The organism is Neisseria sp. HMSC061H08 (assembly GCF_001836795.1).
Classification (GTDB): Bacteria; Pseudomonadota; Gammaproteobacteria; order Burkholderiales; family Neisseriaceae; genus Neisseria; species Neisseria subflava_A.
This window is the reverse complement of record NZ_KV830562.1, coordinates 56,971-151,822: the sequence shown is the minus strand read 5'-3', so window position 1 is coordinate 151,822 and position 94,852 is coordinate 56,971. Positions and strand designations below refer to the sequence as shown.

Below are 94,852 nucleotides of genomic sequence, written 5' to 3'. Positions count from 1 at the left end.
AGGGAGTGATTGGTGGCGGAAACAGCCGAAAACCTGTGTTGGGGTTTCGACTGTTGTGGGAAGGGCTTTTTTGCAAAGGTCTCGGCCTTTATTTTATTTAGAGCTTGAGCCACTTTTGGATTTTATTCGTTTGTTTTCTTTTGATTCAAATCCACCAGCCTTGTTCCGGCCAAGAAGTCGTAGAGGAACTGGCGGTCGGGATGGAATAGGGCGAAGCCCCATGGCAGGATGAGCCAAATGAGCGCGGCGCCGAATGCGCCTTTAGGCGGTATATTGAGCAGATGACGCAATCCGGCGTAGGCAAATAGGGGAATGAAGACAATAAAAATGCTGGCCCAAATAAAGCGCAGGCGCAGCTGCGGCAGGGGCGGCTGGGTGTCGTTTTTATCGGCCAAACCGATTTTCCATGTCTGCATGGCGAGGGTTTGGCCTTTTTTGTGCCAGTTGGCGCGGAAGTAGAGCCACCATGCGTAGAACAGAATCAGGCAGGTTGCCAGCATGGACAGGCGCGTAGAAACGGGATTGAGAAAGATGGCGGCAATACCGGCTGCAAGGGCGGCAATGCTGGTCACGGCGCCGGTCAGCAGAAGTTCGTAAACCAGTGCGGCGAGGCGGCGTTTGAGAGGGGCGGTGGGAAAGCGGGTCATAATGCGATGGAAACGGAAATGGGTTTGATGGCAATAAAAACAGGCCGTCTGAAACGGGGTGGGATGTTCAGACGGCCTGTTACTGTCGGGATTAGCGATGTGGACGTTTTTGACCGCGTGCCTGTTGGGCAGCCATTTGGTTCATTTCCTGACGGGTCGGACGTTTTTTGAAGATGGCGTGCGCTTCGTCAACGGAACATTTTTGCGACAGGCAAACCAAGGTAATTGCGTCTTTTTGATGTTGGCCGCCGCTGTGGTACATGCGGCGCAGGTTGGCTTCGTTGATACGGCCTTTTTCCGGATCGATGTCGAATTTTTTCAGGCGCTCGAGGAATTGGCGTTGCTGACGGCGCGAAGTCCAAACGAAACCGCCTGCGGCAGCGGCCACGATGATGACGGCCAACAGGATGGCCAGCGGCCATGAATCGACGATCAGAACGATGATGAGGCTTAATACGGCAGTGGTCAGCAGGGCCAGACCGCCGATGCGAAGTTTGGTTTTATTATCCATATGGTTGGTGTTTCCTTGTTTTTTGCTGGAAGAGGCCGTCTGAAATGCGAGGTTCAGACGGCCTGAATTTGAGTTTACGCTATTTTACAGTATTTTCTGTTTTTGGGGCGTATTGCGTGCAAGTTTCTTGACGCGCGGCAACGGTTTCAAGCGGCCAACGAGGTAACGAGCTGTTTGAACTCGGTCCATGCATCGCCTTCTTCCGCGCCTTTGATGATGCGGTCGATTTTGGCGCAGGTTTTGAGCGCGTCGAGCAGGCGGTTGATGGAAATGCGTTTGGCCGCTATCGGTGCAAGGGTCTGCTTGTCGCCCCATAAACGTAGGCTGTTACGCAGGCTTTGGATGTTTTGGCCTTGCTTGAGTGCGGCAGTGAGGCGGATTAGGGTGCGGATGTCTTCTGCAACTGCCCACAACAGTAAAACCGGCTCTTCACCTTCTTCTTCCAAGCCGTCCAGCAAACGGGAAACGCGCAGGGTATCGCCTTTCATCCATGCGCCCGCCAGTTGGAATACATCGAAGCGGGCGACGGTGGCAACCGCGGCTTCTGCGTCGGCAATATTGATCAAATGGCCTTTTGGATGCAGCAGGGCGAGTTTTTCGATTTCCTGACGGGCGGCCAAAAGATTGCCTTCGACGCGCTCGGCAAAAAGGGCGAGTGCTTCAGGTTCGATATCCAAACCCTGCTGTTTCAGACGGCCTTGTATCCATTGCGGCAAAGCATGTGGCGCAACGGCTTTGGCTTCTAAGACGATGCCTTTGCCTGCCAATGCGGAAAACCATTTGGACTGGATCTGCGCTTTTTCAAGCTTGGGCAGGAGGATGAGCGTAACCGTATCTTCTGGCAGGCGTTCGGCGAAGGTTTGCAGGGCATCGCCTCCGTTTTTGCCGGGTTTGCCGTTGGGAATGTGGATTTCCAGCAGTTTCAAATCGGCAAACAAACCTGCGCTGCCGGCACTTTGCAACAGCTCGTTCCAGTCAAAATTGTTTTCGGCGGTATAGACTTCGCGGTTGAGATAACCTTGTTTTTTTGCGGCTGCGCGCAGCGTATCCAAAGCCTCGATGCGCAACAAATCCTCTTCGCCGTGAATAATGTACAACGGCTTGAGCGGCGTATCGGGGCGCAGGCTCTCAATGGGCGCGGCAGCCATTATTGCGCTTTCAGGAAAGTCAGGCGGCGGACGATTTGATCTGCGGCGTCGATGCGCATTTCAGACCAAATGGTTTCTTCCTCTTCCTGTTTGCCCAAAACTTCGCTGTCGGCGTAGTCCATGGTGCGGTGAACCTTGACTTCCATCGGTTCGCCAACCGGCTCGCCGTTGCGGAAGGCTTGTGCTTTGACAGTCATGGCCAGCAGGTATTCGTTGATCGCGGCAGCGCGGGTGATGGTGTAGATGTCGCGGCGTTTTTGAAAGTCGACAACGCGCAGGGTGATTTGTGATTCGGCTTCGCTAACCGGATGGCCGTCGGCACGGCGTAAGGCATTTTCCAGCGCTTTTTGCATGACGGATCCGCCTTCTACATGCCAGTTCTGATAAGGCAGCGGCTGAGAAGTCACGCCTGTGCCTTTCAGGTGGAAACCGCAAGAGGCAAGCAATAGGGCGATTGCAGGCAATAGGATTTTTTTCATTGGATATTCCTTCGTTGAAACCGGTTACGGTATCGTCGGATTATAACGAATAATGTTTAGGCCGTCTGAAACCGTAAACGGAAAGTATTTCAGACGGCCTTGTCTTTAGATGGCGCAAATCTTATTTTTCCAACCAAATCAGGCTGACCATGCGGCCGGTTTGTCCATCACGGCGGTAGGAGAAGAAAGTATCGCGTTCCAAGACGGTGCAATGGGTGCCGCCATAAATCATGTTCACGCCTTCACGGTGCAGAACCATGCGTGCCAAAGCGTAAATGTCGGCAAGGTATTTGCCGCCGCCGATGTCTTCAAACGCATCGGCAGCTTCCGGCATGGGTGTGCAAAACGCATCAAATACATCTTGCCCCACCTCAAACGCATCAGGGCCGATGGCAGGGGCGAGATAGGCCATGATTTCCAAAGGCTCGACCTTCATTGCCGCAATGGTGTTTTGCAAAACACCGCCGGCCAAACCGCGCCAACCTGCATGGGCCGCTGCAACCACCGTCCCTGCTTTGTCGCAAAGCAAGACGGGCAGACAGTCGGCAGTCATTGAAGCGCAGGCGACCGTGCCCGTTGTATCCACCGAGGCATCGGCGTCGGGCGTATTGCCTAACGCTTCGGCGGCATTCACAACAATGGTGCTGTGGATTTGATTAAGGTAGGCAACGGGCAGGCCGACTTGTTCCTGCACGATTTCGCGGTTGCGGAGCACGGCTTCCAGATTGTCGCCGACGTGCGAACCGACATTCAGGCTGCGGTACACGCCTTCGCTGACACCGCCGTTGCGTGTGGTAATAAGCGTTTTAACATTGGCAGGAGCAGGCCAGTCGGCAGTTAAAAAATTTTTGCCTTGCGGGGCGAGGTTTAGGGTATCTGTGATGGTTTTCATAATCTTTGAATTGCTGAATATTGGAACGGATTGATTTCAGACGGCCTCAAAATAATATTTTAGGCCGTCTGAAAAATGGGTTTAATCCCTTACATAAACGACTTCGACATCGTAGTCGTCTTCATTCCAATCGTCGTCATCATCCATGCCGAATTTCTCTTGCCATTCTTCCTCGTTGCTCAGGGACGAATCCAAACCGGCTTCCAGACGCAGGACGGAAAGCAGGTGGTACATATCGTCAGGTATAGGCGCTTCAAAGGAAACGGTTTCGCCGGTTTTCGGATGGACAAAGCTCAAGCGGTAGGCGTGCAGGGCTTGGCGCGCACCAAGGGCTTTGATGGCCTCTTTAACCGCATCGCTGCATGGATGGCGCAGGTTGCCGTAAACAGGGTCGGCGGCCAGCGGATGGTTGGCTTCGCGCATATGAACGCGGATTTGGTGCGTACGGCCAGTTTCGAGCGAGCATTCGATGTAGCTGTGTGCCAGATAACGTTCCAACACTTTGACGTGGGTAATGGCAGGTTTGCCGCCAAATTTGACGACTGCCATTTTCAGGCGGTTGTGCGGATCGCGGCCGATTTGGGTTTCGATTTTGCCGTCAAAAGGGACGATTCCGTTGGCAATGGCGCGGTAAATGCGTTTGACTGTGCGCTCTTGAAGCTGTTGAACCAATGAGTTTTGCGCCGGCAAGGTCTTGGCGACCACCATCAGGCCGCTGGTTTCTTTGTCCAAACGGTGTACGATGCCCGCACGCGGCACTTGGCTTAATTCCGGACAGTGCGCCAACAGGCCGTTGAGCAAGGTGCCACTCCAGTTGCCTGCGGCAGGGTGGACGACCAATCCGGCCGGTTTGTTGATGACGATGACGGTATCGTCTTCATAAATAATGTCCAAATCCATCGGTTCGGGCGTGAACGCGAGGTTTTCTTCGCTCGGACGTACCGTAACGGCAATCAATTCACCGCCTATCATTTTATCTTTGGGTTGCGCGGGCTTATCGTTTACAATGACTGTACCCTCTTTAATCCATGAACTCAGGCGGCTGCGCGAGTAGTCGGGCATGAGTTTGGCCAATACGGCATCCAGCCTTCCGCCCGCCATTTCGAGCGGAACGGTCAAATTAACACAACTTTCTGTTTCAGGGGATGACGGAAAGTCTAAATCATCGCTATAATCGGCTTCGTTATCAAAGGAAGTATTCTGCATGAAAAAAATTCTTTTAGTAGTTTCTTTAGGTTTGGCACTGAGTGCCTGCGCAAATAAAGGCACAATCGATAAAGACGCCCAAATTACTCAAGATTGGAGTGTGGAAAAGCTTTATGCCGAAGCGCAAGACGAGTTGAACAGCAACAATTATACGCGAGCTGTCAAGTTATACGAAATTTTAGAATCCCGTTTCCCAAACGGCCGCTATGCACAGCAGTCCCAGTTGGATACGGCGTATGCCTATTATAAAGACGATGAGCCGGAAAAAGCCTTGGCTGCCATTGCGCGCTTCCAACGCCATCATCCGCAACATCCGAATATGGACTACGCGCTGTACTTGAAAGGTTTGGTCCTGTTTAACGAAGACCAGTCTTTCTTAAACAAGCTGGCTTCCCAAGACTGGTCCGACCGCGACCCGAAAGCCAACCGCGATGCTTATCAGGCGTTTGCCGAGCTGGTGCAACGTTATCCAAACAGTAAATACGCTGCCGATGCAACCGAACGCATGGCCAAGCTGGTGGACGCTTTGGGCGGTAACGAAATGTCTGTGGCGCGTTATTACATGAAACGCGGTGCTTATGTCGCAGCGGCCAACCGTGCGCAAAAAATCGTCAGCCGTTACCAAAATACCCGTTATGTCGAAGAAGCTTTGGCGATGATGGAATTGGCGTACAAAAAACTGGACAAGCCGCAACTGGCCGCCGATACACGCCGCGTTTTGGAAACCAACTTCCCTCAAAGCCCGTTCTTACAACACGAATGGCGATCTGATGATATGCCTTGGTGGCGTTACTGGCGTTAAGCGTCGGGTTGTTCAGGCATGAATAAGGCCGTCTGAAAATGATGCATCTATGCATTTAGTTTTCAGACGGCCTTTGTTTTTAATGTTTTTTACGTTTCCTGCAAACAGGGTGCAAAATTTGTTTTAATATGGTAAAGTCTGATTTTAATAACTCGACGGTTTGAAGCCGTCACTCAGGGGCTGTTTAAATTTAAAATCAGTTTTGTTGAAGCCGCATCGGATGTGCCGTCGATGCATTCAGGAAAATTTCAGTCGTCAGGCTGATTTGGTTTTAAATTTAAGCAGCCCTTTATGTTTACAAAAAAACAGAGGTAGATTCTCATGAAGTCTTGGCAGCTTCCTGAACACGTTGCCGACGTGTTACCGACCAATGCCCGACAACTGGAAAGCGCCCGTGAGCGGCTGTTGGCTTTGTTCCGCGTGCATGGTTATGAATTAGTGCAACCGCCATTGATGGAATACAGCCATTCCTTATTGACGCATATCGATGCCGGTTTGTCTTTGAAAACCATTTTGGTCGTTGATCAGCTTAGCGGCCGCCAGCTTGGTATCCGCGCGGATATTACGCCGCAGGTTGCGCGTATTGATGCCCACTTGCTTTCTGCCAACCAAGGCATCAACCGTTTATGCTATGCCGGTTCGGTGCTTCATGCGCGGCCTGACGGATTGCTCAATATGCGCGAGCCTTTGCAGGCGGGTGCGGAAATGTACGGCTTGGAAGGCATTGAAGCGGATATTGAATTGATTGATTTGATGCTGAAAAGCATGAAAATCGCCGATATGGGCGAAGTTTTGCTTTCATTAGGCCATATCGGCGTATTCCGCGCATTAGCGTATGCCGCGCATTTGGATGAGCAGCAATCGGCAATCTTGCTGTCATCGATGCAGGACAAAGATGCTGAGGCTGTCAGCCAGTTGGTCAAAGAGTGGAAACTTGACGGTATGTGGGCAAAAGCGTTTTCATTGTTGCCCCGATTGTATGGCGGTCGTGAAGTGCTGACTATGGCTAGAGAGAAATTACCGGAATTGTCCGCAGTCAGTGCGGCGTTGGATGAATTGCAGGCCGTATGCGACGCGTTTCCAAATCAAAAAGTGCATATCGATTTATCGGAATTGCGCGTTGACAATTACCATACCGGCTTGCTTTACGCGGCTTATGGTTCAAATCTTCATGATGCAGTGGCACGCGGCGGCCGTTATGACGGATTGGGCGGATACTTCGGACGTGCGCGTCCGGCTGCCGGATTCAGTTTTGATTTGCGCAGCTTTATCGGCCGCCTTCCCGCTATCGGACGGGAGTCCGTGGTGGCGGTCGATGTCAAAGACATGCCTGCGGCTCAAGAAGCGGTAGATGCTTTGCGCGAACAAGGACAATGTGTCGTTATCGATTACGGTATCGGCTACAACGGTTCGGAAGAGGTTACAGGCCGTCTGAAACAGGTAGACGGCGTTTGGAAAGTAATCGCTTTGAACGATTGAGTTTTATTTTGAAATTTTGTATCTGAAATAAGGTTAGATGGCTATGGCTAAAAATGTTGTCGTAATCGGTGCCCAATGGGGTGATGAAGGCAAAGGTAAGATTGTTGACTGGCTGGCGGAAGAAACCAGCGGTGTTGTACGTTTCCAAGGCGGCCACAATGCCGGCCATACTTTGGTCGTCGGTGGCAAAAAAACCATTTTGCGCCTGATTCCAAGCGGTATTTTGCATGAGACTTTGGACTGTTTCATCGGCTCAGGCGTTGTCGTTTCTCCTGAAGCATTGTTGGGTGAAATCGACGAATTGAACGCTGCCGGTGTGAAAAACGTTGAAGGCCGTCTGAAAATTGCGCCGACCTGCCCATTGATTCTGCCTTACCACATTGCGCTTGACCAAGCTCGCGAAGCTTCCCGCGGTAAAAGCAAAATTGGTACAACCGGTCGTGGCATCGGCCCAGCCTATGAAGATAAAGTTGCCCGCCGCGCGATTCGCGTGGTGGACTTGTTGCACCCTGAAAAACTGGTTGAAAAACTGGAAGCCGTTTTGGCTTATTACAATGTTCAGTTGCAACACCTGCACAATGCCGAGCCGGTAAAAGTTGAAGACGTGATGGCGGTCATTGAAAAAGTTGCACCACGCATTACGCCGATGATTACCGATGTTTCCCGTGTTTTGAATGAGAAAAACCGCAAAGGCGAAAGCCTGTTGTTTGAAGGCGCGCAAGGTACGTTGCTGGATATCGACTACGGTACTTATCCGTTTGTAACTTCCTCCAACTGCTTGGCTGGTGCCGCTTCTGCCGGTGCCGGCGTAGGTCCGCAAATGCTGGATTACGTTTTAGGTATTGTTAAAGCCTATACGACCCGCGTGGGTTCCGGCCCATTCCCGACTGAATTGTTTGACGAAGTAGGCGCAGGCTTGGCTGAGCGCGGCCATGAGTTCGGTTCTGTAACCGGTCGTGCGCGTCGTTGCGGTTGGTTTGACGCCGCTGCTCTGAAACGCTCTATTCAAGTTAACGGCATTTCCGGCATGTGCATTACCAAGCTGGACGTGATGGACGGCATTGAAAACATCAATATCTGCGTAGGTTATGAATTGCCTGATGGCAGCAAAACCGACATTCTGCCTTGCGGCTCCGATGCGGTAGAAACCTGCAAACCGATTTACGAAACCATGCCGGGTTGGAGCGAGTTGACTTTCGGCGTGAAAGAGTACGACAAGCTGCCTGAAAACGCTAAAGCTTATCTGAAACGTATTGAAGAAGTTTGCGGTGCGCCTGTGGCTATTGTTTCAACCGGTCCTGACCGTGAAGAAACCATCGTTTTGCATCATCCGTTTGCTTAATTGATTAAGTGAATAAAAGGCCGTCTGAATGTTTCAGACGGCCTTTTATATGAAATGCAATAAAAATTCAGCCCTGAAGGATGTCTGTCTTCAGGGCTGAATTTTGTATTTTACGCCGTTTTTAAACGCGAGTGTTTGGAAACCGAGATGTAGTGCTAAGTAACAATTATTCTCATTGATGTAAGTCAAGAAAAGACTAGTCTGTAATTTTATTTCAAGAAAACCCCTGTAAATGGAAGGGTATTAGTGCTATCCTTTCAGAAAATTTACGGTCTATATTTTCAATAAAATTAGGAGCTTGATATGTCAAATGATGTTCAGCAACGTCCAGCCGCTTGGGAAGGTTTTACCGGCGGTAACTGGGAAACCAATGTAGATGTTCGCGATTTTATTCAGAAAAACTACACGCCTTATGAAGGCGATGCCTCTTTCTTGGCACCAGCAACCGAAGCCACAACCAAACTGTGGGCGGGCGTATTGGAAGGCATCAAAGTAGAAAACCGTACGCACGAGCCGTACAAAATCGACGCGCAAATTATATCCGGTATTACCAGCCACGCTCCAGGCTACATCAACAAAGATTTGGAAACCATCGTCGGCCTGCAAACAGACGAGCCTTTGAAACGCTCCATCATGCCGTTTGGCGGTTTGAAAATGGTGCAAGACGCGTGCAAAGTGTACAACGTTGAGTTGAACCCTGAAGTCAGCGAAATTTTCACCAGATACCGTAAAACCCATAACCAAGGCGTGTTTGACGTTTACACTCCCGACATCCGCCGTTGCCGTAAATCAGGCGTGATTACCGGTCTGCCGGATGCTTATGGCCGTGGCCGTATTATTGGTGACTACCGTCGTGTTGCATTATACGGTATCGACTTCTTGATGAAAGACAAACTCAACCAGTTCAACTCACTGCAAGCCGATTTGGAAAACGGTGTGGACTTGGAAGAAGTGATCCGCCGCCGCGAAGAAATCAATGAGCAATATAAAGCATTGAGCCAAATGAAAGAAATGGCGGCTTCTTACGGCTACGATATTTCCGGCCCTGCAAAAAATGCACAAGAAGCCATCCAATGGACTTACTTTGCCTACCTCGCTGCCGTTAAATCTCAAAATGGTGCGGCGATGTCTTTCGGCCGTGTATCTTCATTCTTGGACATCTACATCGAACGCGACCTGAAAAACGGTGTGATTACCGAAACCCAAGCGCAAGAATTCATTGACCACTTGGTGATGAAACTGCGTATGGTCCGTTTCCTGCGTACTCCGGAATACGATCAACTCTTCTCCGGCGACCCGATTTGGGCGACCGAATCTATCGGCGGTATGGGCTTGGACGGCCGCACCTTGGTAACACGTACCAACTTCCGCGTGTTGCACACCCTGTACAACATGGGGCCGTCTCCTGAGCCAAACATCACCGTATTGTGGTCTGAACAACTGCCGCAAGGCTTTAAAGAATTTTGCGCCAAAGTATCCATCGACACTTCGTCTATCCAATACGAAAACGACGACTTGATGCGTCCTGACTTTAATAGCGATGATTACGCTATTGCCTGCTGCGTGAGCCCGATGATTGTCGGCAAACAAATGCAATTCTTCGGCGCCCGTGCCAACTTAGCAAAAACCCTGCTGTACGCGATCAACGGTGGTGTGGATGAGAAATCTAAAGAGCAGATTGGTCCGAAAACTGAGCCGATTTTGGACGAAGTTTTGGATTACGATACCGTATTCGCACGCATGGACCAATTCATGGATTGGTTGGCAACCCAATACGTTACCGCGTTGAACATCATTCACTACATGCACGACAAATACAGCTACGAAGCTGCATTGATGGCATTGCATGACCGTGATGTGATCCGTACGATGGCTTGCGGTATTGCCGGTCTGTCTGTGGCTGCCGACTCTCTGTCTGCCATTAAATACGCCAAAGTAAAACCGGTTCGTGACGAAAACGGCATTGCCGTTGACTTTGAAATCGAAGGCGAATACCCACAATTTGGTAACAACGACGACCGCGTTGACGATATCGCCTGCGATTTGGTTGAACGCTTCATGAAAAAAGTGGCAACTCACAAAACTTACCGCAACGCCACTCCGACTCAGTCCGTACTGACCATTACCTCCAACGTTGTTTACGGTAAGAAAACCGGTAATACTCCAGACGGCCGCCGTGCAGGCGCTCCGTTTGGTCCGGGTGCAAACCCAATGCACGGCCGTGACGTCAACGGTGCAGTCGCTTCATTGACTTCCGTAGCCAAACTGCCATTTGAGTTTGCCAAAGACGGTATTTCCTATACCTTCTCCATTATTCCTGGCGCGTTGGGTAAAGACGAGCATTCTCGCGAACGCAACCTTGCCGGTTTGATGGACGGTTATTTCCACCATGAAGACGGTATTTGGGAAGGCGGCCAACACTTGAACGTCAACGTATTGAATCGCGAGACTTTGGAAGATGCGATGCACAATCCGGAGAAATATCCGCAGTTGACCATTCGTGTGTCCGGTTATGCGGTTCGCTTCAACTCGCTGACCCGCGAACAACAGCTTGACGTGATTACCCGTACATTCACAGAAACCATGTAATCCGGGTGAAGAAACAAGCCAGAAGCTAAATTTGCATTTGGTTTGTTTTGAAACAAAGCTCTGAGGCCGTCTGAAATGTTCAGACGGCCTTTATTATCGTACAATCCATATAAGCAAAAACATTTTTGAGCCGAGCACTATGTCCACGACTTTTGCCATTACCCCCGAGCCGGAACTGAAAGACCTTGGCCACCGTCACTATAACGGCAAAGGCATTATTCATTCGATTGAATCTTGCGGTGCTGTCGATGGTCCGGGCTTGCGCTACGTGCTCTTTTTGCAAGGTTGCCTGATGCGCTGCTTGTATTGCCATAATCGCGACACATGGGATCTCCATACTGAGCAGGCGCAGGAATTGGATGTGGCAACCGTAATGAAGCAGGTCATGACCTATCGTCATTATCTGCGTGCGACAGGCGGAGGTGTAACGGCAACCGGTGGCGAGCCATTATTGCAATATGAGTTTGTACGCGATTGGTTTACGGCCTGCCGGGAACACGATATCCATACCTGTCTCGACAGCAATGGCTATGCTTTGCACTATGATTCGATTTTGGATGATTTGCTCGAACATACCAATTTGGTCATGCTCGACTTAAAACAAATCGATCCTGAAATTCATAAAGTGCTTGTCGGTATCCCAAATACCAAAACGCTGAAATTCGCGCGCTATCTTGCCGAACGCAATCAGCCGACGCGTGTGCGTTATGTGGTTGTCCCAGGCTACACCGATGATGAGCGTTCAGCGCATTTATTGGGCGAGTTTATCGGTGATATGGATAATGTCGAAATGGTCGAGCTTTTGCCGTATCACGAATTGGGCGCACATAAATGGGCTTTGTGTGGTGATGAGTACAAGTTAAAAGGCGTACATCCGCCGCCTAAAGAAACCATTTTGAAAATCAAAGAAATATTAGAGAGTTACGGAAAAAACATTATTTATTAAAACAGAAAAAGGCCGTCTGAAACGAAATAATCAGTTTCAGACGGCCTTTTAACTATTGAAAAAAACTTAAGCGTTCAATGTGGCCAGAACCTTGGCAACAACTTCTGATACTGCAACGGCTTGAGCCTGATTGTCACGGCGTTCGGCATATTCGACATTGCCTTCTTTTAAGGCGCGATCGCCGATTACGATGCGGTGAGGAATACCCAACAGCTCGGAGTCATTCAGCAATACGCCTGCACGTTCGTCGCGGTCATCCAGCAAAACATCCGCACCGGCGGCCAAAAGCTCGGCATAGATTTTGTCGGCAGCTTCGCGTACGGCTTCAGATTTTTTGTAGTTCATCGGCACGATAACGACTTCAAACGGCGCCATTGCTTTGGTCCAAACAATGCCTTTTTCGTCGTTGTTTTGCTCGATGGCGGCGGCCACAACGCGGGTAATACCGATACCGTAGCAGCCCATTTCCATGATTTGGGATTTGCCGTTATTGTCCAAGAAGCTGACATTCATGGCTTGGGTATATTTGTCGCGCAATTGGAAAACGTGACCGACTTCAATACCGCGCGCCAGTTTCAGACGGCCTTGTTCATCAGGGCTGATGTCGCCTTCGATGACATTGCGCAAATCGACAAATTCAGGCTCGGCAGCATCGCGGCCGAAGTTGAAGCCGGTATAGTGGTAGTCGTCTTCGTTCGCGCCAATCACCCAGTCTACGCCTTTTTCAGTGGCGAAATCGGCATAGACTTTACCTTTGAAGTTGACAGGACCGAGAGAGCCGCCGTTTGCGCCGAACTGTTCAACAATTGCGGCAGGGCTTGCCATGGTCAGTGGCGATTTCACGCCGGCCAGTTTTTCTGCCTTGATGTCGTTAAATTCATGGTCGCCACGCAACAGCAACAGGACGAGTTCGCCTTCGTTTTCGCCTTCAACCACGATGGATTTGAGGGTTTGTTCAACCGGAATATTGAGGAATTCAACCAAAGACTCAATGGTTTTGACATTTGGCGTATGTACTTTGGTCAACTCGACCTGAGCAGCGGCGCGTTCGCCCTTGAGCGGCAAAGTCGGTGCCAATTCGATATTGGCGGCGTAATCGGAAGTGTCGCTATATGCAATAACGTCTTCGCCGCTTTCAGCCAATACTTGGAATTCATGAGAGCCGGTACCTCCGATGCTGCCGGTATCTGCGGCAACAGGACGGAATTCCAAACCCAAACGGGTGAAGATACGGCAGTAAGCGTCGTACATGGCATCATAGGTCGTCTGAAGCGAGGAGTAGTCGGCATGGAAGGAATAAGCGTCTTTCATGACAAACTCGCGTGCACGCATCACGCCGAAGCGCGGACGCACTTCATCGCGGAATTTGGTTTGGATGTGGTAAAAGTTTTTCGGCAGTTGTTTGTAGCTGTTGACTTCTTTGCGCACGATATCGGCAATGACTTCTTCACAAGTCGGACCCATGCAGAAATCGCGGTCATGACGGTCTTTCAGGCGCAGCAGTTCTTTACCGTAAAACTCCCAGCGGCCGGATTCTTGCCACAGTTCGGCAGGTTGTACCACCGGCATTAGCAGCTCCACGCTACCTGCGCGGGCCATTTCTTCGCGCACGATATTTTCAACTTTGCGCAATACGCGCAGACCCATCGGCATCCAAGTATAAAGACCGGATGCGTTGGCTTTGATCAAGCCGGCACGAATCATCAGCTTGTGGCTGGCAAGTGCGGCTTCGGCTGGGGCTTCTTTCAGGGTGGAAATGAAGAACTGGGAGGCTTTCATGGCGTATTTTTCTTTCTTAAAAATAAGTGCGTATTGTAACGCAAAATGTATGGCCGCGTGTCTTTTGAATGGTATCGGATGAAATCGGCCGTTGTTTTACACAGCTTTTGATTCGGGGCGATTTTTAGGGATGTCAACCCTAATTTATGCACAAACCCGCATAACCTTGTTTTACCTATAAATTTTCACTGTATGATTATAGTAAAATCTTATAAACATAACTATTTGATTTTATTGAATTTTATTGAATTTTATTTGATTAAATTTTAGTCAATTTAAGACTTGGTTTGTTCCTAAAGAAAATTTTACGATTACCCAAAGCTTATCAACAGATTTATCCACAGAGATTGTGTATAGATTTTAAATGCTGTCGGCGTAATGATTTCGCATGATTGGTAAGCCTTGTTTAAAGCAGATTGGGTTGCCTTAAAAAGATGGGGCAACAACACGATGGGCAGGTTTTGCGCTAACATTCTGCTTATTGTTGCTTCCCTACAAGGAATAAAATGAAAAATTCAGAATTGCAGTTTCTGGAACGCAGAAAGATGTTTAACGGGCATCAGGAACGCTACCGTCACTTTTCTCAAACCTGCCGGACGGATATGGTATTTGATGTCTATCTGCCACCACAAGTTTTAAAAGGTTATCCCGCGCCTGTTTTATATTTTCTTTCCGGTTTAAATAGTGATGGTTCTGAATTGGTTCAACAAAGCGGAATCCAACGTTTTGCGGCGCAATGGAATATTATCGTGGTTTTCCCGGATACCTCGCCACGCGGTCAGCATGTTGCCGACAGCGGTGAACATTATCTTGGACAGGGCGCCGGATTTTATGTCAATGCAACTGAAGCACCTTGGGCGCAGCATTATCAAATGGAAAGCTATATCAGCCAAGAATTACCTGATTTGATCGAGCATCATTTTCCGGTAACGAAAGAGCGCAGCATTGCAGGTTTCAGTATGGGCGGGCATGGCGCATTGCATTTGGCTTTGAAGCATCCCGGCCGATATGCTGCGGTTTCTGCCTTTGCGCCTTTATGTCATCCCATCGATACGGAAGGCGGCAGGCTGGCGTTTTCAGCTTATTTGGGTCAAAACGTAGAAACATGGAAACGCTATGACAGTACAGAGCTGCTTCAGACGGCCTCGCATAAATTGCCTGTTTTGATTGATTTCGGCAGTGAAGATGCTTTATACCCTGAATTCCTGCAACCCGAAGGGTTTGTCCGCTCAGCACGAGAAAAAGGTTTCAATATCCAATATAAAGTCCGTCCGGGCTATGGGCATGACTATTTCTTTATTGCCAGCTTTATCGATTCGCATATTGAGTTTCACGCTCAGGCATTAGGGCTTTAAACTATATTAAATAAAAGGCCGTCTGAAATCCGATTAATGGTCAGATTTCAGACGGCCTTTTATTTGGTCTTTTTTGACCTTTTATTTCAAACAGATTTATTCCTCAGGACGTTCGCCGTCGGTATCGTCCAATTTACCTTCGGTAATATCGACATTGATACCGACTGCCGCACGGATTTTGGCGTCGATTTCATTGGCGATATCAGGGTTTTCTTTCAGCCAAACGCGTACATTGTCTTTACCTTGGCCGATTTTCGCGCCGTTGTAGCTGTACCATGCGCCGGATTTTTCAACGATGTCATGTTTGACGCCCAAGTCGATCAATTCGCCTTCCCAGCTGATGCCTTCGCCGTAAAGAATATCGAATTCGGCTTGACGGAACGGAGGGGCAACTTTGTTTTTGATGACTTTGACTTTGGTTTCGTTACCAATCACGTCATCGCCTTTTTTAATCTGTCCGGTACGGCGGATGTCGAGGCGGACGGAGGCGTAGAATTTGAGCGCGTTACCGCCGGTTGTGGTTTCAGGGCTGCCGAACATCACGCCGATTTTCATACGGATTTGGTTGATGAAGACGACCAATGTATTGGTGCGTTTGATGTGGCCGGTGAGTTTGCGCAGGGCTTGGCTCATCAGGCGGGCTTGTAGGCCGACGTGGCTGTCACCCATTTCGCCTTCGATCTCGGCTTTAGGCACAAGTGCGGCTACGGAGTCGACAACAACCATATCGATACCGCCAGAGCGTACCAATGTATCGCAGATTTCCAATGCCTGTTCGCCGGTATCCGGTTGGGAGAGATAGAGTTCTTCGACTTTTACACCGAGTTTGCGGGCGTAAATGGGGTCAAAAGCATGCTCGGCATCGATGAATGCGCAGATACCGCCATTTTTTTGGCATTGGGCAATGGCTTCGAGACAGAGTGTGGTTTTACCGGAGGATTCCGGGCCGAAAATTTCAACCACGCGGCCGCGGGGCAGACCGCCGACGCCGAGCGCCAAGTCCACGCCGAGGGAGCCGGTGGAAATAACATCAAGGTTTTCTTCCTGTTGGCTGCCGTCCATTTTCATGATGGAGCCTTTGCCGAAGTTTTTTTCGATTTGGGCAAGGGCGGCGGCTAAGGCTTTGCTTTTTTCGTCTGACATGTTTTCTCTCCGAAAGGAAATATGAATCGCTAAGAATTTATTTAGCTATTATCGCATAAATTAAGAAAAAGTATAGTTTTATTTTTATTTTTCAGACGGCCTGTGTTTTTTGTATGCAACAGGCCGTCTGAAACGTTGAATAATCAATCAGTTGGTCAATGATGCAAAAACTTGGAAATAGTCGGGGAAAGTTTTATGCGTACATTTCGGGTCGTTGATGATGACGGGGACGCCCAAAAGCGAAGCCAGAGAGAAACACATGGCCATACGGTGGTCGTCGTAAGTATCGATGACGGCATCGGGGGTAAGTGTTTCGGGCGGCGTAATATGAATGGCCTCGGCTTCTTCAACGACTTCTGCACCCAGTTTGCGCAGTTCGGTTGCCATGGCGGCGATGCGGTCGGTTTCTTTGACGCGCCATGAGCCGATATTGCGCAGGGCGCAGGGCTGTTTGGTGGCCAGTGCGACGATAGCCAGAGTCATGGCCGCGTCAGGGATATGGTTGGCATCCAAATCAAAAGCCTGAATCTTGCGCTCGGCAGGACGGGAAATTTCTACAAAATTTTCGCCCCAAATGACATCCGCACCGATTTTCTCCAGTTCGCGGGCGAAGGCAACGTCGCCTTGAATGCTGTGTGCGCCGATACCGGTTACGCGGATGGGTGTACCCGCAATCAGGCCTGCGCCCAAGAAATAAGACGCGCTGGAGGCATCGCCTTCTACATATAAATGTTCGGGCGCATGATATTTGGCACCGGCCGGGATTTTAAATACACGGTAGTCTTCATTGATGATGTTCACACCGAACTGCGCCATCAGCTTGAGCGTGATGTCGATATAAGGTTTGGAAATCAACTCGCCTACCATGTGGATTTCAAATGCTTGTCCGGTCAGGGGCAAAGCCATCAGCAGGGCGGTCAGGAATTGGCTGGAAACATTGCCTTTAATCGGAATAACGCGCTCGTCGTTGTCTTGGTGTTTGCCGATCTGAAGCGGAGGATAGTTTTCATTGCCCAGATATTGTACGTCCGCGCCTGCAATCCGCAGCGCATCCACCAAATCGCCGATAGGGCGTTCGTGCATACGCGGTACGCCATGCAGATGATAGTCGCCACCCAAAACGGCAAGCGCGGCAGTCAAAGGACGGAATGCCGTACCAGCGTTGCCTAAAAACAAATCGGCGGTTTGGTTGGGAAAGCGGCCGCCGGTGCCATGAACTTTCAGACGACCTTCAGGTAAAGATTCAATTTGAACACCGAGTTTGTCGAGTGCTTCAAGCATTCGGTCGGTGTCGTCGGATTTGAGCAAAGAATGGATTTCGCAAACGTTGTCGGAGAGTGCCGCCAAGAGCAGCGTGCGGTTGCTGATGCTTTTGGAACCGGGCAGGGCAACGGTCGAAGGCTTGAGTGTAGAAGCGGGCAGGCGGATGGATTCGGTCATGGCTGGACTAAGCTCGTTTGAATTGTAAATTAGACCGATATTATACGCAGGCAAAGGCCGTCTGAAAAATGAAGAGGGCGCAATTTATTTGTGAAAAAAATGAATTTTTATATCGTTACACAATTTTTCAATCATTTATTTTGAAATTTTCTGCTCCTGTTTTGTGTTTGCCGCTATAACTTATTTTGTTGTGGCAGGTATATAACTAAACACCATAAGAAAATCAGAAACCATTCTTTCCTATTTTTTCAGACGGCCTTTAATATCGGCGGACAATCATTGATAAAGTAAGAGCACGACCATGAGCCATTATCCTTTGTTTGCCGATTTGAGAGACCGTCCTGTTTTACTGGTAGGCGCAGGCAAGGTTGCCGAACGCAAGGCGGAAAGCCTGTTGTCTGCCGGAGCGCGCGTACGCGTTGTTGCGGAAACTCTGAATCCGCAGTTTCAGCAATGGGCGGCTGAAGGGAAAATAGTTTGGCTGGGCGGCTTGTTTGAAGAAGCCATGTTGGACGAGGTGTATTTTGTTATTGCGGCGACGGATGACGACGTGTTTAACCACCGTGTTTTTGAAGCGGCGGAACGACGGGCAAAATTGTGTAATACGGTGGATACGGCGGACTTGTGTTCGTTTATCGTACCTGCCGTGGTGGATAGGGGACCGTTGAAGATCGCCATATCCAGCGGCGGTACTGCGCCTGTATTGGCGCGTAAATGGCGGCAGATTATTGAGACATTGATTCCGCTGCATACGGGCACGATGGCGCGTATTGCCGGCAAATGGCGCACAAAGGTTAAGCAAGCGCTGAATAATGTCGAACAACGCCGTTATTTTTGGGAGAAGTTGTTCGACAGCCGTTTCAGTATTTTTGCAGCTCAAAACAATATCGAGGCGGCGGAACGTGAATTGATCACGCAGTTAAACCGGGAAACGCCGTTTGGCGGCGAAGTGGTTTTGGTGGGGGCAGGGCCGGGAGATCCGGGCTTGCTGACCATACATGCTTTGCAGGCGATTCAGGCTGCGGATACCGTGTTTTACGATGCTTTGGTGTCGGATGAAATTTTGGCGATGGTACGCAAAGATGCGGTGAAAATCAGCGTGGGTAAACGCGCCGGTGCGCACCATGTCCAGCAGGAAGAAACCAACCGTCTATTGGTTGAGCACGCTCAAAAAGGCGAGCGCGTGGTAAGGTTGAAAGGCGGCGATCCTTTTGTGTTCGGGCGTGGCGGGGAGGAAGTACAAACCCTGCATCAGGCCGGAATTGCCTACCGCATTGTGCCGGGCATTACTGCTGCACTTGGAGCTACTGCTTATGCCGGTATTCCGTTAACCCATCGCGATTGCGCCCAAAGTGCTTTATTTGTAACTGGCCACAGCAAACACGAGGGCAATCAGCCTGATTGGCAGACTTTGGCTTTAAGCCGCCAAACGTTGGTAATCTATATGGGTACGCTTAAAGCGGCTGAGATTGCGGAAAAGTTGATGGCTTATGGCAGGCAGCCTTCTACACCCGTCGCTGTGATTTCCAATGGGACTTTACCGAATCAAACCGTGCGGACAGGCCGTCTGAAAGATTTGGGCTTGCTGGCTGCCGAAGCAGAGCGTCCGGCTTTAATGGTAATTGGCGAAGTGGTTGCCCTGCGCGATGAGATGAAATGGTTTGGGGAATTTGTCGAATGCTATGAAGAAGCTGCGTAAAGAGGATTGATCAAATCAGGCCGTCTGAATATTGGTTTTCAGACGGCCTTGCCTTATTTAAAAGCTTGGCAATATTGCTGATAACGTTCTGCCAGTCCATATAGGATGATTGCTGTCAGACCCCAAATGTCATAGTGTTGGAAAGGCAGGGCGGGGAGGGCGAGGGTTTGATTGTTGTGATGAAGATGACGGAATGTGTAGTTTTGCAGGTTTAAGGCGAAATCCAAAGGCAGATAAAAAATTTCAGCTACTTCATCGGGATTGGCTTTAGGGTTGACGGGCTGGGTGCAAATTGCCGGAACAGGCGTAACACGATAGCCGGAAGGCGTGTCATAAAAGGGTAGCGGCGTAAAAGTCTGCCATGCGGTAATCGGAATGGCGGTTTCTTCATAAGCTTCTCTTAACGCCGTTGCCGTTAGGCTGTCGTCTTGGGCATCTTTGCGGCCGCCGGCAAAGGCGATTTGCCCTGTGTGCTGCCTTAAGGTTTCGGCCCTTTTGGTCAGTAAAATCTGCCACGCTCCTTCATGCAAGACAATACCGACCAAAACGGCTGCTTCTTTGACCGTTTGGGCGCTAACTAATTGATTGCGCTCTGCTTGCATACGGCTGCTGAAGTGTGAAGCTTGAGTTAGGAAATGGATAAGTTGGTCGGTATTCATTTTTGGCGCTGATCGTTTTATGCAGATGAGGATTACACAAGGTTTACGGTTACCGTGTCAACAAAATAGGGTGCGTGTGTTACAGTTATGCCTGAATGATAAATAAAGCTTTGCGTCTGATTTGCAAGTGCTTAGGCCGTCTGAAAATGCCGGCAGGTTCTCAAAAAGGATAGTTATGTTGTTTTCCCCATCCCGTATTCGAGTGGCAGCTGCGGCTGTAATGATGTTGTTTGCTACACAAACTTTTGCCGCGCCCAGCGATTCAAATGCAGTTTTTGAATCGGCTAAGATTATCAAAAAGAAAAGCCGTGCCGACCGTTTTTCTCCCGAAGAGCGCGAGCAGGAGCGGATACGTCTGTTGGGTATACAAAACCGCACCTCGCAGGTTTTCACTTTGTTAAATTCAGAACTGGCTCTGCAAAAGGGTGATGCCGCCTCTGCACTGTTTACTTATATTTTGACGTTGCATCGCACCAAATCTCCCGAAGTGGCCGAACGCGCTTTGGAGATGGCGGTTTCTTTAAATGCCTTTGAACAGGCTGAAGCCATTTACCAAAAATGGCGAGAAATCGAGCCGGAGCCTGGTGAAACACAAAAGCGTATGACTTGGTTGCGCAATTTGCTGCTGGGCAAAGCCGATAAGAATTTGAGCGGATTGGACAAGGTGATTGCCGGCGGTAGTGAAGACGAGCAAAAGCGCGTGTTCCTGCTTTTGGCGCAAACCGCTGCCCAACAGCCGAATCTGACCAGCGATGCGGTCAAGCAAGTACATAAAACAGCATTGAATTATAAAGACTTCCCTGAAGCGGCGATTGCAGATGCAATTTTTAGTGCAAAAGACGGTCAAAAGAAACAAGCCATTGCCGCATTGCAGCGATTGGCCAAGTTGGACAACGAAATTCTGCCGCCGACTTTTGTCACGTTGCGGCTGATGGCGCAACGGCATCCTGATATTTTGGACGGTTTCTTCAAAGATACAGATACTAAAACCTTATCTCCGATTTGGCAGGAGTTGGACATCGCCAATTTGATCGCTCATGGCCAAAATGATAAGGCTTTTAAGCGTTTGCAGACTTTGTTGGAAGAAAATCCCAACCCTGATTTGTATATTCAGGCCGCCTTATTGTCAGCCAGCAAAACGGAAAATATTTCTGCAGTCAACAGCTATCTGGAAAAGGCTTATAAAGCCGGTACGGAGGAGCAGCGCAGCCGTGCGGCGTTGATTGGTGCGGTTTCTTATAATGATGCCGAGGATTTTGCCAAAGCCAAACAATGGTTGGACAAGGTAACGGCTACGGCTTATACATTTGATAAGACCATTTTGGCTGCTTCCATCGAGGCCAAACAGGGCAACCATAAAGAGGCTTGGGCTTTGGTGCAACGTGCACAAAAAATGCCCGAGCAAAGAGGACGTTATTTTGAAGCCGGTGATTTGCTGAATACGGCTTTGTTTGTATTGTCTAAAAATACCAATCTTCAAGAATCGTTGAACGCTTTGAACAGCTTGGTAAATTCCACCGAAAAATCCTTGAAAACCCAAGCTTCTCCCGAGCTGCTTGCCAATGTGTTGTATCAGCGTTCGATGGTTTATGAGAAGCTGAATCAGCCAGCCAAGGCGATTGCCGATTTGCGTCGAGTGGTAGAGCTGTATCCGGATAATCCGCATGGTTGGAATGCTTTGGGCTATACCTTGCTGTCCAACGGCAAGGATTTGGACGAGGCTTTCAAAATGGTTCAGACGGCCTATCAAATGGATCCGGAAAGCGCAGCAATTAATGACAGTATAGGCTGGGCGTATTATCTCAAAGGCGATGCGCAAATGGCGCTTCCATATATTCAATATGCCTATGAAAAAGAACCTGAAGCCGAAGTCGCCGCGCATTTGGGCGAAGTCCTATGGACGCTTGGCGATCAAGAGAAGGCCAAAGAAATCTGGAATGACGGCTTGAAACGCGGAAACAATCTCCGAGTATTAAAAGAGACAATGTCCAAATTTGGTATAACGTCCAGCAAACCGCATACTCAAAAACACAAATAAAACCAAAAGGCCGTCTGAAAAGCGTTTGATTTCAGACGGCCTATGAAGGGATATCCATGAATGTAAAACAATTATCATCGGTTGCAGCCTTATTGCTTTTAGCTGCCTGTGCACAGCCAAACTTACCCCAGCAAAACAGTTGGCAAGCAGCAGAGCAGGTGCAGGATTTTAGCGCAGACGGTCGATTGGCTGTCAAAGTGGAAGGAAAAGGCTCTTATGCTAATTTTGACTGGACTTATCAGAACGCGGTTCAAACCATTGATGTGAATACACCATTAGGCAATACCGTTGGCCAGCTGTGTCAAGATAGTGAAGGTGTATTGGCAGTAGACAGTAAGGGTAAGGTTTATCAGGCGGAAACGGCTGAGGAATTGAGCAGACAGCTTTTGGGCTTTGCTTTGCCGGTTCAATATCTGCATATTTGGGCTGATGGTAAACGTGTTGCCAATGCGCCATACAAAATCTTGCCTGATGGCCGTCTGGAGCAGTTTGACTGGACAATATCGCGCACTTTAAATAGTTCAGGACAGCCCAAAACACTTCAACTTGAGAATGCCAAGTTTAATATCCGCTTGGTGTTTGATACAGTAAATCACTCTTTGGATAAGAATGGACAAACCCGATGCGCAGCACGCAAATAGAGGATGCTATGTCTGTTTCAGAGGAAATCCAAGCCTTTCCTGCGCCGGCCAAATTAAATTTGGATTTGAGGATTACCGGCCGCAGGAGTGATGGTTATCATAACTTGGAAAGTATTTTCTGTTTGATCGGCTTATACGATACCGTTCATCTGAAAATGCGTACTGATGGGCAGATTATTCTGCATACGCCGGTCGAAGGGCTTGATCCTGAACAGGACTTGACTTATCGGGCGGCTAAATTATTGCTGCCATATGCAAGCGTAGCGCACGGCGTCGAAATCTGGTTGGATAAAGTAATTCCTACCGGCGGCGGATTGGGCGGCGGCAGCTCTGATGCGGCCACAGTTTTAATGGTTTTAAACCAATGGTGGCGATGTGGTTTGAGCAGGCAGCAACTGATTGATTTAGGCGTAAGTCTTGGTGCGGATGTTCCTTTTTTTATTTTTGGCAGAAGTGCTTTTGCCAAAGGCGTGGGTGAGAAACTGGCTGAAATAGATGTTCCTAAACAATGGTATGTTATCGTTAAGCCTCCCGTCCATGTGGCAACCGCTAAAATTTTTGCACATGAAGGCTTGACACGGGATTCCAAACCCAGCATAATGCCGACTTTCCAATCATTACAGCCGTTTCAAAATGATATGCAGGCGGTTGTATTTCAGGAATATCCTGAAGTTTGGAAGGCTTATGTTGAGTTATCCCAATATGGTCATGCCTTAATGACCGGTTCCGGGGCATGCTTATTTATGGCATGCGAATCTCATCAAGAAGCAAATACAATTTACCAACAGGTTTCTCAATCATATGAAGCTTATTGTGTGGAAGGATTAGATATTCATCCGCTGTTTCATATGATTTAGTAAGTTGGGGAGTCGTCAAGCGGTTAAGACACTGGATTTTGATTCCAGCATGCGAAGGTTCGAATCCTTCCTCCCCAGCCAAATAAAAGCGTGTAAGTTTTCTTACACGCTTTTTTACGCTAAGAGCAAAATAACGCTGAAAAACTTTTTTTTACCCGTTTTTACGAGTATAATCGCATAATTAGTGTCTTAGACATGGGGCAGAGGGAAGCGTAATGTTTTCTGAGCGTAAATCAAATCTAGAATCAGGTGAAGATATGGCTGCTTATGACAGTTTAATGGTGTTTACCGGTAATGCAAATCCGGAATTGGCGCAACGTGTTGTCAAACATTTGGATATTTCACTCGGTGAAGCCACTGTTTCCAAATTCTCTGATGGCGAAGTAGCCATTGAATTGCTGGAAAATGTGCGTGGTCGCGATGTGTTTATTTTGCAACCTACCTGCGCCCCAACCAATGACAACCTGATGGAAATTTTGACTATGGCCGATGCACTCAAACGTGCTTCTGCAGGTCGTATTACTGCCGCAATTCCTTACTTTGGCTATGCGCGTCAGGATCGTCGTCCTCGCTCTGTTCGTGTACCGATTTCTGCTAAATTGGTAGCGAATATGTTGTACTCAGCAGGTATCGACCGCGTATTGACTGTTGACTTGCATGCCGACCAAATTCAAGGTTTCTTCGATATTCCGGTAGATAATATTTACGCCACCCCGATTTTATTGAACGATATTAAACAGCAACGCATTGATAATTTGACCGTCGTCAGCCCCGATATCGGTGGTGTTGTGCGCGCGCGCGCTGTTGCTAAATCTTTAAATGCTGATTTGGCCATTATCGATAAACGCCGTCCTAAAGCCAACGTGGCTGAAGTAATGAATATTATCGGTGACATTCAAGGCCGTACTTGCTTGATCGTAGATGATATGATCGATACGGCAAATACTTTGTGTAAAGCAGCTGTTGCCCTGAAAGAGCGCGGTGCAGATCGTGTACTGGCATACGCTAGCCATGCAGTATTCTCCGGTGAAGCAGTGAATCGAATTGCTTCTTCTGAAATTGACCAAGTAGTTGTGACAGATACGATTCCGTTATCTGAAGCAGCTAAAAAATGTGAACGCATCCGTCAAGTAACTATTGCCGGTTTGCTGGCTGAAACGGTACGCCGTATCAGCAATGAAGAATCCGTCTCATATCTTTTTAATGAAGAAGTGATGACAGGCAGCATGTTGCTGCCATAACCCCATGTCGTCTTAAGCTGGTCGCGGCCGATGACGACGATTTTATCTAAATTGGAGTATTAAACATGACTTACGAAATTCAAGCCTCTGTACGCGAAGCCCAAGGCACTGGTGCGAGCCGCCGCCTGCGTCGCGAAGGCCAAATTCCTGGCATTCTGTACGGTGAAGGTCAAGAGCCTGTTGCTATCGCTGTAGACCACAAAACTGTATTCTACGCATTGGAAAAAGAATCTTTCCATACCGCTTTGATTAAACTGTCTCTGAACGGTGAAACCAAAGACGTTATCGTGCGTGACTTCCAAATGCACCCATTCCGTCGCGAAGTTCAACACATCGACTTCCAAGCTGTGAAAGCCGATCAACCTGTACGTATCCGCGTTCCTCTGCACATTGTTAACGCTGAAAACTCTCAAGCTGTTAAACTGCAAGGTGGCCGCGTATCTCTGTTGAACACTTCTGTTGAAGTAATTGCTTTGCCTGCAAACATTCCTGCTTTCTTGGAGCTGGATTGTACATCAGTAGTTGCCGGCGACATTCTGCACTTGTCAGACATCAAACTGCCGGAAGGTGTTGAAAGCGTTTCTCTGAAACGTAACGAAAACCTGGCTGTTGCTACTGTTACCGGTAAAAAACGCTAATAGGTAGTTAATATAAGAAAACCGTATCAGATAAATCTGATACGGTTTTTGTTTTGCATATAAAATCATTTGCTATAAAACTTAGGCAAGTGCAGCAGCATATGCACTTTATAAGATTGAAGCAATTTCATTGCGAAGTTTATTAAGAAAGCGTCCATGCCGTACCCATTGTGCGGCTGATTCATAATCCTGCTGTTCAAATGCTTGTTGCAAATCTTGATATAGGTTGCTTTGAACTTCTTGAATTTCTTGATCCAGTGCCCGGATGGCATCATGGTTTTGTTCCATTTGTGCATCCATCAATGTTTCCCGCCATTCCATCTGCTGCATGAGGAATTCTGGTGAAAACGAAGTGTGTTCAGGTGCATCAGCATCGATATTTTGGCTTTTCAAGAGATAAGCAGCCCGATCAATAGGACTTTTTAATGTGCGGTAGGCGTCATTAATTGTAGAAGACATCATAACGGCTTGTTTCTGCTCAAAAGCTGAAGCAGAAGCAAATTTATCGGGATGAAATTGGGCAGCTAAAGCTCGATAGGTCTGTTCGAGTGCTTCGGTATCAATATTGAAAGATGGCTCAAGCTGGAAGAGGTTGAAGTATTGAGACATGATATTAAAGGAAAAAATCTAAAGAAGAGGATCATTTTACGATATAATCCAAACACTGTTTAACTGTTTATACGAAAGGAAAACAATATGACCGGTAAGGTGCAACACAATAAAGGCAAGATACGAGACAATGCCTTAAAAGCCTTAGTCAAATCTGATTTGTTCCGACACAAAGTGGAACGGAAAAGAAAAGGCAAAGGTGGCTACAACAGACAGGAAGCGAAAAAATGGCGGGACGGTTTTGATACTGTCCCGCCACTTTTTTATCTTAAACGTGGAAGCTCTCGCCACAGCCGCAAGAGTCTTTGACGTTTGGGTTTTCAAATTTGAAACCTTCCTGCAAACCTTCTTTAGTGTAATCGACTTGCGTGCCGTCTAGATAAACCAAGCTTTTCGGATCGATATAAACGCGCGCGCCGTGTTCTTCAAAAATCAGGTCATCCTTGTTCACTTCATCGACAAATTCAAGGTTGTATGCCATGCCTGAGCAGCCGCTGGTTTTTACTCCCAAGCGCACACCCAAGCCTTTTCCGCGCTTGGTCAAGTAGCCGTTGATGTGTTTGGCTGCATTTTCTGTGATGGTAATCATGCTTTTTTCCTCATTTCGCAATCATTTTCTGTTTTGCCTGCTTTTTTATTTCAGACGGCATCTTGATTATCAGGCCGTCTGAAAACGCTGTTTTGCCCACTCTATTGCGGCGGCAATGGCAGCTTTAGCCTGCGGACTGTTTTTCCAACAGGTCGAGCCGGTCAATCGTGCGCCCTGTTCCAAAACATCGTCCAAATCTGCCGCCGCCAGTGTAGCAACATCATCCAAACCTATTTGCTGCAAACGCTGCAATATGGTTTTACCTATGCCTTTGACAGCAAGCAGGGATTGGACTTCTTCATTAGTAAAAGGCATATCGTCTTCTTTGATTTTGCAGGTGTAACGACTGAATATAAGCAACAGCTTATTGCCCTCTCCCTAACCCTCTCCCGCGGGGAGAGGGGATAGATTGGCAGGTAGTCCCAAACTTGGTAGCAACTTCAAAACGATTAAGTTTCTGCATACTTGGTTTTGCCCCACAAAAGAAGAGAGGAATAAACCACCAGATTTGCTTTTCTCGAAGACTCGCCAGGAATCTTGGGAGCATCTGCCGACAAAGGTTCGCTGAATCAGGTTATTTGTTTTCCTGACGTTTGCGATAGTCGGCAACGGCTGCTTTTACTGCATCTTCAGCCAAGATGGAGCAGTGGATTTTCACGGGCGGCAATTCCAACTCTTCGGCGATTTCGCTGTTTTTGATTGCCAGTGCATCGTCAAGGCTTTTGCCTTTGACCCACTCGGTGATCAGGCTGGAAGAAGCGATGGCAGAACCGCAACCGTAAGTTTTGAATTTTGCATCTTCGATAATACCCTCATCGTTTACTTTGATTTGCAGACGCATTACGTCACCGCAGGCCGGAGCACCGACCATGCCGGTACCGACAGATTCGTCGTTTTTGTCGAAAGTGCCGACGTTGCGGGGGTTTTCGTAGTGGTCGATTACTTTATCGCTGTATGCCATGATGTGGTTTCCTTTGTGTTTTTAATGGTGTAAATGGTTTGTTTACGAATATTCAGACGGCCTGAAGTTTAGATTTTGCATGCGCCGCCTTCGCAGCCGTCATCATTCTCTGAATCAACGCCGCCTTCTACGGTAATGTCGTCAAAATCTTCGAGCAGGTTGTCGAGATTGTCGAGGTCGATTTCTTGTTCGTTCATGGGTTGTATCCTTGATTTTAATGTGGTGGCTTTTAGGTCGTCTGAAAAGGTCTTTGGGGATTTTCAGACGACCTTTTTTATTTATAGGTAGGTTGCTGAAAACGGATGCTTTAGCTCAAATCAAATACCTGTATCGTCAAAACCGCTTCGAGTGGCAATGTGCGCAGCAATTCAGGATGGTGCAGTTTCAAAGAGCGATAGCCGTACGACTTCATCAGCACGGTTTTGCCCTTGTCATCTTCCATAAAAACAGGTGTGAAGTTTCCATTCGGCGCATCATCCTGTGGCGAGATTTTACCATCTAGCAGCCACGGGAAGACGTGCCGCACCTGCGTTTGGTACACATCGGGATAGCCGCCTTTGTTTTCGGTCTGTGCGGCTCGACCTTCTTTGCAAAGCTCATCCAGCCAGTCCACACCAGAAACGCCGCACTCCCACGAGGCAATGAGATGTGGCTCTTGCCTGTCTGCATCGCTGAAAACGCTTATCCACCAACCCAGCATAATTTGCTCCTTTTGTGATGGTTTTTTGAGTGCAGGCTGCTCTTAATGCGCCGCCCATTCAATCGAGTTCAAATCGATACCCTCTTTAAACATTTCCCACAGCGGGGACAGTTCGCGCAGTTTGCCGATTTTAGATTTAATCAGTTCGGCGGCAAATTGGACTTCTTCTTCGGTGGTCATGCGACCGAAGGTGATGCGCAGGGATGAATGTGCCAATTCGTCGTTGCGGCCGAGTGCGCGTAAAACGTAGCTTGGCTCAAGGCTTGCAGAAGTACAGGCGGAGCCGCTGGATACGGCGAGTTCTTTCACCGCCATAATCAGGCTTTCGCCTTCGACGAAGTTGAAGCTGACGTTCAGGTTGTTTGGAGCACGGTGTTCGAGGTCGCCGTTGATGTAGACTTCTTCGATGCCTTCGATACCTTTGAGGAAGATATCGCGCAGTTTCAAGTAGTGCGCAGTGTCTTGTGCCAATTCTTCTTTGGCAATGCGGAAGGCTTCGCCCATACCGACGATTTGATGGGTCGGCAATGTGCCGGAACGGAAACCACGTTCGTGGCCGCCACCGTGCATTTGGGCTTCGAGGCGGACGCGTGGTTTGCGGCGTACATACAGGGCGCCGATGCCTTTAGGGCCGTATACTTTGTGGCCGGACATAGACAGCAAATCAACTTTGGCGGCTTCAACATCGACAGGCACTTTGCCGCATGCTTGTGCTGCGTCAACGTGGAAAATGATTTTGCGTTCGCGGCAGATTTCACCGATGGCGGGAATGTCTTGCACCACGCCGATTTCGTTGTTCACCCACATCACGGAAACCAGGATGGTGTCTTCGCGGATGGCGGCTTTCAGTACGTCTAAATCAACCAAACCGTTTTCTTGTACGTCCAGATAAGTCACTTCATAACCTTGGCGTTCGAGTTCGCGCATGGTGTCGAGCACGGCTTTGTGCTCCGTTTTTACGGTGATGAGGTGGTTGCCTTTGGATTTGTAGAAGTGTGCCGCGCCTTTGATGGCGAGGTTGTTGGACTCGGATGCGCCGCTGGTGAAAACGATTTCTTTAGAGTCGGCGTTAATCAGGGCGGCAATGTCTGCACGTGCTTTTTCTACGGCTTCTTCTGCTTCCCAACCGAAGCTGTGGCTATTGGAGGCTGGGTTGCCGAAAATATCGGACAGGTAGGGAATCATTTTTTCGGCAACGCGGCGGTCGATGGGAGTAGTGGCGGCGTAGTCAAGGTATACGGGGGTTTTGACGGTCATGGTTTGCTCTTTCGTTTGGTCATCTGCCTGCGGTCTTTGCCGCAAGTCGGTTTAATGAATGTGTGTAAAGGTAACGACATGACTGCTGTCGCTGCAGTTTTTTTGTTCAATGATGTTTTGCAGCGTAACGCCGCTGAGGTAATCATTGATGGTTTTGTTTAAGTTTTCCCAAAGGTCGTGGGTCAGGCAGGGGGCGCCGTGGTTGCAGTTTGCTTTGCTGCCGCACTGCGTGGCATCCAGTCGGTCTTCGGCTGCGGAGATGATTTGTGCAATATTGATTTGCTCGGCGGGAGCGGCAAGGATGTAGCCTCCACCGGGGCCGCGTAGGCTTTCAACCAATCCGGCACGGCGCAGTTTGCTGAATAATTGTTCGAGGTAGGAAAGCGATATGCTTTGTCGTTCGCTGATGGCACTGAGTTTGACAGCGCCGGTTTGCGCGTTCATCGCCAAATCTATCATGGCGGTTACTGCAAATCGCCCTTTGGTAGTCAGTCTCATGGTGTGGTTGCCTGTGTGGGGCGTTTTTATTAGTGAGGGGATTGTCTAATATCTGAGTGTTTCAGTCAAGTATGTGGCTGCTCGGTTTGATTGTTTGTTTAAATGGTGGCATTGGCTGATTTTTAAATCGGAAAATATTTTCTTTATTTTTCTGTAAATTGGATTTAAGGCCGTCTGAAAAAAGGCTATCAACCCTACGAATATCAGGGTTAAAATGTTTTGATTTAATATTGATAGTGATATAGATTATCAAAATTATTCTTAAAATTTAGTTGTTTTAATGGAGTAAAATAATGAGGTGTTTGAAATGTTCAGACGGCCTTGAATCATCCATCTTTACCTTAACAGAGGCAATCGACCATGAAATCTGATTTAAGCAAAATAACCTGTATCGAAGACTTGCGCCTTGTTGCCAAACGTAAAATGCCACGTATGTTTTATGACTATATTGACTCAGGCTCTTGGACGGAAACCACTTATCGCGAAAATACTTCGGATTTTAAAGACATCCGTTTTCGTCAAAAAGTATTGGTTGATATGGAAGGACGCAGCCTTGAGACTAAAATGATCGGTCAGGATGTGAAAATGCCGGTAGCGATTGCACCGACCGGTTTCACGGGCATGGCGCACGCCGACGGTGAAATTTTGGCGGCGCGTGCGGCGGAAAAATTTGGTATTCCGTTTACGCTTTCAACCATGTCCATCTGCTCGATTGAAGATGTGGCTGAAAACACCAGCGCGCCGTTTTGGTTTCAGCTTTATGTGATGCGCGACCGCGAGTTTATGGAAAACCTGATTAAGCGTGCGAAAGATGCCAAATGTTCGGCGTTGGTTTTGACTGCCGATTTGCAAGTTTTGGGTCAACGCCACAAAGACATTAAAAACGGTCTGTCTGCGCCACCGAAACCGACCATCGCCAATTTAATCAATTTGGCGACCAAACCGGAATGGTGCATGAAAATGTTGAACACGGAACGCCGCACCTTCCGCAATATCGTCGGTCATGCGAAAAACGTCGGCGATTTGTCTTCGTTGTCTTCATGGACTTCTGAACAATTCGACCCGCGCTTGAGCTGGGACGATGTGGCACGCATTAAAGATTTGTGGGGCGGCAAGCTGATTATCAAAGGCATTATGGAACCTGAAGACGCGGAAAAAGCAGCGAAAAGCGGCGCGGATGCATTGGTCGTTTCCAATCATGGCGGCCGTCAGCTTGACGATACTGTGTCTGCCATTAAGGCTTTGCCTGATGTGGTCAGTGCGGTGGGCAGCGACATCGAGGTTTGGATGGATAGCGGTATCCGCAGCGGTCAGGATATTTTGAAGGCTTGGGCTTTGGGTGCGAAAGGTACGATGATAGGCCGGGCGTTCCTGTATGGTTTGGGTGCGTATGGTGAAGAAGGCGTAACCCGTGCGCTGGAAATCCTGTATAAAGAAATGGATATTTCCATGGCGTTTACCGGTCATCGCAATATTCAAGATGTGGATTCCAGCATTTTGCGTTCTACGCGTTGGCATCAAGATGAATTTTAATTGTCGAACATAAGAAAAGGCCGTCTGAAAAACTGTTTTCAGACGGCCTTTTTTATAGACGGCTATTTCTCGTTTTTGCGATACCATTCGATGAAGGCATCGGGTTTGACAAAGCCTAATAAGGCTTCGCTATGACTGCCGTCGGCGCGGACAACAAACACACCAGGAGGGCCGAAGAGGCCGTATTCTTTCAATAAGGCCTGATGGTCGGGAGTGTTGGCGGTTACGTCGATTTGGAAGAAGCGCTGCATATCGACTGCTTCGTGTACCTGAGGTTGGTTGAGCGTGTAGGCGGCCATTTCTTTGCAGGATACGCACCAGTCGGCGTAGAAATCAATCAGCACGGGCTTGCTTGGGTCGGCTTTCAAAGCGGCATCCATAGCGGCTTTGAGTTCGCCGACATCGGTAAACATCTTGCCGTGGTCGGTTTCTTGTCCGGCTTCGGATGGCGGAACCAACGTTAAGAAGTGGTGCAGGGCGGTGGTTTGTTTATTGAAGCTTTGCCAGCCAAACCATGAGCCGCCAATTAGCAGTAAAAAGCCCAATACGGCGGCAACTGTTTTCAGACGGCCTTTTTGTTTGCCGGATTTCGCCAAAAGCATAAGGGCGGGAACAATCATCAGCAAGGTGTAGAGGCCGACTACTGCGAAGTAAGGCAGATGCGGTGTGGCAAGGTATACGGCAACGGCCAGTAAGATGAAGCCGAATGCGTATTTGATGCCGTTCATCCAGTCGCCTGCTTTAGGCAGGATATGGCCGCCGAATGTGCCGATGATGATGAGCGGTACGCCGGTGCCGAGTGCTAATGTATAGAGCGCAAGGCCACCCAATACGGCATCGCCGGTCTGGCCGATATAGCCCAAAGCAAATGCCAGCGGAGGCGCAACGCACGGGCCGACAATCAGAGCGGACAAAATACCCATGATGAAGACGGAGATGATTTTGCCGCCGGAGAGTTTGTTACTTTGGTTTTGGAAATAGGATTGGACGGAGTTTGGCAGCTGGATATTGAAGAGGCCGAACATGGACAGCGCCAGTACCACCATCAATGCGGCGGCAGCAAGTACAACCCACGGCTGTTGCAGCCATACGGTCAACAGCGCGCCGGTCAAACCAGCAATCACGCCAACCAAGGTATAGGTTAGTGCCAAGCCTTGTACATACACCATAGACAAGGTGAACGCGCGGCCTTTACCGGCTTTTTTATCGCCCACGACAATGCTGGAAACAATCGGCAGGAGCGGATACATACAGGCGGTAAAGCTTAAGCCCAAACCTGCGACAAAAAACGCCAACAGGTTGGCGTTTAAAGTATCCCAAGAGAGCTTGAAGCGGCTGCTATCGGGATTGTTTGTAGCGGGCTGTGCGGGCATTTGGCCGTCTGAAGAGGCGGACGGTTGCAAAAAGCGGTCTTTGGCGGAAACCGGCTCGTCGCTTTGAGGCTGGTAAACCCCGTTGCCTTTTACGTCAAACTCGGTGTCCACAGGCGGATAACACACACCCACTTCGGCACAACCTTGATAAGTCAGCGTCAGTTTGTATTGCGGCGCGGCTTGTTTGTAAGGCAGGTCAACCTGTGCGGTATGGTGGTAAACCGTTTGTTTGCCGAAGAATTCGTCTTCTTTTTCTTCGCCTTTGCTGAATTTGGGTTCGGCCAAGACTTTGTCAGGATTGGTCGCTGCAACGATTTTGGACTGGTACATATAGTAGCCGTCAGCGATCTTGAACTGCACGCTGATGCCTTGATCGGTTACATTGACTTGAGGCACAAAGGCTTGCTCTGGAGGCAGCAAATCATTGGCATCTACTGCAAATGCGAAGCTGCTCAAGCCTAAAAATGCAATGAGGAAATAAAGGAATTTTTTCATAGTATCTACGGAGATGCCGTTGAGGAACCGTCATTATAAATGATGGAAAAACAATCGGCTTAATTTATGTCAAATATTGCGAGAGAAATCTAATGCTTTTGAATTATATCGAAATAGGGTTGCTCATATATGACCGATAGTCTCATGTTATCGTTCAATCTATGCCAAAGGCCGTCTGAAATTTTCAGACGGCCTTTGTTTCTATTCGGCTCGGCTTTTAAGGATAAGCGATATAAGCGTAAGCAGAATGGTTGTGTATCGATTCGAAGTTTTCGCTTTCGACAACAAACGATTCAATGCGTTTGTCGGCAATCAGCGCAGTGGCCACATCGCGAACCATATCTTCGACAAACTTTGGATTTTCGTATGCTTTTTCCGTTACATACTTCTCGTCAGGGCGTTTGAGCAAACCGTAGAGCTGGCAGCTTGCTTGCGCTTCGACGTAATTGATGATTTCTTCAATGCCTACATCCGAGTTTGCAATCAGGCTGACGGTCACATGCGAACGTTGGTTGTGCGCGCCGTATTGGGAAATTTCTTTGGAACACGGACACAATGAAGTAACCGGAACCATTACTTTCAGATTGTGGCTGTATGTGCCGTTTTTGATTTCGCCGGTCAGGGTGACATCATAGTCCAGCAGCGATTGGATACCGGAGACGGGCGCACTTTTCTTGCGGAAAAACGGGAAGGAAACGCTGATTTTGCCGGAATGCGAATCCAACAGGGCAACCATATCGGCGGTCAGCTTGTGCAGCGTATCGAAATCCAAAGCATCGGTTTGTTTTTCCATCAGGGCGACAAAGCGCGACATATGCGTGCCTTTTTGGTCGGCAGGCAGGAAAACCGTCATGGTCAGGCGGGCGACGGTGGATTGTTCGCCTTCTTTGCTTTTGAGCGAGATTGGAAAGCGCAGGTCTTTGATGCCGACCTGATTAATCGGCAGGTTGCGTAAATCGCGGCTGGATTGCACGTCTGCAATGGCGTTCATGCGTGGTATGTCCTTCATGATAGGATTGTTGAGATGCGTGTGGAGGGAATCGGCTCGTGTCGGCCGATTTGCAAATGCGAGATTATATCACTTGCTTTATCCGCCTGCATTGATTGTTTCTATTTTTCAGATAGTGATAAAATCTTCGATTATTCACATCTATATAGGCAGAGACCCAATGAAATTCGCCACGAAAGCCATTCATTCCAGCTACGATTGCGACGAACACAACCGCGCGCTGATGCCGCCGATTTATCAAAACAGTATGTTTGCGTTGCACGAGATTGGCGAAAATGTGCCTTACCGCTACTCGCGCTTGAGCAACCCGACTCGTCAGGTATTGGAAGATACTGTTGCCGATCTGGAGCATGGTGCGGCCGGCTTTGCCTTTTCCAGCGGTATGGCGGGGATTGATGCCGTATGGCGCACTTTTCTGCGCCCGGGCGATACCATTGTCGCCGTCGCCGATATTTACGGCGGTGCTTATGATTTATTGGTCGATGTTTATCAAAAATGGGGTGTGAACGTTGTTTTTGCCGATTTGGGCAATCCGGATAATTTGGACGAGCTGCTTAAAGCGCACAATGTCAAATTGGTTTGGCTGGAAACGCCGTCCAACCCGCTTTTGCGCTTGGTAGACATCAAAGCCCTCGCAGCGAAAGCCAAAGCAGCCGGTGCGCTGGTCGGCATCGATAACACCTTTGCCACGCCGTATCTGCAACAGCCGTTGGATATGGGTTGTGATTTTGTGTTCCATTCCGCTACCAAATATTTGTGCGGTCATTCCGACGTACTGATGGGCGTAGTCGTTGCCAAAACCAAAGAGCTGGCTCAGCCTTTGCACGACATGATGGTGCATACCGGCGCGATAGCAGGCCCGATGGACTGCTGGCTGGTGTTGCGCGGTATCAAAACACTGGCTCTGCGCATGAATGCCCATTGCCAAAACGCGCTCGAAATCGCACGCCGTTTGGAAGCTCATCCTGCCATTGAAAAAGTGTTCTATCCCGGCCTGCCGTCGCACGAACATTACGAACTCGCCCAAGCACAAATGCCCAAAGGCATCGGCGGCGTGGTGACGGTTTATCTCAAAAATGACACGCGTGAAGCGGCCAATAGCGTGATTAAAAACATGAAACTGGTCAAAATGGCTTCCAGTCTCGGCGGTGTGGAAAGTTTAGTCAACCATTGCTATTCCCAATCCCACAGCGGCGTACCGCATGATGTAAAAATGGAAATGGGCATCAAAGTCGGCCTGCTGCGTTTCTCTGTCGGTATTGAAGATGTGGACGATATTTGGAACGATATTTCCAAAGCATTGGATACGAGTTTGTAAATAAGGCTTAAAGGCCGTCTGAAGGTGGATAGTTTTTCAGACGGCCTTTAAATTATGGTAATTAAGATGAATATCCCTGAAAAATTTATTCGTCCATTCCCCTCTCCGGAAGAAGTTTTTTCTGAAGAGATAGAGCGTCATGCGAAACATTTTTTACCCATTTGTTCGCTTAATCTTCAATTTATACGTCCTGACAGTGAAGAGTTTTGGATACATTTCGTCCAGCCTGCGGAAATTCATTCGGGTTGCGTAGGTGAGCATACATCGGCATTTCATGACCGTTATAATTTTGAGGACAGTATTTGTTTTGATGTCGATGAGAACGGTAAATATCGTTTTAATGGCGATTGGCGTTTTTTTATTTTGGAAAACAAGGAAATACCGTCTGAAATCAAAACCAGAATAATGGAACAAGCGCAAAAGATTGCGGAAAAACAGGGTATGAGTTTTGATCAGGCAGTTTGGTATAAAACGCCGCATATTTATCGGCAGGATACGCAGGAAGAGTTAGAAAACGTATATAGAATCAATCATCTTTGTTTTAATGCCATCAAAAATTTGTATCTGAAATATGGAAAATTCCTTCAGGGATATGTACCTATTGATCTGGACAGCGAATATACTTTGGAAAAATTGGTTGCATTGAAGGAAACCGCAGATTCACAATGTCAGGGGGATGGGTTGGATAGAGATTTGATTGAGGATGCCGGCGGATTATCAGAGGGTATGTTGGAAGAAGGTTTCGACCATATTGATGAAATGTTCCAAGAAGAGTACGGTAATTTAGTGGATACACCCAAACGAGATGATGGAAAAGTTTTTCCTTATGTCGGCTATTTGAGCGGATATAAATTTCAGAAATATGGTTGCGATGAGTTATATCTATTTTTTGATGCGGACAGTAAAAAAGCCGTTGTCCGTTTGGTGTACAGTTAGACGATAAAGAAGATTTCTAAAAAAGGATGGGTCATGAAAACCCTTATTTCAGCAATGATTGGTGCATTTGTATTGGCTGCTTGCTCTACGCCTGCCGATAAGCCTTTATCAAGTCAACCACATATTTCTTCTGCCAAATCATCTGAATCACAGCAAATGAAAATGCCTACTTTAGCCGCTAAATGGCGTGTTGTCGCTTTCAATAAATTCACTGAAAAAGAATTGACGGATAAAAACGCTTATTTAGATTTCAGCGAAATGCCCAAGGCTCATGGCAATATGGGTTGCAATGGTATGATGTTTCAAGTGAATGTAATCGGCGCGGATAAAGTTGATTTTGGCCCTATCGCGGCAACCAGAATGCTGTGTGAAGACATGAAGCTGGAAGATGCGTTTTTGCATCGGCAAGGTATTTGGAACTATCGTTTTGACGGTAACGATTTGATTTTGGAACAAAAAGGCATCAGTATCCGTTTGCGCCGTGAATAATCTTCAAGGCCGTCTGAAAATAAATATTTCAGACGGCCTTTTGAATCTTTATAATAAGCCCTATTTGAAACTGATACCGAATATCAAGGAAATCTATTATGGCAGCTTCTCCAGAAGCCAAGTTTACCGAAGAAAAAGTCTTGTGGATCAAACACCATACGCCTAAGCTGATGACTTTTGCCATCAGCCGCCCTGAGTCCTACCGTTTTTCGGCAGGGCAGTTTTCGCGTCTTGGTTTCCGTGACGGTGAGGGCTTTATTTGGCGCGCGTATTCTGTCGTGTCTGCCGAATACGCCGATACGCTTGAGTATTTCGCGGTGTTAATCGAAGGCGGCCCGATGTCGGCGCGTTTTGCCGCGATGAAAGAGGGCGATACTATTTTGCTGGATAAAACGGCTACCGGTTTCCTCTTGCCCGAGCGATTCCCCGACGGTAAGGATTTGGTTATGCTCTGCACGGGTTCCGGCATTGCGCCTTTCCTCTCCATTATCGAGCAGCCTGAAATCTGGCAGCGTTTCGATCGTTTGGTTTTGGCGCATTCCGTCTCTTACGCCGACGAGTTGATTTTCAACCAGCGCCTTGCTGATTTGAAAGAGCATCCGCTGATTGAAGAATATTTCCATAAATTCACTTTTGTTCCGGTTACCACGCGTGAGGAAACGGAAGGCGCATTGAGTGGCAAACGGATTCCCGAATTGCTGAAGAATGGCGGCTTGGAAGAAAAAGTCGGCTTCAAGTTCACTAAGGCCGATACGCGCTTTATGGTTTGCGGCAATCCGGCAATGGTCAAAGACACTTTCCAAGCCCTAATGGATTTGGGCTATGCCATGCACCGCAACCGCATCCCCGGCGAAATCATGATGGAAAATGGTTTTTAATAGATAAATGGTCAAAGGCCGTCTGAAAGTTTCAGACGGCCTTCAATATTAAATATAAACCGAAAATCAGAGAAAATATGAATATCAAACAATTTATCCAAGCCTTGCCCAAAGCCGAGCTGCACGTCCATATCGAAGGGACGTTCGAACCGGAGTTGATGTTTGAAATCGCCAAGCGCAACCATATAGAGATTCCTTATGAAAATGTCAAAGCGGTACGGCAGGCTTATGATTTTCACAATTTGCAGTCGTTTTTGGATATTTATTATGCCGGTGCCGGCGTATTGTTGCACGAGGCGGATTTTTACGATTTGACCCGCGCGTATCTTGAGCGTTGCCGCGAAGACAATGTCGTGCATACGGAAATATTTTTCGATCCGCAAACCCATACTGCGCGGGGCGTGGCGTTTGAAACCGTGATTAACGGCATTGTCCGCGCCTGCCGTGAAGCCGGGCAGCAATGGGGCATAAGTACGCGTTTGATTATGTGTTTCCTGCGTCATTTGTCGGAAGAGAGCGCATTTGAAACCTTAAATCAGGCTTTGCCTTATAAAGAACACATCATCGGCGTAGGCTTAGATTCGAGCGAACTGGGGCATCCGCCGTCCAAGTTTGAACGTGTGTTTGCGCAGGCGCGGGCGGAAGGTTTGTTGACGGTGGCGCATGCCGGAGAAGAAGGCCCGCCCGAATATGTTTACGAGGCTTTGGACTTGCTGCATGTCCGCCGTATCGATCATGGCGTACGGGCGGAAGAAGACGAGGCGTTGATGGCGCGTTTGATTAAAGAACAAATGCCGTTGACCGTTTGCCCGTTGAGCAATTTGAAATTGAAAGTATTTCCGGAGATGGTAAAACACAATTTGCGCCGTATGTTGCAACGCGGCGTGTTGGTAACCGTCAATTCTGATGATCCGGCGTATTTCGGCGGCTATATGAACCGCAATTTTGAAGCGCTTGCCGAGGCATTGGATTTGAGTGCGGAAGAAATCAAAACCTTGTGCGCCAATTCGTTCCGCGCTTCGTTTTTGAGCGAGGCGGAAAAGGAAGAATGGATACGGAAGATTGAAGGTTTTCATGTTGAATCATGATAAAAGGCCGTCTGAAAAAGTTTCAGACGGCCTTTTATGATGGCGGTTAATAATCAACTTTGATTTTGGGCGTTTCCTGCGCGGCTTTGTATTCTTCTTCCAATTCAAAACGCAGCGGATACAAATTCAATTTTTCCATCAGCAGGCGGTCGCCGTCTTCGTCCGGATTGCCCGTAGTCAGCAGCTTGTCGCCGTAGAAAATCGAGTTTGCACCAGCCATGAAACACATGGCCTGCATGGATTCGGGCATATTACTGCGGCCTGCGGACAGGCGGACGTAACTGTGCGGCATGGTAATGCGCGCGACGGCGATGGTACGGACAAATTCCGTCCAGTCCAAATCTTCGGCATCGGCCAGCGGCGTGCCTTCCACTTTAACCAACTGGTTGATCGGCACGCTTTCGGGCTGCGGGTCGAGGTTGGCAAGGCTGGCAATCAGGCCTGCGCGTTCGGCGCGGGTCTCGTTCATGCCGACAATGCCGCCGCAGCAGACTTTCAAACCGGCATTGCGGACTTTGCCCAAAGTATCCATGCGGTCTTCGTGTTTGCGCGTATGGATGATGTCGTTGTAGCGGTCGGGATCGGTGTCGAGGTTGTGGTTGTAGTAGTCCAAACCGGCTTTTTTGAAGTCTTCCGCCATGCCGTCTTCGAGCATGCCGAAGGTGCCGCACACTTCCATGCCCAAGCTTTTCACCGCGCTGATGATTTCGGAAACGACAGCCACGTCTTTGGGCTTGGGACCGCGCCATGCTGCACCCATACAGAAACGGCTGGCGCCGCGCGATTGGGCAATTTTGGCTTTTTCGACGATTTCGTCCACGTCCATCATCTGCTCTTTGCCCAGATTGGTGTTGTGGTGTGCCGATTGCGGACAGTAGGCGCAGTCTTCGGGGCAGCCGCCGGTTTTGATGGAGAGCAGGGTGGAAAGTTGGATTTCGCGCGGGTTGAAGTTTTGGCGGTGGATTTCGGCAGCTTGGAAAACGAGGTCGAGGAAAGGCAGTCCAAACAAAGCCTCAACATCGCATTTTTTCCAATAACGCGCAGTCGGATGCGGCTTGCGCTCGGTTTGACGGCGCAAGGCTACGGGAGATACGGTCATAGTGTGTTCTTTCGTGTTTACAGCGACGCAGTGTCGCTGACGGCTTGACTGCCGGCGCAATGACGGCAGCAGCAGGTTTGAAATCAATATAAAAGGCCGTCTGAAACGGCGCAGCAAGTGTAACGCTTTTGGTAATGTAGGGCAAATGTTTCAGACGGCCTGAAATATGGTCTGCCCGGGTTTGCTATAATCGCATTTTTAATTTTTCCGTTTTCTTATGAACGCGCCCAAAGCCTTCGCCGTACTCGGCCCGACCGCCGGCGGTAAAACCGCACTGGCCTTAAATATTGCCCAATCGTTGCCGGTGGAAATCATCAGTTTGGATTCCGCGCTGGTGTATCGCGGTATGGACATCGGTACGGCCAAGCCGACTGTCGAAGAGCTTGCCGCAGTACCGCATTATTTGATTGATATTATTTCTCCGCTGGAAAGTTACAGCGCGGCGGATTTTGTCGGCGACTGCGTGCGCTTGGTGAATGAAATACATACGCGCGGTCGCTATCCGCTGATTGTCGGCGGTACGATGATGTATTTCCACGCATTGACGGAAGGTTTGAACGATTTGCCCAGTGCGGATGCGGAGGTGCGCGCACAACTTCAGGCGGAAAAGAACGAACATGGTCTGGCAGGCCTGTATCGCCGTTTGCAGGAAGTTGACCCAATCACGGCAGGCCGTCTGAAAGCCAATGACAGCCAGCGTATTGAACGCGCTTTGGAAGTCTATTTTTTGACCGGCAAGCCTTTGAGCGAACATTTCACAGAGCAAAAGCAGGCCGCGCCCTTATTGGATTTATGCACGGTTGCCCTGATTCCCGAAGACCGCCATTTGTTACACCGCCAAATCGAAAAACGCTTTTTAAATATGCTGGAACACGGTTTCCTCGATGAAATGCACGCCTTACGCCGCGATTATCCGCAGCTGCATGCAGATATGCCGTCTATGCGCTGCGTGGGCTACCGTCAGGCTTGGGATTATCTCGAAGGCGAAACCGATTATGACACCTTTGTCGAAAAAGGCATTGTCGCCACACGCCAGCTTGCCAAACGCCAGTTGACCTGGTTGCGGAAAATTCCTTTGGCGCACACGTTAGATCCTTACGCAGACAGCGATTATGTTCAGATGGCCTTAGCCTTGGCGCGTCAGCATTTTCAGGAATAATCCATGCTGACCACGCCACCACTTGCGCCTAAGACGTTGGCCGCATTAAAAGAATTGGGTATTCGTACACTGGAAGATTTGCAAAAAATCGGCGCAGTCCGATCGTTTCTATTGCTGAAAGCGTCGGGTTTGACCGTAACCAAAAGCACCTTATGGCAACTGGCTGCGTTGGTTTCAGGTGTGGATGCCCGGCGTATTTCCGAGGAGAGAAAGACGGAGCTGGGCGAGACATTAAAAAACCATCCGCCTGTTGCCGTTTTCCCTTCTCAAAACGATATGGAAACCTTTATGCGACTGGCGATAGAACAGGCCAGACAATCGGCGGCATTGGGCGAAGTGCCCGTTGGCGCGGTCATCGTATATCAAGGCAAGGTAATCGCAGCGACACACAATACCTGCATTGGCGACCACAATGTCAGCCACCATGCCGAAATCAACGCGCTTGCCGCCGCAGGTAAGACCTTGCAAAACTACCGTTTGGAAGATTGCGACGTGTACATCACATTAGAGCCTTGCTCCATGTGCGCATCTGCCTTGATACAGGCACGGGTCGGGCGCGTGATTTATGGTGCGGCTGAAGCTAAAACCGGTGCGGCAGGCAGCGTGGTCGATTTGTTTGCCGACAAACGTCTGAACAAGCATACCGCAATTTTGGGCGGCATATTGGCAGAAGAATGCCAAAGCGTATTGCAGGATTTCTTTGCGGCCAAACGTAAGGCCGTCTGAATTTCAGACGGCCTGTCAGCAAAAACACTTTATTTTAAATTTTCGGATTTCCCCATGTCAGTCAATCATTACGAAAACTTCCCAGTCGGCTCTATTGTGCTGCCGCGCCGTTTGCGCAAGCCGGTTCACGCCGTTTACGCTTTTGCGCGGACGGCGGACGATATTGCCGACGAAGGCAATGCCGAAGCAGTCGAACGTCTGCGCCAACTGGACGAACTGAAGGCAGAGTTAGACCGCATTACACAAGGTGGGAAACCGCAAACGGCTTTGATGCAGCGTTTGTATAACGAAGCGATTGAGCCGTTTCAATTGCCGTTGCAGCCGTTTTATGATTTGCTGGCGGCGTTCAGTCAGGATGTGGTTAAAACCCGTTATGAAAACTTTGGCGAATTGATTGCCTATTGCCGTTTGTCCGCCAATCCTGTGGGGCGCATTATGCTGCATTTGTACGGGCAAACCGATGAAGTGAGCATGGCGCAAAGCGACGGTATTTGCACTGCCTTGCAGCTGATTAATTTCTGGCAGGACGTGGCGGTAGATTGGCAGAAAGGACGCGTGTACATCCCTCAGGAAGATTTGCAGAAGTTCAAAGTCAGCGAAGAGCAGATTGCGGCCGGCAAAGCTGACTTTGCTTTTCAACGACTGATGGCACATGAGTGCCAACGTGCTTTTCAAATGCTGAAGGCCGGTTCGCTGTTGGGCAAAACCCTCAAAGGGCGAATCGGTTTTGAGCTGCGCATGATTATTGTCGGCGGCCAGTTGATTTTGCAGAAACTGGACGGTTGCAAATATGACGTGTTTAACCAGCGGCCGCTGTTGGATAAGAAAGACTGGATGATTATCATCAAACGGGCTTTGATGAAGAAATAAAAAAAGGCCGTCTGAAATTGATGTTTCAGACGGCCTTGATGTTTTCGATTAGCGGTTTTTCAAACGGTTGATGCGGTTGTCCAAAGAAGGATGGGTGCTGAACCAAGAATCTTTGGCTTCGCTGGCAATGCCCATTGCGGTCATGGTTTGCGGCAGATCGCTGGTGCCGCCTTTTAAGCGTTGCAGGGCGGCAATCATTTTCGGCGCGCCCACCAGTTTTGCAGCGCCCGCATCGGCGCGGTATTCGCGTTGGCGGCTGAACCACATCACAATGATGCTGGCGAGGAAGCCGAATACGATCTGCAATACCATGCTGACCATGAAATATGTACCTTGCGAAGTGCTGCCGTCATTGTTGCGCGCCACCATGCTGGAAACGATACGCGCCAAGAAGACGACAAAAGTATTCACAATACCTTGAATCAGCGTCAGCGTTACCATATCGCCGTTGCCGACGTGCGCCATTTCATGCGCTAAAACGGCTTCGACTTCATCGCGGGTCATGTGGTCGAGCAGGCCGGTGCTGACAGCGACGAGCGAGCTGTTTTTGGTTGCGCCGGTTGCAAAGGCGTTAGGCTCGGGAGAGTCGTAAATGGCTACTTCCGGCGTTTTCAGATTCCATTGGCGGGCTTGCGCTTCAACAGTTGTTAACAGCCAAGCTTCTTCTTCGCTTTGGGGCTGGTCGATGACGACGGCGCCAACCGAATGTTTGGCAATGGTTTTCGACATTAGCAGGGAGACAATCGAGCCACTGAAGCCGACGACTGCGGAATAAGCCAACAGGCTGCCGACTTGGTCGGTGCTGTTGATGCCCAAGATGGCCAAAATAACACGGATGACAACCAGAACTGCGATATTGGTCGCGATAAATAAGAAAATGCGTTTCACCGATTATTCCTTTTTAGTGTGGTTTGTGAGGTGATTTTTATATGGGCGCATTGTCTCAAAAACTCCATAGAGATGAAACAGCATGATAGGCAAAGGTATGCAAATTCAAAGCAATTGAAGCAAAGGCCGTCTGAAAAGGTAGTCTCAACCAGTGAGAATCGCTTTTCAGACGGCCTTTTATAGGTAAAACTATCTGCTGGCTTCTTCCAGCCAGTTGCGCGGCATAAGGAATTGATTGAGGCGTGCTTCGGGTGAACCTTCTTCCGGTGCATATTGATACTCAAAGCGAACCAAAGGCGGCATAGACATTAAAATGCTTTCCGTACGGCCGCCGCTTTGCAGGCCGAACAGCGTGCCTCTGTCCCAAACCAAGTTAAACTCGACATAGCGTCCGCGACGGTAGAGTTGGAAATCGCGTTCACGTTCTCCATAAGGCGTATTTTTGCGTTTTGCCACAATCGGCAGATACGCTGCGATATAGCCTTCCCCGACTGCCTTGATAAAATTCAAGCAGGTATCGAAATCCCAGCGGTTTAAATCGTCAAAAAACAGGCCGCCCACGCCGCGTGTTTCGTTACGGTGTTTCAAATAGAAATATTCGTCACACCATTGTTTGAATTCAGGATAAACCGATTCGCCAAATGGCGCGCATACGTCCCGCGCCACTGTGTGCCAATGCACGATATCTTCTTCAAAAGGATAAAACGGCGTCAAATCAAAGCCGCCGCCAAACCACCAAACCGGCTCGGCATTTTCAGGGTAGGCAATAAAAAAGCGCACATTGGCATGGCTGGTCGGGACATAAGGATTTTTCGGATGAATGACCAGCGACACGCCCATGGCTTCAAACGCCGCGCCTGCTAATTCAGGACGATGGGCCGTAGCAGAAGCCGGCATTTGGGTTCCCTTTACATGCGAGAAATTCACACCTGCCTGCTCGAATACTGCGCCGTTTTTCAATACGCGGGTTTCGCCGATACCCAGTTTCCCCGTCCATGCTTCATGCACAAATTTGGCTTCGCCATCTTCTTGCTCCAGCGCGGCGCAGATTTGGTTTTGCAGGGTTTTGAGAAGGGTTAGAACGGATTCTGTGTGCATGATATATCCTTGATGGTTTGTACTTACAAAATGACAGGGCGGAAGATGATTTAAGTTGTTGAAACTGTGTGTTATCTTTCTATTGCTTTGTTATGGGTAAATTTTTGCATGGGCCTATCTTGCAATCAAGCTTTACTCATCAGCAATAGATTGAAAGGTATCGATGATATTGCGATACCTTTCAGACGGCCTTGATTTATTCAGTAAAAAAAGTATGTGCGCCCAAATAGTTTTTGGCGTAGAACGGAGTGGAAAGTTTTTCGGTTTTGATGGTTTTGCCGCTGCTGGGTGCGTGGATAAATTCGCCGTTGCCGATGTAGAGGCCGACATGGGAATATTTGTGTGCGCCGCCGGTGTTGAAAAAGACAAGATCGCCGGCTTTTAATTTGCCGTCAGGAATTTTTCGGCTGGCTGCAGCCATATCGCGCGCGGTGCGTGGAAGATTGACGTTGAGGGCGTTTTTATAGACGAATTGAATCATGCCGCTGCAGTCAAAGCCTGTGGCTGTGGTGCTGCCGCCCCATTTGTAGGGCGTGCCGATCAGACCCATGCTGTGAAGCATCAATTCCTGCGAACCTTGTGTGCGGTCGATATGGGAAATGCGGACAGGTTGGACTTTTCTGGCGGTTGTTTGCGGCTTGTGGGATTTGTGTTTGCCGGTAGTGCCGCAGGAGGCCAACAATAGGCTGGTGGTACAAACAAATAGGGTTTTGCAGATGAGTCGAAACATGGTGAATTCCTCCGGCCGCATGATTTCCGTTTTCAGACGGCCTCTATAATAATCCTTCTATGGGCAGGATGGACAGGATTTTTGAAGTAATCCGTTTCCAGAACTTGGCTTCGGGTTCGTGTGCGTAAGTCCGTTTTTCGCTTGGGTCATACCAGTATAGTTTGTTGTAATTGCCAAGCGTTACCTGATAGGCGTAGTTTGGGGTGGTCGTAACGAGGGTTCGCTGCATTTGGCCTGCGATTTCGGGACTTTCGATGACGACACCCATTTCGGTATTGAGCCGTGCGGAGCGTGGGTCGAGGTTGAATGAGCCGATGAAAATGCGTTTCTCGTCTACGATGAATGTTTTGGCGTGCAAGCTGGTGGCTGAACTACCGGTTAAGCCGCGGTCTTTGGAGGTCGGAACGGCGTGGTTTGGCTGGAGTTCGTAAAGTTTGACTCCGGCTTTAAGCAAAGGCTTGCGGTATTTGACGTAGCCGGAATGGACGGCGGCAACGTCGGTTGCTTGGAGCGAATTGGTCAAAACGGTAACGTCCACGCCGTTGTGTATCAGCTTTTCTATGGCCTTAACGCCCGATTTTGTGGGCACAAAATAGGGGGAGACAAGGTAAACGCTTTTTTCGGGTTGCTTGAGGGCGTCTTGCAGGCGTTCGGAAATAGGCGGTTTATGTCGGTCTCGGTCTAAGCCTTTGGCCGGATCGTCGCTGATTAAACGTGTGCTGACGCTTTGCCATTCCATAAGGTTGCTCTGCATTTTTTGATAGAGGTTGGAGTGTTCGATGCTTTGACGGTAGCGGATGAGCGTTTGATTTTTATCTTGGTCGGTGTAATCAAGCTCTGCCAATCCTTTTTGCAGGTTTCCTCGTTTGATGATGCTTGTTGCGTTATAAGCGGAATGGCTTGCCCAATAGCGGTCGAAGTCTTGGGAAACTTCGGTTACGACGCGGCCTGTGGCGAGGATATCGAGGTCGGCAAAGATGGTATCGTCGTTAACCTTAAAATATTCGTCGCCGATATTGCGTCCGCCCAAAATGGTGGCACGGTTGTCGGCGGTAAACGATTTGTTGTGCATTCGGCGGTTAAGTCGCGGAAAGTCGGCAACATAGCCGAGTGCACGCCATTTTCTGAAAATAAAGGGATTAAACAGACGGACTTCGATATTGGGATGATTGTCGAGTGCAAGCAGGAGATCATCCATGCCGTTGGTGTTGTTGTCGTCCAGAAGCAAACGCACACGGACGCCGCGTTCGGCCGCGCGATGAATTAGGTTGAACAAAAGCTTGCCAGAGATGTCGTTGTGCCAGATATAGTACTGCAAATCGAGGGTATGGTCGGCGGATTCAATCAGGGCAGCACGGGCGACAAAGGCTTCATGGGCATCGTTCAGCAGATAGATATGGGAAATATCGGCCTTGGAGGGAGTAGAAGGAATACCTAAAGCGCTGTCCAGTCGCGGCGTTGCAGGGATGTCAAGATAACTGCTTTGGGTGCGTTCGTCCAATGAAGGCAAAAACGCGGCGCAACCGCCCAATAGCAGGGTATAAAGAAAGGGAAGATGAAATTTCATGGGAAACCGGTACAAACAATCCCTACCTAAATGACATTTAGGCAGGGATTGAAGTGAAATTAGGTTGCTTGAATCAGCTTAGAAGGCAACATAATTTGCCGGATTGACCGGTTTGCCGTTTTGACGGATCTCAAAGTGCAACTGGGTACGAGATGCATCGGTATTACCCATGTGCGCAATGGTTTGACCGCGTTTAACGGTTTGGTTTTCATTAACCAGCAGGCGTTGGTTGTGGCCGTATGCGCTCAAGAATGAAGAGTTGTGTTGGATGATGACCAAGTTGCCGTAACCGCGCAAGCCTGAGCCTGCGTAAACGACTTTACCGTCTGCCGCCGCAACAACAGGCTGGCCTTGCGTACCGGCGATATCCACACCTTTGTTGCTGCCGCCGAAGTTGGCGATAACGTTACCTGTAGTCGGACGCTGCCATGTGATGCCGCTGACGTTGCGGCTACTGCCGGTAGACACGGTTGGTGTATTGGCAGGTGTGCTTGGAGCCGGAGCAGTGGTTGTAGTTGTTGGAGTAGAAGGTTTGCTTGCAGAAGCTGCAGGTGCAACGTAGCCTTCAGGTTTCACGCGCAGGGTTTGACCAATGCTGATGGTGTTGTCGGCCAGGTTATTCCATGCACGCAGATTGTCTTGGGTAATGTTGTAGCGTTTGGAGATGTTGTAAACGGTATCACCACGAACAACAGTATGTGTCGCTGCATTGATATCAACAGGCGCGTAAGAAGGCGTGTAAGTGCCGGTGCTGCCGCTGTTGTATGTTGGAGCAGGTGTACTTGCCGGCGGAGTGTATGGAGCATCTGCCGCTGGGCTGGTGTTGGTATTGTAAGGCGCTGCACCGTAAGGATTGTCAGCGGTAGAGCCTGTTGTTGAACCACCGCTTTGTGTGCCGACGACTACAGGAGCCGGTTGTTGGCTGGCACAGGCTGCAAGTAATAAAACCAAAGCTGCCGATCCGGCATAAGATACACTTTTTTTCAACATGTTAATGACTTTCGTATTCGGGTAATTGTTCTCGTCGGAGCATATCATAATAAAAATATGCTTGTTTCTCAAGTGTTCGGCTGTTAGGGACTGTTAAGGCGCAGGGATTTCTGACCAAAAGGAAGCGGTTTGCTCCATTTGTCCGTAGGCAGTCAAATCGACTTGCAGGGGGGTAATCGTGATGAAGCCGGACGCGCATTCGCCAAAGTCGGTACCTTCTTCGCTGTCGGAAACATCGCCGACCGGCCCAATCCAATAAATTTGTTCGCCACGTGGATTATACATGGGAACAATGCTTTGTTCATGATGGCGACGACCGAGCCGTGTAATTTTTATGCCTTGGATATCCTCAGGTGCGACGGCAGGGATATTGATGTTCCATAAGATGGGTTCGGAAATAGGGCGTTTGAGAAAGTAGGAAAGCAGGATCCAAGCGGCTTTTTCTGCGGTTTCCCAATAACGGCCGCTGGAGTCGGCAAGCGAGAAAGCAATGGCGGGAATACCCATCAGGTAGGCTTCCGTCGCGGCGGCAACCGTACCGGAATAAAGTGTATCGTCGCCCATGTTCGCGCCGTTGTTAATGCCGGACAAAACTAAGTCGGGTTTGAAATCGGCAAGGGCGTATTGACCGACATGAATACAGTCGGTAGGCGTGCCGTTCACATAGTAAAACCCATTTTCCGCCTGTTTCAGTTGTAAAGGACGGTCTAAAGTCAGGGAATTACTGACGCCGCTGCGATCGCGTTCGGGCGCAACCACCCTGACATTGGCAAATTCTGCACACACTCTTGCCAAAACTGCCAAACCGGGCGCAAGATAACCATCGTCGTTTGAGATTAATATGTTCATGTGACAATATTGTGTCTATTGGTAAGATGGGCGGTATTGTACTGGTTTGCTTGAGCGATTGTCCACGAATCGGCAACGTTTGGGCGGAAAGGATAATAATGAAACATTATGAGTTAGACCCCAAAGCTTTATTGGGCGGCGTGATTGCTTCAGACGGCAATCAGGAGATTGTTCAGCTTTCACTGCAGAAGAATAATGAAATTCCGGCATATGAGGCGGATGCGATTATTTTGCTTTTGGTTTTAAACGGCAAAGCCGAAATCAAAACGGTGGACGAAGTTTTGCAAACCGAAGGCTTGCAAGTTATTCGTCTTGAGCCGATGGAGGCGCACAGCATTCGCGCGTTGGCCGATAACACCAATATTTTGGTTATCAAACAATTGATTCACGAAACCGGTCTCAGCAAACGTTTGAGATTTGGAAGTTGCTGCCTGTAATGCAATAAAGGCCGTCTGAAAAGTTTCAGACGGCCTTTTTTAAAATCAACTAGGTTTATTTCAAACCTTTTTTCACCAAGTCTTCATAACCGCCATGGTTGGTTACATTGGTGTAGCCGGCTTTTTTCAGCTCGGTCAACGCAGCTTCTGCACGGCGGCCGCTGCGGCAGTAGAGGTTTACCGGCGCATTTTTATCCGGGCTGACGGATTTGATGCGGTCAACGATTTGGTCATGCGGAATATTGAGCGCACCTTGCAAATGGCCTTCTTTAAATTCTTCGGCAGAGCGGACATCAATCCAAACGCCTTTTGCTTTTACAGGTTGTGCCGCGCTTTTTTCAACTTTAGGCATAGAGGCTGCGGAAGCGGCCAAAGGAGTGGTAATAGCGGCGGCAAAAAGTACGGCGGTCAGCAGTTTCTTCATGGTTCAATCTCCTATTAGACAGAAAACAATATGATAATTCTATCAGTTTAGCATTTCATCAGGCCGTCTGAAAGGGGAGTCGGCTTTCAGACGGCCTGATTTTACAAACCGATTAGCGTTGGGTTTCTACTGCTTCCAAAGCGCGCAAAGCGTAGGTATAAGCGGCACCAGCATTCAGTGCGATAGCGGTGGCCAATGCGCCGGCGATTTCACTTTCGGTTGCCCCAGCTTTGGCTGCGGCGGCTGCATGCACGCTGATGCAGCTTTCGCAACGCGTGGTAATGGCAACGGCAATGGCGATCAGTTCGCGTGTTTTGGCATCCAGTGCTTCGGCAGCGGCTGCTTGATCCAGTGCGCCGTAGGCTTGCAGCATTTTAGGATGGTTTTTACCCAGTTCGCCGAATGCTTTTTTTACCAAGGCGGTATGTTCAGGCCAGTCTTTAAACATGATATGTCCTTTCTTAATGTGAGTGGATAAGATAAAAAATCCTATCCGTTTGTGTTTGGTGTGTGTATTATTGCAATAATTGGAAGAATAAAATCGTCAAAACATCTCATTTATTGGTAAAAAACACTATGGATATTTTGGATAGGCTGGTCGAATTGGCGCAGGTAAAAGGCAGCGTGGATGTTCAATGTCTTTTTCGGGGGGAATGGTATGTGCGGCATGAGCCAAAGCGTGCGCATGGTTTGGTGCATATCGTCACTGCCGGTTCGGGTTATATCCGAATTGATGGGGAGCAAGAGGCCAGGCTGCTGAGTGCGGGGGATATCATTTTTTTTCCGCGCAGCGTAGGGCATACTTTGAGCAACGACAGCAGTTGTGAAAATCTTGGCGTCAACGTGCTGACGAGTGAAAAAGGCGCATTTAAAGTCAAGCGAAGTCATGCAGGAGGCGATGCGGCTTTGCATCTTTTCTGCGCGCGGTTTGAATATGAAGCGCAGGCGGATATTATGGCGGGTCTGCCTGACACGGTCTTGCTGAATATCAACCATCCTTCTTTACAGTATTTGGTGGCATTGTTGCAGTATGAGAGCGGTCAGGCTTTGTCCGGCTCGGTAGCGGTTGTGAATGCATTGGCTTCGGTGTTGCTGGTATTTCTACTTCGAGCCAGCCTGGAGAAAAATGGGGAAGCGCAATTAAGCGGTTTGCTGAATGGTTGGCAGGACAAACGCCTGCGGAATTTGCTTCAGGCAGTAGTGGATAAGCCGGAAGAGGAGTGGAATATCGAGAAAATGACCGCGATTGCCAACTTATCTCGCGCCCAGTTAATGAGGGTATTCAAGCAGCAGACGGGAACAAGCCCGCATGCCTTTGTGAACAGTATCCGCTTACAGCAGGGGGCATTATTGTTGAAACAGACGGCGGATTCGGTTTTATCGGTTGCGCTCTCGGTCGGTTTTCAATCGGAAACGCATTTTGGCAAGGCATTTAAAAAGCAATATGGGATATCGCCGGGGCAATATCGTAAAAGTGATCGCGCTGATGAAGCAGCAGTACAAGCGGAAGAAATGCCGATTTATTTTATTTGAACAGATGATAAAAGGCCGTCTGAAAGTGTAAAAATGAAATCTAGGATTTCTAAAACACTTTTCAGACGGCCTTAATTTTAAAATGCGTCAATCAAACAGAATCAGTCCAGTTTTTTGAAATGACGGCGACGTTCCAATTCGCTCAGGTAGCGTTTACGCAGGCGGATGGATTGTGGCGTGATTTCAACCAGTTCGTCATCGTCGATGAACTCAACTGCACCTTCCAAAGTCAATTTGATAGGCGTAGTCAGGCGCACGGCTTCATCTGTACCGCTGGCACGGACGTTGGTCAGTTTTTTGCCTTTCAGAGGGTTTACCACCAAGTCGTTGTCGCGGCTGTGAATACCGATAATCATGCCTTCGTAGACCTTGTCGTTTGGAGAAACGAACATACGACCGCGGTCTTCCAAGTTCCACAGGGCGTAAGCAACAGCTTCACCTTGCTCTTGAGAAACCAGTACGCCGTTGTGACGACCTGGCATATCGGGTTTAACCGGTGCGTAGTCGTCAAAAACGTGGCTCATCAAGCCGGTACCGCGGGTCAAGGTCAGGAACTCGCCTTGGAAACCGATCAGGCCGCGGGCAGGAATGTGGTATTCAAGGCGGGTACGGCCATTGCCGTCGCTTTCCATATTGGTCAATTCGCCACGGCGACGGCCAAGCTCTTCCATAACGGCGCCTTGGTTGTCATCAGGTACGTCCACAGTCAGATTTTCGTAAGGCTCGCATTTTTGACCGTCAATTTCACGGAATACCACGCGCGGTTTGCCGACTGCCAATTCAAAGCCTTCGCGGCGCATGTTTTCCAACAAAATGGTCAGGTGCAATTCGCCACGGCCGGAAACGCGGAATACATCAGCGTCGGCAGTATCTTCAACACGCAGGGCAACGTTGGTCAGCAATTCTTTTTGCAGGCGGTCGCGGATTTGGCGGGAAGTCACGAATTTGCCTTCAGTACCGGCCAAAGGAGAAGTATTGACCATAAAGTCCATGGTCAGGGTCGGTTCGTCCACACTCAACATTGGCAAACCTTTAGGATTGTCTTTGTCGGTAATGGTTACGCCGATACCGATGTCTTCGATACCGGAAATAATCACGATATCGCCGGCTTCAGCTTCTTCCAAAGGTACGCGGTCCAAGCCTTGGAAACCCAACAGCTGGTTGATGCGGCCTTGGGCAACTTGTTCTTCATGGTTCATAACGGCAACGACTTGGCCGGGTTTGATGCGGCCGTTCAGGATGCGGCCGATACCGAGGCGGCCGGTGTAGTTGTCGTAGTCCAGTTGGGAAATTTGCAGTTGCAGCGTTTCGTCCGCGCTGCCGCTTGGTGCGGGCGTATGTTTTAAGATGGTCTCAAACAGAGGACGCATATCGTTGCTCTCGTCGGTTTCTTCCAATTTGGCAAAGCCGGAGAGGCCGGAAGCATAAACGATAGGGAAGTCCAATTGTTCGTCTGTTGCACCTAAGTTGTCGAACAATTCGAATGTTTGGTCGATAACCCAGCTTGGACGGGCAGACAATTTATCGATTTTGTTGATAACAACGATAGGTTTCAGACCCAAAGCCAAGGCTTTTTTGGTCACGAAACGGGTTTGCGGCATAGGGCCTTCTTGTGCGTCAACCAACAGTACGACGCAGTCAACCATGCCCAATACACGTTCCACTTCGCCACCAAAATCGGCGTGTCCCGGGGTATCTACGATGTTAATGTGGTAGCCTTCGTATTCGATGGCGGTATTTTTAGCGAGAATGGTAATGCCGCGTTCTTTTTCAAGATCGTTGCTGTCCATGACGCGTTCTTCGACTTGCTGGTTGGAACGGAATGTACCGGACTGGCGCAGCAATTGGTCAACTAATGTGGTTTTGCCATGGTCGACGTGGGCGATGATGGCAATATTGCGGATTTGTTTCATGATAATTTATGTGTTTCAGCTAGGTGCTTAAAAAAAAGATAACTGGCGATTATAGCACGATTACTAAGTGTTGACGGAGTAGAAGATTCAAAAAAAACGAGGCGAAAGCAGTTGAGAATAATTCATAATTAAATTTGATTGATTTTGTTGGATTATTTGCTTTTATTTATGGTTAACGAATGTAAATGTTTTTGAATAATGCAATGGATTCTTAATACTAATGTCAAAAAAATATTATTAAAAACAGTGGATTAATTTTTCAGACGGCCTTTTGGGTGGGTTAAATTTTTTGATAATTGTTTGTATTTTAAATAAAAAATTTGTCAAAACCGCTACTTGTGCATACAATCCGCTCATTCCGTAACAACACACGAATCTTCATTTCGTGATCGTCAACTTTTAAAAGAAAGAGAAAGAATTATGCAAGGCAACCAAGCAGTTATTGATTACATGAATGAATTGTTGTCCGGTGAGCTGGCTGCTCGCGACCAATACTTTATCCACTCTCGTCTGTACTCTGAATGGGGTTACAACAAACTGTTCGAACGTTTGAACCACGAGATGGAAGAAGAAACTACTCACGCTGAAGACTTCATCCGTCGTATCCTGATGTTGGGCGGTACTCCTAAAATGACCCGTGCCGAACTGAACATCGGTACTGACGTAATCTCTTGCCTGAAAGCAGACTTGAACACTGAATACGAAGTACGCGATGCGTTGAAAAAAGGCATCAAACTATGTGAAGAAGCTCAAGACTACGTTACCCGCGATTTGATGGTTGCTCAACTGAAAGACACTGAAGAAGATCACGCTCACTGGTTGGAACAACAATTGCGTCTGATCGAATTGGTCGGCGAAGGCAACTACTACCAAAGCCAACTGTAATCTAGCGTATAACATACAAGGAGCTGAATATGAAAGGCGATCGCTTAGTTATTCGCGAGCTGAACAAAAACTTAGGTTTGTTGCTGATTACCATTAACCAATACTTCCTGCATGCCCGCATTTTGAAAAACTGGGGCTTTGAAGAATTGGGCGAACACTTCTTCAAACAATCCATCCGCGAAATGAAATCCGCAGACGATTTAATCGAGCGTATTTTGTTCTTGGAAGGCCTGCCTAATCTGCAAGAATTGGGTAAACTGTTGATCGGTGAATCTACCGAAGAAATCATTGCTTGCGATCTGAAAAAAGAGTATGAAAAACATGATGCTCTGGTTGCAGCCATCGCTCTTGCAGAAGAGCAACAAGACTACGTCAGCCGTGATTTGTTGGAAAAACAAAAAGACATCAACGAAGAACACATCGACTGGCTCGAAACTCAGCAGGAATTGATTGGTAAAGTCGGTTTGCCAAACTACCTGCAAACAGCGGCGCAAGAGGACTAAAACACAAACCACTGCCAAATATAGCAGTCCCTGCTCCCATCGACGGCATATCTTTACGGATATGCCGTTTTCTTTTATAAAAATGCTTAAAGGCCGTCCGAATGTTCAGACGGCCTTGATTTTATATCGCTTTCAAACGGTATAGATAAGTAGTTTCCTTGTTTCTGGCAAACGCCAAAGGATCGGATTCATCTATTGCTTTTTTGTGTTGCGGTTTAGTTTTCAAAATATCGACTACATTGAGTGAGGCCGTCTGAAAGCATTGGTTTAAGAAGTCTTTATCGCGTAAATGCAAGTGTTCTGCCAAATCTGAAATAATCAGCCAGGCTTCACCGTTTGGATTTAAGTGATGACGTACGCCGTTGAGGAAGGCTGTCAACATGGCATTGTTTGGGTCGTAAAGTGCAGTTTCAATGGCGGAGGTCGGTTTTGCCGGCAGCCAAGGCGGATTGCAGACGATAAGGTCGGCGCAGCTTTCAGGAAATAAATCAATCGATTGGATACTGACAGCTTTATCCAAGCCTAGACGCTCAAGGTTTGTTGTGGCACAGGCAATTGCTTTGGGGTTGGTGTCTGTGGCAATGATGTTGGGTATGCCTCGTTTGGCCAAAATGGCGGCAATAACGCCTGAGCCGGTGCCGATGTCAAAGGCCGTCTGAATATTGGGGGTGAGTGGCGCTTGTGCGATTAAATCCAAATACTCGCCACGCAATGGAGAGAATACGCCGAAAGGAACATGGATTTTTCCGTTAAGCTGAGGAATGTTTATGCCTTTTTTGTGCCATTCGTGTGCGCCGATGAAACCCAGCAGTTGATTCAGTGGTAAGAGAAACGGTTTGTCGTTTGGTGTGTCGTAAACATCGCACAGAGCGGCGTAGATGTCGGGTGCACGCGCATTGTTCAGTTGAAAATTAGGTTGGATTTCGATGGCAAGCATATTGAGCAACCGGCTTTGTTGCGCTTGTTTCATACGGTGGGCATGAAAGGCCGTCTGAATATCGGCAGGTGCGCCTTTCTTTTTTTCAGACGGCCTGCGGATACGTTTTTTCATTGCAGATAAGACTTGCTTGGCATTGTGAAAATCGCCGGTCCAAACGGTTGCAGTTTGCGCGTGGGCATTTTTTAAGATTTCTGCTGCGCCTGCTTCTTGTATGTAAACCGCCTGCTTGGGCGGCTTTTGTGTGCTTTCGTTGCGCCATTCGATGTCGGAACGGTCGGTAGGGATGATGTGGGGCATAGTGTGTTTCAAATCGGGGAAATAGGGGATTAGTTTACTATATTTAGGATATGTTCGGTTTGAGGGAGGGCTTTTAAAAGTCTAAATTAGACAAAATGTATAAAGATTTCTTAGGTTTTAAAAATTATACTAATATTTTGATAAAAATAGATTGTCGTTTTGTCTAAAATGAGTATAATGCAAAACCAGAACACAATAATCTTAATCAGATTTGGACAAGGAACATCATGCAATTAGACATTGACCGTTTGGTTGCCTATTTTGGCGGCGTAAACGCGCTGGCCGAAGCCCTGAAACAGCATGACCCGGAAAATGCTGCAACGACGGCGGCTATCTATAAATGGCGTACACGTGGTTCCCTGCCTTTGGCTCAGTTGCAAAAACTGACCGCTTTGGCGGAAGCGCAAGGCAGACCGCTTGATTTGAATGCTTTTTTACAAAAAAACGAATCTCTGGAGAGAACAGAAATGACACAAACCAACCGCGTTATCATTTTCGATACCACCATGCGCGACGGCGAGCAGTCGCCCGGTGCATCCATGACCAAAGAGGAGAAAATCCGCATTGCCCGCCAGTTGGAAAAGATGGGTGTCGATGTGATTGAAGCAGGTTTTGCCGCAGCCAGTCCGGGCGATTTCGAGTCGGTTAATGCGATTGCCAAAATCATCACCAAATCCACAGTCTGTTCGTTGGCGCGCGCCGTTGAAAACGATGTGCGCAAAGCGGGCGAAGCCGTTTCCCCCGCTCCGAAAAAACGTATTCACACTTTTATCGCCACCAGCCCCATCCACATGGAGCACAAACTGAAAATGAAGCCGCAGCAAGTTATCGATGCGGCGGTCAAAGCGGTGAAAATTGCCAAAGAATACACTGACGATGTGGAATTTTCTGCCGAAGACGCCGTGCGTTCGGATTTGGACTTCCTCGCCAAAATCTTTACGGCGGTTATCGAAGCGGGCGCGACTACAATCAACATTCCCGATACTGTCGGCTACTCCATCCCTTCCGTATGGTACGAGCGTATCAGCAACATCATCAAAAGCGTGCCCAACGGCGACAAAGTAGTCTGGTCGACCCACTGCCATAATGACTTGGGTATGGCGGTTGCCAACTCGCTGGCTGCTGTTCAGGCAGGCGTGCGCCAGGTGGAATGCACCATCAACGGCTTAGGCGAACGTGCGGGTAATGCCAGCCTTGAAGAAATCGTGATGGCGTTGAAAGTGCGCCACGACCTTTTCGGCTTGGAAACTGGCATCGATACCACGCAAATCGTGCCGGTATCCAAACTAGTGTCCACCATTACCGGTTATCCGATTCAGCCAAACAAAGCGGTAGTCGGCGCAAACGCCTTTGCACATGAATCAGGCATCCATCAGGACGGCGTGTTGAAACATCCTGAAACCTATGAAATCATGACTGCCGAATCAGTCGGCTGGTCAACCAACCGCCTGACTTTGGGCAAACTTTCCGGTCGCAGCGCATTCCGCAGCAAGCTGGCAGATTTGGGCATCGAGTTGGAAAGCGAAGAGGCGTTGAACGCGGCATTTGCACGCTTCAAAGAGCTGGCGGATAAGAAACGCGAAATCTTTGATGAAGACCTGCATGCTTTGGTGTCTGACGAAATGGGCAATATGAATACCGAAAGCTACAAATTCATTTCCCAAAAAATCAGCACTGAAACCGGCGAAGAACCGCGCGCCGATATTGTGTTCAGTATTCGTGGCGAAGAAAAACACGCTACCGCTACCGGCTCTGGCCCTGTTGATGCCATCTTCAAAGCCATTGAAAGCGTAGCACAAAGTGGCGCAACCTTGCAGATTTACTCTGTCAATGCGGTGACGCAAGGTACAGAAAGCCAAGGCGAAACTTCTGTCCGCCTGCAACGTGGCGACCGTGTGGTCAACGGCCAAGGTGCGGATACCGACGTATTGGTGGCAACTGCCAAAGCCTATTTGTCTGCGCTGAGTAAATTGGAATTCGGCCAAGCCAAGCCAAAAGCGCAAGGCAGCGGCATGATTTGATTTGTGGCATGATTTAATTTTTTGAAAAAGTAAAGGCCGTCTGAAATCGTAGTGATATGTTTCAGACGGCCTTTTTTATTTGGTTAAAAAATAGTTTGTTTATTGAAGTTTAAGCAGTCGGTCTTGTTCGACAGATAATACGCCGTTTACTTTTTTGAAATAGGCAATGGCATCTTCAATCTTGGTCTTGGAAGACGGACGAATAGCAATGCCGTTCAGGTTTTTGTATTCATAAATCAAACTTGCGCCGGAGGCTTTTACTGCTTTTAGCAATGGCGCAGAACCGGTTTGGGCATCATAGAAGATAATCAGGTTGCCGGTAGTATCTTGGGCTTGTTGCTGAGATGGAGTGGCGGTTGATTGAGCAGGAATACTTGGGCTTTGGCAGGCGTAAAGCAGGGTGGAGAGTAGGATGAACAGGTGTTTCATGATGTTGATTTAATTTAATCAATAAACAAGGCCGTCTGAAAAGTGTAAAACGAAATCTAAGTTTCCCTTTACAATTTCAGACGGCCTTAGTCCGTTATGCTTCGGGCAATTCCATGGCTAGAACGGTTTGTTCTTGTTTGGCACGGAAAGCGGCCAATTTTTCAGCCAATTCAGGATTTTCGTTGGCCAAAAGTGAAATGGCAAACAGCGCTGCATTGGCCGCACCGGCTTCGCCAATGGCAAATGTGGCAACTGGAACGCCTTTGGGCATTTGCACAATCGAAAGCAGGGAGTCTTCGCTGCGTAGATATTTACTGGGAACGGGAACGCCCAAGACGGGAACCGTGGTTTTTGCAGCGACCATACCCGGCAAATGCGCTGCGCCGCCTGCGCCAGCAATGATGGCTTTGATACCGCGTTCTCGTGCGGTTTCGGCGTATTCAAACATCAAATCAGGCGTACGGTGTGCAGAGACGACACGTGCTTCGTATTCAACGCCGAATTCTTTGAGAAATTGTGCTGCCTGCTGCATCACCGGCCAATCGCTGTTGCTGCCCATAATAATGCCGACTTGGATCATGTGGAGTTCCTTTTGCTTGAATGGATTAAGGGTAAAAAAATATTCAGACGGCCTTGGGGATGACAAGGCCGTCTGAACGTTTATCTTTGTTTGAGACTGATGGAAGCGCGTTTTGCCGCTTCGCTGTTGGGGAAGCTTTGTATCAGTTTGCGCCATGTGCTGCGGGCGATGTCTTTTTGTTGCAGTTTGTATTGGCACTGGCCGATGCTGTACATGGCATCGGGAGCTTGCGGGCTGTTGCGGAATCGGTTGGCGTAGCGGTTGCCGATTTCGATAACGGATTCGCAGTTGCCCAGACGTTGTTGGCTTTGCAGGAGCAGGTACATATTGCGGCGGGCAATTTCGCTGCCATTGCCGCCGTCAGCCTCTTTCAAAATGGCTACTGCGGCAGAGAAGTTGTTACGCTGATAGTATTTTTGCGCCTGATTATAAAGGCGCAGTTCGTTTTGCGAAGCTGAGTCTGTTTCAGACGGCACGCTGCCGCCATTGGCCAAATAGTTCATTTTCAGCTTGCGGTCGTCCAATCGCTGGGCTTTGGGGTTGGAAGCCGAAGTAGTCGGACGCTTGATGGTTCGTTGTTGTTCCAGTGTGTGCAAGCGTTGATTTAATTCTTCAACCGTGCGTTCCAGTCGGGCAATTTGTATACCTAAGTGGTCAATCTGGGTTTGTGCGTCCAAGCGTGGATAGGGGATACTTTTTTCATGCAAAGGCTCGCGTGGAATATCCGGCAGGACAAAGTTGGGATTGTCGGCAGGTTGGGGAGGATGGGAAACGGCGCATGATGCGGCCAATAGAGTAAGCGGCAAAAGAAACAGGGAATGTGATAATGTTTTCATCGGATTGTGTCGTTTTATTTTTTTAGTAGCAGTGTCAAACCGTCGCCGACAGGCAGGGTAATGGGAATAATGCGTGTATCGTGCGGTAGATTTTGGTTGAAATGGCGCAAGATATCCAAGCTGGGCGGATCGTTTTCGGCAGCTTCATTCATGACGCGCCCACCCAATAAGATATTGTCGATGGCAATCACGCCGCCACTCCGTACCAGCTGCAAACAGCGTTCAAAATATTGCGGCGTAGGCGGTTTGTCGGCATCGATAAGTGCCAAGTCGTAGCTTTCCGATTCGCCTTGCGCAATCAAGTCGTCCAAAGTCAGCAAAGCAGGTTGCAGATGAAGCGAGATTTTATGCGCTATGCCTGCTGCCTGCCATGTTTCTCGGGCAATATCGGTAAAGGTTACATTGATATCGCAAGCCGTGATTTTGCCGTCTTCGGGGAGGGCGAGTGCCATGGCGGTGCTGCTGTAACCGGTAAAGACACCAACTTCCAAATATTTCTTGGCATTCAATAATTTGGCCAACCACACCAACATGGCTGCCTGCTCTTGGGCAATAGCCATCTTTCCCAGACGATGTGATTGGGTACGCTCGCGCAATGCGGTCAAAACGGGATGTTCGGATTGACCGATGCTGTTGAGGTAATGTTGTAATGCCGGATCGGTATTGTGCGTGTTGGTCGTCATGCCGATACAGGATTAGTCTTGATAGTAGGTGTAGGGTTTTTTGTTGATTTTGGCCGCTTCAAACTCGGCCTGCTCTGTTGGATTGAGGGTAACATCCCACAGCAAATGGCGGTTTTCGAGGCGTTGCGCTTCCATTTCGGGATTGTCTTCCATGAGTTTGTCGAGGAATTGGGTAGCTTCGGATTTGTAGTGGTACATGATGTTCTGCCTGAATCGTTGTCAGACCGTCATTATAGCCGATATTTTTTGCTAGTACGCTAATTAATCGAACTTCCATAAGGTATAATGGCACGTCTTTTTTAGGCCGTCTGAAGCCTTTGCTCAATGTTTTGTCCCTTCTGCGGCAGAATATTGTGCAAAGGCTTAAGCCAGACAAGTTTCAGACGGCCTTTTTTATTGTGAAAAGAGCTGCTTATGTTAAAGAAATGGCTGCATAAAGTGTTGCCTAAAAAACACGTCAAATCGTTGCCCGAAAAGGAAATTATCCCGCTTGAGCAACACGGTATCCGCGCGGATATGTTGAGCTTTGCCGCGGAGAAAATTGCCAAACGCCTGTATGAAGCCGGTTTTCAGGCTTATGTTGTGGGCGGGGCCGTTCGGGATTTGTTGCTCGGGGTCGAGCCCAAAGACTTTGATATCGCAACCGATGCCACGCCGGAGCAAATCCGCAAAGTATTCCGCCGCAGCCGCATTATCGGCCGCCGCTTCCAAATCGTTCATGTGATGATCGGCCCTGAAACCATTGAAGTCACGACGTTCCGCGGTGGCGATAAGGTTCAGCAAAATGCGCAAGGCCGCATTATGAAGGACAATACTTACGGCAGCATTGAAGAAGATGCCATGCGCCGCGACTTTACTTGCAATGCGCTGTATTACGACCCGATTAAAGAGGAAATTTGGGACTTTCATCAGGGCGTGGCTGATGTTGCCGATAAAAAATTGGTGATGATAGGCGATCCTGCCGAACGCTATCAGGAAGATCCTGTCCGTATTCTTCGCGCCGTCCGTTTGTCGGGCAAATTGGGTTTTGAAGTGGAAGAGCAAACGGCGTTGCCGATTGCCGAATATGCAGGCCGTCTGAAAAATGAGCCGGTGGCCCGTCTTTTTGACGAAATTCTGAAAATCCTGTTTTCCGGTTATTCCCGTGCCTGTTTGAAACGGTTGAACGATTTGGGTATTCCCGAAGGCATCCATCCGCTTTTAGATGCCTTGAAAACTGCTGAAGCGGCTGAAAACCGTATGATTATGTTGGCCTTGAAAAATACCGATGAGCGTATCCGTGCGGATAAGTCCGTTTCCGTCGGTTTCGTATTGGCGGCGGTATTGTGGCCGACACTAAATGCTATGTGGCAACGCAATTTAAGCCATGGACAAAAACCTGTCCCTGCATTGATGGATGCGATGAACACCATGCGTGACACAGTAGAGAAAGGTTGGGGCGTACCGCAACGATTTTCTGCAACTATGCGTGAAATCTGGCAATTTCAGCCGCAATTCGACAATATGCGCGGCGCCCGCCCGTATCGCCTACTATCGCAAGCCCGTTTCCGAGCCGCTTATGATTTTCTGATTTTGCGTAGCGAGGTTGGTGAGGTTGATAAAGAGATGGCTTCTTGGTGGACAACTTTCCAACATGCCGATGAGGAAACCCGTCAGCAAATGACTGCGGCTAATGATCACAAACGTCAGAAACAAAGTGGATCAACTGATGGAAAACCCAAACGTCGCCGCCGTCGTCCGAAAAAGAAAACCACTGAGGCTGAATAAATTATCAAAATAAATTTAAGGCCGTCTGAAACGATTAAATCTTTTGAGATTTGGTTTTCAGACGGCCTTCGTATTTCAAAAAAACCGCAGGTCTTTCAACCTGCGGTTTGCTTTTACGATTTGTTTTCTTCGCTGTCGAGGAAGCTGCGGAGGCGGTCGCTGCGGGTCGGGTGGCGTAGCTTGCGCAGGGCCTTGGCTTCGATTTGACGGATACGTTCACGAGTTACGTCAAATTGTTTGCCGACTTCTTCCAAAGTGTGGTCGGTATTCATATCGATACCGAAACGCATACGCAAAACTTTGGCTTCGCGCGGTGTCAGGCTTTCGAGGATTTCTTTGGTTACTTCGTGCAGGCTGGTGTACATCGCAGCTTCTGCCGGAGCAACGTTGTTGGCATCCTCGATGAAGTCGCCCAAGTGCGAATCATCGTCATCGCCAATCGGTGTTTCCATGGAAATCGGCTCTTTGGCGATTTTCATGATTTTGCGGATTTTGTCTTCCGGCATTTCCATTAGCTCGGCCAGTTTGGCGGAATCAGGCTCTTCACCGGTTTCTTGCAGGTATTGGCGCGAGATACGGTTCATTTTGTTGATGGTTTCAATCATGTGAACCGGAATACGGATGGTACGCGCTTGGTCGGCGATGGAACGGGTAATCGCTTGACGGATCCACCATGTGGCATAAGTAGAGAACTTGTAGCCTCGGCGGTATTCGAATTTGTCTACCGCCTTCATCAGACCGATATTGCCTTCTTGAATCAAATCAAGGAATTGCAAGCCGCGGTTGGTGTATTTTTTTGCAATGGAAATAACCAAACGCAAGTTGGCCTGAATCATTTCCTGTTTGGCGGCTGAGGTTTCTTTCTCGCTCAGCACCATGTTTTTGTTGATTTCTTTCAACTCTTCGATGGAAATGCGGGTTTCGGTTTCCATATTAGCCAGCTCGGCTTGTTTTTCGAGGATGGCGTGGCGGAAACGATCTAAAGCATTGGCCCACACTCGGCCTTTGGCTACTTCTTTTTCAACCCATTCCAAATCGGTAATAGCAGGCAGGAAGTTTTCGATGAAGTAGTCGCGTTCCATACGTACGCGGTCGATGCAGATATCGCGGATTTCGCGTTCGAGTTTGCGGATGTTTTCAACGCGGCTGCGCAGGTTGCTGCTCAAATTTTCGATTTGGCGTGTGGCAAAACGGACTTCCAGCAGTTTGTTGGCAATGGCATCGCGGTGTTTCAGGTAGTTGGCGTGTTGGCTGCCGTGTTTTTCCAGCTGCTTGATCATTTTGCCGTATTCGCTCTCGATAAAGGCGAAATGTTCCAACACTTTTTGTTTCAGTTCGGCCAAATGGGCGGCGGACATGGCTTCGGAATCGCTGCCGGAGTCATCTTCATCATCTTCGTCGTCATCTTCGACTTCGCTGTCGGTCTCGCCTTCTTCATCGTCAGGTTTGGCATTTTCCAAATGACCCAGACCCAATTCGTTTAATAAAACTTCATTAGGGTCGATGATGGCTTCAACCACTTCATCCACACGAATTTCGTCGTTGCGGACTTGTTCGATCAAAGCCAAAATTTCGGCAATTGAACCAGGGCAGGCGGAAATGGCCTGCACCATGTTTTTCAGTGCATTTTCGATTTTTTTGGCGATGATGATTTCGTCTTCACGCGTCAACAGATCGACTTGCCCCATTTCACGCATATACATACGCACAGGGTCGGTAGTGCGGCCAAATTCTGAATCTGCACTGGAGAGTGCTGCTTCGGCTTCTTCAACGGCATCGTCGTCGGTCATGGCGGCGGCGTTGTCGCTCAAGAGGATGTCTTCAGCATCAGGAGCCTGCTCGGTTACCTGGATACCCAAACCGGAAATCATGCTGACGATGTTGTCGATTTGCTCGGCGTCGGACATATCGTCGGGCAGCGCGTCGTTAATTTCAGAATAAGTGATGTAGCCGCGTTCTTTACCCATGATAATGAGTTGGCGCAGACGCGCGCGCTGCTCTTCGATACTCAAGGGACGGTTGTCGTCTTGGTCTTGGTATTCTTCGTAGTTTTGGTTTTTAGACATGGATTGCTCTCTAGGTTGATAGGATGCCGACGGTTTACGGTGATGTAGCCGTACCTGAAGGCGGAGCAGAGCTTTTTGTTGTGAAATCAGATTTCACTTTAATACTCTGAGGCCGTCTGAAAATATTACAGATGGAGTGTTCTGCGTGTCATGTTTCGCAGCGTGTGTTTAGATTGTTCAGACGGCCTGAGGGGTTAGTTTTGCTTTGCCGTCAAAAGCGACAGCAAAAGTCTTTTTTCATTTTCGGTCAAACCAGTTTGAATACTTTTTTGCTTTAAAGTTTCGATTTGACTGTATTTTAATTCATTTAACAACTTTTTCATGCCGATTTGGAAACTTTCGCAATCTTCTTCGTCATCCCCTTCCATTTCTTCAGAGTGAAGGGTCGATAAAAAGATTTGATTGACGGTTTCCTCATAGGGCGAACCGCGCATATATTCAAGCACTTGTGCGGTTGCAGGAGTCGTATCGTGATGTTTGATGGTTTCGGCCAGATTGGCAAGGCAGGCAAAGTCGCCGCTTAAAGCCAGATAATCGGGCAGGTCTATATATGAAGCCCAAGCCGGATTTATCAAGAGGCTGCGTATCTGTCTTTGAACCAGTGTCAGCATGGTTGGCTGTTTGACAGAAATGGGCGGCAGTTTGTAACTTTTTTGTTTGACGTGCCGCTTTGGCGCTTCTTGTCCGAGTAACTGGGCGAGGTTGTCCGGGTCAATGCCTACCAGCTCGCTGAGTTTTTGTTTTAGAAGATAGCCCAATGCCGGCGCGGTAATCTGAGCCAAAAGCGGAGAACTGGTTTTGACCAACTCTGCTTTGCCTTCTTGCGTATTGAGGTTGAGGCCGTCTGAAAGATGTTCCCAAAAATATTCGGATAGGGGCTTGCTTTGGTTTAACAAAGCATCTTCAAATTGCGTCTTACCGTAGGTGCGAATGTAGCTGTCGGGGTCGTGTTCTTCGGGCAGGAAGAGAAAATGTAGCGATTTATCGTCTTTTAATTGCGGCAACGCATTTTCCAGCGCGCGCCAAGCCGCTTTACGTCCCGCGCCGTCGCCGTCAAAACAAAAATAAATACTGTCTGCCTGACGCATTAGGATTTTGACATGTTCCGCCGTGGTTGCCGTACCTAGAGCCGCCACGCCGTAGCCGATGCCGAACTGCGCCAGCGCGACCACGTCCATGTAACCTTCGACCACCAAAATCCGTCCGGCCTCTTTTACGGCAGCACGCCCTTCATATAGCCCGTAAAGGTTTTTCCCTTTATCGAACAAAGGAGTGTCCGGCGAGTTGAGGTATTTGGGTTTGGAGTCGTCCAATACGCGGCCGCCAAATCCGATGACCTGCCCACGCGGATTACGGATAGGGAACATAATCCGATGGCGAAAGCGGTCATAATGTTTACCTTCGTTATCAATGACCATGCCCGTATCCACCAACGCAGTATTCGGGTACGGTTGGAACACTTGTGCCAAAGGCTGCCAACCGTCAGGTGCATAGCCCAAACCGTAATGCGCGATGACTTCCGCACTCAAGCCGCGTTTGTCTAAATAAGTTTTCGCTGCCGGATTGAATTTCAACTGTTGCGCGTAAAAATCCGCTGCCGCTGCCGTCGTTTCTTCCAAAGTCTGCTGTTTTTTCTTGCGTTCGGCACGGATTTCGGGATTGTCTTCCTGCCCACGAACTTTAGGCACCGTCATGCCCACACGATCAGCCAAAAACTGCACCGCCTCCGGAAACGACAGCCCTTGATGCTCCATCACAAAACCAATCGCCGAACCATGCGCCCCGCAACTGAAACAATGGTAAAACTGCTTGGTCGGGCTGACCGAAAACGACGGTGTCTTTTCCTTGTGGAATGGACAACAAGCCATATAGTTCGCCCCGCCTTTCTTCAGCGGAACCTGCTCGTCGATAATATCGACAATATCGACTTTGGACAAAAGCTCGTCAATGAAATCAGATGGAATCATGGTTCGGCAGAAGAGGATGGACGGAAAACATTTCAGACGGCCTTATAAACAGACAAAGGCCGTCTGAAAATGGAATTTCGAATGAGGGTTGAAATGAGTTTTGTATTATAGCAAATTGTTGTAATACATGTGTCTTATCCTTTTGAGGTAGAGTATTAATAATCGTATTTCATTTGTAATTAAGATGGATATGATGTCGCTAAACCAAAGATCGGCTGTAAGATATTCAGACGGCCTTTGCTGTTGTCTTATTTTGCGATTCAGTTGCGCTTTCATGGTATGAATATGATAATGAACGTATATCCTCGGTTTTAGAAAGGTCGTTTCTCATGAAAGATTTTGCTCGTTTGCTCAACCATCCCGATATTTCCTTTTCTCCGATCCCAGATGCCATTAAAGTTGATAACCCTGCAACAGGTGAGGCTTTGGCGTTTGTCCGTAAGACTGATTCAGACGGCCTGAAGCTTTTGATTCAAAAGGCAGAGACCGCGCAAAAATTATGGGCGGCAAAAACTGCGTTGGAGCGCGCCGATGTGTTGTGGCGTTGGTATTTTTTAATTAAAGAAAACAAAGAAGAACTGGCGCGTATCATGACGATGGAGCAGGGCAAAAGCCTGACTGAGGCGCGTGGTGAAATTGATTATGCGGCTTCGTTTGTGCGCTGGTTTGCGGAAGAGGCTCGGCGGATTGACGGCGATGTGTTGACGAGTGTGAAAGCGTCGCAAAAACTGGTTGTATTGAAACAGCCTGTCGGCGTTACCGCTGCGATTACACCGTGGAACTTCCCATCTGCGATGATTGCGCGCAAGGCTGCGCCTGCTTTGGCGGTGGGCTGCGCGATGATCGTTAAACCTGCATCGCTCACACCTTTGAGTGCGTATGCATTGGCTGTCTTGGCTTATGAAGCGGGCGTACCGCAGGATTTGTTGCCCGTCGTCAGTGGCCGCGCTTCGGAAATCAGTCATGAATTTGCCACGAACCCGACCGTGCGCAAAATCAGCTTTACCGGCTCGACCGAAGTCGGCGCGAAAATTTTTGCCGACAGCGCGGCGGACATTAAAAAACTCAGTTTGGAGCTGGGCGGCAACGCGCCGTTTATCGTGTTTGACGATGCCGATTTGGACAAAGCCGTCGAAGGCGCACTTGCCAGCAAGTTCCGCAACAGCGGCCAGACCTGCGTCTGCACCAACCGCGTTTATGCTCAATCCGGCATTTACGACGAATTTTGCCGCAAATTAAGCGAAAAAGTAGCCGCGCTCAAATTGGGCAACGGCTTGGATGAGGGCGTCAACCAAGGGCCGCTGATTGAGGAAAAAGCGGTAGAAAAAGTTGAGCAACACATTGCCGACGCATTAGCTAAAGGTGCAAGTTGTCTGACCGGCGGCAAACGCAGCGCGTTGGGCGGAACATTTTTTGAGCCGACCGTCTTAAGCGGCGTAACGGCGCAAATGGCGGTGGCGCATGAAGAAACCTTCGGGCCGTTGTGTCCAGTATTCCGTTTTGAAACCGAAGCCGAAGTCATCGCGGCTGCGAACAATACAGAATACGGTTTGGCAGCTTACCTTTTCACCTCCGACACCGCCCGTCAGTGGCGCGTCGGCGAAGCCTTGGAATACGGCATGGTCGGCATCAATACGGGCTTAATCAGTAATGAAGTAGCACCGTTTGGTGGCGTAAAACGCAGCGGTTTGGGACGTGAAGGCAGCAAATACGGTGCGGACGAGTATTTGGAATTGAAATATTTGTGTATTGATGTGGCGGAATAAGGCTGTACAGTAAAGGCCGTCTGAAATTTGGTTTTCAGACGGCCTTTTTTAAACGCAGAAAAGGTATCGGATAATTTTCATATTGTGAGAACGATCTTTATAAAAAGCAAAACCATAAGAAACAAAGTTGCAAAAATTTTGTCACATGTTTATAAAATTAGTTTGATAACTATTTTGATGTTTTTAATCTTGTTGGATGTGTATTTCAAGTTTCTAGCTGTAGTTTTTTGAGTGATGGCAGCGGAAATTTTGGATAATACAACCGTGAGCAAGGAAGGATTGTTTTTTTTGCTCACACAGTGTGGCTCATATCGATAGCGTGGGAACTTTATCTAGGCTGCAATTTTGTGGTGTGACTTTTATAAAAAAGGTGATGTGAATGTTGAAGAAATTTTTAGTCCTGTTTTGCGTAGCTTTCACCGGCGCATGCAGTTCCTTTGATGGAGACGATTTGACAAATGGCTCATATTCTCAAGGGAAACGGCTTGATCCGAATTGTGATCATTATGCTGTCGGCGGTAGTGGCGGCGGTTGTACACCGTCAGGTCAATGGCATCTTAAAGATAAACAAGGACAAAGAGTGCCATTCTAGTTTTTAAAAATGATTGTAGAACGGGCATTTAATTATTTAGGCCGTCTGAAATTTGGTTTTCAGACGGCCTCTGGTTTAGAGTAGATCATGGATGGCTGAACGTTCTTCTTCTAATTCGGCCAGCGTAGCGGCAATACGTTTTTGGCTGAATTCGTCCGACAAATCCAAGCCTTGGACGATGCGGTAGCTGCCTTCGTCGCAAATGACGGGGAAGCCGAAAATCAAACCTTCGGGAATGCCGTAAGAGCCGTCGGATGGAACGCCCATGGTTATCCATTTACCGCTGCTGCCGAGCAACCAGTCGCGCAGGTGGTAGATGGCGGCATTGGCTGCGGAGGCCGCGGATGATGAGCCGCGTGCGGCAATAATGGCGGCACCGCGTCCGGCGATTTTCGGCATGAAGACTTCGGTGTTCCAGTCGGGTTCGGTAATCATGTCTTGGACGGACTCGCCGTTGCTGGTGGCGTAGCGGTAGTCGGCGTACATGGTCGGGCTGTGGTTGCCCCAGACGCACATTTGCTCGATGGAAGTAATCGGGCGGTTGATTTTTTCGGCAATTTGGCTGACTGCGCGGTGGTGGTCGAGTCGCATCAGGGCGGTGAAGTTTTCCGGCGGGATGTCGGGCGCGGACTTCATGGCGATGTAGGCGTTGGTGTTGGCCGGGTTGCCGACGACGAGGACTTTGACATTGCGATGGGCAACTTTGTTCAACGCCGCGCCTTGTACTTTGAAAATTTCAGCGTTGGCATGCAGCAGGTCGGCGCGTTCCATGCCTTGCGTACGCGGGCGCGCACCAATCAAGAGGGCGATGTCGGCATCTTTGAAGGCGACTTCGGGATCGTCTGTGGCGAAGATGTCGGCTAAGAGGGGGAAGGCGCAATCCTGCATTTCCATAATCACGCCGCGTAATGCTTGTTGCGCCTGCGGCAGGTCGAGCAGTTGCAGGATAACGGGTTGGTCGCGTCCGAGCATGATGCCGCCGGCGATACGGAAGAGGGTGGCGTAGGCGATTTGCCCTGCCGCGCCGGTAACGGCGATTCGGACGGGTGGCTTGAGAGTCATATTTTTCCTTTTGAAGTCGTTGTTTTACTTGGTTTTCGGATTATAGCAGTATTATGTGCCGAATGATGTAGGAAGGCCGTCTGAAATTTGATTTTCAGACGGCCTTCAGTGTTTGAAAAGATTATTCGTCGTTTTTCTTTTCAGCTTGTTCTTCGGCAGCTTCATAGGCTTCGACGATTTTCTGTACCAATGGATGGCGGACAACGTCTTCGCTGGTGAAGGTGTGGAAATACAGGCCTTCTACATCGCGCAGTTTTTCGCGTGCATCTTTCAGGCCGGATTTGATGTTGCGCGGCAGGTCGATTTGGCTGATGTCGCCGGTAATGACTGCTTTGGCACCGAAGCCGATACGGGTCAGGAACATTTTCATTTGTTCGGGCGTGGTGTTTTGCGCTTCGTCCAAAATGACATACGCGCCATTTAAGGTGCGGCCGCGCATATAGGCCAGCGGCGCAATTTCAATCAAACCTTTTTCCATCAGTTTGGTTACGCGGTCGAAACCCATCAAGTCATAAAGCGCATCGTAAAGCGGTCTCAGGTAGGGGTCGACTTTTTGCGCTAAATCGCCCGGCAGGAAGCCGAGTTTTTCGCCTGCTTCGACTGCGGGGCGCACCAAAACGATGCGTTCGATTTGGTGCTTTTCCATGGCATCGACGGCGGCGGCAACGGCAAGATAGGTCTTACCCGTACCGGCAGGGCCTAAGCCGAACACGACATCGTGGTTGAGTAAGGCGCGGATATAGCCGTTTTGGCGCGGGGTGCGGCCGCCGATGCTGCCGCGTTTGGTGCGGAAATAGTATTGTTGGTCGTGGTGTTTTTCTTCGTGTTTTTCATCTGCGGTTTTGGCTTCGACGGCCGCGAGGCTGATGGCGTTGTCGTCCAAGTCGCCTTTTTCTGCGGCTTCGGCAAGCGACAGCAAGGCACGGCGGCCGGCGTGTGCCAGTTCGCCCATGAAGGTGAAATGTTCGAAGCGGCGGCTGATTTGGATATCAAGGGCTTTGCCTAAGGCTTCAAGATTGCTGTCGAGCGCGCCGCACAGGCGTTGCAACACGGTATTGTCAATTTCTTCAAACTGCAGATGGACGGTGTGGGTCATATCGGTTTCCGTAAATAAATCTATTTTTCCGTATTATACCCTTGTTCAGACGGCATGCTTTATAATACGTCGCTTCTTTTTGATAAACCGTTTCAATTAAAATGAGTCACACTGCTTCTCCTCAATCGGAATTTCTGCGCGGTATTAAAGAAACCTCGCCCATGCTGATCGGCTTGTTGCCGTGGGCGCTGATTTTGGGTATGCAGGGCGGGCAGAAGGGCATGAGTTGGCTGGAAATGCTGCTGATGACGGGCATGAACTTTGCCGGAGGTTCGGAATTCGCCGCAGTCAATTTGTGGGCAAATCCTTTGCCGATTCTGCTGATTGCAACGGTTACGTTTATGATTAATTCGCGCCATATTCTGATGGGTGCGGCGATTGCGCCGTATATGAGGGATATGCCGTTGAAAAAGGCGATGCCTGCGCTGTTTGTGATGTGTGATGAAAGCTGGGCAATGGCGTTTGCTGAAATTCAAAAGCGTAAGGCGGCAGGTTTGCCTGCGTTCAATATGCCGTTTTATGCCGGCGTGTGCTTTATTTTGTATGTAACTTGGATTGGTTTTGCGGCGTTTGGCGCGGCAGTCGGCCCGATGTTCGGCGATGTGGCGGCATGGGGCTTCGGCATGGCGTTTCCGGCGGTGTTTTTGGTGTTGTTGCGCGGTATGTGGAAGAGCTTTGCGGCTTCACGCCCTTGGTTTGTCAGCCTGATTGTGGCGTGCGTAACCTATTTGACCGTGGACGGCGCATGGTATGTTCCGGCCGGAGCGTTGTCGGGTTTGTTGGCGGCGTATTTTTGGGGAGAGCAAAAATGAAGGATTTGTTGTCGCTGCAATCGTTTTTGCTGTTTTTGAGTATGTTGGCCGTTACCTATTCGACCCGATTAATCGGCTTTTTTGCATTGCGCAACCGTACGTTAAGCCGTCGTGCGCAAGTGGTGATGGAGGCCGCACCGGGCTGCGTGTTGATTTCCGTGATTGCGCCTTATTTTGTATCGGACAAACCGCATGAGCTGATTGCCATTGCTTTGACGGTATTGGCGGCCAGCCGGTTTTCGATGTTGGTGACGGTATTAATCGGCGTTGGTACTTCGGGCATACTCGGTTATTTGATGAAATAAAAAATTTTCAGACGGCCTTACTTGTTATAATGGCCGTCTGAATTTTTTGATAAAGCAAAAACATGGCAAACCAACGACTCATCTATGGCTTTCACGCCGTCAATGCCCGTTTGTGGCAAAACCCGAAATCGATTACCGAACTCTATATCCAAGAGGGCAAATCCGATGCGCGCACCCGCGATGTATTGGATAAAGCGGCCTCTGAAAACGTACGTGTGCATTTTGCCGATGCCGACCGCCTGAATGCCATCAGCAAAGGGGCGCGTCATCAGGGCGTGGTCGGGTTTATCGATGCTTCCAAAAACCATGTTCACTTGGAAGATGTGTTGGAAAACCTGAGCGAACCGCCGTTTTTGCTGGTATTGGACGGCATTACCGATCCGCACAACCTCGGCGCGTGTCTGCGTACTGCCGATGCGATGGGTGTACATGCCGTGATTGCACCTAAAGACAAAAGTGCCGGCCTGAATGCGACCGTCAGCAAGGTTGCCTGTGGTGCGGCGGAAACCGTGCCGTATATTACCGTAACCAATCTTGCCCGTACTTTGCGTGAGCTGAAAGAATACGGCATTTGGATTGTCGGTACGGACATGGGCGGCGACTCCGACCTTTACCACTGCGACTTGCCCGACAGCGTGGCTTGGGTAATGGGCAACGAAGGCGAGGGCATGCGCCGCCTGACGCGCGAACATTGCGATATGCTGGTATCAATTCCGATGTTTGGCACGGTAGAAAGCATGAACGTTTCCGTCAGCGCGGGCATGGTATTGAGCGAAACCCGCCGTCAGCGGGTGTTGAAAGCAGAGAAATAACGCTTAGGTTTGTGAACAGAAAACGTCGTCTGAAAACCGGAAATTCGGTTTTCAGACGACGTTTTTACCGAATTTTCACTGAATCCAAAGGTGTAATGACCAAACAATATGTGCTGCAACAACTATTGCCACACAGGAAAACTCTGTTTTCTATTGGGCAACTGAAAAAGGTACAGCAGAGGTCGATTTTGTTCTGCAACGTAAGCAAGCTGTGATTCCGATTGAAGTCAAAGCAGAAGAAAATTTAAAAGCGAAAAGTTTGAAAGTGTATGTAGAACAATTTCAGCCTGAGCAAGCAATTCGTTTTTCCATGGCGGACTATAGAGAGCAGGATTGGCTGGTGAATGTGCCGTTGTATAGAATTGATTTGTAGATTTATTAAGGAGTAAACATGCAATTCAAATTATTAGGTAGGAATGAAAAGTTACCTTATCATGCTAAAAATTTAGTCTGTTTAACTATAGACTTATGGAATGATTATAGCTATGTAACTATGTTTTTTATGAATGTATTTGATAATGGAGGAAATGTATATCGTATAGGTAATGTTAAAATAGGATTTGAAGGACAAACAGAAGAAATTGCTACTTACAAAAAAATCCAAGAAATTTTTAATTCCAATGCATTTAATTTACTACCAGACTCATTTTTTTCTCTTGGTCAAGATGTCGAATTTTATGTCGAAATACAGAAATTACCAGAAGATATAAGAACAGTAATTTTAAATAGTTTAAATGATATTGTACATAAGCCAGAGTTCTTTGATAAATTTCAGAATGAACCTGTTTTCAATACCTCTTTAATGAGAAGTATCAGAAAACAAACAATTGAAGAGCAATTTAGACGAATACTGGATGGAAAATCTAAATTAGATGATTTTAACTTTTATTTTATTCGAAGTGAAAAAGACAATATAGGAAAAATAAGTCTTGAGTTTAATGTTATTGCAAACTCTATGCCAAGTTCAAATATACACGCTATTATTGGTAGAAATGGTGTTGGCAAAACAACACTGTTAAACGGAATGATTAAATCATACATAGATAAAACTGATAATAATGAAGGTGGGTTTTATGAAAAAAATCCTTTAAGTATTTTCTCTGGGAACGAATTTAAACCGATTGGTGATGATTATTTTAGTCATTTAGTTGCTGTGTCTTTTAGTGTGTTTGATCCATTTATTCCAAATAGAAAAGAACTGAAATATTACCATTATATTGGATTAAAAGAATCTAACGAGAAGCTTAAAGAGCCAGTAAATTATTTTAAAGAAGATTTTTGGGATGCATTTTCTATATGTAAATCGTTATTTGCTAAGAAAGAACGATGGCTAAATGCAATTAAAAATTTAGAATCAGATAATAATTTTTCAGAAATGAACTTAAGTGGTTTAATGAATGATGACTATAATAAGGAAAAGGTATTAAGAGTTATTAAAAAAATGAGTTCAGGACATGCTTCTGTTTTATTAATCATGACTCAATTAGTTGCAAAAGTTGAAGAAAAAACCCTTGTTTTACTCGATGAGCCTGAAAGTCATCTCCATCCCCCACTTCTTTCCGCATTTATTCGGGCTTTATCTGAATTACTTGACAATAGAAATGGTATTGCAATTATTGCAACACATTCACCAGTTGTACTACAGGAAATCCCAAAATCATGTGTCTGGAAAATTGAGCGAACAGGAACAAGAACCGATCCTTTCAGACCTAATATTGAAACGTTTGGAGAAAACGTAGGAGTACTAACAAGAGAGGTTTTTGGTTTAGAGGTTACCAAGTCTGGTTTTCATAAGATTCTGGATTCAAAAGTTAAAGACAATAATAGTTATGAGGAAATTGTTTTGGAATTTAAAGAACAACTTGGAACAGAAGCAAAGATTTTATTAAAAACATTAATTAGGTTAAGGGATAAAAAAATTAATGGAGAAATAAAATGATCCGATTAGTCTTACCTAACTCTATACAATCACATAGCGAAGTTATTAATTTGTGCTGTGAAAGGGATGTGAATTATAAACAACATGTATTAAATAACCAAAATTTTCTCATAAATAAAGGAAATGATTACGAAAGCTATTCTAGAGCAAATAATTTATATATGTTTAATAATATTTTACCTAAGTCAATACATATTACAGGTAGTTTAGAAAATGAGCATATGGTTAAGTTATATGAGTACTGTTTACGTGATTGTAGATGTGGAGATGTATATAACACAATTATTAATTTGGCAAAATCTCCTCTAATACAATGTCCTTTTTGCGGGGGAATTGGTGACCCTACACAGTTAGATCATTTTCTTCCTAAAGCAAGATATGGACATTTCTCTGTGTTGCCTTATAACTTAATTCCAATATGTAAGGATTGTAATACAGAATATAAAAAAGAGTTTTTCCCTATAAGTAAGGATGAACAATTAATTCATCCTTATTTGGATGATGATTGTTTTTTTAACCAACAGTGGTTATACGCTGTGTATATGGAAGAAACTGTTACATATTCTGTTGTTCCTCCTGCAACATGGTCAAATGACAAAAAAGAAAAAATCCGTTTTCATTTTCAGACTTTTAATCTTGCAGAACGTTTTTCTAAAAAAGCAGTAGGTCCATTATCGGACTTATTAAATCAAATAGAAGCCTCTAAGGCTTGTGGTATGAGTAAAGATATGTTTGAATCGAGTATAATAGAGTCAGTTATTCAAAATGAATCAAGGGTTAATTCTTGGAAAAGAGTCTTATTCTTAGCTATTAAAAATAAACTTTCAGATATCTGGTCAGCAAATTAAAAACTTAAAATATGTATAAAATTTCCTAATGCTCTACTCCAAGGAATTTTTGCTTTGATAGTAAGTTTTTCAAGCGGTCAGATTTTAAAGGCTGATTGCAAAAATGCCTGAAAATCTAACGCCCCTTTAATGGATAATTTGAAACATATCTCCGCGTGGAAAATGGGCGTGTAAGCACTAGATAGGGTGGGCTTTTGCCCGCCATTTTATCTGTAGCGAATTTCTGTGCTAAAACCATCTTCTAAAAATTCCCTTTGACATCCCCCATCTTTCCCGATAATTCGATAAACGATGTGGTAATTTCAGACGGCCGCAGCCTTGAGATGCTAAAAAAATGGGCGAAAGCCGGCACACAAAACGACACGCTGCTCATCATGCAAATCAACCATGCGGGCAAACAGTCGCCTGCGGTGATCAATAAAACCCCACTTGCGCCTAGCGCCGTGCCGTTGGTGGGCATGGACGGCTTTATCAATCCGCCGCGCGAATTGACTGCCGATGAAATCAACGGGCTGATTCAGCAATTCGTGCAAACCGCGAAAATTGCTGAATAAGCAGGCTTTTCAGGCATACAAATTCACGCCGCGCACGGCTATCTCATCAGCCAATTCCTCTCACCGCACCACAACCGCCGCCAAGATCAATGGGGCGGCAGCTTGGAAAACCGTATGCGCTTCCTTTTGGAAACCTACACTGCCATCCGCGCTGCCGTGGGCAAAGATTTCTTGGTCGGCGTAAAACTCAATTCGGCAGATTTCCAAAAAGGCGGATTTGACGAAAGCGAGTCGGTACAAGTGGTACAAAAGCTATCGGAAATGGGCATTGATTTTATTGAAGTTTCCGGTGGAAACTACGAAAGCCCGCAAATGCTCGCCGCCAAAGACAGCACCCGCAAACGCGAAGCCTTCTTCATCGATTACGCCGAAAAAGCCCGTGCAGTCAGCCAAGCCCCGCTGATTATCACCGGCGGCTTCCGTTCGCAAACCGCCATGGAAGAAGCGCTCTGGATTTGGTCGGCGTTGCCCGCCCGTTTGCCTTAGTCCCTGATTTGGCAAACAAAATGCAAAACGGCACTTACCAAACCGTGCAGGCCGACCGCATCCAAACGGGCGTGGCGTTGGTTGATAAAAAAGCGGGCGCGATGCTGGAAATAAACTGGTATATGACGCAAATGGACTTGATCGGACAAGGCAAACAGCCCAATCCTAAATTGTCGGCGTGGAAAGTTTTACTGAAAACTTTGTGGGAAAACGGCAAGGCAGGGTTAAGTACGGGCAGGGCTTGATGATGAAAGCGGTTGAATGTTAGTAAAAGAGATTGGTTAAAACAGTTTCTTATAGCAAGAGGTCGTCTGAAAACATTTTCAGACGACCTATTTCTAACTTTGCAGCAAAGCTAAAAAATATTTCATCATTTCCTATTTGGAAATTATATTGTTCGTAAATTGAGATTTATTGCTTAATCATTTATCCGTACAATCCGCCTCATCAGATATTAAGGAGGCAACGATGAAAAAATGCCTGTATTATTTGTCGGACATGGCAGTCCGATTAATGTGTTGGATAAGGAAAATCCTTTCAATACCCACTATTTTATGACTTGGGCAAGATTTTGTCGGGCTGAGACGATTTTGTAAAGGCCTCAGCCCCAATTTATCTTACATTAACTTTTCTTCCGGCGACGTTCGCCAGGCAGCAGCATGTCCGCCCATTTGATGATGTTGGCGACTTCTGCCGGATTGAGTTCGTAGAACTGGCCGCGTTTAAGGCGGTTTGGCAGGCCGATAGGGCCGAAGCCTACGCGGACGAGGCGGCTGACGGTCAGGCCTTGGCTTTCAAAAATGCGGCGTACTTCGCGGTTGCGGCCTTCTTTGATGACGACGTTGTACCATTTGTTTGCGCCTTCGCCGCCTTGTTCGTAGATGCGTTCTACTTTTGCTAGACCGTCTTCGAGCATGACGCCTTCTTCGGTCAGGACGCGCATTTGTTCGGTGGTCAACTCGCCCAATACGCGTACGGCGTATTCGCGTTCGACTTCAAAGCTGGGGTGGGCAAAGCGTTGAACAAGTTCGCCTGAAGTGGTCAGGATCAAAAGGCCGCTGGTATTGATGTCCAATCGGCCGATGGCTACCCAGCGGCTGCTGGCTGCTTGCGGCAGGCGGTCGAAGATGCTGACGCGGCCTTGCGGGTCGTCGCGGGAAACGATTTCGCCTTCTTGTTTGTAGTAGAGGATGATGCGTGGCAGGCGGTCTGCCCATTTGAGTTTGATAATGCTGCCTTTGACGGTAACGTGGTCGTCGGGCGTAACTTTTTCGCCCAGTTGGGCGACGCGGCCGTTGACCGTTACCCAGCCGTTGCTGATCCATTCTTCCATTTCGCGGCGTGAGCCGACGCCGGATGCGGCCAGGACTTTTTGCAGGCGCTCGGGTTCAAAGCGGGAAAGGTCGCTGCGGCGTTCTTTCAAATCGCGGGCGTGTTCCATGATTTTTTGGTTGGGGTTGCGGACAACCAGTTTTTTGGCTTTGGCGGCACGTTGTTTTGGCGCGGTATTTTGAGCTTTAGGGCCGTCTGAAACTTTTTGGCCGTAAGGTTTGCCTGATGTTTTGCGTGCGTCGTCTGGACGTTTTTTATTGGCAAAGGATTTGGCCGGTTTGGAAGGTTTCTTGGCGGCAGATGATACGCCGTCGCGCCATTGGCGTTTGCTGGAAGGCTGTTTGGACATGATTTTTCCTAACTCGCTTGAAAAAGCGGTTCTTCTGCGGCAGTTGCGGCAGGGGTTGGATTGGGGGAAAAGGCCGTCTGAAAATCAGATTCAGACGGCCTGCCGATGAAAGGCTGTATTGTAACTCAACCAGTAATTTTTTGTTTGAAAATCCGAAAATTATGGCGAAAGGCGTTCGCGTATCCAGCTGCCGTCAACCAGGCGGTATTGAATGCGGTCGTGCAGGCGGCTCGGGCGGCCTTGCCAGAATTCGATGCGGTCGGGAATAACGAGGTATCCGCCCCAATGCGGCGGGCGGGGAACATGCAGGGGATGTTTGACACCGACGGCTGCGGCTTTGGCCACCAAGACGGCTTTGCTAGAAATCACTTCGCTTTGTTCGCTTGCCCATGCGCCGATACGGCTGGTGTAGGGGCGGCTTTCAAAATATTCGTCCGAAGCAGCGGCGTCGAGTTTTTCAATGCGTCCTTCAATGCGCACTTGGCGTTCGAGTTCCGGCCAGAAAAAAGTCATGGCGGCAAAGGGGTGTGCCGTATAGGAGCGTCCTTTGCGGCTGTGGTAATTGGTAAAGAAAACAAAGCCTTTGGGGTTGACTTCTTTCAGCAGTACCATGCGGCTGTTGGGTCTGCCGTCTTCGCCTACGGCGGCAACGTTGACCGCAGTCGGTTCGTTGACTTCGGCGTGAATCGCTTCGTTCAGCCATTGCTCGAATTGGACAATCGGGTCGGCGTGGCATTCGGCTTCCGACAGCTCGCGTTTGCTGTAATCTTCGCGGATATTGTGCAAGTCCATGATTTTCTCCTTAGGTCTGACTGAATCATACTCCGTTTTTTCAGACGGCCTCAAGGGCATTTGTGTATAATCGTAGCCCTTTCCAATAAAGAACAATACGGAGTCCCGTCATGCAAACCGAAGTCGAACTGAAAATCTTAAATCCGAAAATGGCCGATTCCCTGCCTGCTTATGCAACGCCCGGTTCTGCCGGTTTGGACTTGCGTGCCTGCCTGGATGAAGCTGTTGTGTTGCAGCCGGGCGATGTATATCTCGTGCCGACCGGTTTGGCGGTGCATTTGGCCAACCCTGCGTATGCAGCCGTTTTGCTGCCGCGTTCCGGTTTGGGTCATAAACACGGTATTGTTTTGGGCAATTTGGTCGGTTTGATTGACTCGGATTATCAAGGCGAATTGAAGGTTTCTCTGTGGAACCGTGGTAAAGAAGCGTTTACCATCGAGCCTATGGAGCGTATCGCGCAAATGGTGATTGTGCCGGTTGTTCAAGCCGCGTTTAAGGTTGTGGACGAGTTTGCCGCCAGCGAGCGCGGTGAAGGCGGATTCGGCAGTACCGGCAAAGCCTGATGAGTTAAAAGGCCGTCTGATACAGGATAAATTGAAATATTTGATTTCGGTTTGCTGTTGTTCAGACGGCCTTTTTGTTGTGCCAACCTTTGCATAATCACACACAAGATTGCATTTTTATATCTTGTCTGTATGACCGGCGCACACAATAATACAGGCCGTCTGAAACCTTTACGGAGCGTTGTTATGTCCCGTCCTTCACTTTTTCTGCCTTTATTTTTGATTATCTTTGGTGCAGTTTGGTTTTTACGCGCCACGGATATTTTGCCTGCGACATCGACCATGATTGCCGGCGCATTAATTATTTTGGGCTTTGCCGTGTTGATTATGGACGGCATCAACAAACAGTCCATCGTTTCCGGCCCGATGCTGGTTTATATCGGTACAGCCATTTATCTGCACATGAACTACTGGATTTACCTCTCGCCATTATTAGCCATCGGCATGGTTGTGTTGGGTTGTCTGCTGCTGCTCTCGCGCAGCGATATGATTCCTGAGAAACACGCAAAATAGAAAGATGAGAGATTTGGGTTTTGCCCTATAAAGGCCGTCTGAACAATGGTATAATCCGCCGATTCAGACGGCCTTTTTTATTGTGGTTTAAATTTGAAATTTACCCTCCCGGCCGCACCGTTTTCTTATATTTTGCAAAGTTTTCGCCATGATCCAAGACAAAATCCTCATCCTCGACTTCGGCTCGCAAGTTACCCAGCTGATCGCCCGCCGCGTGCGCGAAGCTCACATTTACTGCGAACTGCATTCTTTCGACATGCCTCTGGACGAAATCAAAGCCTTCAATCCGAAAGGCATCATCCTCTCCGGCGGCCCCAATTCCGTTTACGAATCCGATTATCAAGCCGATACCGGTATTTTTGATTTAGGTATTCCGGTTTTGGGCATCTGCTACGGTATGCAATTTATGGCGCACCACTTGGGCGGCGAAGTTAGCCCGGGCAACCAACGCGAATTCGGTTATGCGCAAGTGAAAACCATCGACAGCGAGCTGACACGCGGCATTCAAGATGATGCGCCAAACACGCTCGACGTATGGATGAGCCATGGCGATAAAGTTTCCAAACTGCCTACCGGCTTCTCCGTCATCGGCGACACCCCGTCTTGCCCGATTGCCATGATGGAAAACGCTGAGAAACAATTCTACGGCATCCAATTCCACCCTGAAGTGACCCACACCAAACAAGGCCGCGCGTTGTTGAACCGCTTTGTCTTGGATATTTGCGGCGCACAACCAAGCTGGACCATGCCGAACTACATCGAAGAAGCCGTTGCCAAAATCCGCGAACAAGTCGGCAGCGACGAAGTGATTTTGGGTTTGTCCGGCGGCGTGGACTCTTCTGTAGCGGCCGCGCTGATTCACCGCGCCATCGGCGACCAACTGACCTGCGTGTTTGTTGACCACGGTTTGTTGCGCTTGAACGAAGGCAAAATGGTGATGGATATGTTTGCCCGCAACTTGGGCGTACGCGTGATTCACGTTGATGCCGAAGAGCAGTTTTTGGCGAAACTTGCCGGCGTGACCGATCCGGAGAAAAAACGCAAAATCATCGGTGCGGAATTTATCGAAGTCTTTGATGCTGAAGAGAAAAAACTCACCAACGCCAAATGGTTGGCGCAAGGTACGATTTACCCCGACGTAATCGAATCCGCAGGCGCGAAAACCAAAAAAGCCCACGCCATCAAATCGCACCACAATGTCGGTGGCCTGCCTGAAAACATGAAGCTCAAATTGCTTGAGCCGTTGCGTGATTTGTTCAAAGACGAAGTACGCGAATTGGGCGTCGCTTTGGGTCTGCCGCGCGAAATGGTGTACCGTCATCCGTTCCCAGGCCCGGGTTTGGGCGTGCGTATCTTGGGCGAAGTGAAAAAAGAATATGCCGACTTGCTGCGTCAAGCGGACGATATTTTCATTCAAGAATTGCGCAACACCACCGATGAAAACGGGACATCTTGGTACGACCTGACCAGCCAAGCCTTTGCCGTGTTCCTGCCCGTAAAATCCGTCGGCGTAATGGGCGACGGCCGTACTTATGATTACGTCGTAGCTTTGCGTGCCGTGATTACCAGCGACTTCATGACCGCACACTGGGCTGAGTTGCCTTACTCGCTGCTTGGCCGCGTGTCCAACCGCATCATCAACGAAGTCAAAGGTATCAACCGCGTGGTTTATGATGTCAGCGGCAAACCGCCTGCCACGATTGAGTGGGAATAATCCCTAAATAATAAAGGCCGTCTGAACAGATATTGTTCAGACGGCCTTTATTATTTAGGGAATAGCCCAATTAAAATTGATTTTTCAATTCACGCAAAGCAGCGAAGACTTCGAGTTCGCTGTTTAATTTTTGTCCGCTCAATTCTTCGGCGCGTCCCCGAACTTGGGGCAGGTGTACGCGGAAAAACGGATTGACTTTGCGTTCGTGCGCCAGGCTGACAGGCAGTGTCGGCGTGTGTTTGGCTGCGGCCAAGGCCGTCTGAATGTCGGTGTTGTCCGGCTCGATATGTTGGGCAAAGCGCAGATTGGAGGCGGTATATTCGTGCGCCGGATAAAACAGCGTTTCTTCGGGCAGCTGGTTGAATCGGTGGAAGCTGTCGTAAAGCTGCTCGATTGTGCCGGTAAATACGCGGCCGCAACCGGCGGAGAACAAGGTGTCGCCGCAGAAAACGTGCAGGCCGTCTGAATTTTCCAGCAGATAGCTGATGTGTCGGTCGGTATGGCCGGGAGTTGCCCAAACGGTAACCAAGCCTTCGCCAAACGGGAACTGCGTGCCTGCCGTGACGGTATGTGTCGCCACGTCGATGTCGCTTTCGCCATAGATTGGGGATTCCAAAAAGCCGTGGAACAGGCTTTTTGCGCCGCCGGTATGGTCGGGGTGCGGATGGGTAATCCATGTTTGCGCCAGCATCAGGCGGTTGTGAACGAGGAATTTCAAAACGGGCGTGGCATCGGACGGATCAACGCAGACGGCATGGTTGCCTTCTTGAATCATCCAGATGTAGTTGTCGTTTAGAGCTTGGATTGGTGTGATTTTCATATGCTTTCTTCTGGTTTGGGGTTTCAGACGGCCTCTAAATAATCTTTGATATTCGGGCTTTGGCCGAACACGGCTTCATGGGCTTGCTGGATGCACAGTCGGTTAAACAGCAATCTTTGGGTTTGGTCGCCGTCGATAATCCGCACTTGGCCTTGCAGTTTGGGCGCATCGTGATGAAAGGTGTTTTTAAACGCGTGCCAACGGCCAGTTTGCAGATGGACGACGGCAAACATATCGTGCGAAATATTGACACCGACGCTCAATAGCTTTGCCGAGGCTTGCAGGCAGAAACTGCTGTCGCCAAACAGGCACAGCCCTGTGTTTTCCGGATAGCGGAACAATTCGATTTTCACTGCTTCGGGTTCGGCAAAAATGTTGCAAAACAGCCGTTCAAACAACGACGGCTGCGCCACGCCTTCGCTCAACATACCGTAAAGCCCGCCCAGCCAATCGACATAGCAGAGAAAGGAAAAACGGTAGTCCTGCATAATGGCTTCGATGCGCTTGGGGTCGCGTTTGCTGATCAAGCGGACAAATTCAAAACCGACTTCCGGCAGCCGCGCCCGAAGCGTTTGGTGCAGGCGGTGGGCAAACAGGTTTTTATGGTTGTGCGGATTGCGAAGAATGCCGAGGAATTTCAGCCGCAATATCCGCCACAAGGCATCCGGTACTTTGACGGTATCGGCATTTGCCGTAGGTGTTTTCAGACGGCCTGCAGGTAAGGTGCGCAGATGGTTGCAGGCATCTTCGTAGCCGCTTTCATGACGGTTGAACCAGCTTTCCAGATTGTATTGGTTGGCGGAGTCTTCGACAAAGGTCAGCGTATAGAGGTTTTTCGCCGCCAAGTTGCCGATGATGTTGACGCTTATCGCTTCGCTGCGGTTTTGTTCTTTGCCGCGGGCTTTTTCGCCAGTGTGGAACATGGACAAGGGCAGCATGTAAACATTCTGATTTTGCGGGCTGACCTGCGGATTATGCGCATGCTGCCGTTGCTCGGTTTGGGCGATGAAGTGGTGTTCCTTAGTCGGATTCGCGGTCAATAGGGCGTAAGGCTTTTCTCCGCATTCGGAAAATTCGCAATCGCTGAGGATAAAGGCTTGTCGAGTCATAATGTCGGAAAAGGCCGTCTGAATATGTCGATTATAGTTTAAAAGAGGGAAATACAGAATGACGGCAGCCGGTTTCTATAAATAAAGTAAACTTAAAGGCCGTCTGAAAACAGGAGGCGGAAAATTTTGCCTTTCCTGTTTCAGACGGCCTTGCTTAAAGCCTGATCAAATCAAGCTTTTCATTAGCCCAAAGCTTTTCTTGCGCCGGCAAAGAGGCGATACCAGCCAGACAGTTCCGTCCAGTCTTCCGGTTTCCAGCTCATTTGCGCGGCACGGTACACGCGTTCCGGATGCGGCATCATGATGGTGACGCGGCCGTCGGTGTTGGTCACACCGGCGATGCCTTGCGGCGAGCCGTTAGGGTTGAGCGGATAAGTTTGGGTCACTTGGTTTTGTCCGTCGATGTATTGCAGCGCAATGCCCAAATCGGCAGAAATATTGCCGCCGTGAAGCGCGAAGTCGGCGCGGCCTTCGCCGTGGCTGACCACGACAGGCAGGCTGGAGCCTTGCATTTCGTTCAGGATCAGGGAGGCTGATTTGGGGACATGAACCATGCTCAGGCGCGCTTCAAACTGTTCGCTTAAGTTGCGTTTGAATTTAGGCCATGCCTCTGCGCCCGGGATAATCTCGGCGAGGTTGCTAACCATTTGGCAGCCGTTGCACACACCCAATGTCAGCGTGTTTGGGTCGGCGAAGAAGGCGGCAAATTGGTCGCGCAGAGCAGGGTGGAACAGGATGGATTTCGCCCAGCCTTCACCCGCACCGAGTACGTCGCCGTAGCTGAAGCCGCCGCACGCCGCCAGCATTTTGAAGTCGGCAAGGTGAACACGACCTGCCATCAGGTCGGACATATGCACGTCGTAGGCATCAAATCCGGCGCGGGTAAAGGCGGCGGCCATTTCGATTTGTCCGTTCACGCCCTGTTCGCGCAGGATGGCGATTTTGGGTTTCGCGCCGCTGTTGATAAACGGCGCGGCGATGTCTTCTTTTACGTCAAACTTCACGTCGGCAAACAATGCGCTGCGGTCGTTGTCGCCAATCAGGGCGAACTCGCTGTCTGCGCAGGCAGGGTTGTCGCGCAGGCGTTGGATGGCGTGGCTGGTTTCCTGCCATGCGCGTTGCAGGTCGGCGCGGGTTTGTTCCAGCACGATGCCTGCCTGATTGCGGATAACGATTTTTTCGTCAGTATCGATGGTGGCAACGGTATGCAGTGCCAAATCAGCTTCTTTAAACAAGGCTTCTACTGCCGCAACATCTTGTTTGGCAATTTGAATCACTGCGCCCAGTTCTTCATTGAACAATGCGCGGATGCTGGCTTCGTTGACGTCGGCTTGGTTGGCAACCAGTGAAGTCAAATCCACGTTCAAGCCGCATCGTGCCGCAAACGCCATTTCCACCAACGTCGCAAACAAGCCGCCGTCGCTGCGGTCGTGGTATGCCAAGAGTTTGTCTTCGGCGACAAGCTGTTGAATCACGTTGTAAAACGCTTTCAGACGGCCTGTATCGTCCAAATCAGGTGCATCGCCGGTCATGTTGTTATAAACCTGACCAAACGCCGAGCCGCCCATGCGCGCTTTGCCGTTGCCCAAGTCAACCAGCAGCAATACGCTGTCTTCGACGTTTTTCAACTCAGGCGTAACGGTTTTGCGTACGTCTTCCACTGGCGCAAACGCAGAAATAATCAGGCTCAACGGCGATACGACGGATTTTTTCTCTTCGCCGTCCTGCCAAACGGTTTTCATCGATAGGCTGTCTTTACCCACGGGAATGCTCAAATCCAATGCCTGACAGGCTTTGGAAACGGCTTCGACGGTGCGGTAGAGTTTTTCGTCTTCGCCTTTGTTGCCGCACGCCGCCATCCAGTTGGCGGAGAGTTTGATGTTGCCGATGTCGCCGATGTTGACCGCCGCGATGTTGGTAATGGCTTCTCCGACGCACATTCTGCCTGATGCGGGTGCGTCAAATAGGGCAACAGTCGGTTTTTCGCCCATAGACATCGCTTCGCCGTGATAGGTATTGAAGCCCATCATGGTCACGGCGCAGTCGGCCACGGGGGTTTGGTATTTACCGACCATTTGGTCGCGGTGGGTCATGCCGCCGACGCTGCGGTCGCCGATGGTAATCAGGAAGTTTTTAGCAGCTACGGTAGGCAGGCGCAAAACGCGGTAGGCGGCTTCGGTAATGTCGATATCGCCGGCGTTAAACGGTTTTTCAGACGGCGTAACCGTTTTGTCGGTGCGCGTGGTTTTGGGTGGTTTGCCAAGCAAGACGTTCAATGGCAAATCGACAGGGTTGTTGGAGAACAAGTCGTCGCGTACTTTCAAATGGCCGTCGTCGGTCGCCGTGCCGACTACGGCAAACGGGCAGCGTTCGCGTTCGCAGATGGCGCGGAAGGTCTCCAAATCTTTTTCCAAAATCGATAACACATAACGCTCTTGCGATTCGTTACACCAGATTTGCAATGGACTGAGGCCGTGTTCTTCCAGCGGCACTTCGCGCAGTTTGAATACCGCGCCGCGTCCGGCATCGTTGACGAGCTCGGGGAAGGCGTTGGACAGGCCGCCCGCGCCGACGTCGTGGATGGAGATAATCGGATTTTTGTCGCCGAGCTGCCAGCAGCGGTCGATGGCTTCTTGCGCGCGGCGTTCGATTTCAGGGTTGCCGCGTTGTACGGAGTTGAAGTCCAAAGACGCGTCGTTTGTACCGGTATTCATAGAAGAAGCCGCGCCACCACCCAAGCCGATAAGCATGCCCGGGCCGCCCAGTTGGATCAGCAATGCGCCTTCGGGAATTTCGTCTTTGTGTGTTTGTTGTGCCTGAATGCTGCCCAAGCCGCCGGCAATCATAATCGGTTTGTGATAGCCGCGGACTTGACCGTCGAATTTCTCTTCAAAGGTACGGAAGTAGCCCAAGAGGTTCGGACGGCCGAATTCGTTGTTGAACGCTGCGCCGCCAATCGGGCCTTCTATCATGATGTCTAAAGGAGAAGCAATATGGCCGGGTTTGCCGTAGGCTTGTTCCCAAGGCTGCTCCAAGCCGGGGATATTCAGGTTGGAGACGGTAAAGCCGGTTAAGCCCGCTTTCGGACGCGAACCTTTGCCTGTTGCGCCTTCGTCGCGGATTTCACCGCCCGCACCCGTTGCCGCTCCGGCAAACGGCGCGATGGCGGTCGGGTGGTTGTGCGTTTCCACTTTCATGATGATATGGGTGTCTTCTTCGTGGAAACGGTAGCCTTGGTTTTCCGCCGCATTCGGATAGAAACGCTCGACTTTGGCGCCTTCGATTACGGACGAATTGTCTTTATAGGCAACGACTGTGCCTTCGGGATGCGCATTGTGTGTGTCGCGAATCATGCCGAAAAGGGATTTCGGTTGTTTTTCGCCGTTGAGGATGAAGTCGGCGTTGAAGATTTTGTGGCGGCAGTGTTCGCTGTTTGCCTGAGCGAACATCATCAATTCAACATCGGACGGATTGCGGTTTAAAGCCTGATAGTTTTCAACCAGATAATCGATTTCGTCGGCTGAAAGCGCCAAGCCCATTTCGGTATTGGCTTTGACCAATGCCTCTTTACCGCCGCCCAATACATCTACGCTGGAGAAGGTTTCCGATTGGATGTGGTGGAACAGTTGCGCCGCTGCATTGATGTCGGTCAACACGCTTTCGGTCATGCGGTCGTGCAACAGGGCTGCCCATTGTTGTTTTTGCTCGTCGGTAAGCGCACCTTCCAACCATACGGCCATGCCGCGCTCGATGCGCTCAATGCCTTCCAAACCGCAGTTTTCGGCGATATTGGTTGCTTTGGAAGCCCAAGGCGAAATGGTGCCCAAACGGGGCGTTACCAAAAATAAATGCAAGCCCTCGCGCGCTTTGGGCGTTTGTTCAACGCTTTGCGCCGCCAGTAAGGCTTGCAGTTTTTCGACTGTCGCGGCATCAAGTGCTTTTTCGCTACCGACAAAATACCAAAATTCGCTGCTTAATTTGACTTCGGGCAGGCCGAGTGCGGCTGCTTTTTGAAAGAGTTTTTCAACACGGAAATCGGAAAGGGCGGTTACACCGCGCAAGGGCAGAACAACAGACATGGATTCAGCTCACAAAATGCAGTTGGGGAGTCCATTATTATACCTGAAAAATGCGATTTTGCTTGTGAATTTATACTTGAAATGTTGACAATTTTTACTTGTGAACAGAAGACGGAAGAAGCCGTCTTTCCGTCCTTTTGTTTATTTTATATCTGATTATTCAGTTATTTTTATTTATTTTTGAAGGATTGGGCGAAAGGGGGTCGGATAGGTGCGACGACATAAAGTGAGGATTATTGGATGGTTGTTTTTAATTTTTTGCTGACAATAAGGCCGTCTGAAACCTTGTTTTCAGACGGCCTTGCGTTATCCTTTCTTTTTATTCCCCAGCATATCCAGCAAGCCTGCTAAGTTACTTTTCCCTTCTTCCTTGCTCACAATCGGCTCGCCGCCTTTGCGTCCTAAAATTTTGATGTCTTCCTGCGGCATTTCGTCTATGAAGCGGCTGGGTTCGGGGAATTGCCATGTGCCTTGTTTTTTGCGTTTGAGGCAGTGGGTCAGCGTAAGCTGGCGCTTGGCGCGGGTGATGCCGACATACATCAGGCGGCGTTCTTCTTCGACATTGTCTTCTTCGATGCTGTCGTTGTGCGGCAGGATGCCTTCTTCGCAGCCGACGAGGAAGACGTAGGGGTATTCCAATCCTTTGGAAGCATGCAGGGTGGAGAGTTTGACGGCATCGACTTCTTCTTCGCCTTTACCTTCCAAAAGCGTCATCAGAGCGATGGTTTGGGCAAGCTCGATGATGTTTTTACCGTCTTGCTCGCCTTTGCGTTCCAGCCAGCCGGTCAGGTCGCTGACGTTGCGCCATTTGATTTCGCCTGCTTTGCCTTCTTCGTTGGCCAACAGGTGGTTTTCGTAGTCGATTTCTTTCAGCAGGTTATGAATAAGCTCGCCTGCTTCGCTGGTTTCGGCTTTGGCTCGATAGCTTTCAATCATATCCATGAAGGCTTGCAGGTGTTGGCAGTTGGTATGGTTCAACGGGGCAAGCGCTTCTTCGGTTTGCGCGGCTTCATACAGGCTGCATTCGTGTTCGTGCGCGTAGGTGTTGAGTTTGCCCAGCGTTACATCTCCGATGCCGCGTTTTGGGGTGGTTACGGTGCGCAGGAAGGCGGGGTCGTCGTTGGGGTTGGCAAGCAGGCGCAAATAGGACAAGACGTCTTTAATTTCGGTTTTGTCGAAAAAACTCTGCCCGCCGGAGAGTTGGTAGGGAACGCGCGCGCTGCGCAAGGCTTCTTCAAAAATCCGCGCCTGATGGTTGCCGCGGTATAACACGGCGAAATCGGCGTATTGGGTTTTGTCGCCGCCGACCAGCTTTTGCTTGACGATTTGGCTGACGACCCAGTCGGCTTCGTGCTGCTCGCTTTGGCAGGCAACGACTTTGACGATTTCGCCTTCGCCAAACTGCGACCAAAGTTTTTTGGTAAAGAGTTTGGGGTTGTTTTCGATGACTTTGTTGGCGATTTTGAGAATCCGCGCGGTGGAGCGGTAGTTTTGCTCCAGTTTGATGACCTTCATCTGCGGATAGTCTTCCTGCATTTTGCGCAGGTTTTCCATGTTGGCTCCGCGCCATGCGTAGATGGACTGGTCGTCGTCGCCGACGGCGGTAAACATGCCTTCCGCGCCGGTCAAGAGTTTCATCAGCGTAAATTGGCAGGTATTGGTGTCCTGACATTCGTCAACCAACAGATAACGCAGTCGCCGCTGCCATTTGTTGCGCACTTCGCTGTTTTGCTGCAACAGCACGGCGGGCAGGCGGATTAAGTCGTCGAAGTCCACCGCCTGATAGCTTTGCAGGGTTTCCTGATAACTCGCATAAACGCGCGCTGTTTGTTGTTCCCACACATTGGAGGCCGTCTGAACGGCATCTTCGGGCGTTTTTAAATCGTTTTTCCACAGGGAAATCTGGTGCTGCGCTTTGAATACAGCTTCTTTGCCCGTGCCGCCCAAGAGTTCGCCGATGATTTTCGCGCTGTCGGTAGAGTCGAGGATGGAGAAGTTTTTTTTGTAACCGATTTGGTTCGCCTCTTCGCGCAAAATCTTCATGCCCAAAGAGTGGAAGGTGCAAATCGTCAGCCCGCGCGTTTGCGATTTGGACAGCATTTTGGCAACGCGTTCCTGCATTTCCGTGGCGGCTTTGTTGGTGAAGGTAATTGCGGCGACGGTATGCGGCAGGTAGCCGACATTGACAATCAAATGCTTGATTTTTTGGGTAATCACGCCGGTTTTACCGCTGCCTGCGCCGGCAAGGACGAGCAGGGGGCCGCCAAGATATTGGACTGCGGCTTGCTGTTGAGGGTTGAGTTTCATTGAAGGAGGAAGACGGGTAATGTGGGGCGCAATTATACAACAAGGCCGTCTGAAATTTTCAGACGGCCTTAGGCGTTTTTTAGCGTAAACCTTATGCCAAATATTTCAATTTGCCTTTGAAGTCTTCCAGTTTTTCGTAGCCTTTTTGCGCCATGATGGCTTTTAATTCAAGGGAAATCCGTTCAAAAATGCCTACGCCTTGTTGGTGTAGCGCCGTGCCGATCTGCACCATGCTTGCGCCGCACAAGATGTGTTCAAACGCATCCCGGCCGCTGTAAACGCCGCCCGTTCCAATGACTTGAATAGACGGATCCAGTCTTTGATAGAACGCGTGGACATTGGCGAGCGCAGTTGGTTTGATGTATTGGCCGCCTATGCCGCCGAAGCCGTTTTTCGGGCGGATGACGACGGATTCGTCTTCGATATACATGCCGTTGCCGATGGAGTTGACACAGTTGACGAATTTTAAGGGATGGCGGTTGAACACTTCCGCCGCTTGATCGAAATGGGCAATATCGAAATACGACGGCAGTTTGATGCCCAAAGGCTTGTCGAAGTAGGCAAAGGCTTCGCTCAAAATCCGCTCGGTGGTTTCAAAATCGTAGGCGATTTGAGGCTTTCCGGGGACGTTTGGGCAGGAAAGATTGAGTTCGGTAATGCCGTTGAACCCGCTGTTTTGCACTTTTCTTAATAACATGTGTGTTTCATCGGGCGACATACCGACCAGCGAGAGGAAAAAAGCCCTTTTCGGATGAGCCTCTTGGAGTGAAAGCAGGTAATCCAGATAGTAATCAATGCCTTGATTCGGCAAGCCCATCGAATTTATGCTGCCGAGAGGCACGTCCCGATAACGCGGCTCGGGGTTGCCTTGACGAGGGGTAAGCGTTGCGGTTTTGGTAACGAAAGTGCCTGCCGAAGACTGTCTGACCGCTTCCAATTCCTCAACAGTCATGCATGACACCCCAGCGGCATTCATCAGGCAGTTGTCAAAGGAAAAACCGGCGATTTGGGTTTTCAACGATACCATCTCCTGCTCCTTTTCTTTGCAAAATCAAAATGTTTGCCAAGCGTAGCACGAAGAGGCGGTACGATTTTTAACAAACATCAAATGACAGGGAATGTAGGCGGATGTTGTTTTCAATATTGAAAAAAGGCCGTCTGAAAAACTCAAACGGTCTTTCAGACGGCCTTCGCTAAGCTGTCGGCTGATTTGGCTATTGGGTTTTGAAAATCAGGCCAACCATTCGTTCAAAGCCGCTTCAAAACGTTTCAAGCCTTCGACCATGTCTTCATCGTTCAGCAGCAGGCTGGGGGCGAAGCGCACGACATTGGCGCCGGCAACCAGTACCATCAGGCCGTGTTTCAAAGCGGCGGCGGTAATTTCCGATGCCTTGCCTGCGTATTTGTCTGCCAACACGCAGCCGAGCAGCAGGCCCATGCCGCGGACTTCTTTAAATACGCCGGTTTTTACGCCTATTTCACGCAAGGCCGTCTGAAGTTTTTGGCCTTGTTGTTCAACGTGTGCCAATGTTTCGGGCGCATTGATGATGTCAAACGCACGGCTGCCGACCGCGCATGCCATCGGATTGCCGCCAAAGGTCGAGCCATGCGTTCCGGGGCCGAAGGTTGGGGCGATTTTATCGGTGGTCAGTATCGCGCCAATCGGGAAACCGCAACCCAAGGCTTTGGCGGAGCTGATGATGTCGGGTGTGATGCCGTAATGCTCGTAGGCAAACAGTTTGCCTGTATGGCCCATGCCGGTTTGCACTTCGTCCAAAATCAGCAAGGCTCCGTGTTTGTCGCACAAACGGCGCGCGGCTTGCAGGTATTCTTGGGTGGCAGGCAGAATGCCGCTTTCGCCTTGAATCGGCTCGATAATCACGGCGCAGGTTTTGTCGCTGACGGCGGCTTCCAATGCGGCAATATCATTAAATGGAACATGGGTAATATCTGACGGCAGCGGTGCGTAGTCTTTGCTGTATTTGGGCTGGCCGCCGACGGACACGGTAAACAGGGTGCGGCCGTGGAAGCTGTTGAGGCAGGAGATGATTTCGGTTTTGTGTTCGCCAAAATGATCGCGGCCGTATTTGCGCGCCAGTTTCAACGCGGCTTCATTGGCTTCCGCGCCGGAGTTGCAGAAAAACACTTTGTCGGCGAAGGTGTTTTCGACCAGTTTTTTGGCCAATTCTTGCGCCGGCTGGGTGGTATAGATATTAGAAATGTGCCAGAGTTTTTGCGCCTGTTCGGCCAAGGCTGCGACTAAATCGGGATGGCAATGCCCCAGTGCGTTCACTGCAATACCACCTGACAGGTCAATGTACTCTCGTCCTTCGGTATCCCAAACCCGGCTGCCGAGCGCGCGTTCCGGAATCATGGGGGCGAATGAGAAATTGGGCGTCAGGTAGTTTTGCATGTTATTTTCCTTTTGATATTGTCAACAATTTTTTGAATTATGCGCCTATTGGTTGAGAGATTCAATATGGTAATCAGGCCGTCTGAAAACTGGCTTTCAGACGGCCTGATGCTTATTTATGCTTGATTTCCCAGCATTGATGGATTTTTTTGTTGCGGAAATCGTCGGGAACGGACTGTTTGGAAATGTCTTTGACGGCGTATTGTTCCGCGACCGAATCGTCCAACACAAAGCTGCGCAGGTTGTTGGAGAAATACAGAATGCCGTCTGAAGCGAGCAGGCTCATTGCACCGTCGATCAGCTTTTTGTGGTCGCGCTGGATGTCGAGGATGTCGAGCATCTTTTTACTGTTGGAAAAGCTGGGTGGATCCATGACGATAAGGTCGAACTGTTTGCCTTCGGCGGCAGCGTTTTGTAGGTATTGGAACACGTCGGCGCGGACGATTTGGTGTTGTTCGGAGTCGATGCCGTTGAGTTCGAAATTGCGTTTCGCCCAATCGAGATAAGTGTTGGACAAATCGACGGTTTCGCTGGATACCGCGCCGCCGGTGGCTGCATAGACGGTGAAGCTGCCTGTGTAGGAAAACAGGTTGAGGAAGCGTTTGCCTGCTGCGGTTTCGCCAACTTTTTTGCGCGTGTTGCGGTGGTCGAGGAAAAGGCCGGTATCGAGGTATTTGTCGAGGTTGACCCAAAACTTGCGGCCGTTTTCAGTGATAATGAAATCATCGCCGGTTTTGCCGGTTTTCTCGTATTGCTGCAAACCTTTTTGACGTTCGCGGCGTTTGAGGTGGATTTGTTCGGGCGCAAAACCGGTCACAAAACCAATGGCTTCCAATACATCGGCAAGCCATGCTTCGTATTCTTCAGGCTGCATCAGCCAGCCGGTATCGTATTCCTGAAGATGGATTTGGTCGCCGTAAACATCGACGGCGAAGGGGAATTGTGGGATGTCGCGGTCGTAAATGCGCCAGGCTTCGATGCCGTTGCGTTTGGCCCATTTCATAAGATGTTTGATGTTTTTGCCCAAGCGGTTGGCGAAGGGTGTGATATCGGTCATGGTTTCAGACGGCCTGAATAAGTATTGGGAAGGGGTTGGATTTTAACGCACTTGATGCCTTTTTGCTTGACTGTTATCCATAAAATCTATATTATCCGCCGTTCGCCTTTTGATACGAAGCCATCGTCATCCAACCTAAACCGCCGTTTCGGGCGCGTTTCTTTTATTGCTTGCATATTTGCAAAGCCTTTTCTGTGCAGGTTGTCGTCGATGTTAACCACAAGCAAGATGCTTGCGACAACCCTGTAACTTCACATTTCCCGTATCGTTACTTTCCTTTGCTTCAGGTCGTCTGAAATTGTTCAGGCGTGCGCGTTGTTGTCTCTTAGGATAGATATGTCTATTAAATTTGCTGATTTGAACCTTGATAAAAACATTTTGTCTGCCGTAAGCAGCGAGGGTTATGAAAGCCCGACCCCGATTCAGGCGCAAGCGATTCCGTTTGCTTTGGACGGTCGCGACATTATGGCTTCGGCACAAACCGGTTCAGGCAAAACTGCAGCCTTCCTGCTGCCCACTTTGCAAAAACTGACCAAGCGCAGCGAAAAACCAGGCAAAGGCCCGCGCGCTTTGGTATTGACCCCGACCCGCGAACTGGCGGCTCAGGTGGAAAAAAACGCGCTGGCGTATGCTAAAAATATGCGTTGGTTCCGTACTGTCAGCATTGTCGGCGGTGCATCTTTCGGCTACCAAACCCGTGCTTTGAGCAAACCGGTTGACCTGATTGTCGCCACTCCGGGCCGTCTGATGGACTTGATGCAGAGCGGCAAAGTTGATTTTGAACGTTTGGAAGTGCTGATTCTGGACGAAGCCGACCGTATGTTGGACATGGGCTTTATCGACGACATCGAAACCATCGTTGAAGCAACGCCGAGCGACCGTCAGACTTTGTTGTTCTCCGCCACTTGGGACGGCGCGGTGGGTAAACTGGCGCGCAAACTGACCAAAGACCCTGAAACCATCGAAGTTGAGCGTGTTGATGATCAAGGCAAAATCGAAGAGCAGCTGTTG

90 protein-coding genes, 1 tRNA gene and 2 pseudogenes (1 of these 93 cut by a window edge) are annotated in these 94,852 nt (G+C 48.9%); 44 read left to right on the top strand and 49 right to left on the bottom strand.

Annotated features, from left to right (window positions below):
* Positions 1-122: 122 nt before the first annotated feature.
* The 6 genes from HMPREF2675_RS04735 to rluD form a co-directional block, all read right to left on the bottom strand.
* Entirely contained in the window at positions 123-647 is a 525-nt protein-coding gene (locus tag HMPREF2675_RS04735; protein WP_070814238.1) for an RDD family protein, read from the bottom strand.
* Positions 648-738: 91 nt separating this feature from the next.
* Positions 739-1,158 carry a hypothetical protein gene (locus HMPREF2675_RS04730; RefSeq protein WP_003746427.1) on the bottom strand — a complete coding sequence of 140 codons (420 nt, stop codon included), beginning with the start codon at positions 1,156-1,158 and terminating at the stop codon, positions 739-741.
* Between the two features lie 146 nt (positions 1,159-1,304).
* Positions 1,305-2,306, bottom strand: a complete 1,002-nt coding sequence (holA, locus tag HMPREF2675_RS04725; RefSeq protein WP_070814237.1) for a DNA polymerase III subunit delta — start codon at positions 2,304-2,306, stop codon at positions 1,305-1,307.
* The gene (gene lptE, locus HMPREF2675_RS04720) at positions 2,306-2,785 is read right to left on the bottom strand and encodes an LPS-assembly lipoprotein LptE (protein WP_070814236.1); all 480 of its coding nucleotides are present in this window, start codon (positions 2,783-2,785) and stop codon (positions 2,306-2,308) included. Before lptE ends, holA begins: the two co-directional genes overlap by 1 nt.
* Before the next feature lie 121 nt (positions 2,786-2,906).
* Positions 2,907-3,677: a peptidoglycan editing factor PgeF gene (gene pgeF / locus HMPREF2675_RS04715; RefSeq protein WP_070814235.1), complete on the bottom strand. Its 771-nt coding sequence runs from the start codon at positions 3,675-3,677 to the stop codon at positions 2,907-2,909.
* 81 nt (positions 3,678-3,758) lie between these two features.
* On the bottom strand, positions 3,759-4,883 hold the full coding sequence (gene rluD / locus HMPREF2675_RS04710) for a 23S rRNA pseudouridine(1911/1915/1917) synthase RluD (protein WP_070814234.1): 1,125 nt from the start codon (positions 4,881-4,883) through the stop codon (positions 3,759-3,761).
* Between rluD and HMPREF2675_RS04705 the strand changes: the two genes are divergently transcribed.
* The 5 genes from HMPREF2675_RS04705 (at position 4,882) to pflA (ending at position 12,041) form a co-directional block, all read left to right on the top strand.
* A complete protein-coding gene (locus HMPREF2675_RS04705; RefSeq protein ID WP_004519923.1) occupies positions 4,882-5,685 on the top strand; it encodes an outer membrane protein assembly factor BamD in 804 nt (267 codons plus the stop codon). The genes rluD and HMPREF2675_RS04705 overlap by 2 nt on opposite strands.
* Positions 5,686-6,006: 321 nt before the next feature.
* Positions 6,007-7,164, top strand: coding sequence for an ATP phosphoribosyltransferase regulatory subunit (locus tag HMPREF2675_RS04700; protein WP_070814233.1), 1,158 nt, complete (start codon positions 6,007-6,009; stop codon positions 7,162-7,164).
* 43 nt (positions 7,165-7,207) lie between these two features.
* Positions 7,208-8,506 carry an adenylosuccinate synthase gene (locus tag HMPREF2675_RS04695; protein ID WP_070814232.1) on the top strand — a complete coding sequence of 433 codons (1,299 nt, stop codon included), beginning with the start codon at positions 7,208-7,210 and terminating at the stop codon, positions 8,504-8,506.
* A gap of 303 nt (positions 8,507-8,809) precedes the next feature.
* On the top strand, positions 8,810-11,095 hold the full coding sequence (gene pflB / locus HMPREF2675_RS04690) for a formate C-acetyltransferase (RefSeq protein ID WP_070814231.1): 2,286 nt from the start codon (positions 8,810-8,812) through the stop codon (positions 11,093-11,095).
* 139 nt (positions 11,096-11,234) lie between these two features.
* Positions 11,235-12,041 (top strand): pyruvate formate lyase 1-activating protein, encoded by an 807-nt coding sequence (gene pflA, locus HMPREF2675_RS04685; RefSeq protein ID WP_070814230.1) that lies wholly within the window; start codon positions 11,235-11,237, stop codon positions 12,039-12,041.
* A 66-nt stretch (positions 12,042-12,107) separates the two neighbouring features.
* Here pflA and HMPREF2675_RS04680 read toward each other — a convergent pair whose 3' ends face one another.
* On the bottom strand, positions 12,108-13,820 hold the full coding sequence (locus tag HMPREF2675_RS04680; RefSeq protein WP_070814229.1) for a proline--tRNA ligase: 1,713 nt from the start codon (positions 13,818-13,820) through the stop codon (positions 12,108-12,110).
* Positions 13,821-14,326: 506 nt separating this feature from the next.
* Here HMPREF2675_RS04680 and fghA point away from each other — a divergent pair.
* The gene (gene fghA, locus HMPREF2675_RS04675; protein ID WP_070814228.1) at positions 14,327-15,175 is read left to right on the top strand and encodes an S-formylglutathione hydrolase; all 849 of its coding nucleotides are present in this window, start codon (positions 14,327-14,329) and stop codon (positions 15,173-15,175) included.
* A 96-nt stretch (positions 15,176-15,271) separates the two neighbouring features.
* Here fghA and recA read toward each other — a convergent pair whose 3' ends face one another.
* Positions 15,272-16,318 (bottom strand): recombinase RecA, encoded by a 1,047-nt coding sequence (recA, locus tag HMPREF2675_RS04670; RefSeq protein WP_003680794.1) that lies wholly within the window; start codon positions 16,316-16,318, stop codon positions 15,272-15,274.
* A gap of 147 nt (positions 16,319-16,465) precedes the next feature.
* Complete coding sequence (gene aroA / locus HMPREF2675_RS04665) at positions 16,466-17,758, bottom strand: 3-phosphoshikimate 1-carboxyvinyltransferase (protein ID WP_070814227.1); 1,293 nt, start codon at positions 17,756-17,758, stop codon at positions 16,466-16,468.
* A 301-nt stretch (positions 17,759-18,059) separates the two neighbouring features.
* Here aroA and cysG point away from each other — a divergent pair, with 301 nt between their 5' ends.
* Positions 18,060-19,457: a siroheme synthase CysG gene (gene cysG, locus HMPREF2675_RS04660; RefSeq protein ID WP_070814226.1), complete on the top strand. Its 1,398-nt coding sequence runs from the start codon at positions 18,060-18,062 to the stop codon at positions 19,455-19,457.
* Between the two features lie 53 nt (positions 19,458-19,510).
* Here the strand turns inward: cysG and HMPREF2675_RS04655 are convergent, their stop codons facing one another.
* Positions 19,511-20,116: a CoA pyrophosphatase gene (locus tag HMPREF2675_RS04655; protein ID WP_070814225.1), complete on the bottom strand. Its 606-nt coding sequence runs from the start codon at positions 20,114-20,116 to the stop codon at positions 19,511-19,513.
* A gap of 175 nt (positions 20,117-20,291) precedes the next feature.
* Between HMPREF2675_RS04655 and HMPREF2675_RS04650 the strand changes: the two genes are divergently transcribed.
* The 6 genes from HMPREF2675_RS04650 (at position 20,292) to HMPREF2675_RS04625 (ending at position 25,531) form a co-directional block, all read left to right on the top strand.
* A complete protein-coding gene (locus HMPREF2675_RS04650; protein WP_070814224.1) occupies positions 20,292-22,154 on the top strand; it encodes a tetratricopeptide repeat protein in 1,863 nt (620 codons plus the stop codon).
* Between the two features lie 56 nt (positions 22,155-22,210).
* Positions 22,211-22,795 (top strand): lipoprotein insertase outer membrane protein LolB, encoded by a 585-nt coding sequence (gene lolB / locus HMPREF2675_RS04645; RefSeq protein ID WP_070814223.1) that lies wholly within the window; start codon positions 22,211-22,213, stop codon positions 22,793-22,795.
* Positions 22,796-22,803: 8 nt separating this feature from the next.
* Positions 22,804-23,652 (top strand): 4-(cytidine 5'-diphospho)-2-C-methyl-D-erythritol kinase, encoded by an 849-nt coding sequence (gene ispE, locus HMPREF2675_RS04640; RefSeq protein WP_070814222.1) that lies wholly within the window; start codon positions 22,804-22,806, stop codon positions 23,650-23,652.
* Between the two features lie 5 nt (positions 23,653-23,657).
* A tRNA-Gln gene (locus tag HMPREF2675_RS04635) sits at positions 23,658-23,733 on the top strand.
* A 176-nt stretch (positions 23,734-23,909) separates the two neighbouring features.
* Positions 23,910-24,893: a ribose-phosphate pyrophosphokinase gene (locus HMPREF2675_RS04630; protein WP_141759952.1), complete on the top strand. Its 984-nt coding sequence runs from the start codon at positions 23,910-23,912 to the stop codon at positions 24,891-24,893.
* 65 nt (positions 24,894-24,958) lie between these two features.
* The gene (locus tag HMPREF2675_RS04625; protein WP_049349632.1) at positions 24,959-25,531 is read left to right on the top strand and encodes a 50S ribosomal protein L25/general stress protein Ctc; all 573 of its coding nucleotides are present in this window, start codon (positions 24,959-24,961) and stop codon (positions 25,529-25,531) included.
* A 108-nt stretch (positions 25,532-25,639) separates the two neighbouring features.
* On the opposite strand, the gene hscB is transcribed toward HMPREF2675_RS04625, so the two are convergent.
* Positions 25,640-26,140 carry a Fe-S protein assembly co-chaperone HscB gene (gene hscB / locus HMPREF2675_RS04620; RefSeq protein ID WP_070814220.1) on the bottom strand — a complete coding sequence of 167 codons (501 nt, stop codon included), beginning with the start codon at positions 26,138-26,140 and terminating at the stop codon, positions 25,640-25,642.
* Positions 26,141-26,227: 87 nt separating this feature from the next.
* On the opposite strand from hscB, the gene HMPREF2675_RS10905 reads away from it, so the two are divergent.
* Entirely contained in the window at positions 26,228-26,449 is a 222-nt protein-coding gene (locus HMPREF2675_RS10905; RefSeq protein WP_083323878.1) for an alternative ribosome-rescue factor A, read from the top strand.
* On the opposite strand, the gene iscA is transcribed toward HMPREF2675_RS10905, so the two are convergent.
* The 7 genes from iscA to iscR all read right to left on the bottom strand — a co-directional run bounded on the left by iscA (position 26,409) and on the right by iscR (position 30,145).
* Positions 26,409-26,729 (bottom strand): iron-sulfur cluster assembly protein IscA, encoded by a 321-nt coding sequence (iscA, locus tag HMPREF2675_RS04615; RefSeq protein WP_070814219.1) that lies wholly within the window; start codon positions 26,727-26,729, stop codon positions 26,409-26,411. The genes HMPREF2675_RS10905 and iscA overlap by 41 nt on opposite strands.
* A gap of 69 nt (positions 26,730-26,798) precedes the next feature.
* On the bottom strand, positions 26,799-27,044 hold the full coding sequence (locus tag HMPREF2675_RS04610) for a recombinase RecA (RefSeq protein WP_070814218.1): 246 nt from the start codon (positions 27,042-27,044) through the stop codon (positions 26,799-26,801).
* A gap of 259 nt (positions 27,045-27,303) precedes the next feature.
* On the bottom strand, positions 27,304-27,690 hold the full coding sequence (iscU, locus tag HMPREF2675_RS04605; protein WP_003674559.1) for a Fe-S cluster assembly scaffold IscU: 387 nt from the start codon (positions 27,688-27,690) through the stop codon (positions 27,304-27,306).
* A gap of 68 nt (positions 27,691-27,758) precedes the next feature.
* On the bottom strand, positions 27,759-27,887 hold the full coding sequence (locus HMPREF2675_RS11525) for a hypothetical protein (RefSeq protein ID WP_283127793.1): 129 nt from the start codon (positions 27,885-27,887) through the stop codon (positions 27,759-27,761).
* A 110-nt stretch (positions 27,888-27,997) separates the two neighbouring features.
* Positions 27,998-28,390 carry a hypothetical protein gene (locus tag HMPREF2675_RS04600; RefSeq protein ID WP_070814217.1) on the bottom strand — a complete coding sequence of 131 codons (393 nt, stop codon included), beginning with the start codon at positions 28,388-28,390 and terminating at the stop codon, positions 27,998-28,000.
* Positions 28,391-28,432: 42 nt separating this feature from the next.
* A complete protein-coding gene (locus HMPREF2675_RS04595) occupies positions 28,433-29,647 on the bottom strand; it encodes an IscS subfamily cysteine desulfurase (protein ID WP_070814216.1) in 1,215 nt (404 codons plus the stop codon).
* A gap of 51 nt (positions 29,648-29,698) precedes the next feature.
* The gene (gene iscR / locus HMPREF2675_RS04590; protein WP_070814215.1) at positions 29,699-30,145 is read right to left on the bottom strand and encodes a Fe-S cluster assembly transcriptional regulator IscR; all 447 of its coding nucleotides are present in this window, start codon (positions 30,143-30,145) and stop codon (positions 29,699-29,701) included.
* Positions 30,146-30,505: 360 nt separating this feature from the next.
* Between iscR and HMPREF2675_RS04585 the strand changes: the two genes are divergently transcribed.
* A complete protein-coding gene (locus tag HMPREF2675_RS04585; protein WP_003685514.1) occupies positions 30,506-31,678 on the top strand; it encodes an alpha-hydroxy acid oxidase in 1,173 nt (390 codons plus the stop codon).
* A gap of 62 nt (positions 31,679-31,740) precedes the next feature.
* Here HMPREF2675_RS04585 and dsbD read toward each other — a convergent pair whose 3' ends face one another.
* Positions 31,741-33,546, bottom strand: coding sequence for a protein-disulfide reductase DsbD (gene dsbD / locus HMPREF2675_RS04580; protein ID WP_070814214.1), 1,806 nt, complete (start codon positions 33,544-33,546; stop codon positions 31,741-31,743).
* Between the two features lie 217 nt (positions 33,547-33,763).
* Positions 33,764-34,537 carry a GTP cyclohydrolase FolE2 gene (gene folE2 / locus HMPREF2675_RS04575; protein WP_049335273.1) on the bottom strand — a complete coding sequence of 258 codons (774 nt, stop codon included), beginning with the start codon at positions 34,535-34,537 and terminating at the stop codon, positions 33,764-33,766.
* Between the two features lie 178 nt (positions 34,538-34,715).
* Here folE2 and HMPREF2675_RS04570 point away from each other — a divergent pair, with 178 nt between their 5' ends.
* The 5 genes from HMPREF2675_RS04570 (at position 34,716) to HMPREF2675_RS04550 (ending at position 39,264) form a co-directional block, all read left to right on the top strand.
* Complete coding sequence (locus HMPREF2675_RS04570) at positions 34,716-35,873, top strand: trans-sulfuration enzyme family protein (protein WP_070814213.1); 1,158 nt, start codon at positions 34,716-34,718, stop codon at positions 35,871-35,873.
* Positions 35,874-35,939: 66 nt separating this feature from the next.
* On the top strand, positions 35,940-36,809 hold the full coding sequence (locus tag HMPREF2675_RS04565) for a hypothetical protein (RefSeq protein WP_141759950.1): 870 nt from the start codon (positions 35,940-35,942) through the stop codon (positions 36,807-36,809).
* 33 nt (positions 36,810-36,842) lie between these two features.
* Positions 36,843-37,298 carry an META domain-containing protein gene (locus HMPREF2675_RS04560; protein ID WP_070814211.1) on the top strand — a complete coding sequence of 152 codons (456 nt, stop codon included), beginning with the start codon at positions 36,843-36,845 and terminating at the stop codon, positions 37,296-37,298.
* Positions 37,299-37,396: 98 nt separating this feature from the next.
* Complete coding sequence (locus HMPREF2675_RS04555; protein ID WP_070608885.1) at positions 37,397-38,176, top strand: ferredoxin--NADP reductase; 780 nt, start codon at positions 37,397-37,399, stop codon at positions 38,174-38,176.
* Between the two features lie 77 nt (positions 38,177-38,253).
* Positions 38,254-39,264, top strand: a complete 1,011-nt coding sequence (locus tag HMPREF2675_RS04550; protein WP_070814210.1) for an adenosine deaminase — start codon at positions 38,254-38,256, stop codon at positions 39,262-39,264.
* 46 nt (positions 39,265-39,310) lie between these two features.
* Here the strand turns inward: HMPREF2675_RS04550 and bioB are convergent, their stop codons facing one another.
* Positions 39,311-40,363: a biotin synthase BioB gene (gene bioB / locus HMPREF2675_RS04545; protein ID WP_070814209.1), complete on the bottom strand. Its 1,053-nt coding sequence runs from the start codon at positions 40,361-40,363 to the stop codon at positions 39,311-39,313.
* A 217-nt stretch (positions 40,364-40,580) separates the two neighbouring features.
* Between bioB and miaA the strand changes: the two genes are divergently transcribed.
* Genes miaA through hpnC form a run of 3 tightly spaced genes read left to right on the top strand, consistent with a single transcriptional unit; the run spans position 40,581 to position 43,118 of the window.
* Positions 40,581-41,522, top strand: a complete 942-nt coding sequence (gene miaA, locus HMPREF2675_RS04540) for a tRNA (adenosine(37)-N6)-dimethylallyltransferase MiaA (RefSeq protein WP_070814208.1) — start codon at positions 40,581-40,583, stop codon at positions 41,520-41,522.
* A gap of 3 nt (positions 41,523-41,525) precedes the next feature.
* The gene (tadA, locus tag HMPREF2675_RS04535; RefSeq protein WP_070814207.1) at positions 41,526-42,248 is read left to right on the top strand and encodes a tRNA adenosine(34) deaminase TadA; all 723 of its coding nucleotides are present in this window, start codon (positions 41,526-41,528) and stop codon (positions 42,246-42,248) included.
* A gap of 54 nt (positions 42,249-42,302) precedes the next feature.
* Entirely contained in the window at positions 42,303-43,118 is an 816-nt protein-coding gene (gene hpnC, locus HMPREF2675_RS04530) for a squalene synthase HpnC (protein ID WP_070814206.1), read from the top strand.
* Positions 43,119-43,166: 48 nt separating this feature from the next.
* On the opposite strand, the gene htpX is transcribed toward hpnC, so the two are convergent.
* The 6 genes from htpX to surE form a co-directional block, all read right to left on the bottom strand.
* Positions 43,167-44,006: a protease HtpX gene (gene htpX, locus HMPREF2675_RS04525; RefSeq protein ID WP_070814205.1), complete on the bottom strand. Its 840-nt coding sequence runs from the start codon at positions 44,004-44,006 to the stop codon at positions 43,167-43,169.
* 189 nt (positions 44,007-44,195) lie between these two features.
* Complete coding sequence (gene hemF / locus HMPREF2675_RS04520) at positions 44,196-45,104, bottom strand: oxygen-dependent coproporphyrinogen oxidase (RefSeq protein WP_070814204.1); 909 nt, start codon at positions 45,102-45,104, stop codon at positions 44,196-44,198.
* Between the two features lie 196 nt (positions 45,105-45,300).
* On the bottom strand, positions 45,301-45,834 hold the full coding sequence (locus tag HMPREF2675_RS04515) for a C40 family peptidase (protein ID WP_070814242.1): 534 nt from the start codon (positions 45,832-45,834) through the stop codon (positions 45,301-45,303).
* 43 nt (positions 45,835-45,877) lie between these two features.
* Entirely contained in the window at positions 45,878-47,401 is a 1,524-nt protein-coding gene (locus tag HMPREF2675_RS04510) for a phospholipase D family protein (protein WP_070814203.1), read from the bottom strand.
* Positions 47,402-47,479: 78 nt separating this feature from the next.
* Positions 47,480-48,391 (bottom strand): peptidoglycan DD-metalloendopeptidase family protein, encoded by a 912-nt coding sequence (locus HMPREF2675_RS04505; protein ID WP_070608900.1) that lies wholly within the window; start codon positions 48,389-48,391, stop codon positions 47,480-47,482.
* A 93-nt stretch (positions 48,392-48,484) separates the two neighbouring features.
* On the bottom strand, positions 48,485-49,240 hold the full coding sequence (surE, locus tag HMPREF2675_RS04500) for a 5'/3'-nucleotidase SurE (protein WP_070735134.1): 756 nt from the start codon (positions 49,238-49,240) through the stop codon (positions 48,485-48,487).
* Positions 49,241-49,338: 98 nt separating this feature from the next.
* Between surE and HMPREF2675_RS04495 the strand changes: the two genes are divergently transcribed.
* Entirely contained in the window at positions 49,339-49,677 is a 339-nt protein-coding gene (locus tag HMPREF2675_RS04495) for a cupin domain-containing protein (protein WP_004520298.1), read from the top strand.
* A gap of 55 nt (positions 49,678-49,732) precedes the next feature.
* Here HMPREF2675_RS04495 and HMPREF2675_RS04490 read toward each other — a convergent pair whose 3' ends face one another.
* Positions 49,733-50,101, bottom strand: a complete 369-nt coding sequence (locus tag HMPREF2675_RS04490; protein WP_070814202.1) for a rhodanese-like domain-containing protein — start codon at positions 50,099-50,101, stop codon at positions 49,733-49,735.
* 112 nt (positions 50,102-50,213) lie between these two features.
* A complete protein-coding gene (locus HMPREF2675_RS04485; protein ID WP_003686488.1) occupies positions 50,214-50,549 on the bottom strand; it encodes a carboxymuconolactone decarboxylase family protein in 336 nt (111 codons plus the stop codon).
* A 128-nt stretch (positions 50,550-50,677) separates the two neighbouring features.
* Between HMPREF2675_RS04485 and HMPREF2675_RS04480 the strand changes: the two genes are divergently transcribed.
* Entirely contained in the window at positions 50,678-51,634 is a 957-nt protein-coding gene (locus tag HMPREF2675_RS04480) for a cupin domain-containing protein (RefSeq protein ID WP_070814201.1), read from the top strand.
* A 101-nt stretch (positions 51,635-51,735) separates the two neighbouring features.
* Here HMPREF2675_RS04480 and typA read toward each other — a convergent pair whose 3' ends face one another.
* Positions 51,736-53,547 carry a translational GTPase TypA gene (typA, locus tag HMPREF2675_RS04475; RefSeq protein ID WP_070814200.1) on the bottom strand — a complete coding sequence of 604 codons (1,812 nt, stop codon included), beginning with the start codon at positions 53,545-53,547 and terminating at the stop codon, positions 51,736-51,738.
* Positions 53,548-53,967: 420 nt separating this feature from the next.
* Here typA and bfr (HMPREF2675_RS04470) point away from each other — a divergent pair, with 420 nt between their 5' ends.
* Together bfr (HMPREF2675_RS04470) and bfr (HMPREF2675_RS04465) are read left to right on the top strand one after the other, a co-directional pair.
* On the top strand, positions 53,968-54,432 hold the full coding sequence (gene bfr / locus HMPREF2675_RS04470) for a bacterioferritin (protein WP_036491023.1): 465 nt from the start codon (positions 53,968-53,970) through the stop codon (positions 54,430-54,432).
* 29 nt (positions 54,433-54,461) lie between these two features.
* On the top strand, positions 54,462-54,935 hold the full coding sequence (gene bfr / locus HMPREF2675_RS04465) for a bacterioferritin (RefSeq protein WP_003680736.1): 474 nt from the start codon (positions 54,462-54,464) through the stop codon (positions 54,933-54,935).
* 121 nt (positions 54,936-55,056) lie between these two features.
* Here bfr (HMPREF2675_RS04465) and HMPREF2675_RS04460 read toward each other — a convergent pair whose 3' ends face one another.
* Positions 55,057-56,172 carry a methyltransferase gene (locus tag HMPREF2675_RS04460; RefSeq protein WP_070814199.1) on the bottom strand — a complete coding sequence of 372 codons (1,116 nt, stop codon included), beginning with the start codon at positions 56,170-56,172 and terminating at the stop codon, positions 55,057-55,059.
* A gap of 227 nt (positions 56,173-56,399) precedes the next feature.
* Here HMPREF2675_RS04460 and HMPREF2675_RS04455 point away from each other — a divergent pair, with 227 nt between their 5' ends.
* Positions 56,400-58,193, top strand: coding sequence for a 2-isopropylmalate synthase (locus HMPREF2675_RS04455; protein ID WP_070814198.1), 1,794 nt, complete (start codon positions 56,400-56,402; stop codon positions 58,191-58,193).
* A 99-nt stretch (positions 58,194-58,292) separates the two neighbouring features.
* Here HMPREF2675_RS04455 and HMPREF2675_RS04450 read toward each other — a convergent pair whose 3' ends face one another.
* The 5 genes from HMPREF2675_RS04450 to HMPREF2675_RS04430 all read right to left on the bottom strand — a co-directional run bounded on the left by HMPREF2675_RS04450 (position 58,293) and on the right by HMPREF2675_RS04430 (position 60,919).
* Entirely contained in the window at positions 58,293-58,622 is a 330-nt protein-coding gene (locus HMPREF2675_RS04450; RefSeq protein ID WP_070814197.1) for a hypothetical protein, read from the bottom strand.
* Between the two features lie 94 nt (positions 58,623-58,716).
* Entirely contained in the window at positions 58,717-59,202 is a 486-nt protein-coding gene (gene purE / locus HMPREF2675_RS04445) for a 5-(carboxyamino)imidazole ribonucleotide mutase (protein ID WP_070814196.1), read from the bottom strand.
* 80 nt (positions 59,203-59,282) lie between these two features.
* Positions 59,283-60,038 carry a tetratricopeptide repeat protein gene (locus tag HMPREF2675_RS04440; RefSeq protein WP_070814195.1) on the bottom strand — a complete coding sequence of 252 codons (756 nt, stop codon included), beginning with the start codon at positions 60,036-60,038 and terminating at the stop codon, positions 59,283-59,285.
* Positions 60,039-60,052: 14 nt separating this feature from the next.
* On the bottom strand, positions 60,053-60,721 hold the full coding sequence (locus tag HMPREF2675_RS04435) for a class I SAM-dependent methyltransferase (RefSeq protein WP_070814194.1): 669 nt from the start codon (positions 60,719-60,721) through the stop codon (positions 60,053-60,055).
* Between the two features lie 12 nt (positions 60,722-60,733).
* Positions 60,734-60,919, bottom strand: a complete 186-nt coding sequence (locus HMPREF2675_RS04430; protein WP_070814193.1) for a DUF3460 family protein — start codon at positions 60,917-60,919, stop codon at positions 60,734-60,736.
* 216 nt (positions 60,920-61,135) lie between these two features.
* Between HMPREF2675_RS04430 and HMPREF2675_RS04425 the strand changes: the two genes are divergently transcribed.
* Entirely contained in the window at positions 61,136-62,488 is a 1,353-nt protein-coding gene (locus HMPREF2675_RS04425; RefSeq protein WP_070814192.1) for a polynucleotide adenylyltransferase PcnB, read from the top strand.
* 113 nt (positions 62,489-62,601) lie between these two features.
* Here the strand turns inward: HMPREF2675_RS04425 and rpoD are convergent, their stop codons facing one another.
* Together rpoD and dnaG are read right to left on the bottom strand one after the other, a co-directional pair.
* Positions 62,602-64,554 (bottom strand): RNA polymerase sigma factor RpoD, encoded by a 1,953-nt coding sequence (gene rpoD / locus HMPREF2675_RS04420; protein ID WP_070814191.1) that lies wholly within the window; start codon positions 64,552-64,554, stop codon positions 62,602-62,604.
* Positions 64,555-64,748: 194 nt separating this feature from the next.
* Positions 64,749-66,521: a DNA primase gene (dnaG, locus tag HMPREF2675_RS04415; protein WP_070814190.1), complete on the bottom strand. Its 1,773-nt coding sequence runs from the start codon at positions 66,519-66,521 to the stop codon at positions 64,749-64,751.
* Positions 66,522-66,850: 329 nt separating this feature from the next.
* Here dnaG and HMPREF2675_RS04410 point away from each other — a divergent pair, with 329 nt between their 5' ends.
* Positions 66,851-68,287 (top strand): NAD-dependent succinate-semialdehyde dehydrogenase, encoded by a 1,437-nt coding sequence (locus HMPREF2675_RS04410; RefSeq protein WP_070814189.1) that lies wholly within the window; start codon positions 66,851-66,853, stop codon positions 68,285-68,287.
* A gap of 667 nt (positions 68,288-68,954) precedes the next feature.
* On the opposite strand, the gene HMPREF2675_RS04405 is transcribed toward HMPREF2675_RS04410, so the two are convergent.
* Positions 68,955-69,941, bottom strand: coding sequence for a malate dehydrogenase (locus HMPREF2675_RS04405; RefSeq protein ID WP_070814188.1), 987 nt, complete (start codon positions 69,939-69,941; stop codon positions 68,955-68,957).
* 121 nt (positions 69,942-70,062) lie between these two features.
* Entirely contained in the window at positions 70,063-71,037 is a 975-nt protein-coding gene (locus tag HMPREF2675_RS04400; RefSeq protein ID WP_003746557.1) for a PhoH family protein, read from the bottom strand.
* A gap of 101 nt (positions 71,038-71,138) precedes the next feature.
* Here HMPREF2675_RS04400 and HMPREF2675_RS04395 point away from each other — a divergent pair, with 101 nt between their 5' ends.
* The 10 genes and pseudogenes from HMPREF2675_RS04395 to HMPREF2675_RS11675 form a co-directional block, all read left to right on the top strand.
* Positions 71,139-71,849 carry an AzlC family ABC transporter permease gene (locus tag HMPREF2675_RS04395; RefSeq protein WP_070814187.1) on the top strand — a complete coding sequence of 237 codons (711 nt, stop codon included), beginning with the start codon at positions 71,139-71,141 and terminating at the stop codon, positions 71,847-71,849.
* Complete coding sequence (locus tag HMPREF2675_RS04390; protein WP_003680717.1) at positions 71,846-72,154, top strand: AzlD family protein; 309 nt, start codon at positions 71,846-71,848, stop codon at positions 72,152-72,154. Before HMPREF2675_RS04395 ends, HMPREF2675_RS04390 begins: the two co-directional genes overlap by 4 nt.
* A gap of 62 nt (positions 72,155-72,216) precedes the next feature.
* Positions 72,217-72,966: a 23S rRNA (guanosine(2251)-2'-O)-methyltransferase RlmB gene (gene rlmB, locus HMPREF2675_RS04385; protein ID WP_049322071.1), complete on the top strand. Its 750-nt coding sequence runs from the start codon at positions 72,217-72,219 to the stop codon at positions 72,964-72,966.
* A gap of 68 nt (positions 72,967-73,034) precedes the next feature.
* Positions 73,035-73,339 (top strand): annotated as a pseudogene (locus HMPREF2675_RS10900) (DUF4143 domain-containing protein); the annotation flags it as partial.
* Between the two features lie 18 nt (positions 73,340-73,357).
* Positions 73,358-74,905, top strand: coding sequence for an AAA family ATPase (locus tag HMPREF2675_RS04380; RefSeq protein WP_070814186.1), 1,548 nt, complete (start codon positions 73,358-73,360; stop codon positions 74,903-74,905).
* A complete protein-coding gene (locus HMPREF2675_RS11230; protein ID WP_141759949.1) occupies positions 74,902-75,753 on the top strand; it encodes an HNH endonuclease in 852 nt (283 codons plus the stop codon). The genes HMPREF2675_RS04380 and HMPREF2675_RS11230 overlap by 4 nt, the downstream gene beginning before the upstream one ends.
* A gap of 323 nt (positions 75,754-76,076) precedes the next feature.
* A complete protein-coding gene (locus HMPREF2675_RS11680) occupies positions 76,077-76,307 on the top strand; it encodes a beta/alpha barrel domain-containing protein (RefSeq protein WP_349251545.1) in 231 nt (76 codons plus the stop codon).
* A 15-nt stretch (positions 76,308-76,322) separates the two neighbouring features.
* Entirely contained in the window at positions 76,323-76,793 is a 471-nt protein-coding gene (locus HMPREF2675_RS04375; protein WP_349251546.1) for an oxidoreductase, read from the top strand.
* 20 nt (positions 76,794-76,813) lie between these two features.
* Positions 76,814-77,038, top strand: coding sequence for an FMN reductase (locus HMPREF2675_RS11520; RefSeq protein WP_283127792.1), 225 nt, complete (start codon positions 76,814-76,816; stop codon positions 77,036-77,038).
* Between the two features lie 231 nt (positions 77,039-77,269).
* Positions 77,270-77,341, top strand: a pseudogene (locus HMPREF2675_RS11675) (dioxygenase); the annotation flags it as partial.
* Positions 77,342-77,415: 74 nt separating this feature from the next.
* Here HMPREF2675_RS11675 and HMPREF2675_RS04370 read toward each other — a convergent pair.
* Positions 77,416-78,474 carry a pseudouridine synthase gene (locus tag HMPREF2675_RS04370; protein WP_070814185.1) on the bottom strand — a complete coding sequence of 353 codons (1,059 nt, stop codon included), beginning with the start codon at positions 78,472-78,474 and terminating at the stop codon, positions 77,416-77,418.
* Positions 78,475-78,633: 159 nt separating this feature from the next.
* On the bottom strand, positions 78,634-79,266 hold the full coding sequence (gene pdxH, locus HMPREF2675_RS04365) for a pyridoxamine 5'-phosphate oxidase (protein WP_070814184.1): 633 nt from the start codon (positions 79,264-79,266) through the stop codon (positions 78,634-78,636).
* Positions 79,267-79,376: 110 nt separating this feature from the next.
* Between pdxH and dut the strand changes: the two genes are divergently transcribed.
* The 3 genes from dut to guaA all read left to right on the top strand — a co-directional run bounded on the left by dut (position 79,377) and on the right by guaA (position 82,056).
* Positions 79,377-79,829, top strand: coding sequence for a dUTP diphosphatase (gene dut, locus HMPREF2675_RS04360; RefSeq protein ID WP_003680707.1), 453 nt, complete (start codon positions 79,377-79,379; stop codon positions 79,827-79,829).
* A 186-nt stretch (positions 79,830-80,015) separates the two neighbouring features.
* Positions 80,016-80,342, top strand: a complete 327-nt coding sequence (locus HMPREF2675_RS04355) for a hypothetical protein (RefSeq protein ID WP_070814183.1) — start codon at positions 80,016-80,018, stop codon at positions 80,340-80,342.
* 148 nt (positions 80,343-80,490) lie between these two features.
* Positions 80,491-82,056 (top strand): glutamine-hydrolyzing GMP synthase, encoded by a 1,566-nt coding sequence (guaA, locus tag HMPREF2675_RS04350; RefSeq protein WP_070814182.1) that lies wholly within the window; start codon positions 80,491-80,493, stop codon positions 82,054-82,056.
* 70 nt (positions 82,057-82,126) lie between these two features.
* Here the strand turns inward: guaA and gloB are convergent, their stop codons facing one another.
* The 7 genes from gloB to HMPREF2675_RS04315 all read right to left on the bottom strand — a co-directional run bounded on the left by gloB (position 82,127) and on the right by HMPREF2675_RS04315 (position 93,841).
* Positions 82,127-82,876: a hydroxyacylglutathione hydrolase gene (gene gloB / locus HMPREF2675_RS04345; protein WP_070814181.1), complete on the bottom strand. Its 750-nt coding sequence runs from the start codon at positions 82,874-82,876 to the stop codon at positions 82,127-82,129.
* Positions 82,877-82,899: 23 nt separating this feature from the next.
* The gene (locus HMPREF2675_RS04340) at positions 82,900-83,985 is read right to left on the bottom strand and encodes a hypothetical protein (RefSeq protein ID WP_070814180.1); all 1,086 of its coding nucleotides are present in this window, start codon (positions 83,983-83,985) and stop codon (positions 82,900-82,902) included.
* Between the two features lie 182 nt (positions 83,986-84,167).
* Entirely contained in the window at positions 84,168-88,064 is a 3,897-nt protein-coding gene (purL, locus tag HMPREF2675_RS04335; RefSeq protein WP_070814179.1) for a phosphoribosylformylglycinamidine synthase, read from the bottom strand.
* A gap of 306 nt (positions 88,065-88,370) precedes the next feature.
* Positions 88,371-90,371, bottom strand: coding sequence for a DNA helicase Rep (gene rep, locus HMPREF2675_RS04330; RefSeq protein ID WP_070814178.1), 2,001 nt, complete (start codon positions 90,369-90,371; stop codon positions 88,371-88,373).
* Positions 90,372-90,462: 91 nt separating this feature from the next.
* Entirely contained in the window at positions 90,463-91,398 is a 936-nt protein-coding gene (locus tag HMPREF2675_RS04325; RefSeq protein ID WP_070814177.1) for a dihydroorotate oxidase, read from the bottom strand.
* A gap of 204 nt (positions 91,399-91,602) precedes the next feature.
* Positions 91,603-92,784, bottom strand: a complete 1,182-nt coding sequence (locus tag HMPREF2675_RS04320) for an aspartate aminotransferase family protein (protein ID WP_070814176.1) — start codon at positions 92,782-92,784, stop codon at positions 91,603-91,605.
* A gap of 112 nt (positions 92,785-92,896) precedes the next feature.
* Positions 92,897-93,841 carry a class I SAM-dependent methyltransferase gene (locus HMPREF2675_RS04315; protein ID WP_070814175.1) on the bottom strand — a complete coding sequence of 315 codons (945 nt, stop codon included), beginning with the start codon at positions 93,839-93,841 and terminating at the stop codon, positions 92,897-92,899.
* A gap of 336 nt (positions 93,842-94,177) precedes the next feature.
* Here HMPREF2675_RS04315 and HMPREF2675_RS04310 point away from each other — a divergent pair, with 336 nt between their 5' ends.
* Positions 94,178-94,852 carry the 5' end (the start) of a DEAD/DEAH box helicase gene (locus HMPREF2675_RS04310; protein ID WP_070814174.1) on the top strand. Its footprint extends 735 nt past the window's final position, so only the first 675 of its 1,410 coding nucleotides appear in the window; it begins with the start codon at positions 94,178-94,180; its stop codon lies off the right edge, out of view.

What these genes read in the sequence shown, in the direction of transcription:
- lptE (WP_070814236.1), bottom strand. Translation starts at nt 2,785, where the DNA reads ATGAAAAAAATCCTATTGCCTGCAATCGCCCTATTGCTTGCCTCTTGC.
- HMPREF2675_RS04625 (WP_049349632.1), top strand. Translation starts at nt 24,959, where the DNA reads ATGACTTACGAAATTCAAGCCTCTGTACGCGAAGCCCAAGGCACTGGT.
- HMPREF2675_RS04515 (WP_070814242.1), bottom strand. Translation starts at nt 45,834, where the DNA reads ATGTTTCGACTCATCTGCAAAACCCTATTTGTTTGTACCACCAGCCTA.
- HMPREF2675_RS04700 (WP_070814233.1), top strand. Translation starts at nt 6,007, where the DNA reads ATGAAGTCTTGGCAGCTTCCTGAACACGTTGCCGACGTGTTACCGACC.
- HMPREF2675_RS04410 (WP_070814189.1), top strand. Translation starts at nt 66,851, where the DNA reads ATGAAAGATTTTGCTCGTTTGCTCAACCATCCCGATATTTCCTTTTCT.
- HMPREF2675_RS04595 (WP_070814216.1), bottom strand. Translation starts at nt 29,647, where the DNA reads ATGACCGTCAAAACCCCCGTATACCTTGACTACGCCGCCACTACTCCC.
- HMPREF2675_RS04450 (WP_070814197.1), bottom strand. Translation starts at nt 58,622, where the DNA reads ATGAAACACCTGTTCATCCTACTCTCCACCCTGCTTTACGCCTGCCAA.
- HMPREF2675_RS04680 (WP_070814229.1), bottom strand. Translation starts at nt 13,820, where the DNA reads ATGAAAGCCTCCCAGTTCTTCATTTCCACCCTGAAAGAAGCCCCAGCC.
- HMPREF2675_RS04435 (WP_070814194.1), bottom strand. Translation starts at nt 60,721, where the DNA reads ATGACGACCAACACGCACAATACCGATCCGGCATTACAACATTACCTC.
- purE (WP_070814196.1), bottom strand. Translation starts at nt 59,202, where the DNA reads ATGATCCAAGTCGGCATTATTATGGGCAGCAACAGCGATTGGCCGGTG.
- bfr (WP_003680736.1), top strand. Translation starts at nt 54,462, where the DNA reads ATGAAAGGCGATCGCTTAGTTATTCGCGAGCTGAACAAAAACTTAGGT.
- HMPREF2675_RS04630 (WP_141759952.1), top strand. Translation starts at nt 23,910, where the DNA reads ATGGCTGCTTATGACAGTTTAATGGTGTTTACCGGTAATGCAAATCCG.
- hpnC (WP_070814206.1), top strand. Translation starts at nt 42,303, where the DNA reads ATGTCAGTCAATCATTACGAAAACTTCCCAGTCGGCTCTATTGTGCTG.
- HMPREF2675_RS04585 (WP_003685514.1), top strand. Translation starts at nt 30,506, where the DNA reads ATGAAATCTGATTTAAGCAAAATAACCTGTATCGAAGACTTGCGCCTT.
- HMPREF2675_RS04405 (WP_070814188.1), bottom strand. Translation starts at nt 69,941, where the DNA reads ATGACTCTCAAGCCACCCGTCCGAATCGCCGTTACCGGCGCGGCAGGG.
- hemF (WP_070814204.1), bottom strand. Translation starts at nt 45,104, where the DNA reads ATGCACACAGAATCCGTTCTAACCCTTCTCAAAACCCTGCAAAACCAA.
- HMPREF2675_RS04440 (WP_070814195.1), bottom strand. Translation starts at nt 60,038, where the DNA reads ATGAAAACATTATCACATTCCCTGTTTCTTTTGCCGCTTACTCTATTG.
- gloB (WP_070814181.1), bottom strand. Translation starts at nt 82,876, where the DNA reads ATGAAAATCACACCAATCCAAGCTCTAAACGACAACTACATCTGGATG.
- HMPREF2675_RS04570 (WP_070814213.1), top strand. Translation starts at nt 34,716, where the DNA reads ATGAAATTCGCCACGAAAGCCATTCATTCCAGCTACGATTGCGACGAA.
- HMPREF2675_RS04425 (WP_070814192.1), top strand. Translation starts at nt 61,136, where the DNA reads ATGTTAAAGAAATGGCTGCATAAAGTGTTGCCTAAAAAACACGTCAAA.
- HMPREF2675_RS04400 (WP_003746557.1), bottom strand. Translation starts at nt 71,037, where the DNA reads ATGACCCACACCGTCCATCTGCAGTTTGAAGAAATTGACAATACCGTG.
- HMPREF2675_RS04655 (WP_070814225.1), bottom strand. Translation starts at nt 20,116, where the DNA reads ATGAATACCGACCAACTTATCCATTTCCTAACTCAAGCTTCACACTTC.
- HMPREF2675_RS04560 (WP_070814211.1), top strand. Translation starts at nt 36,843, where the DNA reads ATGAAAACCCTTATTTCAGCAATGATTGGTGCATTTGTATTGGCTGCT.
- HMPREF2675_RS04730 (WP_003746427.1), bottom strand. Translation starts at nt 1,158, where the DNA reads ATGGATAATAAAACCAAACTTCGCATCGGCGGTCTGGCCCTGCTGACC.
- tadA (WP_070814207.1), top strand. Translation starts at nt 41,526, where the DNA reads ATGCTGACCACGCCACCACTTGCGCCTAAGACGTTGGCCGCATTAAAA.
- HMPREF2675_RS04735 (WP_070814238.1), bottom strand. Translation starts at nt 647, where the DNA reads ATGACCCGCTTTCCCACCGCCCCTCTCAAACGCCGCCTCGCCGCACTG.
- HMPREF2675_RS10905 (WP_083323878.1), top strand. Translation starts at nt 26,228, where the DNA reads ATGACCGGTAAGGTGCAACACAATAAAGGCAAGATACGAGACAATGCC.
- HMPREF2675_RS04490 (WP_070814202.1), bottom strand. Translation starts at nt 50,101, where the DNA reads ATGAAGAAACTGCTGACCGCCGTACTTTTTGCCGCCGCTATTACCACT.
- HMPREF2675_RS11230 (WP_141759949.1), top strand. Translation starts at nt 74,902, where the DNA reads ATGATCCGATTAGTCTTACCTAACTCTATACAATCACATAGCGAAGTT.
- purL (WP_070814179.1), bottom strand. Translation starts at nt 88,064, where the DNA reads ATGTCTGTTGTTCTGCCCTTGCGCGGTGTAACCGCCCTTTCCGATTTC.
- HMPREF2675_RS04485 (WP_003686488.1), bottom strand. Translation starts at nt 50,549, where the DNA reads ATGTTTAAAGACTGGCCTGAACATACCGCCTTGGTAAAAAAAGCATTC.
- iscA (WP_070814219.1), bottom strand. Translation starts at nt 26,729, where the DNA reads ATGATTACCATCACAGAAAATGCAGCCAAACACATCAACGGCTACTTG.
- iscR (WP_070814215.1), bottom strand. Translation starts at nt 30,145, where the DNA reads ATGAGACTGACTACCAAAGGGCGATTTGCAGTAACCGCCATGATAGAT.
- HMPREF2675_RS04325 (WP_070814177.1), bottom strand. Translation starts at nt 91,398, where the DNA reads ATGGTATCGTTGAAAACCCAAATCGCCGGTTTTTCCTTTGACAACTGC.
- guaA (WP_070814182.1), top strand. Translation starts at nt 80,491, where the DNA reads ATGATCCAAGACAAAATCCTCATCCTCGACTTCGGCTCGCAAGTTACC.
- dsbD (WP_070814214.1), bottom strand. Translation starts at nt 33,546, where the DNA reads ATGAAAAAATTCCTTTATTTCCTCATTGCATTTTTAGGCTTGAGCAGC.
- HMPREF2675_RS04455 (WP_070814198.1), top strand. Translation starts at nt 56,400, where the DNA reads ATGCAATTAGACATTGACCGTTTGGTTGCCTATTTTGGCGGCGTAAAC.
- rluD (WP_070814234.1), bottom strand. Translation starts at nt 4,883, where the DNA reads ATGCAGAATACTTCCTTTGATAACGAAGCCGATTATAGCGATGATTTA.
- folE2 (WP_049335273.1), bottom strand. Translation starts at nt 34,537, where the DNA reads ATGAACGCCATTGCAGACGTGCAATCCAGCCGCGATTTACGCAACCTG.
- HMPREF2675_RS04355 (WP_070814183.1), top strand. Translation starts at nt 80,016, where the DNA reads ATGTCCCGTCCTTCACTTTTTCTGCCTTTATTTTTGATTATCTTTGGT.
- iscU (WP_003674559.1), bottom strand. Translation starts at nt 27,690, where the DNA reads ATGGCATACAGCGATAAAGTAATCGACCACTACGAAAACCCCCGCAAC.
- ispE (WP_070814222.1), top strand. Translation starts at nt 22,804, where the DNA reads ATGTCTGTTTCAGAGGAAATCCAAGCCTTTCCTGCGCCGGCCAAATTA.
- rpoD (WP_070814191.1), bottom strand. Translation starts at nt 64,554, where the DNA reads ATGTCTAAAAACCAAAACTACGAAGAATACCAAGACCAAGACGACAAC.
- recA (WP_003680794.1), bottom strand. Translation starts at nt 16,318, where the DNA reads ATGTCAGACGAAAAAAGCAAAGCCTTAGCCGCCGCCCTTGCCCAAATC.
- dnaG (WP_070814190.1), bottom strand. Translation starts at nt 66,521, where the DNA reads ATGATTCCATCTGATTTCATTGACGAGCTTTTGTCCAAAGTCGATATT.
- HMPREF2675_RS04510 (WP_070814203.1), bottom strand. Translation starts at nt 47,401, where the DNA reads ATGAAATTTCATCTTCCCTTTCTTTATACCCTGCTATTGGGCGGTTGC.
- HMPREF2675_RS04430 (WP_070814193.1), bottom strand. Translation starts at nt 60,919, where the DNA reads ATGTACCACTACAAATCCGAAGCTACCCAATTCCTCGACAAACTCATG.
- HMPREF2675_RS04600 (WP_070814217.1), bottom strand. Translation starts at nt 28,390, where the DNA reads ATGCTGGGTTGGTGGATAAGCGTTTTCAGCGATGCAGACAGGCAAGAG.
- aroA (WP_070814227.1), bottom strand. Translation starts at nt 17,758, where the DNA reads ATGACCGAATCCATCCGCCTGCCCGCTTCTACACTCAAGCCTTCGACC.
- cysG (WP_070814226.1), top strand. Translation starts at nt 18,060, where the DNA reads ATGAGCCATTATCCTTTGTTTGCCGATTTGAGAGACCGTCCTGTTTTA.
- rlmB (WP_049322071.1), top strand. Translation starts at nt 72,217, where the DNA reads ATGGCAAACCAACGACTCATCTATGGCTTTCACGCCGTCAATGCCCGT.
- HMPREF2675_RS04495 (WP_004520298.1), top strand. Translation starts at nt 49,339, where the DNA reads ATGAAACATTATGAGTTAGACCCCAAAGCTTTATTGGGCGGCGTGATT.
- HMPREF2675_RS04395 (WP_070814187.1), top strand. Translation starts at nt 71,139, where the DNA reads ATGAGTCACACTGCTTCTCCTCAATCGGAATTTCTGCGCGGTATTAAA.
- bioB (WP_070814209.1), bottom strand. Translation starts at nt 40,363, where the DNA reads ATGACCGTATCTCCCGTAGCCTTGCGCCGTCAAACCGAGCGCAAGCCG.
- HMPREF2675_RS04695 (WP_070814232.1), top strand. Translation starts at nt 7,208, where the DNA reads ATGGCTAAAAATGTTGTCGTAATCGGTGCCCAATGGGGTGATGAAGGC.
- HMPREF2675_RS04610 (WP_070814218.1), bottom strand. Translation starts at nt 27,044, where the DNA reads ATGCCTTTTACTAATGAAGAAGTCCAATCCCTGCTTGCTGTCAAAGGC.
- bfr (WP_036491023.1), top strand. Translation starts at nt 53,968, where the DNA reads ATGCAAGGCAACCAAGCAGTTATTGATTACATGAATGAATTGTTGTCC.
- pdxH (WP_070814184.1), bottom strand. Translation starts at nt 79,266, where the DNA reads ATGGACTTGCACAATATCCGCGAAGATTACAGCAAACGCGAGCTGTCG.
- lolB (WP_070814223.1), top strand. Translation starts at nt 22,211, where the DNA reads ATGAATGTAAAACAATTATCATCGGTTGCAGCCTTATTGCTTTTAGCT.
- HMPREF2675_RS04460 (WP_070814199.1), bottom strand. Translation starts at nt 56,172, where the DNA reads ATGCCCCACATCATCCCTACCGACCGTTCCGACATCGAATGGCGCAAC.
- HMPREF2675_RS04370 (WP_070814185.1), bottom strand. Translation starts at nt 78,474, where the DNA reads ATGTCCAAACAGCCTTCCAGCAAACGCCAATGGCGCGACGGCGTATCA.
- holA (WP_070814237.1), bottom strand. Translation starts at nt 2,306, where the DNA reads ATGGCTGCCGCGCCCATTGAGAGCCTGCGCCCCGATACGCCGCTCAAG.
- rep (WP_070814178.1), bottom strand. Translation starts at nt 90,371, where the DNA reads ATGAAACTCAACCCTCAACAGCAAGCCGCAGTCCAATATCTTGGCGGC.
- HMPREF2675_RS04705 (WP_004519923.1), top strand. Translation starts at nt 4,882, where the DNA reads ATGAAAAAAATTCTTTTAGTAGTTTCTTTAGGTTTGGCACTGAGTGCC.
- HMPREF2675_RS04320 (WP_070814176.1), bottom strand. Translation starts at nt 92,784, where the DNA reads ATGCAAAACTACCTGACGCCCAATTTCTCATTCGCCCCCATGATTCCG.
- HMPREF2675_RS04315 (WP_070814175.1), bottom strand. Translation starts at nt 93,841, where the DNA reads ATGACCGATATCACACCCTTCGCCAACCGCTTGGGCAAAAACATCAAA.
- surE (WP_070735134.1), bottom strand. Translation starts at nt 49,240, where the DNA reads ATGAACATATTAATCTCAAACGACGATGGTTATCTTGCGCCCGGTTTG.
- pflA (WP_070814230.1), top strand. Translation starts at nt 11,235, where the DNA reads ATGTCCACGACTTTTGCCATTACCCCCGAGCCGGAACTGAAAGACCTT.
- hscB (WP_070814220.1), bottom strand. Translation starts at nt 26,140, where the DNA reads ATGTCTCAATACTTCAACCTCTTCCAGCTTGAGCCATCTTTCAATATT.
- HMPREF2675_RS11520 (WP_283127792.1), top strand. Translation starts at nt 76,814, where the DNA reads ATGCAAAACGGCACTTACCAAACCGTGCAGGCCGACCGCATCCAAACG.
- fghA (WP_070814228.1), top strand. Translation starts at nt 14,327, where the DNA reads ATGAAAAATTCAGAATTGCAGTTTCTGGAACGCAGAAAGATGTTTAAC.
- HMPREF2675_RS04390 (WP_003680717.1), top strand. Translation starts at nt 71,846, where the DNA reads ATGAAGGATTTGTTGTCGCTGCAATCGTTTTTGCTGTTTTTGAGTATG.
- dut (WP_003680707.1), top strand. Translation starts at nt 79,377, where the DNA reads ATGCAAACCGAAGTCGAACTGAAAATCTTAAATCCGAAAATGGCCGAT.
- HMPREF2675_RS11680 (WP_349251545.1), top strand. Translation starts at nt 76,077, where the DNA reads ATGCTAAAAAAATGGGCGAAAGCCGGCACACAAAACGACACGCTGCTC.
- HMPREF2675_RS04380 (WP_070814186.1), top strand. Translation starts at nt 73,358, where the DNA reads ATGCAATTCAAATTATTAGGTAGGAATGAAAAGTTACCTTATCATGCT.
- HMPREF2675_RS04555 (WP_070608885.1), top strand. Translation starts at nt 37,397, where the DNA reads ATGGCAGCTTCTCCAGAAGCCAAGTTTACCGAAGAAAAAGTCTTGTGG.
- HMPREF2675_RS04340 (WP_070814180.1), bottom strand. Translation starts at nt 83,985, where the DNA reads ATGACTCGACAAGCCTTTATCCTCAGCGATTGCGAATTTTCCGAATGC.
- HMPREF2675_RS04550 (WP_070814210.1), top strand. Translation starts at nt 38,254, where the DNA reads ATGAATATCAAACAATTTATCCAAGCCTTGCCCAAAGCCGAGCTGCAC.
- pgeF (WP_070814235.1), bottom strand. Translation starts at nt 3,677, where the DNA reads ATGAAAACCATCACAGATACCCTAAACCTCGCCCCGCAAGGCAAAAAT.
- miaA (WP_070814208.1), top strand. Translation starts at nt 40,581, where the DNA reads ATGAACGCGCCCAAAGCCTTCGCCGTACTCGGCCCGACCGCCGGCGGT.
- typA (WP_070814200.1), bottom strand. Translation starts at nt 53,547, where the DNA reads ATGAAACAAATCCGCAATATTGCCATCATCGCCCACGTCGACCATGGC.
- HMPREF2675_RS04505 (WP_070608900.1), bottom strand. Translation starts at nt 48,391, where the DNA reads ATGTTGAAAAAAAGTGTATCTTATGCCGGATCGGCAGCTTTGGTTTTA.
- HMPREF2675_RS11525 (WP_283127793.1), bottom strand. Translation starts at nt 27,887, where the DNA reads ATGAACGAACAAGAAATCGACCTCGACAATCTCGACAACCTGCTCGAA.
- HMPREF2675_RS04480 (WP_070814201.1), top strand. Translation starts at nt 50,678, where the DNA reads ATGGATATTTTGGATAGGCTGGTCGAATTGGCGCAGGTAAAAGGCAGC.
- HMPREF2675_RS04650 (WP_070814224.1), top strand. Translation starts at nt 20,292, where the DNA reads ATGTTGTTTTCCCCATCCCGTATTCGAGTGGCAGCTGCGGCTGTAATG.
- pflB (WP_070814231.1), top strand. Translation starts at nt 8,810, where the DNA reads ATGTCAAATGATGTTCAGCAACGTCCAGCCGCTTGGGAAGGTTTTACC.
- HMPREF2675_RS04565 (WP_141759950.1), top strand. Translation starts at nt 35,940, where the DNA reads ATGAATATCCCTGAAAAATTTATTCGTCCATTCCCCTCTCCGGAAGAA.